Origin of the sequence: Pseudomonas sp. LA5 (assembly GCF_028640825.1) — a bacterium.
Classification (GTDB): Bacteria; Pseudomonadota; Gammaproteobacteria; order Pseudomonadales; family Pseudomonadaceae; genus Chryseomonas; species Chryseomonas aestiva.
In genome coordinates this window covers 222,355-334,528 of sequence record NZ_JAQYZY010000018.1, presented here as the reverse complement: position 1 = coordinate 334,528, position 112,174 = coordinate 222,355, and the positions used below count along the sequence as shown (strand labels likewise).

Below are 112,174 nucleotides of genomic sequence, written 5' to 3'. Positions count from 1 at the left end.
AAGGACACCCGCGATCACTCGCGCATCGTCCACGAATAACCGCTCGTCCCTGGGTGCGGGCCTCTCGGTCATTAGATTCGGCCGTCCGGCCCGCACCCCTTTGCCTGGGCTTTGGGGCACGCCATCGTAGCGCCACCGGCAGCGCTCACAACGGTCATTTCGCTGGCCGCTGTGGCGAGTTCGCCCCCTCCTCCCAAGCCCCGGTTACACACTCATGGAAATCGACTACGGTCCCAGCTACGCCAAACTGGGTATCCAGTTTCAATACCAGTGGAGCAGCCTGCTGCGCGATGCCCTGAAGAAACACGGCATCACCGACGCCCAGGCCAAGGCCATCTGCGGCGACTTCGCCTTCGATCTCTCCAAGCTCATCGACGAAGCCGAAATCAAGGCCGACGGCCTCTCCTATCGCCCGGTGATCGCCTTCACCGAGGACGAGGAAACCCTGCTGGTGCAGTCCGCCGAATTCGATTACCACGAAGCGGCCTATGCCACTGCCGCGGCGGCGTTCGAGAAGAAATAAGACGCGGGCACGGGGCCTTGCGCCCTCACCCCAACCCTCTCCCCCAGGGAGAGGGGGTGGTCTGGAGCGGTGCAGGGCTTCTCCTCCAGACATGAGACTCAGTGTCGTTCCAGTGTTACTGCGATAGCGATTCGCGACGCCTGGCCCTGGCGCCCTCACCCCAACGCTCTCCCCAAGGGAGAGGGGGTGGTCTGGAGCGGTAGCGGGCTTCTTCTCCAGACACGAGCCTCAAGGTTGTTCCAGAGTTACTGCGATAGCGATTCGCAACGCCTGGGCCTGGCGCCCTCACCCCAACCCTCTCCCCGAGGGAGAGGGGGCGGTCTGGAGTGGTAGCGGGCTTCTTCTCCAGCCACGAGCCTCAAGGTTGCTCCAGAGTTACTGCGATAGCGATTCGCAACGCCTGGGCCTGGCGCCCTCACCCTGACCCTCTCCCCAAGGGAGAGGGGCGGTCTGGAGCGGTAGCGGGCTCTTCCGCCAGACATGCGTCCTGAAGCTGTTTTCGGTGCTACTGCGATAGCGGTTTTAACTGTCTTTCAGCGGGGACTACTCACCGCTCCGTATTGCCCCTCTCCCGTCGGAAGAGGGCTGGGGTAAGGGCAATGCTCTCGCCAACGTATCAGGTAGCTGAGCCGCGCCAACTTCCTCAGCTCAGCGCTCTCGAAAACCTCGTTCCAGAGCCTCGCCAACACTACCTCTCCAGGCGATACTCCCCAGAGCACCTCTCGCTCCGTACCGCCCCCTCTCCCTCCGGGAGAGGGCTGGGGTGAGGGTAACTCCAACGCCAAGCCCCCCAGGGAAAGGATTCCCATGCCCCTCATCACCCATGCCCGCGCCCTGCGCCGGGGCCAGACCGATGCCGAGCGCCTGCTCTGGCAACACCTGCGCGGCAAGCGTCTACAGGGCCATAAATTCCGCCGTCAGCATCCCTATGGCCGCTACATCCTCGACTTCGTTTGCCTGGAAGCACGGCTGGTGATCGAGCTGGATGGCGGCCAGCATCAAGGCACCGCCACTGATCGCGAGCGCGATGCCTAATTGGAGGCCCAGGGCTTCCAGGTCCTGCGCTTCTGGAACCACGACCTCCTGACCCAGCCCGACGCCGTCCTCGAACGCCTGCACACCGCCCTCAGCCAGGCTTGACCTTGGGCTTGCGCGCGCGCGGCGGTGCGCCACCGGGCTTGGCTTTGGCCTTGGTCCCGCCGGTACGCCGCTTCTTCTTCCAGGGCGCGCCCTTGCCCGCCGGCGGCGGACCGCTGATGGTCAGGGTCAGGCCAAGACAGCGCTCCACCTGCTTGCCCATCCAGGCCGACTGCTTGGTGACGAATTCGGCCAGGCTCAGTTCGCCTTCCTGCACCCGATCCAGCGCCTGCTCCCAGAGCGCCGTGGTGCCCGGATCGGCGATGGCCCGGGGCACGGCGTCGATCAGGCCGAAGGCCGCCGGCGTCGCCGCCAGGGCCTTGCCCTGCTTGATCAGGTAGCCGCGGTCCAGCAGGCCCTGGATGATGCTGGCGCGGGTCGCCTCGGTGCCGATGCCGGTGGTGTCCTTGAGCTTCTGCTTGAGCGCCGGATCCTCCACCAGCTTGGCGACATTCTTCATCGCATTGATCAGATCGCCCTCGGTGAAGGGCTTGGGCGGCTGGGTCAACTGATCCTTGCAGCGCACCTCCACCACCGGATAACGCTCACCCTCGCGCAACTCGGGCAGCGCCTGGGGCGGCGGCGCCTCGCGGCCCTTGGGCGGCGTGAGCGACTCGGGCAAGGCGCGACGCCAGCCTGCTTCCACCAGGCGCTTGCCGGTGGCCCGCAGGCGTTCGCTGCCCGCCTCGAAGTCGGCCTGGGTGCGATCGAATTCGTGCTGCGGCAGGAACTGCGCCAGATAGCGGGCGCGGATCAGGCCATAGACGTTGCGCTCCTGCGGACTCAAGCGCCCCAGGTCGCGGGTTACCTGGGTCGGGATGATGCCGTGGTGGGCGCTGACCTTGGCGTCGTTCCAGGCCCGCGAGCGGCGACTGGCGTCCAGATGGTCGCGCAGGGGGGCGAGGCCGCTATCAGCGCTCAGCAGGGCGGCCAATAGCGCCGGCGCCTCGGCATGCTGGGACAGCGGCAGGTAGCCGCAATCGCTGCGCGGATAGGTGATCAGCTTGTACTTTTCGTAGAGCGCCTGGGCCACGTCCAGGGTCTGTTGGGCGCCGAGATTGAAACGTTTGGAGCAGACCTCCTGCAGGGTGCCCAGATCGAAGGGCAAGGGCGCCGCCTCGCGGATGCGCTCGGTCTTGAGCTTGACCAGCCGGGCCTGCCCGGCCGCCTCGATGGCCTGCGCCGCGGCCTGGGCCACCTCGGGCTTGAGGCAGCGACCCTGGTCGTCACAGACATCCGCTGGCGGCTGCCACTGGGCCTGGAAGCGACTGCCCGCGGCGTCCAGCATCGCCTCCACGGTCCAGAAGGGCACCGGCACGAAGGCGGCGATGGCGCGATCGCGGTCCACCACCAGGCGCAGGGTCGGGGTCTGCACCCGCCCGACCGAGAGCACGCCCTGGTAGCCGGAGCGACGCCCCAACAGGGTGAACAATCGGCTCATGTTCATGCCGATCAACCAGTCGGCGCGCGAGCGTCCCAGGGCGGACTGATAGAGCCCATAGGTCTCGGCACCGGGCTTGAGCGCGGCCAGGGCGCGGCGGATGGAGACGTCGTCCAGCGCCGACAGCCACAGCCGGCGAATCGGCCCCCGATAGCGGCAATGCTCCACCAGCTCGCGGGCGATCATCTCGCCTTCGCGATCGGCGTCGGTGGCGATCACCAGCTCACTGGCCTCGCCAAGCAGGCGCTTGACCGCCTTGAACTGGCTGCCGGTGGTCTTCTTGACCTGCAACTTCCACTGCTCGGGGACGATCGGCAGGTCGTCCAGCGACCAGCGCTTGTAGCGCGCGTCATAGGCGTCCGGTGGCGCCGTTTCCAGCAGGTGGCCGATGCACCAGGTGACGGTCACGCCCTGCCCCTGCAGGCAGCCCTCACCGCGACGGGTAGCGCCGAGGACACGGGCGATGTCCTTGGCCTGGGAGGGTTTTTCGCAGAGATACAGCTGCATGGCGGGCGTCACACGGGGGGAATCCCCACAGGATGCAAAGCGCCAGCGGGCAGCGCAAGAACTAATCTGTATATCCGTACAGAAAGCGGCATTTGCGCAAATTCGCTTAATGGGCCACAGCGCCCGCAGGACGTGGATCACAGCTTGAACGGCTGCTGCCGGGGGAGCGGAATCTTGCCCGTGACGGCCGGTCCTTGGGCTACGGCACTTTCGCCGTCTTTAGCCGAGCTCTGGGAGGCGTCAATGAACACTGTAGCTATGGATCGCGCCACGGCCGAGAGCACCGGCGCCGGAAATTTCGTCGACACCGCCAGCGGCCAGGCCCTGCGGGCCAGCATTGCGGCCATGCGCCGTACCACCAGCCAGGTGCAGCGCATCAACGATCAACTCTGGGAAGTCTGGCCCGACGGCCGTCGCAAGCTGCTGCTGCGCTAGGATCTTCCGCCCGACGCCCTAAGCGGGCGTCGGCGTCTCCAGCGCGGCCAGATAGGTCGCGACCTCGGCCTGGATCCAGGTGGTGAAGCGCTCCTGCTTTTCCGCCGATTCGGCGCGTTCCGGCCAGACCAGCCAGTAGGCATAGGGATAGGGCGCCACCACCGGACTGAGCTGAACCAGGCGACCTTCGTCCAACGCGGCCTGCACCAGGCTGCGTCGCTCCAGTGCCAGCACCTGACCCAGGCGCAAGGCCTCCAGCACCAGATTGGAGTCGTTCACGCTGAGGCCACAGCTGGGCGGGGTCCGTTCCAGGCCGGCGGCCTTGCCCCAGGACTGCCAGGTCTCCTCGGTATGCATCAGCGGCCGGGCCAGGGCCTCGTCCAGATCCCTTGGTAACTGCCCACCCCCATAGTGCGGCGAGGCGACCAGCAGGACTTCGTCCTGAAACAGCTGCAGGGCGGTCAGCCCATCCCACTGACCTTCGCCCATACGCACCCCGATATCCACCATGCCCTGGCGCAGATCCTGGAAATCCATGCTGGTCTGGATGCGGATGTGGTATTCCGGGTGCAGGGCACGAAAACGTGGCAGTCGTGGCAGCAGCCAGTGGGTGGCGAAGGAGGGAAAGGTGGCGAACACCAGTTCGTTGCGGCGTGGCCGGGCCTGCAGCCGCCGCGTGGCTTCGCCCAGATCCTCGAGCAACTGGCGGACCTGCTCGGCATAGACGCGACCGTCACCGGTGACCTCGATCCCGCGCCCCTGGCGCTCGAAGAGCACCATGCCCAGCTGGTGCTCCAGGCCCTTCACCTGCTGGCTCACCGCGGCATGGGTGAGGTGCAATTCGCTGGCGGCCCGGGTCACGCTGCCCAGACGGGCAACCGCTTCGAAGCAGCGCAGGGCATTCAGCGGCGGTACGCGCGACATGTAAGACTTCCTTAACTATTCCGTCAGATTTTCTCGCTGGAAGTAGCTTCCTCGAATCCTTAATGTCTTGTCCAGAGCGGCACCTGGCGTGAAACGCGCAACAGGGGTGACGTTCCACGTGAAACAGGATTCACTCTTTCTGACAGGATGCCCCCATGCAACTCATTGGCATGCTCGACTCCCCCTATGTGCGGCGAGTCGCGATCTCCCTGCGCCTGCTGGTACTGCCCTTCGAACTGCGCCAGGTGTCGCTGTTTCGCGAGGTCGAGCGCTTTCGCAGCTTCAATCCGGTGCTCAAGGCGCCCACGCTGATCTGCCTGGACGGTCAGCGGCTGATGGATTCGTCGCTGATTCTGGACTATGCCCAGCACCTTGCCTGCGGCAGTCGGCAATTGCGGCCGAGCGGCCATGCGGCCCGGGCAACCGCCCTCGGTCGCAGCGGCCTGGCGCTGGCCCTGTCCGAGAAAGCGGTGCAGCTGGTGTACGAGCGTGACCTGCGGCCGGAAGAGAAGCGCCATGCGCCCTGGCAGCAGCGGGTGGAGGGGCAGTTGCGCGCGGCCTGTGGCGCCCTGGACAAGGCCTGGCTGGGCCCGCGTCCGCCGCTGGGTGAAGACAGCATCGGCCAGGATGCCATCGACACCGCGGTGGCCTGGACCTTCCTGCACTTCGCCCTGCCGGGGCTGATCGAGCGGCGTAACTACCCGACGCTGGAGGCCCTGACCGCTGAGGCGGAGGCGCTGTCGGTGTTTCGGGATTATCCGCTGGTGTGACGGCAAAAGCTTCGCGGCCATGGGCCGCGATGTTATTGGCGACGGATTACCCGCGGTAATACCGCTGCGGCACGAAGGGCGTCTTGGCGACCTTGACCGGCACCTGCTTGCCACGCACCACGGCGAACAGCTGGGTATCCAGGGCGGCGAAGTCGCTGTCGACATACCCCATGGCCACCGGCGCCCCCAGGGTCGGGCCGAAGCCGCCACTGGTCACGCGACCGATGCTGGCGCCATTGGCATCCACCAGTTCCGCGCCTTCGCGCACCGGCACCCGCTCCTGCACCAGCAGGCCGACGCGCTTGCGCGTCACGCCCTCACGCTGCTCGGTGAAGATGCGCTCGGCCCCGGGGAAACCGCCGGCGCGGCCGTTGCCTTCACGACGCACCTTGGACAGCGCCCACCCCAGGTTGGCCATCACCGGCGTGGTGCCGGCATCCATGTCGTGACCATAGAGGCAGAGACCGGCTTCCAGGCGCAGGGAGTCGCGCGCACCCAGGCCGATGGCCTCGACTTCCGGCTCGGCCAGCAGATGGCGCGCCAGGGCTTCGGCGGCGGCGCTCGGCACCGAGATCTCGTAACCGTCTTCACCCGTGTAGCCGCTGCGGCTGACGATGCAGGGCTGGTCCAGCAGCTTGACGCGGCGCACCTGCATGAAGGTCATCTCGGCCACTTCCGGCGCCAGGCGCGACAGGACCGCGGCAGCCGCAGGGCCCTGCAGGGCCAGCAGGGCGCGATCGAATTGCGGCAGCACCTGGCAGCGATCGCCCAAGTGCTTTTCCAAATGGGCGAGGTCGGCTTCCTTGCAGGCGGCATTGACCACCAGGTAGAGGCAGTCACCCAGGTTGGCGACCATGAGGTCGTCGAGGATGCCGCCGTTGTCGTCGGTCAGCAGGGCGTAGCGCTGCATGCCGCTGGGCAGGTCGATGATGTCGACCGGGACCAGGGTCTCCAGGGCCTCGGCGGCTTCCTCGCCTTCGAGCATGACCTGGCCCATGTGGGACACATCGAACAACCCGGCCTGGGCACGAGTGTGCTGGTGCTCCTTTAGCACGCCGAGCGGGTATTGCACCGGCATCTCGTAGCCGGCGAAGGGCACCATGCGGGCGCCGAGTTCCAGGTGCAGGGCGTGCAGCGAAGTCTTGAGCAGGGACATGGTAGGGCTCCGTGTCGGGTGGCGGTTTGCTCGCTCCTTACAGGAGGAGTGAGCAAACGCTGGGCTATGGGGTCGCGACGTGGGTGATCGGGTCAGCCCTCACCCCGGCCCTCTCCCAGGGGGAGAGGGGGAAGAGCAGCTCTGCTCTCCTCTCCCCTCGGGCGAGGGGCCGGGGGTGAGGGTCAGGCCTCGCCGTAGGCTTCGATCGGCGGGCAGGAGCAGACCAGGTTGCGATCGCCGTAGACGTTGTCGATGCGCGCCACCGGCGGCCAGTACTTGCCGTCCACCAGGCTCGGCAGCGGGAACACCGCCTGCTCGCGGCTGTAGGGGTGGGTCCACTCCCCAGCCAGTTCGCGCGCGGTGTGCGGCGCGTTCTTCAGCGGGTTGTCCTGGGGATCCAGGGTGCCGGCTTCGAGGGCGCGGATCTCTTCGCGGATGGCGATCATGGCGTCGCAGAAGCGATCCAGTTCCTGCTTGGACTCGCTCTCGGTGGGCTCGATCATCAGGGTGCCGGCCACCGGGAAGGACATGGTCGGGGCATGGAAACCGAAGTCGATCAGGCGCTTGGCCACGTCGTCCACGGTCACGCCGCTGCTGTCCTTGAGCGGGCGCAGGTCGAGGATGCACTCGTGGGCCACCAGGCCACCGGTGCCGCTGTAGAGCACCGGATAGTGCTCTTCCAGTCGACGGGCGATGTAGTTGGCGCTGAGGATGGCGATCTGCGAGGCGCGGGTCAGACCGGCGCTGCCCATCATCTTCAGGTACATCCAGGAGATCGGCAGGATGCTGGCGCTGCCATAGGGCGCCGCGCAGACCGCGCCTTCCTTGCGTTCCAGCCGGGCATGGCCGGGCAGGAAGGGTGCCAGGTGCGCCTTGACGCCGATGGGGCCGACACCCGGACCGCCGCCGCCATGGGGGATGCAGAAGGTCTTGTGCAGGTTGAGGTGGGAGACGTCGCCGCCGAACTGGCCCGGAGCGCAGAGACCGACCATGGCGTTCATGTTGGCGCCGTCGATATAGACCTGCCCACCGTGGTCATGGACCACCTGACAGATCTCGCGGATGGCCTCTTCGAACACCCCGTGGGTGGACGGGTAGGTGATCATCAGCGCGGCCAGGCGCTCACTGTGCTGCTCGGCCTTGGCGCGCAGGTCGTCGAGATCGACGTTGCCGCGCTTGTCGCAGGCCACCACCACCACGCGCATGTCGACCATGCTGGCGGTAGCGGGGTTGGTGCCGTGGGCCGACGCCGGGATCAGGCAGACGTCGCGCTCACCCTGGCCGCGGCTCGCGTGATAGGCGCGAATGGCCAGGAGGCCCGCGTACTCGCCCTGAGAGCCGGCGTTGGGCTGCAGGGAGACGGCGTCGTAGCCGGTCGCGGCGCAGAGCATGGCCTCCAGCTCGGTGGTGAGCTGGGCATAGCCCTCGGTCTGGTCGGCCGGGGCGAAGGGGTGGATACCGCCGAACTCGGCCCAGGTGACCGGGATCATCTCGCTGGCGGCGTTGAGCTTCATGGTGCAGGAGCCCAGCGGGATCATGGTGCGATCCAGCGCCAGGTCCTTGTCCGCCAGCTTGCGCAGGTAGCGCATCAGCTCGGTCTCGGATCTATGGCTGGCGAATACCGGATGGGTCAGGAAGGCCGACTGGCGCTGCAGCGCTGCGGGCAACTCCACGCCCTGGGCGTCACCCAGCTCGGCGACCTGGGGCGCGGGCTTGCCGTCGGCCAGGATCTCCAGCAGCGCCTGGACGTCGGCGAGGGTACTGGTCTCGTCCAGGGACACGCCCAGGGCCTCGGCGCTGACGTCGCGCAAATTGTAGCCACGGGCACGGGCGGCCTCGTGCAGGGCGGCGGTGCGCGCGCCGAACACCAGGGTCAGGGTGTCGAAGGCAGTGTGCTGGGTCTCGTGGCCCAGGCGCTGCAGGCCGGCGGCCAGCAGGCTGGTCAGCCGATGCACCCGGGTGGCGATGCGGGTCAGGCCTTCGGGACCATGGTAGACCGCGTACATGCTGGCGATGTTGGCCAGGAGCACCTGGGCGGTGCAGATGTTGCTGGTGGCCTTCTCGCGGCGGATGTGCTGCTCGCGGGTCTGCAGGGCCAGGCGATAGGCCGAGTGGCCGTGGCGGTCGATGGAGACGCCGACGACGCGACCGGGCATGTCACGCTTGTACTTGTCCTGGGTGGCGAAGTACGCCGCATGGGGGCCGCCGAAACCGAGCGGTACGCCAAAGCGCTGGGCGGTGCCGATGGCCACGTCCGCGCCCAGTTCACCGGGCGGCGTGAGCAGGGTCAGGGCCAGCAGGTCGGCGGCCATGGCCACCAGGGCACCGGCCGCCTGGAAGGCCTGGATGCTCTCCCGGTAGTCACGGATCTCCCCGGTGGTCATCGGATACTGGAACAGCGCGCCGAAGAAGCGGCCGTGATCCTCGATCTCGGTTTCCACGCCCACCACCACCTCTATGCCCAGGGGCTCGGCGCGGGTACGCAGCACGTCGAGGGTCTGCGGATGGCAGTGCACGGAGGCGAAGAAGGCGCTGGCCTTGTTTTTCGCCAGGCGCTTGCAGAAGGTCATGGCCTCGGCGGCGGCGGTGCCCTCGTCCAGCAGCGAGGCGTTGGCCACCGGCATGCCAGTGAGGTCGCCGATCAGCGTCTGGAAGTTGAGCAACGCCTCCAGGCGACCCTGGGAGATCTCCGGCTGGTAGGGAGTGTAGGCGGTGTACCAGGCCGGATTTTCCAGCAGGTTGCGCAGGATCGGCGCCGGGGTGTGGGTGTTGTAGTAGCCCTGGCCGATCAGGCTCTTGAGCAGGCGATTCTTGCCGGCGATGGTGCGCAGCTCGGCCAGGGCGTCGGCTTCGGACAGCCCGGCGGGCAGGTCCAGCACGCTGGTGCCCTTGATGCTCTCGGGGATCACCTGGGCGGTCATGGCGTCCAGGGATTCGTAGCCGAGCAGATTCAGCATGGCGATCTCGTCCAGCTCGCGCGGACCGATATGACGCGGGACGAATTCGTCGGCGGTGCTGAAGGTGTCGTGCAGCGACATGGCGGTCTTACCCCTTGATCAGTTGCTGATAGGCGGCTTCGTCGAGCAGCGCGGCGAAGGCTTCGGCATTGGCGGGCTGGAAGCGAAAGAACCAGCCGGCGTTCAGCGGATCGCTGTTGATGGTTTCGGGCGCATCGTTGAGCGCCTCGTTGACCGCCAGGACCTCGCCGTCCAGCGGCATGGTGATGTTGCTGGCTGCCTTGACCGACTCCAGCACCGCCACTTCATCGCCCTGGGCGTAGCTGCGCAGCTCCGGCAATTGCACGAAGACCAGGTCGCCGAGCGAGTCCTGGGCATAGTCGGTGATGCCAACGGTAATGCTGCCATCGGCTTCCTGACGCAGCCATTCGTGTTCTTCGGTATAGCGCAGACCCATTGCCAGACTCCTGCGGACCTTTGTCCTGATGGATAGATAGGTCTAGCAGTGCAAGGGTAATGCCAGGAACAAAATCCAGTATTTTCAATAATTTAACTAGAAAAGCAGAGTTGCACTGTAACGATATCGTTACGACATTTCACCCCAGACGGCCATATCCGTAACGATTAAAGAACACCGTATCGAAATCGATCCATTAATAGCTGGGCTGTTAGGCCAGGCAGTTCAGCTGCACGATTTTGACTGGAAATTGATCGCCACGGCATGAGGCACGCAGAGCCAAGTGCCTACTTTTATCAGCCAGAAAACAGACGAACTGAATGGTCGGTCTGATCGTTTGCGATAGACACGCCTGCAGCACGCTTCAATGCACTGAACAAGCCGGCAGCTCAGGAGGTAGGCGGTAATTGTTCAGCAGAAAGGGCCGACACTGTTTGGCCCTTTCTTTCATTTTGATCCGACAGGCTCACGTTTTATCAGTAGCGATAGATGCAGAGACCTGAAGGAGAAAATGAATGAGTGCAAGAGTATCAGTGGCCCATTCCGCGTATACCCGCCACCACGTGAGCCGCAACATCATTGAGATCGTAGCCGCCTACCAACTCAATCAGACTGTCTGCGGAATCCACCGAAGGAGGCGCTACGTAACCTGGCTGCGCATCTTGGAAAACATAGGTATTACCGTGGTAGTGAAAAACCGCAGCATTGACCTCCCCTACGGTTTCCTTCGATACAATATCCAAGACGGTGGATATATCTTTCGCCCCTGCTACTGCGCTGTCTGCAATGGTGGCCACCGCCTCAGGCTTGCCAACAGGAGAGCCGTAAAGAATATAACTATCAGAAATGTCAAATCCTGCTACTTTGACCAGGTTAGCAATGATCGATGCTGATTTCTCAGCACTAGAAGCTGTCGCCTCATAATTGACCAGGTTTCCATTGAAAAGGGTTAGATTTCCGCTGCCCTCACCACTCATAACAATATTGACACCATGTCCCAGCGAACCATGTGAGGAGGCATTATGAGCGTCTACCCCCTTCACGAAGGACAGATCTACCGTTGCACTACCGTGACGCGCTTCGATATTGACATCTGCTTGCTGGATGATGGCTGTAACGCCAACATTACCGTTACTTGCACTTACGCTAATATCTTTAACACGCGCATGAGCTAACGATGCCACCGAGTCAAACTCTGCAGCCGCAACCGTACTGACATCAGCGCTACCGCTTGCAAACTCGATGGAGTGCAGATAAGCACTGGTACTCCGCCCATCCATGCCTTGCTCGCTGAGTACAACAGAAAGCGATTTGGTAGAATTGGTCGCATCCAAGGTTTCAAGTCTGTCAAAACTTGACAATACGATGGAGCTGGACGCAGAAACTCCGCTATCTGCAATAGCCAAATTCAGATGCTTGATCGTCGAATCAAGGGTAGAACCTCCGGCCACGGTATCCAGTGTTTGCCCGTCGATCCGAGCGACCTTTTCGAGATGGTCGCTGTTAATATTCAGCGTTGTCAGAGAGGCTCTTGCTTCCCTAACAGGAACCGAGCCCTCAACATACTTTGCGAACGCCGCATATTCATCGAAGTCGTTCACATCGATAGTCAGTGAGTGCTTATGGCCGAAACTGTAGACCGTCACATCGTCAATCACACTGCCTTGTGCAGGCGCCGACTTTTTCGATAGGTTCTTCACAATCCTCTCCTGGACAATGATTGATCCAGGCGCACTTGGCTCGCCTCGGACTTCAAGAGGTTATCCACCGGGCTACCGAGAGTGCGCCATCGCTTTGAACTACAGGTTACGTAGGTCATTCCTGCGTCAGCAAGGTCTAGTTCAGGTTACAAGAAATGTCTAGAAATTGGTTATTCGACTAGCACAGACTTACTCAAGGTCCTGAAAACGCGAGACTGGTTGAGACGCTCGTCATAAACCAACACATCGGGCACTACAGCGATCGGAAAGTCCTTTCATTCCGACGATTTATAGGCGTGTCGAAAACCTGAGCATGTCGTATTTCTGCAATATGTTTTATCAGGATGAAAGCTGTGGTGTTGAGCATGAATCTAGGCATCAGAACGGTCACGCGTCTGATCTGCAGGCTGGTTTCGCTCTGTCATAAAGTCGACCGTGACACCCTTGCCATTGAAGAAGTCGCTCCAGCACTTCCCGTCTAGGACAGGCATGCTGGGACAACAGCCATCGGATGCTGGACGGCCATTACCCGGCAATACGGTTTTCGATCCAAGGTTGCCTCCGCGAATGCACCGATGGCATCTACCTCATAGTTACCTGCCATCTATAAATCAATCCTTTCCGCCTAGGCCTTGCACAAGCACGTCCGTGCACCGGGCGAAACGTCGACACGGTCGCGAACTTCCGCCCGCTTCGTCGGACCAAGAAGGCACAACAAGACCTCTGCCAAGCGGCTTTGCCCTCTCCCATCCTTGTCTGGAGTCTTTGTCATGGCTGTGAAAACCGTTGCCGATCTGCTCGTCGCCACCCTCGAAGCGGCTGGTGTGGACACCATCTGGGGCCTGCCGGGCGACTCGCTCAACGGCCTCACCGAAAGCCTGCGCAAACGCGACCGTATCCGCTGGCGCGGCGTACGTCATGAAGAAGCCGCCGCCTTCGCCGCCAGCGCCGCGGCCGACACCAGCGGGCGTCTGGCGGTCTGCGCCGGCTCCTGCGGTCCGGGCAATCTGCACCTGATCAACGGCCTGTTCGACGCCCAGCGCAGCGGCGCGCCGGTGCTGGCCATCGCCGCCCAGATTCCCTCCAGCGAGATCGGCCTGGGCTATTTCCAGGAGACCCATCCGGAGCGGCTGTTCCGCGACTGCAGCGACTTCTGCGAGGTGGTTTCCCATCCCGAGCAGCTGCCGCGCATTCTCGAGACCGCCATGCGCTCGGCCATCCTCAATCGCTCGGTGTCGGTGGTGGTGATTCCCGGCGACGTGGCCCTGGCCGAGGCGCCGCTCAAGGCAGTCCAATGGAGCGAGCCGGTGCGTCCGGTGGTGGTCCCGCCGGAGGCCGAACTGGATGCCCTGGCCGAGTTGCTGGCTGGCGAGAAGCGCATCACCCTGCTCTGCGGCGCCGGTTGCGCCGGTGCCCATGCCCAGGTGGTGGCCCTGGCCGAGCGACTGCAGGCGCCGGTGGTCCATGCGCTGCGCGGCAAGGCCCATATCGAGTATTCCAATCCCTATGGCGTGGGCATGACCGGTCTGATCGGCTTTTCGTCCGGCTATCACGCGCTCAAGGAGTGCGACCTGCTGCTGATGCTGGGCAGCAATTTCCCCTATCGCAACTTCTTCCCGGATCACGGTCGGGTGGTGCAGATCGACGTGCGCGGCGCCCACCTGGGCGTGCGTACCCCGCTGCTCAAGGGGCTGGTGGGCGATGTCCGCGCCACCCTCGACGCCCTGCTGCCGCGCCTTGCGCCCAACAGCCACAGCCGCTTCCTGGAAAAGGCCCAGCAGCACTACCGCAAGACCCGCGCCGAGCTGAACGAACTGGCCACTGCCACCGCCGATGGCGAGCCGCTGCATCCGCAGTACCTCACCACCCGCGTCAGTGAACTGGCCGCGGCGGACGCCCTCTTCACCTGCGACGTCGGTACCCCCACGGTGTGGGCGGCGCGCTACCTGGCGATGAATTTCGAACGCAAGCTGGCCGGCTCCTTCAGCCACGGCTCCATGGCCAATGCCCTGCCCCAGGCCATGGGCCTGCAGGCGGCCTATCCCGATCGCCAGGTGGTGGCGCTGGCCGGCGACGGCGGGCTGTCCATGCTGCTGGGCGAGCTGGCGACCCTGGCCAGCGAGAAGCTGCCGGTCAAGGTCATCGTCTACGACAATGCCACCCTGGGTTTCGTCGCCATGGAGATGAAGGCTGCCGGCATGCTCGACGAGACCACCGATCTGGGTGAGGTCGATTTCGCCCGGGTCGCCGAGGCCTGCGGCGTGCGCGGCTGGAAGGTGGAATCGGCCAGCCTGCTCGACGCCACCCTGGAGGAGGCTTTCGCCCACCCCGGCCCGGCGCTGGTGGATGTGCGCACCGCCAAGCAGGAGCTGTCGCTGCCACCGAAGATCGAGGCCGCCCAGGCCAAGGGCTTCAGCCTCTACATGCTGCGCGCGGTGATGAGTGGTCGCGGCAGCGAGGTGGTGGACCTGGCCAAGACCAACGTCCTGCGCTGAGAGCCTATTTAAAGGCTGCTGCGCGTCGGCCAAACTGCGTTGAAAATGGCTTCGGAATGCTCATTTACCACTCGTAAACTCGTTCGCGAGCCCGGTCCGCTTCCTCAGCCATTTTCGCGGGGCCGCCCAGGCCTTGCTTGTCTCTAGCTCGCGAGCCTTTAAACAGGCTCTAGAACTTTAACGCCTCGGGATGCCGTAACGCCGCAGGCGCATGGCGATGGCCGAGTGGGACGTCTGCAGGCGCGCGGCCAGCTGGCGGCTGGACGGATACTGCGGATAGAGCCGCTCCAGCAGCGCCGCCTCGTAGCCCTGGACAGCGGCTTCCAGGGTGCTGACTTCGCTCTCGACCTGCCCCGCCACCGCCGTGCCGGCCAGGTCGAGGTCCTCGACGTCGATCTGGCCGCTCTCGCTGATGGCGGCGGCGCGAAAGAGGATGTTCTGCAATTGCCGGACGTTGCCCGGCCAGGCATTGCCCAGCAGCACGCCATAGGTGGCCGGGGCCAGGCGACACGGCGGTCGACCGATCTGGGCGCAGGCCTGCTGCAGGAAGTGCCGCGCCAGCAGCAGGATGTCCTGGCCACGCTCGCGCAGGGCCGGCACCTGCAGGCTGAGTACATTGAGGCGATAGAAGAGGTCCTCGCGGAAGGTGCCGGCCGCGACCATGGCCTGCAGATCGCGATGGGTGGCGGCGAGAATCCGCACATTGACCTTGGTTTCCTGGGCTCCGCCAACGCGGCGGAAGCTGCCATCGGAGAGGAATCTCAGCAGCTTGGCCTGCAGATAGGGCGACATCTCGCCGACCTCGTCGAGGAACACCGTGCCCTGGTCGGCCAGCTCCAGCAGGCCCGGCTTGCCTCCGCGCTGGGCCCCGGTGAAGGCGCCCGGGGCATAGCCGAACAGTTCGCTCTCGGCCAGGCTCTCCGGCAGGGCCGCGCAGTTCAGCGCCAGAAAGGGCGCCTCGCGCCGCGCACTGGCCGCATGGCAGGCACGCGCCACCAGTTCCTTGCCGGTGCCGGTCTCGCCGAGGATCAGCAGTGGCGCCTCCAGGGCGGCCAGGCGTTGGGCCCGGGCCTTGAGGGTACGGATGGCGGCGCAGTCGCCGAGCAGCGAATCGAAGCCCTCGGGGGTGTCGTGGCGCAGCGCCGAGAGGCGGCCACCGATGCGACTGGGGGCATAGAGGGTCAGCAGCCCGCCGGCCAGTCCGCCCACGGGTTCGCCGATGGGGGTGGCGTCCAGCAACAGCGCCTGGCCGCGCAGCACCACTTCGCGCAGCGGCAGACGAAAGCCCTGGTCCAGCAGCTCACTGGGCAATTCGCTGTCGTTGAAGAGTTCGGCCAGGGTAGTGCCGCTGTCTTCGCCGGCGAGGGCGGCAAAGGCCGGATTGGCCAGCAGGATGCGCCCCTCGCCGTCCACCGCCAGCACCGGATCGGCCATGGCGGCGAGCAGGGCATCGAGTTGCAGGGAGCGTCGCTGGCCCGGCAGGATGTCCACTACCCGCACCGCCTCGACCCCCACCACGGTGAGCAGGGCGGCGCGCAATTCCTCCAGCACCGCCGCGCTCAGGGTCGGCGCATCGATGTAGACATTGGGCGGCACCATCTCCACGGCGTCCAGATTGAGATTGCGGGCACCGAGCAGCGCCAGGACTTCCTGGGTGATGCCGACACGATCGATGAACGACACATGGATACGCATGGAAACCCTGGGGTCTGAAAGCGAAAGGGCTAATGCTACCCAAATGCTCGGGGTAGAATCACTTCTCATTTACCCAGGCGGGACCGCCATGACCAGCAAAGACCCTCTTCTACTCGATCAGCAGCTGTGCTTCGCGCTGTACTCCACCTCGCTGGCCATGACCAAGGTGTACAAGCCGCTGCTCGAGGAGGTGGGGCTGACCTACCCGCAGTACCTGATGATGCTAGTGCTCTGGGAAAACGACCGCCTGCCGCTCAAGGAGCTGGCACGGCGGCTGCACCAGGATTCCGGCGCCCTGACCCCGGTGCTCAAGCGCCTGGAAGCCGAGGGCTACGTGACCCGGCAGCGCAATGCCGAGGACGAGCGCAACCTGTCCATCGAGCTGACCGAGTCTGGCCGGACCCTGCGCGAGCGGGCCAAGAAGATCAATGGCACCATCGGCGGCTACTGCGCCCTGGGTGACGCCGAGATGACCCGGCTGCGCGAAAATCTGATGACCCTGCGCGCCAAGCTGGAACGTTGATCCTCGCCAACCGCTGCCACTGATCGCCTGCTCCCGAAAATATATTTGCGCGATAACCAATATCGCGATAACTTAAATCCGTACCCGGGCCAGCCCTCTCGCCTACAGCCCGCCCAATTAGTTATCGCGATACCCAAATCAGGAGCACACCATGAACATCCTCTACACCGCTTCCGCAACCAGCACTGGTGGCCGCGACGGCCGTTCCATCAGCAGCGACAAGGCCCTGGACGTGCAGCTGTCCACGCCCAAGGAGCTGGGCGGCGCCGGGGGTGCCGGGACCAATCCCGAGCAACTCTTCGCCGCCGGCTACTCGGCCTGCTTCATCGGCGCGCTCAAGTTCGTCGGCGCCAAGGAAAAGATCGCCGTGCCGGCGGACGTCAGCGTGACCGCCCAGGTCGGCATCGGTCCGATCCCCACCGGCTTCGCCCTGGACGTCGAACTCGTCATCAGCCTGCCGGGCCTGGAGCGCGCCGTGGCCGAAGACCTGGTCGAGAAGGCCCACCAGATCTGCCCCTACTCCAACGCCACCCGCGGCAACGTGGACGTGCGTCTGACCCTGGCCTAAGGGTCGCGGTATTACCCAGGCGCTTCAGCCGAGGCGCCCGGTCTTTCCCGTTCGAGGAGTCCTCTGTCATGCGTACCGTCTCTCGTCTGCTTGGCCTTTCCGCGCTCACCCTGGCCCTGGGCAGCGCCTTCGCCGCGCCCCAGCCCGATCCGGCCCTGGAACGCACCACCCAGGGCTTCGTCGATGCGCTGAATGGCAGCGGTGGCCAACCCCTGGAAACCCTGAGTCCCAAGGATGCCCGCGCGGTGCTGTCCGGCGCCCAATCCGGCGTCAAGGTCGATCTCTCAGGGGTCAAGACCAGCGAAAAGACCATCCAGGTCGACGGCAAGCCGCTGCAGCTGACCATCGTCCGCCCGGCGAACGCCAAGGGGCAGACACCGGCCTTCATGTTCTTCCATGGCGGCGGTTGGGTGCTGGGTGACTTCCCCACCCACCAGCGCCTGGTGCGTGACCTGGTGGTGGCCTCCGGTGCCACGGCGGTGTTCGTCAATTACACCCCGAGTCCGGAAGCTCACTTCCCGGTGGCCATCAATCAGGCCTATGCCGCGACGAAATGGGTCGCCGAGCATGGCAAGGAGATCGACGTCGATGGCAGTCGCCTGGCGGTGGCCGGCAACAGCGTCGGCGGCAACATGGCCGCGGTGGTCAGCCTGATGGCCAAGGACAAGGGCACGCCCACGCTGCGCTACCAGGTGCTGTTCTGGCCGGTGACCGATGCCAGCTTCGACAACGGTTCCTACCAGACCTATGCCGAGGGCCGCTTCCTGACCCGCAACATGATGAAGTGGTTCTGGGATAACTACACCACCAGCGAGACCGAGCGCGCCAACGTCTATGCCTCGCCGTTGCGGGCCAGCGAGGCCCAGCTCAAGGGCTTGCCGCCGGCGCTGGTGCAGACCGCCGAGAACGACGTGCTGCGGGACGAAGGCGAGGCCTATGCGCGCAAGCTCAACGCGGCTGGCGTCGAGGTCGTCCAGGTGCGCTACAACGGCATGATCCACGACTACGGGCTGCTCAACGTCCTGGCCAAGGTGCCCGAGGTCCAGGCTGCGCTGACTCAGGCCGGCCAGTTGCTCAAGCAGCATCTGCAGTAAGACCGGGCCTGGTACCCAGGGGGTGGTTCCGTTCGCGGCGCCACCCCCTTTGCGTTTCAGGGTTGCTTGCCCAGGGCGGCGAAGCGCTCCGCCAGCCAGCCATGCAACTGCCGCACGGCGGGCGAGAACTGCCGGCGGTGCGGGCAGAACAGCTGCAGCGGCAACGGCTCGCCGGGCTGCTCGGGCAGCAGGCGCACCAGCCGGCCGCGCTGCAGATCGTCGCGCATGTCCAGCCAGGACTTGTAGACGATGCCCTCCCCGGCCACCGCCCAGCGCCGCACCACCTCGGCGTCGTCGCTCTGCAAGGGTCCGCTGACGGCCACCTGGCGCAGGCCGCCGTCGGCCTGTGGAAAGCTCCACTTGTCATAGGTGCGCCCATGCAGCTGGTAGAGCAGGCAGGCGTGCCTGGACAGGTCGTCCAGGCTGCGCGGCGCCCCCTGGCGGGCCAGATAGGTCGGCGCCGCCGCCAGCAGCCGGCGGTTGTCCGGGGCGAGCGGCAGGGCCACCAGGCTGTCATCCTGACTGCGGCCGTAGCGGATGGCGATGTCCACCGGATCGCGATAGACGTCGGCCTGCTGGTCCGAGACGTAGAGCCTGAGCGTCAGGCCGGGATGGCGCTGACGAAACTCGGCCAGCCAGGGCAGCAGGAGATTGCGTCCCAGATCCGAAGGCGCCGCCACCTGCAGCACCCCGCGCAATTCCGGACTCTCCCCCTGCAGCCGCTCGCGCCCCTCGCGCAAGGTCTCCAGCACCTCGCGGGCATAGGGCAGATAGGCCTCGCCCTCGGCGGTCAGGCGCAGGCTGCGGGTCGAGCGGGCGAACAGGCGGATGCCCAGTTCGCGCTCCAGCCGGCCGATGGCGGCGCTCACCTGACCCGGCAACAGGTCTGCCTCGCGAGCGGCACGGGAAAAGCTGCCCAGGGCGGCGGAACGCACGAAGAGGCCGAGGTCGTCGAAGCGGATCATTTTCACTCCTGCAGTGAAGGTGCTATCCGATTCTGCCGCTTTTTCCGGTCGAGCATGAAGACGACCATGGGCCCATGTCTTCTTATCGTACAAAGGAATCCGCCCATGAAAGCCATCATCCACGGTGACACCACCCTCCCCGCCAGCGATCCCCGCGCCCTGCAGGACGCCGTGCTGACCGATCCCACGCCCGAGGCCCATGACCTCCTGGTGGAAGTCCGTGCGGTGTCGGTCAATCCGGTCGACACCAAGGTGCGCCAGGGTCTGGTGCAGCGCGAGTCCAAGGTGCTGGGCTGGGACGTCTCCGGCGTGGTGCGGGCCGTGGGCAGCGCCGTCAGCCGCTTTGCCGTGGGTGACGAGGTCTACTATGCCGGCGAGCTGTTCCGCCCCGGCTGCAACAGCGAGCTGCACCTGGTCGACGAACACCTGGCCGGGCACAAGCCCAGGAGCCTCGACCACGCCCAGGCCGCCGCCCTGCCGCTGACCGCCATCACCGCCTGGGAACTGCTGTTCGACCGTCTCGGCGCGACCGAAGGCGGCGGCGCCGGCCAGCAGCTGCTGGTGATGGGCGCGGCGGGCGGCGTCGGTTCCGTGCTGGTGCAGCTGGCCCGCCAGCTCACCGAGCTGACCGTGATCGGTACCGCCTCGCGCCAGGAAACCCAGGACTGGGTGCGCCAGCTGGGTGCCCATCACGTCATCGACCACCACCAGCCCCTGCGGCCCCAGCTCGAAGCCCTCGGTCTGGACGGCGTGACCCTGGTCGCCAGCCTCACCCACACCGATGAGCACTTCACCCAGCTGGTGGATGTCCTGCGGCCCCAGGGCCGTCTCGGCGTGATCGACGATCCGGCGCAACTCGACGTGGTGCCGATGAAGGCCAAGTCGCTGTCGCTGCACTGGGAACTGATGTTCACCCGTTCGCTGTTCCAGACCTCGGACAAGGTGCGCCAGCACGAGATCCTCGAACGCGTTGCCGGGCTGATCGACCAGGGCACCCTCAAGACCACCCTCGGCGAGCACCTGGGCCGGATCGATGCCGCCAACCTGCGCCGCGCCCATGCCCAGCTGGAAAGCCACCAGGCCCGCGGCAAGCTCGTGCTGGAGGGTTTCTGATGCCTCGCCGCAATGCCCTGACTCTCGCCGTCGCCCTAGCCGTGGCTAGCCTCACCGCCCAGGCCGCGCCGCTGCCCCAGGAGCGCACCCTGGGCCAGCTGGAGCCGGTGTTCGCCTTCCAGGACGCCATGCCCACCGGGGTCACCGTCAGCGAGACCGGCCGGATCTTCGTCAACTATCCGCGCTGGGGCGACGCGGTGCCCTTCACCGTGGCCGAACTCAAGGACGGCAAGGCGGTGCCCTATCCGGACGCCGCGCTCAACGTCGAAACCCCAGGCCAGCCGGGCAAGGGTTTCATCAGCGTGCAGAGCGTGGTGGCCGATGGGCGCGGGCACCTCTGGGTGCTGGATACCGCCGCACCGGGCTTTGCCGCGCCCAAGGCCGGCGGCGTCAAGCTGGTGGCCATCGACCTCAAGACCAACAAGGTCGCCAGGACGCTGGTCTTCCCCGCGGCGGTGCTCGAACCCAACAGCTACGTCAACGACGTGCGCTTCGACTTTCGCGTCGGTCGCGCCGGGGTGGCCTATGTCACCGACTCGGCGCCTCCCGGTGGCCTGATCATCCTCGATCTTGCCACCGGCCAGGCCCAGCGCCGCCTGACCGGCGCGCCCCAGGCCAACGTCGATCCCAGCTTCGTCCCGGTGGTGGAAGGCGAGCCGCTGCTGATGCAGCGTCCCGACGGCAGCAAGGTCCGCCCGGCCATCGCCAGCGACGGCATCGCCCTCTCGCCGGACGGCGGCACCCTCTACTTCAGCCCGCTGTCCAGTCGCCATCTCTATGCCGTACCCACCGCCCTGCTGCGTGATGCCAAGGCGAGCGAGGCCCAGGTCCGCGCCGGGGTGCAGGATCTCGGCGAAAAGGGCGCGTCCGACGGCCTCGAAGCCGATGCCCAGGGCCGCGTCTATGCCGGCGACTACGAGCACAACGCCGTGCGCCAGCGCCAGGCCGACGGCAGCTGGAAGACCCTGGTCCACGATCCGCGCGTGCTCTGGCCCGACACCTTCAGCATCGGTCCGGACGGCTACCTCTATTTCACCGCCAACCAGCTCCATCGCCAGGCGCAATTCCACGGCGGCCAGGACCTGCGCCAGAAGCCCTACAGCCTGTTCCGCGTCAAGATCGACGCCCAGCCGGCCCCTACCCACTGATCCGATCAGGAGTTATCCATGCAGCTGTCCCAGATCGCCCGTACCCGCTACACCACCAAGGCCTTCGACGGCTCCCGCAGCATCCCGGCCGAACAGGTCGAAGAACTGCTGGAGCTGCTGCGACAAGCGCCTTCCTCGGTCAACTCCCAGCCCTGGCACTTCGTGGTCGCCGCCAGCGCCGAGGCCAGGGCGCGCATCGCCCGTGGCATGCAGAGCCCCTACAACGAACCCAAGGTGTTGCCGGCCTCCCACGTCATCGTGCTCTGCACCCGCCTGGAGATGACCGAAGGCCATCTGGCCCAGGTGCTGGAGCAGGAAGCCCGGGACGGCCGCTTCGCCAAGCCCGAAGCACGCGCCACCCAGGACGGTACCCGCCGTCACTTCGTCGACCTGCATCGTCATGAGCGCCAGGATGTGCAGCACTGGATGGAGAAGCAGACCTACCTGGCGCTAGGCACCCTACTGCTCGGCGCTGCCGCGCTGGGCATCGATGCCACCCCCATGGAAGGCTTCGACGCCAACAGCCTGGACCAGGAACTGGGCCTGCGCGAACAGGGTTACACCGCGCTGGTGGTAGTCGGCCTGGGCTATCGTGGCGAAAGTGATTTCAACGCCGCTCTGCCCAAGTCGCGCCTGACCCGCGAGCAGGTCTTCACCTTCCTGTAACCGCAGAGCACCGTAGCGTGGATAACGGCGCAGCCTTATCCACAGCGCGCTCCGGTAGCCGCCAGTGGAAAACGCTGGCGCGGTTTTCCACGCTACGACGCGCAAGTTGGGTTAAGCCCAACAAAGGCAGCAGGTGCCTTCCCGCAGACAGGAAAAAGCCGACCGCTACAAGGGGTCGGCTTTTTTCATTTGGGCCTGTTGGGCTTCGGCGATGAAGCCGTCTCAGCCCAACAGGCCCAGCCCCCGATCAACCGCCCTTAAGATCCGCCAGGATCGAGAAGGCGCGCAACCGATCCGCCTGCTCATAGACATCGCAGGTAAAGATCAGCTCGTCGGCATCGGTCTTCTCCAGCAACAGCTCCAGCCGCTCGCGGACCTTGTCCGGGCCGCCGATCACCGCCATGCCGAGGAGGCTCGATACCGACTCCTTCTCGTGAGGCAACCAGACGCCTTCCATGCTGCGTACCGGCGGTTGCAGACGCAGGCTGTCGCCGCGGAACAGCGCCAGGATGCGCTGGTAGACGGTGGTGGCCAGGTAATTGGCCTCGTCGTCGCTGTCGGCCGCCACCAGGGGTACCCCGAGCATCACGTAAGGACGATCGAGCACCGCGGACGGCTTGAAGTTCTCGCGATAGAGGCGGATCGCCTCGTGTACATAGCGCGGCGCGAAGTGCGAGGCGAAGGCATAGGGCAGCCCCTTGGCCGCCGCCAGCTGGGCACTGAACAGGCTCGAACCCAACAGCCAGATTGGCACCTCGGTGCCCACCCCAGGCATGGCGATCACGCCCTGCCCCGGCTGCTGCGGGCCAAAGTAGTGCTGCAGCTCCTCCACGTCCCGCGGGAAGTCGTCGGAACTGCCCAGGCGGTCGCGCCGCAGGGCATAGGCGGTGCGCTGATCCGAGCCCGGCGCGCGGCCCAGGCCGAGTTCGATGCGGCCCGGATACAGCGAGGCCAGGGTGCCGAACTGCTCGGCCACCACCAGGGGCGCGTGGTTGGGCAGCATGATGCCGCCCGATCCCAGGCGCAGGGTGCTGGTGCCGGCGGCCAGGTAGCCCAGCAGCACGCTGGTCGCGGAGCTGGCGATACCGTCCATGTTGTGGTGCTCGGCGACCCAGTAGCGGGAAAAATCGAGCTGCTCGACGTGGCGCGCCAGGGTCAGGGCATTGTGCAGCGCCTGGGTCGCATCGCCGTCGTCACGGATGGGGACCAGGTCGAGGACCGACAGGGCGGTCTTAGAGAGACGGGTCATCAGGATTCTCCTCGGCGGCCTGATCGTAGGCCGCCCTGTGGCGCTGGATTAAAGGCTGCTTCGCCGAGGCCCAGGCGGCCAGGGCACCCACCGGCACCATCAGACTCTGGCCCAGCTCGGTGAGGGCGTATTCCACCTGGGGCGGCTTGGTCGGCGTCACCGTGCGGGACACCAGGCCATCGCGCTCCAGCTGACGCAGGGTCACGCTGAGCATGCGCTGGGAAATGCCGTCGACCCGCCGGCGCAACTCGTTGAAGCGCAGCGGACCGGGTTCCAGGGTGAAGAGCGTGAGCAAGGACCAGGCATCGCCGATGCGGTCCAGCACGTCCCGGATGGGACAGGCATGGGCATGCAGGCGGCGACGGCTGGAGATACGACTGACCACGGCGTCCATGGCGATCCTCGAAGCAGAACTGGTTCCCAGCCTACGCCTTTCGGGCGGTTATTAAAAGTAACCACCTGTCAGGACTGGTATTGCCGCCTGGGCCAGGGCACAATCCAAGAGGTGGTGACCGTTTTTATTGATTGAACGTTCAATAAAAAATAGTTACCCTCCGAGGCTCCTTCCGCTCTGTTCAGGAGATGCCTCGTGCCCAAGGTCGGGATGCAGCCCATCCGCCGTTCGCAGCTCATTGCCGCGACCCTCGAAGCCGTTGACGAAGTCGGCATGGGCGACGCCAGTATCGCCTTCATCGCCCGCAAGGCCGGCGTCTCCAACGGCATCATCAGCCACTACTTCCAGGACAAGAACGGCCTGCTCGAGGCCACCATGCGGCATCTGATGAATGCCCTGCGCCAGGCCGTGCGCGAACGCCGTGCCGCCCTGCCCGGTGACGACCCGGCCGCCAACCTGCGCGCCATCATCCAGGGCAACTTCGACGATACCCAGGTCAGCGGCCCGGCCATGAAGACCTGGCTGGCCTTCTGGGCCACCAGCATGCACCAGCCCAATCTGCGCCGCCTGCAACGCATCAACGACCTGCGTCTCTACTCCAACCTCTGCTGGCAATTCCGCCGCCTCCTGCCCCACGAACAGGCCCGCGCCTCGGCCCGCGGCCTGGCCGCCATCATCGACGGTCTCTGGCTGCGCGGCGCCCTCTCCGGCGACGCCTTCAACACCCAGCAGGCCCTGCAGATCGCCTACGACTACCTGGACCTGCAACTGGCCAAGGCCTGACCGCTCCCTGACCGCTGCAACCACGGCCGGTCCGCTCCGGCCGGGGCTCCCCTCCCGCTTTTCCTTAGCCATCCCTCTCTGATCGAAGCGCTCTGGGCCGCCCATCGACCCGTCTCGGCATGCCTGCGAATTTTTCATTGATTGAACGTTCAATAAAAATTAAGTAGACTGGCTTCATCGCTGGCGCAGAGAGACCTTTCTTTCGCGCCCCCTGTGTTCCTTGCGGGTGCCACGGCGCCCGCCCAGCTTGGGAGAACGTCCATGGCCCGTTTCGCCGAACAGCAGCTCTACATTGGTGGCCGTTATGTCGCCGCCACCGGTGGCGCCACCTTCGAAACCCTGAATCCCGCCACCGGCGAGGTGCTCGCCGTGGTGCAGAGCGCCAGCCGCGCTGACGTGGACAAGGCGGTGGCCGCTGCCGCCGAAGGTCAGAAGGTCTGGGCCGCGATGACCGCCATGCAGCGCTCGCGCATCCTGCGCAAGGCCGTGGACATCCTCCGCGAGCGCAACGACGAGCTGGCGCTGCTGGAAACCCTCGACACCGGCAAGGCCCTGTCCGAGACCCAGGCCGTGGACATCGTCACCGGCGCCGACGTGCTCGAGTACTACGCCGGTCTCGTCCCGGCCCTGGAAGGCGAACAGATCCCGCTGCGCGAGACCTCCTTCGTCTATACCCGTCGCGAGCCGCTGGGCGTGGTCGCCGGCATCGGCGCCTGGAACTACCCGATCCAGATCGCCCTGTGGAAGTCCGCCCCGGCCCTGGCCGCCGGCAACGCCATGATCTTCAAGCCCAGCGAAGTCACCCCGCTGACCGCGCTGAAGCTGGCCGAGATCTACACCGAGGCCGGCCTGCCCGCTGGCGTCTTCAACGTGGTCAATGGTGTCGGTCCCGAAGTGGGCGTGGCCCTGACCGAACATCCCGGCATCGAGAAGATCTCCTTTACCGGCGGCGTCGCCACCGGCAAGAAGGTCATGGCCAGCGCCGCCGGCTCGACCCTCAAGGAAGTCACCATGGAACTGGGTGGCAAGTCGCCGCTGATCGTCTGCGACGATGCCGACCTGGAGCGCGCCGCCGACATCGCCGTCATGGCCAACTTCTTCAGCTCCGGCCAGGTCTGCACCAACGGCACCCGCGTCTTCGTGCCCCAGGCGCTCAAGGCCGACTTCGAAGCCAAGGTGGTGGAGCGGGTCAAGCGCATCAAGCTGGGCGATCCCCTGGCCGCCGAGACCAACTTCGGGCCGCTGGTCAGCACCCCGCACATGGAAAAGGTGCTGGGCTACATCGCCCAGGGCCAGGCCGAAGGCGCCCGCCTGCTCACCGGTGGCGAGCGCGTCACCCAGGGCGAACTGGCCAAGGGCAACTTCGTCGCCCCCACCGTCTTCACCGATTGCCGTGACGACATGGCCATCGCCCGCGAAGAAATCTTCGGCCCGGTCATGAGCATCCTGGCCTATGCCGACGAGGACGAGGTGGTGCGCCGCGCCAACGACACCGAGTACGGACTGGCGGCCGGCGTGGTCACCCGTGACCTGGCCCGTGCCCACCGCATGATCCATCGCCTGGAAGCCGGCATCTGCTGGATCAACACCTGGGGCGAATCCCCCGCCGAGATGCCGGTGGGTGGCTACAAGCACTCCGGCGTCGGTCGCGAGAACGGCCTCACCACCCTCGGCCACTACACCCGCATCAAGTCGGTGCAGGTCGAGTTGGGCGATTACGCCTCGATCTTCTAAGCCGCTCAGGCAGCGCTTTTCTCCCCTCTCCACTGGAGAGGGCCCGGGGCTGGGGCCTGACCCCACCCGCCGTCAGGAGGAGACTTTTTCATGGCACACGAATTCGATTACATCGTCATAGGCGCCGGCTCGGCCGGCAACGTCCTGGCCACCCGGCTGACCGAAGACCAGGACGTGACCGTCCTGCTGCTGGAAGCCGGCGGCCCCGACTACCGCCTGGACTTCCGCACCCAAATGCCGGCTGCCCTCGCCTATCCGTTGCAGGGCAAGCAGTACAACTGGGCCTACCAGACCGAGCCCGAGCCGCACATGGACAACCGCCGGATGGAATGCGGTCGCGGCAAGGGCCTGGGCGGCTCCTCGCTGATCAACGGCATGTGCTACATCCGCGGCAACGCCCTGGACTATGACAACTGGGCGCAACTCGACGGTCTGGACGACTGGACCTACCTCGACTGCCTGCCCTACTTCCGCAAGGCCGAGAAGCGCGATGCCGGTGGCAACGACTGGCACGGCGGCGACGGCCCGGTCTCGGTGACCACCGCCAAGCCGAATACCAATCCCCTGTTCGAAGCCATGGTCGAAGCCGGTGTCCAGGCGGGTTATCCGCGCACCGAAGACCTCAACGGCTATCAGCAGGAAGGCTTCGGTCCGATGGACCGCTTCGTCACCCCGAACGGCCGGCGCTCCAGCACCGCCCGCGGCTATCTGGACCAGGCCAAGGGTCGCCCGAATCTGACCATCGTCACCCATGCCACCACCGATCGCATCCTCTTCGAGGGCAAGCGCGCCAACGGCGTCGCCTACATGAAGGGCGATTCCCTGGAAGCCATCACCGTGCGCGCCCGCCGCGAGGTGCTGCTCTGCGCCGGCGCCATCGCCTCGCCGCAGATCCTGCAGCGCTCCGGCGTCGGCCCCGCGCCGCTGCTGCGTCGCTTCGACATTCCGCTGGTCCACGACCTGCCCGGCGTCGGCCAGAATCTACAGGACCACCTGGAGATGTACCTGCAGTACGAGTGCAAGCAGCCGGTCTCGCTGTACCCGGCGCTGAAGTGGTACAACCAGCCGCAGATCGGTCTGGAATGGATGCTCAAGGGCACCGGCCTGGGCGCCAGCAACCACTTCGAGGCGGGCGGTTTCATCCGTTCCAGCGAGGAGTTCGACTGGCCCAACATCCAGTACCACTTCCTGCCGATCGCCATCAATTACAACGGCACCAACGCCATCGAGGCCCATGGCTTCCAGGCCCACGTCGGCTCCATGCGTTCGCCCAGCCGCGGCCGCATCGAACTGACCTCGCGCGATCCGCGCCAGCACCCCAGTATCCTGTTCAACTACATGAGCACCGAACAGGACTGGCGTGAATTCCGCGACGGCATCCGCCTGACCCGCGAGATCATGCAGCAGCCGGCGCTGGATCCCTATCGTGGCGAAGAGATCAACCCGGGCCGCGATTGCGTGACCGATGCCCAGCTGGACGCCTTCGTGCGCTCCCATGCCGAGACCGCCTATCACCCATCCTGCTCCAACAAGATGGGCACCGACGACATGGCGGTGGTCGACGGCGCCGGTCGCGTGCACGGACTGGAAGGCCTGCGCGTGGTGGACGCCTCCATCATGCCGATCATCGCCACGGGCAACCTCAACGCCCCGACCATCATGATCGCCGAGAAGATCGCCGACAAAATCCGTGGTCGCGCCCCGCTGCCGCGCAGCAATGCCGCCTACTACGTCGCCAATGGCGCCCCGGTACGGGGTACTCCCATGCGCGACGTCAACGGCCAGCGCGCCGCCGAGCCCGTCCCGCAGCGTCGTGACCAACCGGCCGCCTGATCCCGGGCAGCGGAACGCAAGAAGGGCGCCCTCGGGCGCCCTTCTCGTATATGCCTTTCCAGGTGGCGATGGGCAGTCCGCTCTTCCCCCTCTCCCTCGGGGAGAGGGCCGGGGTGAGGGCCGCCCACCCCCTCACCTCACAGACAATCCTTCACCGCCGTCAGAATGGTCCGCGGCCGCAGCGGATTGTTGGCCATCTGCTCACGCAGCTGGATGCGCGTACCGCGCGACGCCGACCCGATGTCGATGATCGCCGCCGTGGCGCCCGGCACCTTGCTGTCCACCAGCACGCGCTGCCCACTGCTGCCTTGCGGCTGGACCAGCACGTGCCGACCGTCCTTCTCCAGGCCGGTCACCAGGCAGGTGCGATAGTCCTCGGCACTCTTGCCCGTGCGCAGCTCCATGGGCGGATTGCGTTCAAGATTCGCCTGGCTGGTGCAACCGGCCAGGGCAGCGGCCAGGAAGGCCAGGGTTTTGGTTCTCATCAGCGGCTCCTCGCAAGCTCTTTGCGTCATTTTAGCCGCAGCTGGCTTACGTCAGCCTTAACCGTCGCACATCCTTGGTTTACAAGGGCTTTCCCATGGCTATAATGGCGTCCCCTTGCCGGTATAGCTCAGCTGGTAGAGCAACTGACTTGTAATCAGTAGGTCCCGGGTTCGACTCCTGGTGCCGGCACCATCTTCTTCAAGGTCTTGGACAAGCCACCTCTGCCGTGGCTGCCCACGTCCAGGACCTCTCCCCAATCCCGTCAGTCGCATCCGATCTTCGCTGGTGAAGACCGGATCGATGCTTTGTATCCGTCATTCCCGGACCCTAGCCTCGGCAAATCGGCGGAGAGGTCTACCGCACGCCTCTCCGCCGGAATGTCCCTGGCTAGCGCCCCAGCCGAGCGCCGTAGGTCCGGGAGAGCGCGGCCAGCGAATAGTTCGCGCGCATGAAGGCCTGGGCGTTCGCCGCGCGCCGCTGGGCCTCCGGGCGATCCTCATGGAGGCGGCGCAGCTGGGCCGCTGCCGCGGCGATGGAAGGACTGCCCCAGACGGCACCCGCCACCAGGGTCGGCATTTCGCCCTCCTCGACCGGCACCTCTTCGACCGCGACCAGGAAGCTGGTGGCGTCGCTGCAGAAATCCCGGGGTCCGGAATAGTCGGACACGACGGTGGGCTTGCCCAGCAACATGGCATGGGCGATGCCGTAGCCGAAGCCTTCCGACTTGTGCAGCGAGACGAAGGCATCGCAGCTGTCCAGCAGGCCCCAGTAGTGGCTGGCGGAAAGGTCATGGTCGAGGATGCTGATGCGCTCGTCACCGCCGATGGCCTCCAGCACCCGGTCCCAGTAGCCGCCCTTGTTGCACCAGTGCTCGAAGTCGACGTTCCTGATCTTGAGCACCAGCTTCACGCCCTCCTCAGAGGGGAAGGCGGTCTTGAAGGCCTGCACCACGGAGAGCGGATTCTTTCGGGGTATCGAGCTGTGGAAGTCACCGATCGAGAGAAAGACGAAGTCCTCTTCGGCCAGGCCGATGGCTTTTCGCTCGAACGTCTCGAAGGCTGCGGGCACGGCAATTCCCTTGCCGACGTTGACGATGGGCGTGGCGGTGACGCGGGCATAGATGTCCTGCAGATACGCCGTAGGCACCCAGATTTCATCCATCAGCTCGAGGCCCAGGCCGTGGCTGAGCGGCGGGCTGGAGGTCTCCCAGAGAAAGAAGCCGATCTTGTGCGCCTTCTCCAGCAGATCCGCTGGCAGGCGCGAGCACTCGTAGGGGATGCGGTCGGCGTTGACGTGAAAGATGATCACCGGGCGCTCGACCTCGGTAGCCTCGCGGCATTGCTCTCCACCCAGTTCGAGTTCGTCCTTGTCGACGGAGACGATCGCCGGTCTGATGCCAAGTCCCTTCAGCGCCTCGACGGTCATGCGCAGATTTGCTCCCAGACCGGTCTGGGAGGTATGGCCGATGACGAAGACCTTGTTTTCCAGGGGACAGGTGCCTTCGATCAAGGCGCGCAACCGTTCGGCCAGCCGACCGTGCTCGCGGGTGCCCTTGCCTGGCTGCAGGATCTGCAGTTGCGGATAGCGCCGGTACAGCACCTCCGCCAGCCACTGCCTGGCCACCTCGGTACCGGGCTCGTAGCCCAGCAAGGCCTTGGCCATGACCGATTCCGCCCGTCCCAGGCCAGCGCCGGCGTCGCCCCGCCAGTAGTCGAGCCAGGCAGCGGGCAGCAGATCGACGTGAAAGCCCGAGGCGCAGCAGAAAAACACCTTGTTGAAGGTGAATTCCACATAGCGGGCGGCCGAGACCTCGTGGACCCCGGCATCGCGCAACTCTTCGTCCAGGGCGATCCGCCAGTACCAGTTGATGTCGAAGGGCAATCGAGAAGAATCCGGATGGCGTGCCTGCAGCGGTCGGATCAGGCGTTCACCGCACAGCCGCAGAAAGGCCGCGGAGCCGGCATTGGGTGAAGAGATCAGCCGATACAGCAGGTGCAGGTACCCGGACCGGGAGAACAGGCTGTCCTTGTCCACCTCATGCTTCTTCCAGAACAGGAACAGCAGCCTGGAGACGAATTGCTCGGTCACCTCGTCGCTGAAGGCGCAGCCCTGGAGGTAGTCGCTGAGGCCGGCGGACACCGGAAACACCGTGCCGGCCTGCCACTGCTCGCGGAATTCATTGACATACCAGCTCACCAGCTCGGTGCGGCCCTTGAGCGACTGCAGATTCGCCGCCTGACCGAAACGCTCGTAATGGACGTGCTCCATGTACCTGGAAATATAGGCATGGCTGCCGTCGTCCATCCGGCTCAGGATCGAATCCTGCTTGAGGACGGCAGCCGCATTGGAGCGGACCAGGGCATCCCACAGCGGCGTGTGGTAGATGGCCGCCTTCTTCAGCAGCGCTTCATAGGGCGTGATGGTCGTCTTGAGAAACGGCAGGGCACAGCCATTCGCCACGATCTGCGGCACGTTCGACGGACTCGCGCCGGCCAGCTGGGGAATCTGGAAGACCAGGCTGTAGGGTGCCCCGGCCGTTTCCATATGGCGTATCTCGCCGCCGAACTCCAGGCTCAGGGACACGGCCAGGTAGGGATTGCAGATATCCACGGCCCAGCCGACCACGGCATTGTCTTCCGCGAGGGTGAAGCACCCCAGGACCGGCGCCGTCGTCCAGTCCTGCAGCAGCAGCGTCAGCTGCTGCGAATCGCCCAGGTGGGTCGTGCGCGTCAGGCAGAACAGCAGGCGCTCCCAGTTGGTGGTCAGGCCATCGGCAGCCAGCGCCAGGCTGACCAGCGCCTGGGGCAGGCGGCCGAAATCCAGCTTGCGCGCGAGAAATTCCTCGGTGTAGAGAATGCCCAGCACCCACTCGAAAACGCCTTTCTCCACCAGGAAGGCGATGGCGGCCCTGGCTTCCTCGGCATTGGGCAGGCGCCCCAGCAACTGGGTGTAAGCGTTGCGGATCAGGGTCACCTTGCGCAATTCTTCGGGCAGGATGTCGCTGCCGGACAGCTCGTAGAGTCCCGCGTCCTGCATGCAGGTCAGGGCATCTTCCAGGTTGGCGATGACCGGGCTGTTGGTCAGCTCGTACTGACTGTCCCTGACCACCACCCGGATGGGCTCGAAGGATTTCAGACTGGGCAGGTCGAGGATGAAGCCCTGGCAGCCATCGCTGCCGAGGATGGTCTTCAGATCGGACCTGAAGCGGTTCGCCACCGCGGACGCGATGATCTTGCCGGACTGGATCGCCACGACCTTGACCCGCTCCAGGGGGGCGCCCTTGTCGTAGGCCCAGCCCTCGATGCGCTTGGTGGCGCTGGTATCGACGCACCCGATGAACGTGGTTTCCATGTTGCCTTACCGCCTCTGCTGATCCAGCTCGAAAAGTCTCGCCGCGTAACGCCTGCCCACCGTGTCCGGCGCGAATCCGCTCGGTGTCGAGCCGCGCTCGCGAATGCCCGCCCGGGCGTTCGCCCGGTTTCTCAGCGCCTGCACGGCATCCGGCAGCACAGGCTCGCCCCAGCAGTTGCCCGCGCCTTCGAGATAGTCCGCAGCACAGGTCTGCACCACCGCGCAGGGCACGAGCTCGACCCCGGCGACGCCGGTGCAGAAATCGCGGTTGCCGCCCGCCGCCGAGGCCACCACGTCCAGTCCCAGCAGCAGGGCTTCGGCGATGCCGCGGCCAAAGCCCTCGGCCCGATGCAGGGAAACGAAGCAATCGCAGGCGGCATAGAGCGCCAGGACGTCATCCCTGGCGAGCACCTGGTCGATCAGCACGATGCGCTCATCGCCTGCGGCGAGCGCTTGCAACGCCAGCCAGGCGGCGGGCTCCTTGTCCGCCCGCATGCCTTTCACCACCAGGCCTACCGACAGGTCGTGCTGCGCGAAGGCCTGCTGGAAGGCGCTGATGACGGCAGCGGGATTCTTGCGGCGGAACGAAGAACCGCCATCGAAGGCAAAGACGAAGTAGTAACGCCCGGGCTCCAGGCCGAACCGCCGGCGCAGCAGCTCTTGCGGCTCAGTGGGGGCTACCTGCACGGCCATGGGCATCAGGCAGATCGGCACCGCCGCCGCGGCCGACAGGGCCGTCTCGATGTAGCGGCTCGACGCCCAGACCTCATCGACCAGGGCGAAGCTATGCGCCCAGGCCGCCGGCCAGCGCTGCAGCTCCCAGGGCCAGTAGCCGATGGTGTAGCGGCCGGCGAGGAGCTCGCTGCCCTGCTCCAGATAGACCCGGGCGTGTTCGAGGGCGGTCAGGCAGAAGAGGTTGTAGCGATAGCGCGGCGCCGCGGCGACCCAGGCGGCCACGCTCCGGTCCCCCTCGTCCACCCCCGGGCTCACATTGAGGATGACGAAGGGAATGCCCGCCGCCTCGAGGGCACGCGCGGCCATGCGCAGGTCCTCGCCGATGCCCAGCTCGCCATAGGCGTAGCCGATCAGGTTGACGCCGAACGGCTGGAGCTCGCCTCCCCTGTGCGGGGGCCAGGCCAGGCGATTGGCCCCCAGCAGCGCATCCAGCGCAGTTTCCTGCCGGCCGTTCGAGCTCAGCCACTGTCTGTAGCCGGTCCGGCCCGGTGCGGTGGTCAGGTCGAAGGCCTGCTGCAGATCGCTGCGCGTCGCGTGGAGCAGGCGGGCGAAGCGGGTGTCCTCGATCGCCACCGCGTCCAGCAGGAAGGCCTTCTGCCAGAAGGGAATCTCCAGGCACTCCGGTGCCAGCTCCCGAAAGCCACCGCCAAAGAAGAACCAGGCCAGGGCCGCCCGTTGTGACTGCTCGTCCGCCAGGTCGGTGGGAATGCCCAGGTCGTCGCGCCGCTGGATCAGGGCCAGGATCAGGCGCGACACGCCATCCGACCAGACGGTCGCCGGCAGCGACGCACGCCCGGAGAGTTCGGCCCAGAAGACCTCCAGTTCTCGTAGCGCAGCGTACTCCCGACTGCCCGAGGTGATCAGCCAGCCCAGGTAGGCCCCGCGGGCCGCTTCGTCGTCGAGAGGAAAGCGCGGCTGGAGATCGAGTGGCCGCACCTGCCAGATCAGCAGGAACAGCCGATAGAAGGCGGCCATGCCCGCGACCGCCAGCTGTGGCACCGGCACCCGATAATAGTCACTGCCGCGCAGGGCCTGCGGGCCCGCCTGCCAGTAGTCGGCCAGGGCGCTGCTCATGTCCGCTGCGGCGCCAGATCGAGACCGCCGTAGGGTCCCAGGGCCCAGTCCTGGTTCAGCGAGGGACTGTAGAAACGATCCGTCAGTTGCTGCGTCGAGTAGGTTTCGTACAGGGCACGCTGCTCGCGCTGGGCGCGGGCGGCCTTGTCGGCCGAGCTGTCCTTGCCGCGCGTGGCCGACTCGGCGTGGAGCAATTCGGCAAAGGGGGTCCAGAGCACCTTCAAGCCCAGTGCATCGATGCGCAGACACAGGTCGACATCGTTGAAGGCCACCGGATAGCGCTGGGCATCCATGCCTTCGAGACCGAGGTAGAGATCGCGCCGCATCAGCAGACAGGCCGTGGTACAGGCGCTCTGCTGACGGGTCAGCTGATTGAGACCCAGATAGCCGGGATCCTCGCGCAGCCAGTGGTTGCCCGTATGGGCGGCCAGGCCGTTGATGCCCACCACCACGCCGCCGTGCTGCACCATGCCGTTGCGCCACAGCAGCTTGGCGCCCACGGCGCCGACCTCGGGCCTGGCCGCCAGACTGACCATCTCGCGCAACCAGTCCGGCTGCAGCACCTCGATGTCGTTGTTGATGAATCCCACGTATTCCCCGGTCGCCAGCGCCACCCCGCGGTTGTTGAGGGTGGCGTAGTTGAACGGATAGGGATGCGCCAGCACCTTCACCCCGCGGGCCTGCAGCGCCTGCAGATAGTCCAGCGTCGCCGGATCGTCGCTGCCGTTGTCGATGACGATGACTTCGAGGGCGGGATAGTCGGTCGCCTCCAGCAGGCCTTCCAGGCAGGCCTGCAAGAGGCTGAAGGCGTTGCGGGTGGGCACGATCAGACTGACCCTGGGCAGCCGTTCGGGCAGCGCCCAGTGGGCGCGCAGCGCGCCCGGCAGCTGCGCCTGACGACTCAGATGGCTACCCGGACGCAGTCGCTCCAGCAGCCCGTTCAGGCGCTCCAGGCGCTCGGGTTTCTGACGGTCGCACTCGGCGGGCGTCGCCGGGCAGAGGGCGCTGCGATGGCTGAGCACCTGCGCGACCCGCGCCACCGGCAGCTCGGCGCGCAGGGTCGCCCAGATCAGCGCGGCGACGACCCCCTCACGGTCACGCGGGGCCTCCGCCATGCGCTCCAGGGCCTCCAGCGCCGCAAGGATGACCGCGCGGCCGAACAGGGCACTCTCGGTAAACAGATCCGTCCCCAGATAGAGATCGAAATCCCAGCTGGGCTTGAACCAGGGATTGCCCCGACTGCCATCCGGCTGGTCCTGGTCACAGTCGGCGAACGCCCAGGCCGCCGGCAGCTCGCCCTCGCCGCCCGCCAGGGCCAGCACCAGCTGATCCAGCGTCTGGGGCCGCAAGCGCGAGCTGAAGGGCAGCAACAGGACCCCGTCCGCCCCCTCGTCGATCAGCTGCCGCAGCGACTCGGCGAAATCGGCCGTGGCGACCCGCTGCCCGCTTGGCGCCAGACGCTGTGCCCGCAGGCTGTCCAGACAGGCCTGGCGTTCATAGTCCGCTGCCTCGCCATGGAGCAGCACGGCGATCCGCTGGTCCGCTACCTGCTCGGGAAAGGCCGGCGGACGCTGGTGCAGGGCGAACCACTGGGGGTAATGGCCAAAGCCGGCACTGCGCGGACAACGTTGAGCGTAGTCCTGGGCCAGGCGCAGGGCGAGTTCACGCAGCTCGGGCGCGGCCTGCTCCGGCCAGCCGGCGGCCACCAGGGCGCCAAGGCCTTCGGCCCGGCAGCAGACGAGGATGGGGCTGCCGGCCAGCGCCCGGCCCTGCGGGTCTTCGATATGGATTTCGTGACGCTCGCCATCCGCCAGCGTCCAGGGCAGTTCCAGACGGAAACCGTGATCGGCGTCGGGACGATAGCTGAGGGCGGGGTGCCAGAGGTCGGCGCGACCGCGGGCCAGGATCCGATCGGCCAGCCGCGCCCGCACCTCCAGGTGCGTCCCTGGCGTCTCCGCGGACCACAACCAGCCGGTCACCGCCAATCCACCGCCATACCAGACCTGGCTGCCGGGCACGGCCGCCTCGACGGGCGCCTCGCGGGGCAGCTCCAGGGGATCGCCGACACGCGGGCCACCGTTGGCGACGCGCACGACAATCTGGCGCGCGTCGGCCAGCCAGGTGTCGCGCAGCTGCAGGGCAAAGCCGTGAAAACCATCGCCAAGGCAGGGACCGCTTTGATATTCGTCGGCGCGCACCAGGGCCACGCTGGCCCCATCGACGAGCACCTCGAGCGCGAGTCTGAGGTCCGGCTGGGCGAGGTCGCAGGCCCAGCCCTGAAGCACGCCCCCGTGCAACCCTTCGATACGTCCTTCGATATTGGCGGCGCCGGACCGAGCAGAATCATTCATGGAGAAAACCGAGAGGAAAGACTTCGTTCAACACTGCCGCCAGGGCTGGCGGCAGTGCACTGAGGCGCTGGGCGCCGGCCTCGTGGGCCACCCGGTCTGCCGGGGCGTGCAAGACCAGCCCGGCGGTACGGGCGCGCTCGGGGGCCCACCAGGTGGTGGTCGGAGCCTGCTCCAGACTGAGGACCAGGGTGCATCCCGCCAGCGCTGGCAGCCGCTGCGGCGCGATGCCGGGAACCTCGGGAAGCATCCGGACATTGCCAATGGCCAGCAGCGTCGTTGTCCAGGGTGAGGAATCGCCGAGCAGGAACCGGCACTTCAGGCCGCGCTGCCGACAGCGGCGCAAGACCATCAGCCAGCGCTGCGCCAGGCCCGGTGCCTGCAGAAGATCGCCGATCAGCACATTGCCCAGCTCCGTCCGCGGTGACGCCGGCTCGGCCCTGGGCGCGGCCAGCTGAATGACCGGCACTGCCGGACAACGCAGCTGCAGGGACGTCGTCAGGGCCGCGTAGGGCGTCACCAGCGCCCTGGCCCGCTGCAGGAACAGCGCAGCGGATTCCAGCAAGGGCGAGGCAAAGTCATCGCTGCCCTGTACCTCATAGGGAATGTTCAACTGCAGCGGCAGCGCCCGCAGCGCATCGGGGCAGTCCGCGGCCTGCAGATAGCGCAACCGGGCCGGAGCCAGCTGCCCAAGATCCTCCAGCAGCAGATCGGCCTGGGCGGGCAAGCGATAGTCCAGCAGCAGAGGCAAGCCGTAGCCATGCAGGCGCAGCTCGATGAGCAACTGGCCGTCGTGCTGCCGATGGGCCAGGGTGCAGGCCGGCGGCTCCCCGCCCGCCAACGCCTGCCGCGCGAAATGGCTGGCCGATGCGACCTGGGCGACGATGCCCGCCGTCGCGATCCGGGGGCCGAGCAAGACCAGGCGCGCACGCTGCAGACGATCTCGATAGGACCGTAGTGGATCCTGCCGGCGGTAGCGCTCGAAGGCGCGATCAGCCGCGGGATAGCGCTCGCGCAGCAGCGCATTGTTGAAGGCGACCCGCGCCAGTTTCTCCTGGCCGAAGGAGACCCCACCCTGGTGACCGACGAAGACCCGATGGGCCGCCAGATGCCGCCAGCCACGCTCGCGGGCACGCAGGCACCAGTCGGTCTCTTCGCCATAGCCCCGCTGGAGATGGAGTTCATCGAGCAGGCCGACATCGTCCAGCGCGGAGCGTCTGATATAGAGGCAGAAGCCACAGCCCACCTCGACCTCGGGCGCCGGCTCGTCGCTCGCCGCCGCCTGGGTGTTGAGGGCCTCCAGCTCGTCCGCTGTCGGCAGCGGATGGCCCTCGCAGGGGGCTGGAAAGCTCAGCAGCTCACCGTTGTTGCTGAACGGCGTGGCGGTCGCGGCGTCCGGGCGCTCCTGGACGGTCCCGCGCAAGAGGTCCAGCCAGGCTCCGGCGACCAGGGTATCGGCGTTGAGCCAGACCACGTCGCGCCGGCCATGCAGCGTCATGCCGCGATTCATGTTCCTGATGAAGCCCAGGTTGACCGGGCGCCGGTGCAGCTCGATGTCACCCGCCGCGGCCAGGGCCTCCAGCGCCTGGATCAGGTGCGCATCCCGGCTGGCATCATCGAGCACGACCAGCTGCATGGGCGTGCGATTGGCCGCCCGGCTGCGCAGGACACTTTCGATACAGGCCAGGGCGGCCGTCCGCCCCTCATAGACCGGTATCAGCACATCGACGACCGGATCAGGCGCCTGCCCGGACGAGATCGCGGGGGTCGGGACGCTCAAGACACCGGTGGCCAGAGGACTCCCACTCAGGTCCTGGCCGTCCGGCCACTGCAGCCGCAGGCTTGCGACATCCTCGGTCAGCTGCAGACGAAAGCCGCCATGAGCACCGGCATTGCCCGCCTCCGCCAGGAGCGGACAGGATTGTCTGGCTAGCAGAAGGCTCGGCGCTTGCCCCTCCAGCGTCAGGGTCAACCGGGGGGACTGCCGAAGGTGGCGGGTATCCAGAGCCCAGCCATGGATTTCCCGGCGCAGCGGATCGAATTCCACCTGTCCCCAGCAACCCGGCGGCAGATGCGCGAGCAGCAGACCCAATTCGGCGGCACTGCCGGCATAGGGCAATTCGGCCGCCAGCTGTTCATTCCTGAATCCTGGCAAGGCGATCAGGGCGCGCAGGCGCAGGAGACGGACCGCAGCGGTCGTGCGCGCGGGATTGGCCGGCGCCGACAGCAGGTCGAAGGCAGTCTGGTGTTCACCCTTCGCCAGCAGCACATGGCCCAGCAGGGCCCAGACCTCGCCCTGTGGCCCGAGCCGGGTAGCAGCCTCGGCCAGGGCCAGGAAGGCGTCTTCCAGCCGGCCTTGCTGCAGGGCCTCCAGCCCTTCGGATACCAGGGCCGCCGGACGCTGATCGGAGATGCGCAGGGCCAGCGCGAGACGCTCGGCGGCGGTCTCCAGGCAACCGGCTTCCCGGAGTGCCTGATAGTCCTCCATGAGCGATGCAGAGCTCAAGATCGAAACTCCCGTGCAAGGGTCCGTAACGACGAGAACCCCCGGCCAGGCGCCGGAGGTTCTCTAGCGGGGATGAGGCGTCAGACCTGGCCAGCGATGACCAGCACCCCGGTGTCGTGCTGCTGGGCCTCTGCCGAGCCGACGATGCTTACCACCACCGAGGCCCGCGAGGCGCCATCGGCCAGGGTGCTTTCCCAGTACGCCAGACCCGCCGCATCGGCGCTGCGGCCGAGCATGTTCTGGTAGAGGGACTGCACGAAGGTCGCGTCGAAGGCGCCGCCCATCTTGTTCTGGTACTCGCTGGAGCCCAGGAAGGCGCCGGCGATGGCCGTCACGTTGCCGCCATTGGCCGCGACGTTGTCCAGCCAGTAGTGGGTACCCGCCTGATCGGCACTGCGGCCGAGCAGGGCCTCGTACATCCGGACCGCGCTCGCCTGCGTTTCGGTGGCGGTCACCGTCAGGGAGCTCTTGCCATCGGCGTCGGTGAAGAAGGTGACATCCTTCGCCATGACCACGCCCGGTGCGGTGCTGGAAGTGCTGCTCAGGGTGACAGTGCCATCGCTGCCGACCTTGACGCCGTAGTCGGTCAGCTTGCCGTTCACCACCACGACGTCAAAGCCGGCACCGCCGTCGATGGTGTCCTTGCCATTGCCGGCATAGACCACGTCGTTGCCGGCGCCGGTCTTGACGGTGTTGACCCCGCCATGGAGCACCACGGTGTCATTGCCGCCCGCCAGGGTGATGGTGTCGTTGCCGGCCCCGCCATCGATGTAGGTGCTGACGTTGTCGGTGACCGTGAGCGTGTTGCCGCCGGTCCCACCGACGATGACCCGGCCGAAATCAGCGGTATTGACTGGTGCGTCCTTGATCACCTGCTCGGATTGCGCGGTCTGGGCCGAGGCGCCGAAGGTCACGGTCACGGTGGCCTGGGTGTCGAACACGAAGGCATGGGCATTGGCCAGCGCGTTCGGGATAGTCAGGGTCACCTGGCTACCGCTGGAGCCCAGGTTGTCGAGCAGGACCAGTTGCGGTGCCACGGCTTCGCCGTTGCTGTTGTGGACGGTATTGACGGTGCTGCCGTCGTACTTGGTCACCGCGACGTTGGCGTTGGCACTGGTCGAGCTGTTCAGGCCGAGTACCGAGGAAATGGCTGCCAGGGTATTGGAGCTCAGCGAGCTGGAGGTCAGGGAGTTCTGGACGGATTGAGCGCTGACGGGCTGATCGTATTGCATGGTTAAGTCTCCTGAAGCGCTTCTTCACGAAAGGCGCACATCGAACGGTGGGGGTCATGACCATCCCAGGGAGACTGGTAGCGGCAAGCGTTCATCTCGACGCCAGGGTTGATCGATACGTGCAGCGCGGTCAGGAAGGCATTCGCCGGGGCGACGCACTCCTCACCGGGCAAAAGGGGTTGTGGCGCCTGACCGGCAAAACCGGCCCAGGCCTCGAGCCGATAGTCGGCCCGGCGCGGACCGACCAGGGCAATGGCGATCGCGGTGATGGGGAGCTGCCCACTCGGACTGCCGAGAAACTGGCCGGTGGTGACCGCTGGCTGCTGCACGCCGGCGATCTGGCAGGCATAGGCGAGATCGATCCCTTCGGGCCGCCCGGGCCAGTCGATGCAGAAGCCTCCCAGGGGCTGTGCGGTCCTGGGGTCGCCCAGGGTCGAGGCGTGGACGCTCTGGATACCTGGCGCGAAGTGTCCGGTCAGCCTGAGTGCGACGGCTGTCGGCCGGCCCCCGTCGTGGCTGACAACAACCTTCACTGGCGGCGGGCGCAGGATCGCCTCGGAGGTATCGATACGATCGATCCGCAGGTCGATGGTCTGGCAGCCGGCTCCTTGCAACTGATACTCGGTGATCAGCAGCGTCCCGCAGCCGTTCTTGACGCGGATGATCAGGGTATCGCCCAGCCGCGCCAGGGTATTGCGCACCACGCTTTCGCCAGGGAAGAAATCGACGGTGCTCTTGCCGATCAGGGTCGGTTGCAGGCTGATCAGGCAGGGGCGCTCGGCATCGTGCAAGGAGGCATAGCGCGCGATGTACAGGCCCGGCTCCAGGCTCAGCAAGCGAGTCCTGAAGGTGAAGTCCTTCTGATCCTGCACCTGATTAGCCTCGCTACGGTTATGGTCATTAACGCTCAGGGCGCTAAGATCACCCGAAAATTGTGACGAACATCACATTTATCGCGATAAACCGATAAGCGGGCAACGAGCGGTAACAAACGGCTCTTCTTCCAGGTGTAACCAGCCCCCTTTCCACCCAGAAGCCCGTGCTAGAGCGGTATAGACAGACTAAAAAATTGTGACTGGATATGTCCCGTTTTCGCTGCATCTCACTTTCGGCTACCCGGGGAGGCCAACCGCACAATGCGAAGAATGGAGGTATGGAGGCAGGTGGGCCGAACGCGAGTTGGCGCTTGGGCCAAGGCAGGCGCTCGCTAGCACGTCCAGGCGCTACGGTAGGCGTTCAGGCAGAGGCAGGGAGCGAAAGAGAGAGATCCGGCAGCCGTACCGGTTGCATCGTAACCAGGGTGTCGTTGCATGGACGCCGACACCCGGTTGCCGCTGCGAGAGATTCAGCCGCGCTCGGCGTCTTCCGGTTTGAGTCCGGTCTTGCGCGTCTCGTCGGGCTTGGGCACGGTCAGCCAGGCATTGATGCGCTGGATGTCGGCATCCTTGAAGTCACCGCTCCAGCGCAGCAGGACCAGCTGGTTGGTGATGAAGTCGTATTGCGCACGCAGGTAGTCGCGCCGGGCGCTGTACTCCTGGCGCACCGCATTCAGCACGTCCACCGCGGTAGCTGCACCGAAGGAGAAGGACTTCTCGCTCGCCTCGCGCGCCTTGACCGCCGAGTTCAGCGCATTGCGCGATGACTCGATCTTGCTCAGGCTGGCAAAGCTCTTCAGGTAGGCGGTCTTGGTTTCCTTGACCACCTGGCGCCGCACCGCTTCGTAGTCTTCTTCGGCCGATTCCTGGGAGCCATACAGACTGCGCGTCCGGGCGCTCACCGAGCCACCGCTGTAGATCGGAATCTGCAGATTGAGGCTGGCCGAGTAGGTATCGACGACATCCGCGGCGATGACGTTCTCGTAGGCGAAGTCACTGCGTTGCGCCCCGAACTGCAGACTCAGGGTGGGCAGATGGCCGGCCTTGGCCTCACTGACGGCGTACTCGGCCGAATTCAGGGCTTCCTGCTTGGCCTGCAACGCCGGATTGTGATTGATGGCCGACTGCACCCAGTCGGTTTCCGTACCCGGCAACGCGGTAAAGAGGGTGCGGTCATCGATGCGCTTAAAGGGCTGATAGATGTCCCGCCCGACCAGCTCGGCCAGCGCTTCGCGCGTCACCTGGATCTGGTTCTTGGCTTCGATTTCCGCGGTCTTCAGGCTGTCCACCCGCGCGGACAGCTGCAGCTTGTCGGTGATGGTCGCCAACTGCCGGTCGAACAGCGCCGAGACGCTGTCGAGGTTGCGCTGGGTCGCCTGGCGCTCGGCGGTGGCCAGCTCCAGTTCATCCTCGGCCGCCAGGGCGGCGAAGTAGCGCTGGACCACGTCCGCGGCGGACTGGATGCGGGTGTCTTCGGCCAGCGAGCGATACTGCTTGGTGAGCTCACTGTACTTCTTGAAGCCACGCCAGGCGGCCGGGTTATAGATCGCCTGGGTCAGACTCAGGTTGTAGGTCTGACCGTCGTAGAACAGCGTCTGGGGACCTTCGGTGCGCTTGATGCGACTGGTGGAGGCGCCGCCGCTCAGCTGCGGCAGCATCTGGCCGAAGGCACCGTCCTGCTGCCCCTGACTGGCCTTGACCTGGGCATCCGCGCCACCGATGCGGGGATCGGATTCCATGGTCTTCTGGTACAGCTGCCAGAGATCCAGGTAGGCCGCCGGCTCATGGGTGGCGACAGGCGCCGCCTGACCCAGCAGCGGCAGGGCCAGACCCAGGGCGAGAAGCAGTCGGGCGGGCTTGAACATCGCCTTACTCCTCGATCATCGAACGCGCCATGGCATTGCGCGCCGGCTTGAGCAGATAGTTGAGCAGGGTACGGGCGCCGGTGTTGATCAGCACCTCGGCCGGCATGCCCGGCACCAGCTCGCGACGACCCAGGTCGGCGCGGCCCTTGTCGGTCAGGGTCACGCGTGCCAGGTAGTAGGGCGCACCGGTCCGCTCGTTGGTGAAGCGGTCGGCGGAGATATAGACGACTTCGCCTTCCAGGATGGGGGTGGTGGCGTTCTTGAAGGCGCTGAAGCGCACCTCGGCCAGCTTGCCCAGTTCGATACGGTCGATATCGTTCGGCTGCACCTCGACCTCGACCAGCAGGTCGGCACCGAGCGGCACGATGTCCAGCAGGTGGGTACCGGGCGCCACGACGCCGCCGATGGTATGCACCGCCAGGCCCATGACCATGCCGTCGACCGGCGCCTTGATCACCGTACGGTTGACGAGATCCTGCAAGGCCCCTACCCGCTCGCGCAGCTCATAGATGCGCGACTGGGTCTCGGCCAGCTTGTTGGCCACGTCGGATTTGAATTTCTGGGTGGTCTGCAGGATCTGCAGCTTGGTTTCCCCCATCTGCACCTTGGCGCGGGCGATGGCCGATTGCTGATCGGCGATCTCGGCCTGCAGGCGCGACAGGTTGCGCTCCTGGTCGCGCAGGCGCTCGTTGTTGACGTAGCCCTGCTTGAGCAGCTCGCTCAGGTCCTTGATCTCGCTGCCATAGGACTGCGAGAGACCCTGCTTGCTCTGGATGATCGCCGAGAAGCCGCGGATCTGCTGCTCGAGCTCGGCGCTTTTGTTCTTGAGGACGTCGATCTCACCCAGGCGCGCATTGCGCTGGGCGATGAAGATCTGCCGTTCGCTGTTGCGGGCTTCCTGGACGCGCTTGTCATCCTCGGGGAAGTCGCTGGTGCCGAAGGTCACGTCGTTGCGATCGTCGCGCTCGGCGATCAATCGCGCTTCCAGCGCCTGGGAGGCGATCAGTTGGCTGCGCGCCGCTTCGAGCTGGGCACGGGCCTGGGTATCGTCCAGGCGCAGCAGGACATCGCCGGCCTTGACGTGGTCACCGTCGTGGACCATCAGCTCCTTGACGATGCCGCCTTCCAGATGCTGCACGGTCTTGCGCGAACTCTTGATGGTCAGATAGCCCTGGGCGAGCACGGCGCTGTCGAGCGGGGCCAGGCCGGCCCAGAGACCGCCCAGGCCAAAGACGACGATCAGGATGATGTAGCCCAGTCGACGGACCGGCTTGTCGGAAATCTTCAGGCCCTCGGCCTCGGCTTCAGCGAGATACTGGGTATTCATCAGGCCATACCTCCCGATTGCTCAGTGCTGCCATCGGTTTTGGGCAGGGACTCGGTTTCAGCAGCGGCCACGGGCGTTGCCGCGGGGCGGCCCTGCAGTTGCGCCAGGACCTGATCACGCTGGCCGGACATGACGATCTGGCCATCGTTCATCACGATGAGGTTGTCGACGTAGGCCAGGACGCTCACGCGGTGGGTCACGATGAACAGCGTCGCGCCGGTCTGCTTGAGGCGCAGCAGCGCCGCGCCCAGGGCCTTCTCGCCCGCCTCGTCAAGGTTGGAGTTGGGCTCGTCCAGCACCACCAGCCGCGGATTGCCATAGACGGCGCGGGCCAGGCCGATGCGCTGACGCTGACCTCCAGAGAGGGCACCGCTATTGGCGCCGATGATAGTGTCGTAGCCCTGGGGCAGGCGCAGGATCATGTCATGCACCCCGGCCAGTTCAGCGGCCTCGACCACGGCCTTGGCATCCACCTGGCCAAAGCGGGCGATGTTGTCGCTGATGCTGCCGTCGAACAGTTCGATGTCCTGCGGCAGGTAGCCAATGTACGGACCGAGTTCCTCGCGCTTCCACTGGGCGATGTCGGCGCCGTCCAGGCGCACCTTGCCGCTCTGCGCCGGCCAGATGCCCAGCAGCGCGCGCGCCAGGGTCGACTTGCCCGCCGCGCTGGCACCGAGAATGCCGACCGAGGCACCCGCGGTGACGTTGAACGAGATGCCCTTGAGGATCGGCTGAAAGGCGCCAGGCGGCGTCAGGATCAGTTGCTCGACCGAGATATTGCCCTTGGGCGCCGGCAGCGACATGCGCGGCGGCTCGGCCTGCACGTTGCGCATCATCTCGTTGAGGCGGGCGTACTGGCCGCGGGCGGAAATGAAGCCTTTCCAGCTGCCGATCATCAGATCGATAGGCGCCAGGGCACGGCCCAGCAGCAGGGAACCGGCGGTCATCAGACCGGGTGTGATCTGGTGGTCGATGACCAGCCAGGCACCCAGGCCGAGGATCAGCGACTGCAGCACCATGCGCAGGGTCTTGGACAGGTTGCTCAGGGCGCCGCCGTGCTCGCTGGCACGCGCCTGCAGGCCCAACACGTGGGTATTGCGCTTGCGCCACTGCTTGAACAGGCTGGGCATCATGCCCATCGAGGCCACTACCTCGGCGTTGCGCAGGTTCTTGCTGGTGAACTGGGTTGCCCGGGCGTTTTCCTGGTTCGCCTCGGCCAGCCGCTTGCCGGTCAGCTTCTCGTTGGCATAGGCCAGAAGGATCAGCAGGATCGCGCCGAGCACAGTGAGGGCGCCGAACAGCGGGTGGAAGAAGTACATCACCGCGATGTAGATCGGCAGCCAGGGAGCGTCGAAGAAGGCGAACAGCCCTTGCCCGGTCAGAAATTGGCGCAGACCCGTCAGGTCATTGAGCGGTTGCGCCGAGGCCTGGGCGCCGCCGGTGTAGAGTGCCTGCTTGAAGCTGGCGTCATAGAGGCGCTCGTTGAGCACCAGATCCAGGCGGGTGGAAACCCGCACCAGGATGCGCGAACGGATCCATTCCAGAGCGCCGTAGGTCGCCATCAGCAGCAGCATGATCAGGGTGAGCATCACCAGCGTGGTGATGCTACTGCTGCTCAGGACGCGGTCGTAGACCTGCAGCATGTAGAAGGAGGGGACGAGCAGCAGCAGGTTGATGAAGAGGCTGAAAAAGCCGACCGTTAGAAAGCTGCCCTTGCAGGCAATCAACGCCTGCTCGAGATCTGTCTTGGGTTTGGATTGCATGCAGATACCAGCGGGGACAAGAAGGAACAAAACCGCAGGGTGCGGACTCTATCACAGGTTTTTGAGGGGTGTTCCCCCTACCCGCGGAGCCCGCGATCCTACCCGATGACCGGGGCCAGAGCCTTAAGCCTGTCTTACGTCCGGGGTCTCGACGGCATCGCTGGCCTGCAGATGGCGCTGCTGCAGGATGCCCTGGCGGGTGCGCTCCACCAGCTGCAGCGAAGCTTCGCGCCAACCGACCCAGGCCCAGTCCTGCAGCGGACGTGCGGACGGGAAGGCACCTTCGGCTTCGTAGCGCTCCACCTGAGCGGCCAGGGACGCCGGATCCTGCAGTTCGAAATAGGCCATGAAATCCCCACCCACCTCGCGGAACACGGGGATGTCGCTGGCCATGGCCGGCAGGCCGCGCTGCATGGCTTCCACCAGCGGCAGGCCAAAGCCTTCCACATAGGAGGGGAACACCAGGGCCCGGGCATGGGCATAGGCGTATTCCAGGCTGGTGTCGTTGGCGCCGTTGAACATGAACAGCCGACGCTTGTATTCCGGATGGGTCTTGATGCGCTCGATCAGCGCCTCGGTCTTCCAGCCCACCTTGCCGATGATGCACAGGCGCACATCGGCGCCCCTAGCCCAGAGCAGGTCGAAGGCATCCAGCAGATAGGCGTGGTTCTTGCGCGGCTCGATGGTGCTGACCATCAGGTACGCCGGGGTCTTGCCGTCGAACAGGCGCTTGAGCTCCGGATCGCAGGCCGCGCCGCTGCCATTCAGATCGAGCTCCGAGCCCAGCTGGAAGTAGCCGTGCCACTGGCGCTCGGCCGCGGCGCCGCGGCGCAGGCGCAATTCCGCCTCGACTTCCTGGCTGATGGTCTGGGAGATGGCCATGAAGCCGTCCGCGGTGCGGGCGATCCAGTCGAACCACTCATCGAAGACCTTGACCAGGTGGTTGTCGCAGAACTGCGGATGGGTGAGCGGGATCAGGTCGTACATCACCGAGACGATACCCACGCCACGCGCCTTGAGCGATTCGGCGAGCTTGAAGAAGTCGGCGTGCCAGGAGGAATCCAGCAGCACCAGCTGGTCGCCGGGCTCGATGTCCAGGGGAGTGGCGCGCTCGGGCTCTTCACCCGCCTTATAGTCCTGCTCGCGCAGGATGTTCAGCGGCCACTGGATGACCTGGCTGGTCGCGCGGCACGGCCAGTACCACAGGCGGCGCAGCAGCAGCGAGCGGTCGGCGTACGGCAGCTTCTGCTCGACACGGTCGTGCCAGCGCCAAAAGCGATCCTGCAGGCGGTCCAGGCGGCCGATCCACTGCCGGCGACGGATCCGGCCCTCGTCGACTTCCAGCGGCTCCAGGCTGTTCACCCGGTAGAGCTGATCGTGCTTCATCATGACCGGAATGCACTCGACCGAGGGTTCCAGGTGCGGCAGCTGCTTGATGACGTTACGCACCACCCGCTGGATACCGGAGTTGTCGGAAGGGTGTTCGTAGACGTAGGTGCATTCGATCAGTAGACGCATGGCAACTCGCAAATCCTCGCTAGGCCCGGGCAGGCCTGCCAGAGAAGGGCCGATGGAAGGCCGAAATGAAGGAGCGCCAACCGGAAAACTGCGGGGGCCGGCGTCTGGATCCGTAGGGCCAAAATTGGCGGGCGATTATAAGGCCCAGGGCACACAGAGCCCAGCCCGGTCGTCTCGGCAACGTCAGGGCCGGTCATAAAACTGCTACCAGACGTGGACTAATCGTGGTCAGCCCGGATAATGCGTGCCTTTGCGCCAGGGGCGCGGCGATCGCGACGTCCCCGACGTATCCGGACCACCACGCCTCTGGCGGGCATTCCCTGACGACCCGCGTGCGTGTCTTTGACGGGTGCTTCAACCTCAGCTGTCGAGCGAACATGAAGGTCTTCGTTTCCATCAATGTGCTCAAGCCGCCGATGACCGGCATTGGGCGCTACACCCTCCATCTGCTGGAAGAGTTGCTGGCCGATCCGGCGGTGGAAGACGTGAAGGGCTTTGGCGACGAAGGTTTTCTGGATCGCGAGGCCTTGCGGCAGAAGGTAAGCGCGCTGGGGCAGGCACTGCCGCCCTCCTCCATGCATCGCGGCCTGGGGAAATTGCGGCGCTGGCTGGGGCACCGCCCCTGGCTGCGCCGCCTCTATCGTCATCGTCTCAACAGCCGCTTCCTGCAGGGCAAGGCGCAGCTTGAGGGCTACGTCTACTGGGAGCCGGGCTACTACATGCTGCCGCTCAACGGGCCCAGCGTCGCCACGCTCTATGACCTGTCGCACATCCGTCACCCCGAGCTGCATCCGCCGGCGCGGATCGAGGAGATGCGCCGGCTCATCCCCGATACGCTGGCCCGCGCCACCCGCCTCATCACCATCTCGGACTTCACCCGCCGGGAGTTGCTCGCAGAACTGAAACCTACCCAGCCGATCGATCTGGTCAGCCCAGGCGTTTCGCGTGGCTATGCCGAGGTGTCGCCCGAACAGCGCCAGGCCTGTCGCCAGGCCTACGACCTGCCGGAACACTTCACGCTCTCGGTCGCCACGCTCGAACCGCGCAAGAATCTGGCGGAGCTGCTGAAGGCATTCGCGCTGCTGCCCCAGTCGCTGCGCCAGCGGTTTCCCCTGGTACTGGCCGGCGCCCCCGGCTGGGACAGCGCGGAGTTGCAGCAGCTGATCGAACAGCTCAGCGCGGCCCATGAGCTTCGCTACCTGGGTTATGTGGATCAAAGGCACATGCCTGCGCTCTATGCCAATGCCACCGTGCTGGTCTATCCCTCGCTGTACGAGGGCTATGGCATGCCCGTGGCCGAAGCCATGGCTACTGGTTGCCCGGTGATCACCTCGAATGTCAGCTCCATGCCGGAGGTGGCGGGCGATGCTGCCCTGCTGATCGATCCGCGCGACCGCGGTGCTATCGCCGGCGCCTTGCAGCAGGTACTGGAATCCGCTGAGCTGCGCGCGCGCCTGGCAGCGGCCGGGCGCCAGCGCACCGCTGACATGCACTGGGCCGCGCGGGCGACGGCCCTGCGAGAGAGCCTGCTCGCCGCGCAACGAATGACCTGAGCCAGGGCTGCTGCCCTATGACGGATCTCGCGGCTTGAAGACCAGATCGCCCTGATCGCTGGTCTTGCAGACGAACCCTGTGGGCAGTCGTGGTCGCCAGCCAGGACACTGGCCTGGCGCAAGCAGGTAGAGGTTGTGCGGATCCAGGGCCAGCGAAGCGGCCAGATCCATGAGTTTCAGTTGCTGATGTCGCCTGGCCTTCTGGTCCATCCGCGCGAACCAGCCGAAATTCATGTTCAGGCCGTGGGTCGCAGCGAATTCACCGACCGGCAGCCAATAGGGCACCAGTTGCTCCGGCTGCAAGGCGATGATGCTTCTATAGCCGGTGGTGACTTCGCTCCAGGGCGACTGGGTGAGCCTGACTTCCTGGGCATGGCTTTGCTGCAGGCTGGCGATCAGATAGCCGCGCAGGCCGCCCAGGTCCCAGACCTGAATGCACAGCGCCAGCAACAGGATGGGCGTGGCTCTTGCCCCCGCCCGCCGCCACAACAGCAGCATCGCCCAGGCCATCAGCCCGTAATACACCGGCCAGAAGAAGCGACCGGATGCGCGAAAGGTATTGGCGAAGGCCAGGACATTCTCGGGCAACGGATAGGTGAACCAGGTCAGCCCCTGCCGGGACACGACATTGGACAGGGCGAAAACGGTCAGCCCCAACGCCAGCAGCACATAGGGCTCGCGCAACAGCGCCTGCCTGGCACCCACCACCGTCGCGCCCCTGATCGCCTCCAACGCGCAGTAGGCGATCAGCAGCAGCATGCCCAGGCCGAGGAAGTTGAAGCCTTCCAGATTGGTCAGGTCATTGTTGTTGGCGCGCAGGATCTTGGAAAAGAAGGCATAGCCCGGATTGACCGGCGCAAAGAGATCCATGCGGTAGAGGCCGAAGCCGTCGGCGATCTGACCACCATTGTGTACGGTGAAATAGCCGGCCGCCTCCATGGCCAGCGCCACCAGGAGCGTCCCGGCGACCAGGGAAAGGGCGATGCCCCTGGTATCGCGATTCAGCTGCCAGTCCCGAACCATGGCCGCGATCCAGATCGCCAGCGTCATCGCCAGCAGATAGGCGTGTACCCAGGAGGCCAGTACCAGCAGTACCAGCCAGGCATAGCGCTGAAAGCGTGGAGCTAGGTACAGATAGAGACCGGCCAGCAACAGCCAGTGCCCGGACAAGGCGAAGTGCCCGGTCATCCTGAAGAGATAGACCGGGGCAATGGCGAAGAAGAGCGCGCAGACCAGCGAATACAGCGCCTGGCCGGTCAGTCGCAGGGCAACCAGATAACCGAAGACCGCCTGCAGCAGGCAGCACAGCAGCAGCCAGATGCCGGTGTACTGGAAGGCGTCAGGCAGCCAGGCATTGAGTGGCTTGAACAGAAAGGCCATGAGCGGTATCGAATCGGTATAGACGATCGAACTGCTCACCTCCATGCCGAAGGGATAGTTCTTGCCCAGGGGCCACTGCCAGAGCGGCGTGCCGCGGAAGAATTGCCAGCCGAGCCAATGCTGGGCGGGATCACCGGCCATCAGCCAGCCAACCTGAGTCGGATCGAGGATGGCGCCACCGGTGTAGCGGTAGAAGACCAGCACACCGCACAGGGCGGCGAGCGCAAGAAACAACCCTTTTTTAAAACCGTAACTCATGAAAACGATCTGTCCCTGAAAAAAACGCTAGCGCGGCGCCTGGCATCGCTCGAACAAGGCCGGACTCAGCAGACTGGCCAGCCGCTGGGTATGCTCCAGTCGCGTCTCCGCGGTGAGATGGTAGTTGGTGTCGAAGAACGCCTCGGCCGGGTACATGAAGGCCAGGGGTTCGCCCACATAGATGAGGCCATGTCGAGCAGCGGCCTCGGGAAGCTCCTGGTAGAAGGCCCGCTCGACAGGATCCTGGTGATAGGACTCGCGGTCGAGCATGGCCGGCGGCACGAAGACAGCGCAGCCGCCGGCGGCATGGACTTCATTGGCGAAGGCCTGCCACAGCGCCCAGCTGCCGTTGAAGGCCCCGGCCTGGGCACCGTAGTGCTGCACGGCGGAATCCCGGGCACCGGCGAAAAGCGCCTCACTGCGCTGTTCGCGGGCACTCACCAACTGGTCGCCGTTGGCATCCAGATGATGGGCACCGTAGAGGCCAGCGACCTGGAAGCCGGCCGGCACCCCCTGGTAGCCCTGTACGACGCGCAACAGCGGCGTTTCCGCCAGCAGGCGCACCAGCCTGAGCGGATTCAGGCCATAGGTCACCGGATGGCTCAGCCAGTATTCGAGAAAGACCTGATTGACCTCGAATCTGTCGTGGTACAGCGGATACTCCAGCGGCAGCAGCACCCAGTCCCCTGGCTTGACGGCCTGACGCGCATAGATCAGCAGGTAGGGACTGAGAATGCCAGCGTTCACGCCCAGATTGATCACCGGCCGCTGCAGGGCCTGCGCGAGGGTGGGCGAATGGATGCCAAACATGGCGCCAGAGCCGGCCACGACGACCACCTTGGGCTGTTTGATCGCCTCGGCCTGGGCCAGCTTCTGCCCATAGGCGCCCTCCACCCAGAGGTTGTTGACGAAGGGCTTGCCCAGTTGCCCGGCGACCAGAGCGATCCAACCCAGTGCAAACAGACAGGCTCCCACCAAGAGTCCAGTTAAAAAGCGTCCTGACTTTGAGCGCATGGGGACCTAGAAATTGAAGTAGAGGAACGCCCGATCCGGACGGGCCAACATGGCTTTCATGACCAGCAGCGCAAGCACGGCGGTCAAAACGCCACGCCAGAAAGGCGAAAGGCGCAGCACCAGCTTCAGGCTATAGGGCAGCCAGGCGCACAGCGCCAGCAGCAGCGGAACCGCCAGCCAGAGTCCCTGTTGCAGGTGCAACGAGGCCACTTCCTGCAGCAGCGTATTGAAGCCTGGTAGCGCAGGAGCCTGCCAATGGCCCAGCTCGCCGAACATGCGCAGGGCGTGGCCGAGATCGACCGCGCGGAAGGGGATCCAGGCCAGCATCACCACCAGCAGCGTCAGCGCCCAGGCCAGCGGTGCGGGCAGCCGCCAGGAAGACAGGCGCAGCCAGCCGTGGTTGAGGCAGAGCAAGGCGCCGTGGATGCCGCCCCAGAGCACGAATTGCCAGCCGGCGCCGTGCCAGAGGCCACCCAGCAGCATGGTGATCAGCAGGTTGCCGTACTGGCGGAAGGCACCGTGACGGCTGCCGCCTAGGGGGATGTAGAGATAGTCACGCAGAAAGCGGGACAGCGAGATGTGCCACCGGCGCCAGAAGTCGACGATGGACAGGCTGCGGTAGGGCGAGCGGAAGTTGATCGGCAGTCGGATACCGAACACCAGGCCCAGGCCGATCGCCATGTCCGCATAGCCGGAGAAATCGAAATAGAGCTGCAGGCCGTAGCCGAAGGCGGCGAGCAACACCTGGGGCGCGCTCAGGGACTCCTGCAGATAGAGCGCATCGACGCCCGGCGCCAGGCTGTCGGCCACCAGCACCTTCTTGGCCAGGCCGAAGACGAACAGGGTAAAACCCAGCTTCCAGGCCCAGGGACGTGCCGCGAAGCCCCGTTCGATCTGCGGAATCAGGCTGCTGGGGCGGCAGATGGGGCCAGCGATCAGGTGCGGAAAGAAACTCACGCACAGCAGAAACGCCCGGAAGTCGCCTGGTCGCTGCAGTCGGCCGCGATAGAGATCGACCTGCCAGGCAATCTGCTGAAAGGTATAGAAGGAAATGGCCAGCGGCAGGATGAACTGGCCGGGCAGGCCGACGCCGAACATGCCGGCGAAGAAGCCCAGGTACTTGTAGTAGCCCAGCAGCACCAGGTTGAACACCAAGGCGGCCGTCAGCCAGCCCTTGCTGCGTAGCCGCCATACCCGCAGGCCCAGGGCGTAGTTCACGCCCATGGACAACCAGAGCAGCAGCAGAAAGCGCCAGTCCCAGACCGCGTAGAACACCCAGGACGCCAGGCTCAGGAAGACCGCGGTAGTCGACCAGTCGGCGCGCTTGCGCAGCACCCAGAAGCCCAGCAGGGTCAGCGGTAGAAACAGCAGCAGGAAGGGAAAGGAGCTGAAGATCATCGGCAAAACACGCACTGGATCGCTGGAAATGGCTGCCGCAGAGGTGCAGCCGCTGGATCTTTCGGCCGGCACTCTATCACGAAGCCCATGCCTTGCAGGCTCAAGGCCGCTTGGGGGCCATGCTAGAATTCCGCCCTTTTGCAGGCCGCTCCCCACCCATGCGTATCCTTCACGTATTCAAGACCTACCTCCCGGATACCCATGGTGGTATCGAGCAGGTGATACGCCAGATGTGCGGCGCGACGCGCACGCTGGGGGTGAGCAATCGGATCCTGACCCTGAGCGAACAGCCCACCCCTGAATGCATCGAGGTCGAGGGTATTCCGGTGCAGCGGGTGCGCCAGGACGCCAATATCGCCTCTACCGGTCTGTCTCGCGCGGCCTTCGGCGCCTTCGCCCGGGCGGCGCGCGACAGCGACGTCATCCACTATCACTTCCCCTGGCCGTTCATGGACGTGCTGCAACTGGCGGTGCGGCCGGGCAAGCCCTATGTGGTCAGCTACCACTCGGATATCGTCAAGCAACGCCATCTGCTGCAACTCTATCGCCCCCTGCAGCGCCACTTCCTGAGTCGCGCCAGCCGGATCATCGTCGCCACCGAGCCCTATCGACGCAGCAGCCCGGAGTTGCGCGGACTGGAGGCGCACACCGAGGTCATTCCCTACGGCCTCGATGAAGCCAGCTATCCAGCGCCGTCCCAAGAGTGCCTTGCGCAATGGCGCCAGCGCCTGGGTCCGCGCTTTCTGCTCTTCGTCGGCGTGCTGCGCTACTACAAGGGTCTGCACCTGCTGCTCGACGCCCTGGCCGGCCTGGACCTGCCGCTGGCCATCGTCGGCGACGGACCGGAGCGGGCCGCGCTGGAAGCCCAGGCGCGCCGCCTGGGTCTGCGCAACTGCCACTTCCTCGGTCGCCTGCCGGAAGAAGACGTGGCGGCGCTCTACAGCCTCGCCGAGACCTTTGTCTTTCCGTCGCACCTGCGTTCGGAAGCCTTCGGCATGGCCCTGCTGGAAGCGGCCATGTACGGCAAGCCGCTGATCAGTTGCGCCATAGGCTCGGGCATGAGCGAGATCAACCGGCACGAGCAGACCGGCCTCGATGTGGCGCCCACCTCCGCCGCGATCCGGGAAGCCCTGCTGCGACTCTGGCAGGCGCCGGAAGAGCGGGCACGTTTCGGCGCCGCCGCCCGCGCCCATTTCGAGCGGCACTTCCAGGCAAATCAGCTGGGTGAGCGGCTGTATGCCGTCTATCGTCAGCTGGCGCCTGGCGCCGCCGGCTAGCGGGGCGCCCGGCGAGCGAAGCGCCCCTTAGCGGCTTTCGACAGCCTCACGCCCAGGCGCGCCCATGAGCGCCCCGCCGGCGTTCGTATCCTGATCGACCGCTCGCTCGATCTGCAGACTTTCCAGGCCCATGCCCAGTACGCGACCGTCGGCGCTCAGCCCCGCTTCACGCGGTGAGATGGCATCGGGCAACTCGATCGTCAGCGCGGTGGTCGCCTGCCCCTCGGCCACCGGCCAGGACAGCGACACCTCGCCATTCTGTTGCGCCTGCACTTCCCTGATCGTCTGGCCGTCGGCCTTGAAGATCAGCCGCTGGGTCGGTACCTGCGGGGTCAGGAAAACCCGGTAACGCAGCGTCGCCCGGGTAGTGGCGCCCTGGTTGTGCACCAGCAGGGTCGCCACCCGCCCATCATTCCAGATGCCGAACTCTTCGGGCGTCGACCAGCCGCTGATCAGCAGGTAACCGGCCTTGGACGCGGCCGCCGGCGCAAGCCGTTCGCAGCCCTGGCAGCCCGGTAGACCAGGCGCCAGGACGTTCAGGCCGTCGATCTTGAACAGCTGGTCATTGGGCTTGAGCCGGACGAAGTCGAGGATGTCGCTCTTCAGGACGTACACCGTGTCGTCGTCATAGCGTGCGGACGACAAGGCTTGCAGCGTCTTGAGGTTGAGGCTGTCCTGCTTGCTCTCGCTCGGGCGAGCCAGCACCGCGGAATCGGTCATCAGTCCCTGCCGACTCGCGACAAAGGCCAGGGCCAGGCGGTCAGCCGCATCGTTGGTGAAGGGTACATAGCGCAGCGTGGCGTAATGACCGAGTTCGTTGCTCCAGAAATCGCTGCGCAGCGCCGCGGTGACATCCGGCGAATTGAAGAAGTAGAAATTCTCGCGCTTGAAGCCCTTGCTGATGTCGCCGGCCTGAGCGACCAGGGCGACCGCCAGAACCGCCAGGGCGACCGGCCTGGTGCGGTATCTGACCGTCAGATAGACCAGGCCGATCACGGCGAGATAGGTAAGCGGCCAATAGAAACGCGACGAGCCGCGGAAGGTGGACAAGGCATCCAGCAGTTTGCCGGGCAGCGGCACTATCAGATGATGATCGAACAACTGGATGTTGTTGGTCGTGGCAATCAGGAAAAAGGTTATCGCTGCGATCAGCACACTGAGCGAAGTGGCCGTGACGGTAAAACGTCCGAAGCTGCGATAAAGGCTCTTGAGATTGAACAGAACCAACAAGAGGACGCCTATCCCCCAGTAATTGACGGTTTCGAAGTTGCCCAGCCCGAGATAGACATGATCGAACACATAGGACCAGCCATCCGAAATCAGCGGTGACAGCAGATTCGAGTTGTAGGCGCCATAGCCGCCAGCGACGGATACATCATCGACGGTGAAATACCCGGTGGTGTACATCAGTACATAGGCGCCAAGCGCCGCCGCCAGGGCTTCCAGCAATGCGGGTCCACGGCCGGTTGCCCTGGTCACGACGCGGGAGAATAGATTCGCCCCCCAGAGGATCATCACGATCATCGCCAGGTAGAAGTGCGTGAGGCAGGCAACCGCGATGAGCAGGCACCACTTCACGGCCAGATGACGCCGGTCGCGCAGCAGACAGAGATAGATGGCGAACAGGATCAGGAAATGACCCATCAGGTTGATATGGCCGATCCGATGGATCCAGGCCGGATTCAGCAGCACCAGGGCCGCTGCCAGGGACCTGATCAGATAGCTGTCGGAATAGAGCCCGACGACCTTCCAGGTGGCGACCGCACTGAGGATGCAGCAGGCCAGCAACCAGAGGCCGAAATACTGGAAACCCGCCGGCAGTAGCGGTGACAGCAGCTTGAACACCAGGGCCAGCAGCGGATTGGAATCGGAAAAGACGATAGAGCTGCTGATTTCCAGGCCGTAGTAGGGATTCAGCCCCACGACGGGAAAGGTCCAGGGCGCCTTGCGGAAGAAGTCCCAGCCCAGGTAAGCCTGCAGGATATCGCCATGGCTCAACCACTCGACATGGGTCGGGTTGAGCATGTTCACGTCGAAGACGACAGCAAAGAAGATCACGCCGATCAGTATCGGAATGCCATAACTCGCTGCCCGTAGGTGCTTGTTCACTGGTCCATTGCCCTTATTGCTCCACGTTGCGCCCCGAGACTTTGCCGGACCAGGCTTTCGGCCTTGTCCCGTGGGCATTCGCAGAATGCCGGTCTGATGGGTAGCCGTGCATGATCCCTGAATACGAGACAGGGAGATACCGAGGCAATCACACGGGCAGCGCCTGCAAGACGCTATTGGCGACTAGCTATCTGTTAAGCGGAAAAGAGGCAGGCCGCGCTTTTCGAGCGACCAGCGTCCTGTTGTAGCGAGGGAAGTTGCAGAGGGCTCGCCAGGCACCGGAAAGACCCGGTACCTGGCGCGTGGCTATTTGAGCAGCAGGAACATGCCGCCAATGATCGCCAACAGACCCAGGCTCTTGGTCAGGGTGATCGGCTCGGCAAAGAACAGATAGCCGACCATGTAGACCAGGATGAAGGTGCAGGCGGCCATGAAGGGCGCCACCACCGACAGCTCATTGACCGCATAGATGCGTACGGTCAGGACGAAGCTGAGTCCATAGAGCCCCACCGCCAGGATCAGCATGGGGTTGAACACCTGCTGGATCAGCGACGCCGGAACACCACCGCGACCTGCCAGCTTGATGGAGAACTGCGCGCCGACGTTCAGCAGCACCGCCAGCGCGATCAGATAGGCCGCCTTCATGGCTCGCGGCGCCGTTGCGGCTTCTGGATGTAGATCGGTCGGGCCTTGATCTCGTGATAGATCTTGCTGACGTAGTGACCCATGATGCCCAGGCTGGTCATGATCGAACCGCCCATCAGCACCAGCAGCACATTGACGGTGGTGAAGCCACCTTCGGCGGTACCGGTGAATTTCTGCCACAGGGTGACCAGCAGGAGCAGGAAGCCGATGCCCAGAGTCAGGCAACCCAGCCAGGTGACGATCAGCAGGGGGGCGGTGGAGAAGGCGGTGACGTTGTTGATGGCGTAGCGCAGCAGGCTGAGCTTGTTCCAGCGGCTGCCTTCACCCGCGCGCGGGGCGACCTCGAAACCGATGGCGGTGCCTTCCATGCCCAGCCAGTTGATCAGGCCGCGGAAGAAGCGATAGCGCTCGGGCAGCTTCAGATAGAGGTCGATGACTTCGCGATCGATCAGCTTGAAGTCCGAATGGCCTTCGATGTCGAAGCCGGACAGCTTGCGATAGAGCCGATAGAAACTGCGCGCCAGCCAGGCATCCAGAGAAGAGGCGTCGTTGCGCTTGTGCTTGACCGCCTCGACGGCCAGGGCGCCATTGCGCCAGGCTTCCACCATCTGCGGGATCAGTTGGGGGGGATGCTGCAGGTCGGCGTCCAGCACCACGGCAGCCGCGCCGCGGGCATTGTCCAGGCCGGCGTAGATCGCCGCTTCCTTGCCGAAGTTGCGGGTGAAGGCCACCAGGCGGACGCGTGGGTCCATGGCGGCCAGCTCTTCGACCTGAGCGGCGCTGTCGTCCTTGGAGCCGTCATCCACCACGACGAGCTCGAGTTCGTGACCACAGGGTTCGGCGGCGGCCAGGATCTGCCGGAGATTGGCGATGAGCTGACGACCTTCGTTGTAGGCGGGCACTACCAGACTGATGAGCACAGAATTTCCTATATGAGCGAGGCCTGGTGATAGCCGTGAACACCGCTATCACCTGAGCGAGACATGGGCTGTCTCGGCCGATCCGGCCGGTGATTATCCAGAAAAGGCGGCCTCAGGAAAACCGCTTACCCAAGGCGGCGCCGAGCGGGTCAAAGGCCTGTGACCTGACAGACAGTGCCGATGGACTCCTGGCGACACCACTGCGCATAGTGCCCTTGCATCGCCCGCTCGATACGTTCGCGGGGATAGTCCGGACTGTTCGCGCCAAAGACGAACAGTTCGCCCGGCGTGCGCGGCTGGTCCAGTACCTGGGTGCGCTCCGCGCAATGGCCCACGATGCGAGCCAGGAACCCGGTGTTGAGCGGCTTGCCATGCAGCGCCGTGAAGTACTGCAGGAACAGCGCATCCACGGCCGAACCACCGCAACCGTAGTTGGGCAACAGATAGACCCTTTCCGCCTGACTGACCCGACGATCCCACTCGATCCGGTCGTAGCTGAAGTAGGGGCTACGCCCGGCGGCCTCGGCCAGATAGGCACGGTGATGACGCATGTCGACATACTGCACGGCGATCAGCACCAGCAGGGCCAGGCGATAGACCGGATTGACCCGCGTCAGGAAATAGCCGATCGCCACCATCAGCAGAATGTAGCCTACCGGCCAGAAGAACCGGCCGGAACCGCGGAAGATCTTGGTCAGGGGCTCGATGAAGCCTGGCAACGGATACTCGAGCACCACCAGGTTGCTCAGATAGATCCGGTTGGACAGGGCATAGATCGTCAGGCCCACGCAGAGCGCCACCAGCACCCAGTGGTGGCGGCAGCGCGCCAACAGCCAGCGTGGCGAACGCAGCACCATGAACAGCAGCATGCCCAGCAGGGCGACGCCCAGGTAGTTGTGGCCATCGATCTGCATGCCCGTGGCGTCGAGCACCAGGCCTTTCGACGGCAGGAACAGACTCGGCGCCAGCTGGGTACCCAGCAGCGGCGACAGCAGATTCATCGAGGATTCGATGTAGCCGGTTTCCGACGGCGGCAGGCCACTGGCGACATCGAAATATCCCAGGACGTAGAACTCGAGCGCCAGCAGCGGCAAGGGCGCGAGCAGCGCCGCCACGACCCGGAGCCAGGACAGTTCGCCGCGCACACCCACGGCCAGCCAGACCGCCGCATAGAAGGCGAAGACCATGGCCAGCAGATAGGGATGGATGCTACCCGCCAACAGCAGCAGGCCCAGGCTGCCGACGAACAGGCAACGAGGTGCCAGGGTCCGCTGGTCCCAGCGCAGATAGAGACCCAGCATGAAGATGAGCAGGAACTGGGCATGCAGCGCGGCGTGGGGAATACGGATCAGCAGCGACGGCATCATCAGGGCGAACAGGCAGCCCGCCAGCAGGGCCACGGGCGTATAACCGCGATAGACGGCGGCCACATAGGCGCCCGCCACGCCTTGCAGCACATAGCACCCCAGGATCCAGACACCCAGGTAATGGGCATCCGCGGGCAACAGGCCACTGATCAGCTTGAAGGGGATGGCCGCCAGGGGAATGATGTCGGCATAGGCCGCCGAGGCCCCCTCCGGCGAATTGAGCAGCGCCGTGTGCAGCAGCGGAAAACGCCACTGATCGTGGACGAAGGCCCAGATCCCGGTGAGGTGCTGGGTCGGGTCCGTGCGCGTATCGAAGAAGAACCCCGAATGACCGGTGAGGAAATCCAGCGGAAAGAGGCGCGCCACATAGAGCACCCCCAGCAACAGGGCCAACCCGTAGTAGAGGGTACGGCCCAGGGGCCGGTCGAGAACGGCCAGGCGGCCGGTAACAGCAGTCATGAAAGCTCCTGAGCCTTTGAACGATCGCGAACGGCTTGTTGAGCCAGGGCGCGGAACAGCCCGTCGATACGGGTGGAAATGGCTGGCCAGGCGTGACTGCGCAGCCATTCACCCTGCCGCGCCGGCCGCTGGGCGGCCAGATGCTCGCGCAGTCCCGCGGCGATGGCCTGGGCATCGGTGCCGGGCAGCCGGTAGACCGCCTCGTCGACGTCCTCGAAGATGTCCAGCGGCGTGCAGAGCACCGGCTTGCCGGCCAGCAGGCCCCAGCGCACCGCGGCGCTGGAAGACTCCTGGGTGTGCTGGTAGGGAAAGACCACCACCTCGGCCAGGCTCAGCCAGGCCAGGGATTCGCGATCGTCCAGGAAGCGGTCGATCAACCGGGCACGGCCTTCCAGGCCCAACGCCGTGATCCGCTGGCGGCACTCCTCGGCCAGGGCCGCGCTTTCCGGTACCGGGTACTGGGCGTTGACCAGCAGCAGGTAGAGGTCGTCGTCCTCGGCGGCGACCTCGGCGAAGGCCTCGATCAACTGCAGGATGCCCTTGGGCGGCAGCAAGAAGCCGTAACTGGCCACGATGCGCCGTCCGGCCAGGGCCTGGGCCTCGTCCGGCAGCGCCAGCGCCTGGGGCGGCGGCATCACCCCGTGGGGGAACAGCATCAGGTTGTCGGCCAGGCCGAAGTCCTTGAGGCGATTGAGGTCGTGGCTGCTGTGCACCAGCAGGCGACTGCTCTGGCGCAGCGCCAGGCGCAGTTGCCGCAGGCTGCGGTGATCGCCCGGCCGGTCGAGATCGGCGGTGGAATGGAAGGTGACCAGGGTGCGGATACCGCGCCGATGCACCTCGTGCAGGAAGCGGGCGAAGGGCACCAGGCCGAAGAAACCGAAGTTGAACTGGATCAGCAGGATGTCCACCGGCTGACGATCGAGGGCCTGCAGCAGATCATCGAGCGAATCCTGGCCGCCCTGATCCCAGACCCGCTGGATCTCCTGGCCTTCCGGATTGATCAGGGCGACGTGGCGGTTGGCGAACACCTGGGTGGCCGCCAGGGGGCCGGCGATCAGTTGCTGGCTGTAGCCGGCGATACCGCAGGCGCTGTTCCAGGTGGTGACGGTGCCGACCCGGGGCTGCGGCTTGCAGGGCGGCAACGCCCGGACCCGGGCGATGGCGGCCTGGGTGCGGCGGGCGACCTGTTCCCAGGTGTAGTCCCGGCGAATCAGGCGGTCGGCCCGCAGCAGGCGCGAGCGCACCAGGGCCTGCCAGCGGCCTTCGCGGCGCGCGGCGGCGAAGTCGGCCAACAGCCGCGCCAAGTGATCGGTATCCGGCTCGGCCCACAGCGAGCCGCTCAGCTGCATGTGGGTCTGGGCGCGGGTAAAGCGGTAATCGATGAGCCAGCTGGTCTCGGGCGTACAGAAATCCGTCTGGCCGCCATAGCCGGTGGTGACCACGGCGCACTCGTGCAGCATGGCTTCGGCCAGGGGCAGGCCGAAGCCCTCGCCGCGACTGGGCGCCACCAGCACATCGGCCCAGACGTAGAGGGCGCGTATCGCCGCCTCGGGCAGATCGAGATTGAACAGCTCGACCGCCGGCGCCGCCGGATGCCGCGCGCGCCAGGCCGCCAGTTCGGCGGCGATATCGTGATGGGGGTTGGGAAAGGTCTTGATGACCAGCACCACGTCATCCGCCGCCGTGAAGGCACGGGCATAGGCGTCGAGCAGGACGTCGACGCCCTTGCGCGGAAAGCAGGACGAGATGTGCAGCAATTTCAGCGTCGTGGTACTGCCGGGCAGCGCCCGACCAAGCAGCGCCGGCTCCGCCGGGGTGCGCAGGATATGATCGGCGCCCAGGCCGACGGTCACCACGGGCACGTCGACGCCATTGTCCTCCAGCACCCGGGTCACATAGGACGACATGCTGGTGACCAGCTGCAGATAGCGATTGAAGCCGGCCACGGCCTCTACCGGCAGCAGGGATTCCTCCCAGCCATAGCAGGACAGCACCCGGACCTCGCCCGCCATGTCGCTCACCCGTGGCGGATAGAGCAGGCGCAACACGGCGGCTGCCGGCTGATCGGCACGGGCATGGGCCGCGGCGCTGGCAGGGTCGGCGGCGAGAAACTCGGGGGACACGGGAATGGGCCCCGGACCTTCGGTCGCTCGCAGCGCCACGCTGGCGCCGATGGCGGCGAAGCCCCGGGCCAGTTCGCGGTTGACCACCGCCAGGCTGTAGCTGCTGTCGAACGGACCTTCCAGGCGCACCTCGACGCGCGCTTGCCGGGGCTGCGGCAGCCGGATTCCGTCCGCCAGCAACTCATCCGCCAGCCAGGCGTAGAAGCCTTCCGCCGTCCAGCGACGGGCCTGATCTTCAGCCCGGCGCTGCACCCCGTAGCGCAACGCCGGATTGTCCATCAGGCGTTGCAGGACATCCGCCGTGTGCGCGGGCGCGGTGGCCGCCAGCGGCCAATAGCCGTCGCCGAGGATTTCGCGCCCTGCCCCGCTCTGGGCATTGCCCACCAGCGGAATGCCCAGCGCCAGCAGGCGCAGCAGCCAGGCCGGATCGGGCCTGGGCTCCAGACTGAATGCCAGGTCCACCGCAGGCAGCGGCTCCTCAGCGCGCAGTACGGTCAGTTCGACCCGCTCCATGGCGGCCATGCTGGCCAGAAAGTCAGCGCGCGGCGCCGGCTGCTCGTCGCCATAGACGCATAGCCGCCAGGGGGCACCGGGCCGCCGTGCCAGCTGCAGCAAGCCGCTGACCGCTTCCGCGTGCTGCAGCTCCAGCGCGTGCACGAGCACGGTGAAGGGACGGGGACGATCCAGATCCAGGGGCGCCGGAACCGGCGGCACCTGCCACTGCAGTTGCTCGACCCGGCGGACCGGCACGGTAACGTCACGGGCATAGAGGGCTTCCAGTACGCCCGGCTCGCCACTCAGGACGCCACGGATGGCGGGCTGTCGGGCAATCACCTCGGCGAGGCCAACGGCCTCCACCTGGGTACCCGGCAAGACCAGGATCCGCCCTTGGCACCGCGCCAGGCGACGCGCCTGGGTGGACGTCAGCTGGCCGTGCACCAGCAGCAGTTCGTCCGCGCCGGTGCCGGCATAGTCATCGAGCGGACGCAGGTCGGCAGGCCCCTCCGCCGGTGGGTCGTCGGCATAGATGTCCGCCGCCAGACCGGCCCGGCGAGCGACGTCACGCAGGCCGAGCAGATAGGTCCAGCCATAGGGTCCGGTCAGGGGCCCCAGGACCCACTGGTGGAAGGTGGCGAGGGGCTGGGTCATGCCGTTTCGGCTCTGAAGGCCGACACGGCATAGTGTTGCCAGGTCAGGGGCTCCGCCTGCTGGCCCTCCAGCAACAACTCGGCTTCCAACGGCCGCTGAATGGCCACCTGGGCGAAGCCCTTGTGCTGGCAGAGAAACTCCAGCAGCGGCGCCGGCAGCGGCCGCTGCCGGGCGGGATCGAGCCAGAAGGCGCAGGCGCTGGACGCCTCGGCGGGATCGAGCGCCTGCAACAGCAGCAGGCCGCCCGGGACCAGGACCCGGAGCGCTTCGTCGAGCAGGGTGGAGAGCTGTGCCATGTCCAGTCGATCCGCCAGCTCGAAGGCGCACAGCGCCCCAATGCTGGCCGCCGGCTGTTCGCTCAGCCAGCGCAAGGCCTCACCCTGAACGACCGGCAGACCCTGGGCCACGGCCTGGGCGACCACTTCGGCATCGGTTTCCACACCGAGGCCGTTGACGCCCTGCGGCAGGCTCGCCAGCCACTGACCGGCGCCACAATCGAGCTGGACCAGGGGCAGGCCCTGGCGCACCGGCAGGCATTCCTGGACCAGCGGCAGATAGAAGCCGAGCAGGCCGCGCAGGGCCTGTTCGTCCAGGGCGAAATGCTCACGCAGGGTGCGTTCCAGGGCCAGCGGTACGCCGAGCGCGGCGCTTTGCGGCGCCAGCGGCAGGGCCGGTGCGGCTTCGAGCAGATTCAGGCGCATCCGCAGCTCCTGCTCGCCACGATCCAACTGCTTCTGGGCCTGGGCCAGCTGCGCCTCGACTTGGGCCAATTGGTGCTCCAGCTCGCCCAGGCGCGGCTCGGGCGCCTGATCCTGCAGCACCTGCCAGCGCTGCTGATGCCACTCCAGCAGGTTGCTCTGCTGCTGCAGCAGGATCGCCTGCAAGGCCAGCTGGTTCTGCCAGCGGTAGTAGCGGGCATTGTCGCGCTGCTGCCGCCCCGGCAGGCCGGCCACCTCCAGCATTAGGCTCAGCAGTCGCCCGATCACCGGCACCCGGCGCAGCTTGCGCTTGAGCAGCGCACGGCGCAGTCCCGGCGCGGCGGCGCCATGGCGCTGCCCTTCCGGGCTGAGATGGATGGCCGCCAGCAGATCGAAACGATCCTCGCCGCTGCGCAGCCGGGTCAGGTAGTGGGACAGCCGCTCCGGCTCGATGGGATGCCCGGTCAGGTAGTGATAGGCCGCGCGCACCAGGGCCTCGTCGTCCAGCTCCTGCAGGGCCTCCCAGGTGGGCTCGGCCGGCGCCGCGGCCGGCTGCAGCGCCTGGGTGCGCTGGCGAATGTCGGCGATCAGGTTGGCGAGGTGATCGTCGAGACGGGAAAGATCCAGGTCGGGGCCAGGGGTAGACATCGCGGGGGCGCTCGGTCGGACAGGAGGGAGACGATGGCCAGGCCATCGCGAGGAGACGGCAAGGATACCCGCTCGGGCGCCCTGGATGAACGTCTCCGCCCGTTCCCACCGCCGACACCTCGTCGGCGCCCTGGCAATCGGGGGTCAAGAAAAGCGGGGCCTGGCCGAATCAGCGAGGAGAGACGAAACGATTGAGCCCTGGCACAGGATTTGAAACTGGGCCGGTAAGCGTCAAGAAAGCGCCAAATCTTGGCTGAGGACAGTCGCCAGAATTTTGTAGTTGGCAGGCCGGGCAGGAGCCCGGCGGCAGCACCTATCCCGGTACCCTCATGACCCTTCGCAAAACCCTGGCCGCCCTGGGCGGCATCCTGACCCTTGGCGCCCTGCTGGGCACCGCCGCCCCCGCGCGTGCCGTGGAGCTGGTCGGCCTCAACCTTTCCGGCGCCGGCTTCGCCAGCCAGGTGCTGCCGGGCCTGAACGAGCGCAACTACATCTTTCCGGTGGAAGCCTACTTCCAGCAGTGGAGCGCGCGCGGCGTCAAGCTGGTCCGCTTCCCGATCATCTGGGAACGCCTGCAACCCAGCCTGGGCGGCGCCTTCGATCCGACCTATGCCGGCCTGATCGATCGCACCTTCCTCTATGCGCAGAACCACGGCATCAAGATCATCCTGGATCTGCACAACTACATGAGATACCGCGGCACGGTGATCGGCACCGGCAGCGTCGGCTACAACCACTACCAGGATGTGCTGACCCGCATCGCCCAGCGCTGGAGCAGCCAGGCGTCGCTGTATGGCTACGACATCATGAACGAGCCCCACGACGCCACCGCCCAGTGGCCCGTGGCCGCCCAGTACGGCATCAACGGCGTGCGCAGCGTGGACAACGTGCGGCCGATCTTCATCGAGGGCAACGGCTGGGCCGAGGCCACCCGCTGGCCGCAGTGGAACGACTCGCTGCTCGCCCTGCGCGATCCGGCCAACAACCTGATCTTCGAAGCCCACACCTATTTCGACGGTGACGGCGGTGGCGGCAACTATTCCAACACCAGCGCCGCCGCCTATGCGGACGACTATGGCGTGCAGCGGGTTCGGCCCTTCGTGGAATGGTTGAAAAAGAACGGCAAGCGCGGCTTCATCGGCGAATTCGGCATACCGGACAGCGATCCGCGCTGGAACGTGATCATGGACAACATGCTCGCCTACCTGAAGCAGAACTGCATCCCGGCCACCTACTGGGCGGCCGGCCCGGGCTGGGCCAACTACAACATGTCGGTGGAGCCGGTGAACGGCCAGACCCGTCCGCAGTGGCCGACCCTGGCCAAGTACCTGGATGGCAGCAGCTGCAGCACTTTTGGTCCTGGCGCCCAGGCGCCCAAGAGCGCCAGCCAGGCCGATCTCAATGGCATCCAGCAGCTGTACCTGGCGTACATGGGCCGCGCCTCGGATCTGGCCGGCCTGCAGTACTGGGCCAACCGCGTCGCCTCCGGCGAGATGAACGTGGGCCAGATCGCCGCCAGCTTCACCGAAAGCCCCGAATACCGCGGTCAGTACCAAGGCCTGAGCAATGCGGCACTGGTCAGCAAGGTCTACACCAACGTCATCGGCCGCAGCGCTGAGGCAGCCGGCCTCAACTACTGGGTCGGCGAGCTGAGCAACGGCAACGTCAAGCCGCAGACCCTGGTGCTGGCCATGGTGCGCGGCCTGGGCGACAGCGACAGGAGCAACTTCGACGCCCGCACCTCGGCGGCCTTCAGCAATATGAAGTGATGGAGTAAAGCGGGTCGGATTCGACTCGCCTTACTCGGCTCCTACGCGCGCGACAGGGATGCCGACCCACCCGGCAGGCACAGACGCAAGTGGAAGCAAAGCAGCGCCTCAGAGCGGCTGAACCTTTGCTCGGGGTAGGCCTCTACCCTCCTCCCCCGGCACCTGCCGATTCAAGGAGGATCCCGCATGCAAGACGCCATCGACCGTCTGGTCACCGCCCTCGAACCCCATAGCTGCCAGGTCACCCAGCGCCCTGCCGATCGCAGCCTGCTGCTTACCGTCAAGGACAGCCAAGGCGGTAGCTCCATGACCAAGGTCATCCCCCTGACCGAACTGAATTGCCCGGACCGCCTGGCCACCGTAATCAAAGACGTACGCCGCGACCTGGCCAATTGCGGCGGCACCCTGGACGCCGCCTGCACCTCGGACCTGCAACGCCGCGGCGCGCGGATTCGGCGGTACGGGGACTAATCCCTTTGATCCAGGTTCTTCCTGCCAATGCGCATTGGAAGAACCTGCTGATCGGCCCGACTGATCCTTGAGTGAACCCGGATTTTCCGCATCAAGGATTCTCGGCCAACCAAGGCGTTTCAATCTTCCCTCAAGAAACGAGGCGCCAGGCCGATTCGAAAGCATCCCACCACAAGGATGTTTTCATGACCACGCACATTATTGTCGACGACGCCGTAACTCCCCAGCTACTGACCTCTGCCATCGAGGCCTATGAGTTTGATCGCGAGCGCAGTAGTCGCAAGAAAGACGCACCTGGCCAGATCGAAACCTTCGGCTTGCTCTGGGGCTATTGCGTGCCCGCCTTCGATGAACGTCCAGCGCGGGTTGTCTGCACCACAGCGACCGTAGAGGTCTCCGCTGATCGACGCCAAGGCTCGGTAGCGCCGAACATCGAATCCATTATCGCCAAGCGCGACATCTTCCGTCGTTACTGGCCACAGCTAGATCTGGTGGGCTCCTTCCATTCGCATCCCTATGCCAATCTCGAAGAGGTACGAGGGATAAAAGGGTGGCAAGCCAGTCCCGAGGACCAGGAATACTGGCCGTCTTTCCACGAAGAATTGATGCCAGAACTACCGCTGATGGCGCATCTCATCATCACCATTTGCGCTCGCCAACGCGCAACCGCCTTCGAGGGCCCTCAACGCCTAAGTGGTCGGGAAGAGACCAGTGGCTATCACCTGGCCTCGGCGAAGCGCCATTTCTGGCTGAAAGGCTACGTTTCCTTCCCGGGTGACGAGAGCCAAATCAATGTCAGCGACGATGTGGCGCTGGATGTAACGTCCTTCGGTTCGGGTTTCAAGAACTTCGTATAAGCCCAACTATCACCGCTCGTACAAGCTGTATGAGCGGTGTGCGTCCTATACATGCTGGTATTCGATCCCCTGGGCGATCTGCCCCGAGACCAGCTCCCGGTTCTCTGCCGACTCCGACAGGCTGGCCAGCAAGCCTGCCGCGTCCAGCGCGCCGCTTTGCAGTTGCGAGGTCCAGTAATCCAGCCCGGCCTGTTCGGCGGTGCGGCCCAGCACATGGCCGTAGAGGCTGGCGACCAGTGCCTGGGGTGCAGGTGAACTGCCATTGAGTGCCTGGAATTCGCTGCTGGCGACGAAACCGGCGGCCACCTGGTACAGGCTGGCGCCGATATCCATCTTGTCGATCCAATAGCCCAGGCCGGGTTTATCCGGCGTGCGGTCGAAAGCTGCTGGTAGAGGCGATAGGCCTGCCCGGCTACGCCGTCGGTATCCAGGGCCAGGCTGCGGTCGGTGAAATGCACGCGCTCGACGTTCTGCAAGAAGACCGCGCCATAATTGCCACCATCCTTGTTGTACAGCACATAGGTCTGCCCGGGCTTGATGGATACAGCCTTGTAGGCGGCATTGATCGTCAGCTCGTCATGCCCTGTCAGACCATTTACGAGCGGCGAATAGGGACCGGTATAGCCATGCCAGTCGTAGCTGATGACATCGTTGAAGTAGCTTCCGTAGGTTGTCGACTGGTTAGCCGTCAAGGCCACGGAGTCGGCAGCCGGATTGCCCGGCAGGCCATAAAGATATTGCAGCGACAGGATATCGAAGGCACCGAAATGTTCGGTGTCGCCACCGTTGTAAGCCATGATGGTATTTGCTGCTGTAGCCAACTCGATAGGTAGATAAGGACCCTTGTCGTATTGGCTGTATTCACCCGGATGTTTGAGTCCAAGCGTATGGCCTGTCTCATGGATCAACAGTTGGCGCCCATAGCCGCTGCCAAGGTTAGCGGTTTCCGGCACCAGCCAATTGAACCAGACGACGCTACCGCCATCCCGGGTATAGGACTCAGCCTTATGATCCGGCGACTTCGGTACCCCAGGGCGTCCGGAATAGAGCCCGTATTGCAGCAAGCCGCCCTGCTCCACTTCCTGAAAGGTTACGCCGATCTGGCTGGATATCTCCGCCAAGGCAGATCGCACGGCAGCCTGCTGCCCGGCATCGAGCATGCGGAAATCATCTACCGCATAGTCACTTGGCCCCTGACGTAGAAAGCTGTAGCTGATGACCGCACCCGTGCCGGGCTGATGGTTGGACGCCAGGCTGAAGCGCCCCGGCTCCAGCAGCGCATCGATTCGAATATCTCCGGTAGCCATCGCCTTTCCTCCCTGAAGCAGCCGCCCCCATGGCAGCCACCGCTAGCCTGCCTGTATAGCAAGCCGGGAGAGAGAAAACGATACGGAGTTCACATTTTTACAGACAAAAGAAAAGGCCGCGCCGCGTCCGGGTTGGCCTCGAGGAGATGCAAGGAAGGTCGAGGGCTCATGGGCGCCTCGTTATCGGCGATAGGAAACCGAAAATTGACCAAGCGTTCAATCCGGGCACGACGTGCGTGCAAAGGTTTGCTATCCATTTAACGAATTTATTAAGAATTGGAGGCTAAGAGATTAAATTGCAATGACAGCCGACGAAAAGCGGTGCGCTGTCAAGTGTCAGGATGGCGCAGCTGAATGGCTGCAGCCCGCGCCCAGCACGAGCTTTAGTAAATTTCAGATTGGGTCGCTTGCGAATTAGCAGAGCCTGCTAAACGAGATTTTCAACTAGAAGGGGTACAGAGCGCACTGTTCGTGGATGGACAACTGTTTGACCTATTGCAGTAAGCAGCACTTCAGAGTGCTTCATTTTCAGCGGATTTTGTCGAATCTACCCCGCGTGGCTACCGCTAGCTTCTTCTTCAAAAGCTACTAAACCCAGCGGACTTCGGCTTCGAAGCTTTAACCCTAAAAAATAAGAAAAAAAATGGGGAGCCTAGGCTCCCCATTCTTCAAAACACCAAGCTTAGACCAGGTTGGTACCAGCGGTCAGTGCACCGGTGTAGCCAGTCAGTTCGATCAGGCCGTCGCCGCTGCCAAAGGTGGCATCAGCGCTGACAGCAACGTAAGTGTTGCCACCGAACTGGAAGGAGGTGGTAGTGGAGCTAGCAGCGTTAGCGTGAGCGGCAGCAACAGCAACCGAAGCAGCTTCGGCCAGCGAAGCAGCGCCAGTGGCATTGGCAGCCTGGGTCAGGTTCAGGGCAGCGTAAGTGTTGGCCAGCGTGGTGCTGCCGACGGTCACGTCCAGAACGTCATTGGAGCTAAAGTCAGTAACTTTAACCAGGTTGGCATTGATCAGAGTGTTTGCAGCGGTGATACCGGTAGCAGTGCTCAGGTCGATGGAACCAACGTTGGTCAGGGTAGAGCCAATAGCCAGGGTATCGTTGCCAGCGCCCAGGGTAATGCTTGCAGTGTGGGCAGCAGTCGAGGTGCTGACGTTAGCATTGACAGTCACTAGGTCGTTGCCTTCGCCAGCGTTGACAACCAGGTTGGCTGCGCTGGAGGAGGTGACGTTAGCAGTGATGTTGTCGTTGCCAGCACCACCGTTGATGGTCAGAGCAGCATTGATAGCGGTAGCAGTGATGGTGTCGTTGCCAGCACCAGCATTCACGGTTTGAGCAACAGCACCAGTAGCGGAAGTGCTAGCAGTGATGGTGTCAGCGCCGCTGCCCAGGGTGATGGTAGCCAGGTTGGCGCTAGCGGTGTTACCGCTTACCAGCAGGCTAGCGGAAGAGCCCGAAGCGTCGATCGAGGTCAGTTCGGTCAGGCCAGTAACGTTCACACCAACGAACTTGGTAGCGTCAGTGGTGCCATTGGAGGTGAGACCCAGGTTCAGGGTGTTGAACTGAGTAGTGGCAGCGGCGGCAGTGAACGCCAGGTCAACTTGACCAGCGGGGACAGCAGCAGGAGTACCACCCGCACCGGCAGCGACAGCAGCGGTGGACGCGGCCACTGTGCCAGTAACAGCCAGGCTAGTCGCTTGAGTGCCAAGCAGAGTAATGGTGGCGTCAGCGTCTACAGCATTCAAGCCGATAGTCGCAGCAGTCTTGCTACCGAAGTCAACGGTGGGAGTACCGCTGATCGCGGTTTGGCCATTGAGCAGGCCACCGTTGGCAGCAGTAGCGCCGGCAGCAGCAAACACAGGGCTGGTAACAGCGTTCTGAGCAGTGGTAGCAGCACCCAGGTAAGTAGAAGTAGCAGTGGCAATCTGGGCAGCAGTCGAAGTACCGGTGATACCGGAAGCAGCCGAACCAAGATAGTTGGCCAGCGAGGAATAGCTGGCACCATTGATAACTACTGCGGTAGCAGGAGTATCAAAAGCAGTGTTCAGGGAAGCGACAGTGGCAGTCGAGGAGGCACTGGAGGTCAGAGCAGAGGCGTACTGAACTTTGCTTTCCAGCAGCAGGCGGTCGGTACCGGAAGCGCCGTTCACCAGAGCCAGAGCCATGCGATCAACAGTGATGTCGCCGCTGTTCACCCAGTAGTTCAGTTCGTCAGCGGCAGCGCTGCGACCAAACAGGTTTTGATACAGCTGGCTAACAGTTTGCGAACGGGTCAGACCACCATAGGTGCTGGTGTACTCGGTCTGCTGAGCGAAGGCAGCGCTGACCTGATCAACAGTGGCGCCGGTCTGGGAAGTCCAGTAGGTCAGACCAGCGGGCTCGGCCGGACGACCGAAGTAGGCTACGTACAGGCTCTGAACTTGATTAGCGGTAACAGCCATTTCCTTGCATCTCCTAAGATTTTGTCGAATTCGACTTCAGGCCTTCCGTCACTGGATGGTGCCCGTCGGCACCGGCCTGTCGCCTCACCCCAACTGCTGGGGCGAAGCCCCCATGATGGGTTTCGTTTCGATATCGGCTTTGTAAAGAGGTTCACATCCAGGATGTGCGTTCGTCGTACAAAGCAGCGGTATCGGCGGCAATCCTACACAGACCTTTGTGACGGGAACAAGCGTTTCTTCAGAGCCTTTCACGCTTTACTCAGATGGATTGATCGTACCGAGACCTATCGGGTCGACATCACCCTGAGTGCGCTGATATAGAGACTAAAGTTCTCAACCTGCCGGCATAGCCGTGGGAATCGTCGTTTAACGGTCACAAACCGCTGTAAAAAGCCATAAATCTGACGCAGACCCTTTTTTCGCTGGCTTTTGCGCCTGGACCATTCGCTCCACTTTTACGACCGCCTGCGATCGAAGCCCCGCCTCTCCCCTAACCAATGGTCGCGTCTGCGGGCGGACGAACGGTCGCACTTCAGTTAGCCATAAGTGGGTGAAAAGCGCTTAAAAGCCGTCAAAAGCTGGCCAGATGCCGCTATTCATCGAATGCTGATTGAGATAGTGCAACGCCTGAGACTGTGCAGAAGGACCCTGTTCTGATCATTATTTGATCAGTCCCGACAGTGAAAGCTGCTGACCTTTGGTACTACCGGCCTCACTCATCCCTGCTCGTCTTCTCTTCTTCCATCTATAGCGGTCTAGCCGCGGCCGCTAGAGCGCCTTTGAGGCCGCCAGTCATCACTCTTGCCACCTGGCGCGTACAAGCACTCGACCTGCAGCTGACGATTATTACCGCTGACGGAAAGAGCGAAGCGGTTCATACCCTTTTTAGACAGCTTCAATCCCATACGGCACTTTGCCACCTGCATTTTTTTCATTTAGCGCAACAATCATGAATCGTATGTCTATTTAGCCGTGATAGGTTTCACAGTCCCTGGGTGTTCTGCCCATTTCCTAGAGGGATGAAACAATGGCCGCTTCGGATTACGTCAATCAGATACAACAGATCTACCTCGCCTACCTGGGTCGCCCGGCGGACCCGGCAGGTCTGGCCTACTGGGCCGATCAGGTCGATAGCCAAGGGGGCGATCTGTCGTTGGTGCTTTCCGGTTTTTCCGCGTCGGAAGAGTCTGCAGCCCTGTACGGCGAGATGAGCACCAACCAGACCATCAGCTCTATTTACGCCAACCTGTTCAAGCGCGAAGCAGACGATGCTGGCGCGGCCTACTGGCAGGCGCAGATCGAAAGTGGCGCCGTCGATCAGGCCCAGGCGGCCCTGGCCATTCTGCTGGGCGCCCAGGACAATGACATCACGGCGGCCAGCAACAAGCTCACCGCTGCCAATGCTTTCACCGCCAGCGTTGCAGCCAGTGGCGCGACCGGTTATAGCGAGGCGGCGGCCCTGGCTGTGGGTCGCGACTTCCTTAATAGCATCGATGCGAGCGACGCTTCCCTGGCCAATCTCGATACGGCAGTAGCCGCTGCGGTCGCCCAGGCCACGGGTACCGATACCACTCCGACACCGGAGCTGACGCCTGAACCCGAGCCGACTCCGGTATTCGCCGCCACCCTGGACCAGGACGGCGTCGTGAGCTTTACCAATCAGGGCGATGCGGTGACTGTCGCCAAACAGGATGGCAACTTCGTCTTCTCCAGCGATGGCCCCTATGCCGGCTCGGTAACGGTCACTGGCACCGTCGCCAGCATCACCGTACCGAGCGGTACTGTCCTGAACATTGGCAGTGCCGATGCCGCCGCTATCCAGTTTCCGGGGGACGGCACCGTCGCCCTTACGGACAACGGCCCGCTAACGGCTGCGGCCCTGACCGAGCTGAATGCAGCTACCGCGGGTGTGCTCGATGCCTCCAAGGTCACTGCCATCACCGAAGCGAGCCTCGACCAGGCCAAGGCACTGCTGAGCGCAGACGCTACCTCCTTTATTCATGCCGATGGCGTGGCCGTCGACCTGACCGATACCACGGCCAATGCTGCCGATCTGGTGACCGTCGATGGCGCGACGACCGGCAAGATCAGTGCCGACGCCCTGACGGCGATCACCGGTGAACTGACCGCTGTGCAAGGCGTACTGGGCGCCATCACCACCGGAACGGAGCTGTCGGCTACCAGCCTGAACAGCGTGACCCTGACCAATGCGCTCACCGCTGGCGCCCTGGATAACGTGGTGCTGGCCAACGACACCACCCTGACCTTGGCGAACGTGGCCGATAACGCCCTGACGCTTACGGATAAGACGGTAGCCGCAGGCAAGACGCTGACCATCGATGCATCTGCCGTCACCAGTGCGGTCACTATCGATGGTAGCGCGGAAGCCGATGGCACCCTGGTCCTTAAGGGTGGTTCTGGCGCTGACACCCTGAGCGGTGGCAAGGGTGCGGACATCCTGACTGGGGGCGCAGGTATCGATAATTTCGTCTTCGGCGCGAACAACGCCTCGACCCTCGGTGCCCTGGATACCATCACCGACTACAGAACGGCGAATACGGCCGACACCATCACCCTACAAGGCGCTACGGTCGTGGCATCCGACCAGGCGACCGTTCAGGACCTGTCGACCGCAGGCAGCCTGGCGGATGCGCTGAACACTGCCGCCACTGGAGCAACAACCGACAACGGCCTGAGCGTCTTCCTCTTCGGGGGCGACACCTATGCCTATGTGGAAACCACCGGCGCCAGTACCACCTATGTAGAGAACGATACGCTGATCAAGCTGGCGGGTACGCCCTTCGCCGAGGGCACCAGCATCGCCGGCCTGGGTATCGCGAACGTCTGATAGCTCGGTAATAAAGAAGCCCCTGCTCCAGTGATGGAGCAGGGGCTTTTTCCATGGGCAGGGTCACGAGGGAATCACGCCGTCGCCAAGCGACTGAGGGCGTAGAGACTTGACCGTGAATCCCGGCCAACCCTGCGGTAGGCAGGCCACCACCTCTTCTTTAGAGATCCTGAGGTGGTGGCAACCCTCACACGCCGAATCAGGCAGCGATGATGAGGTGCTGGCTATCCAAAGCCCCGGTAAAGCCGGTCAGCTCGATCAGGCCGTCGCCAGTCGCTACGCCAGTCGCGGCAGAATGATCGACGAAGAGGTAGGTGTTGCCGTTGAACTGGAACAGAGTGCTATGAGCCTCGGCACCTGAAACGTTGCTAGCCGCCAATTGCAGGGCCTCCGCCAGACTGGCCGCATTGCCGACGGCATCCTGCTGGGTAGCGTTCTGGCGTACCAGACTGCCGGTTGTGGGGTCAGCGAAGACTACCGAGGCATCAAGCTTGTCGGCTGCCGAGAAGTCGGTGACCTTGATCAGACCTCGACCGATAGCCGTATTGGCGCTGGCCACCTGATCGGCATCACCGGTCGCGAAATTGCCCAGGAGATTGCTCAGACCAATCAGCTTAAGCAAGTCATTACCTGCCCCCAGCGTCATGGAGAGGCCATAGTCTGCCGATGGATCACGACCTGCCGCACCTTTGAGTATCAGGGTGTCGTCGCCCGCACCGGCATCGACGGTCAGGGCATTCTTGCCGGACGCCAGCAGCAGCTGGTCATTGCCGCTGCCACTGAGCAGGGTTTTGAGGGAGCCCGGCAGATCCTGGTAGAGCCCGCTGATCTTGAGGTTGGCAGAGGATGCAGAGGCATCGAGCCGACTCAGGGCCGTCATGTCGAAAATCTGGACCTCGGTATCCCCCCCACTGACCTTCAGAGTGAGGCTGGCGAGCTGATCGGTATAGAAGTAATCCTCGGAGATGGTCAGCTGTAAACCCGCCGAAGCTGCGGTTCCCGACAGGGTAAGGGAGGTCAGGGTGTTCGCATCGTCGAAGGTCAGCCCGGTGTGGCCCCGGGCTTCCTGCAAGGTGATCGTGGCATCCGTCACGCCAGCGTGGAAACGCAAGTGTGGCACCGGATTGCCATCGGCCAGCTCGGCAACACCCTGGCTGCCAATGCTGTACTGCGGATTGTCGTCATCGGCGACGAAACTGAAATTGCTGCCATCCAACGGGCCTGTATAGCCCGTCAACTCGATCAGGCCATCCCCTACCGTCACGGTGCTACTCAAGGCGTGGTCGAGAAACAGGTAGGTGCTGCCGTGGTACTGAAAAGCCGTACTACGAGCAAGGTTGGCATCGCCAGCGGCATTGTTAGCCGCCAGTTGCAGCGCTTCAGCCAGGGTCGCAGCCGTCTCGATCTGTTGTTGCTGGGCGTCGCTCTGAGCCACGAACTGACCACCAGCGGAGAGTCCGCGGTAGTTTGCACCAAGCTCCAGGCGATCCTCGGAGGTGAAATCGGTCACCTTAACCAGCCCCTGCTGGAGGGCAGCGTTGGCGGCAGCGAGGCTATCTGCCGTACCGAGGTACATCTGCCCCAGATTGCTCAGGGTAAAGAGGCTGAAAGTGTCCTTGCCGTCGCCCAGCGTTACCGAAGTCGTATGCTGGGTGGGCTTGGTGGCGAAATAGACGTCGCTCACCTGAACCGTGTCGTTACCCGCTCCAGCCTCTACGACCAGATCCCTGCCACCATGCCTGACGGTCAGGAGGTCATCACCACTGCCCGTGGTCAGGCGGGAGAGGCTGTACAGGTCGTCCAGATTCAGCTCCAGACTGCCGCTGGAGGAGGCTCCATTGACGGTTGTCAGGGCATGCCAACTCGACAGCAACAGTTTGGTTGGTACGGCCCGATCACCGCCACTGATGGCCACGTTCAATTCGGCCAGGGTATGCGGGTATGCCATGTCCGTCAGGAGCATGTATACGTTCGAGTTGGGGGCACTGCTGACGGTCCCCTGCAGCGTAAGGCTGGTCAGCGCATCCATCAGCTGGATTCTTGCACCACCAGCGGCATCGTTCAGCTGGATGGTAGTCGTCGTTGTGCCTTCTGGTAGACGCACGTTGGTGGTCGAATTACCCAAACCATCCTGCAAGCCCAGAGCACCGTTGAAGGCGTAGGCATAGGGATCTGCCGCAGGTACGGAAGGCGCCGGGGTAGCCGGCGCAGGTTCCACCGCTGCTACCTGGTTGGCTGCCAGCTGGTAGAACTGACCAAGGGAACCGACTTCGCGGGCGTACTGTTCGAGTGTATAGGTCGTCCCTTCAACGGTGATCGTGAGCTTCGCATCGGTGAAGGCTTCCTTTACCGATGCAATGTCACTGGCGTCGCTCTGCGCTGCCGTGATCGCCGCGGCGAATTCGGTCTTGCCATCGAGCAATTCACGGTCGGTGGACTGGGCGCCGTTGACCAGGGCCAGGGCCATGCGGTCCACGCTGATGTCGTCGCTGGCGATCCAGTAGTCCAGCTCGTTGCCCTCGGCCTTGCGACCGAAGAGGTTCTGGTAGAGCTGGGCGACCACTTCTTCGCGGGGAAGATCGCCATAGACGGCCTGGTATTCGGGTTGTTCGGCAAAGGAGGCGCTGAGGCCCTCGACGGTCAGGTCCGCCTGGGTGCTCCAATAATCGAGGCCGGCTTGCTCGGCCGGGCGGCCGAAATAGGCGATATAGAGATTCTGAATCTGCGATGCGGTAATGGCCATGTCCCTGGTCTCCGGTAGAGGTCGTCAACGACCTCAGGCTGTCCCTAGCTGAAGGTTTGGTTGCTGATGCGAGGCTGTGACCGGCGTGGAAGCGGCCAGGCTTGCTCGGCGATCCGGAGGGAGGATACAAAACAAGTCACGCGGATCACAGAAAAAAGTGAACCAATTCACACTTTTTAGCGGATTCGAGGCTATCCCTTCGCTACCGATTGCCGGGAAAGGGTCGCGTCAGAGCGAGCACGAAAGCGGCATTTTCCGGGCTTCCGGGGCCCGGAAGCCTACAAGCCTCAAGGCCGCTGGGCGATCACCGCGTAGTCCTGCGGGCCGTAGAACCAGCGGTCGACGTGGCGGGCCACTTCGCTGTCTTCGTGCAGGCGATGCTCGGGTTCCACGGCGTTGACCTTGTGGATTTCCACCTGGGCGTAGCCCTTGAACTGCACCAGGAATTCGGTGAAGGCCGGCGGCAACGGGTGGATATGGGTGGGGTCGGTCCAGAAGTAGTTGGCCGAGGTGACGATGTTTTCCGGGTTGGGCGTTTCGAAGAGGATCAGCCCGCCCGGCGCCAGGGCGTGAAGGCAGACATCAAGCAGCTGGTTGAGGCGCTCGAAGCCCAGGTGTTCGATGACGTGGAAGGCGGAGACGGCGCCGATGCTGCCGGCCGGTTGGGCGGCCAGCCAGGCGATGGCATCGGTGTGCTCGGCGGGCAGGCCGCGGGCGCGGCACAGCTCGACGTTGGTGGCATTGAGGTCGATGCCCAGGCGCTCTACCTCAGATGGCAACAGTGCCAGCCACTCGCCCCGGCCACAGCCGATGTCCACCAGCGGCAGTCCGCGAGCCAGAGCCGGGTTGGCGGCGATGGTGGGCAGATAGTAGGACAGCCGGGCGTTGATGGTCTCAGCGCTGCCGCGGAAGCGATCCTCGAAGGCCAGATAGAAGCTGTCGGGCACGGTGCCGCTGGGCAGGTTGCTGGCCGGTGCCTCGGCGGCATCCATCTCGGGTGTCTGGACGGCAGTCGCCAGCGCCGGCTGGGACGCCGCCGCGCGCGGCGCGCTTTCCAGGGCGGTCAGGCGGGCGCGGAGTTCCTGGTTCAGGTTCTCGGCCAGGCGCAGGCGTTCGCGCAATTCGGCCAGGGCCGGATCGGGCGTGGCCTGGCGGGCACCGAGGACCTGCTGTTCAGCGCTGAGTACCCGGTAATGCTGCTCGTGGCGCTGGATATGGGCTTCCAGGCGTTCATGCAGGGCCAGGTGGCGCGCGGCGTCGCGCTGCTGGCGCTGGGCGTTCGGGCAGCGGCGCAACAGGCTGCCGAGCAGCGGCAACTGGCGGCAGCGCCGGCGCAGGCGCGCGCCGCGCAGTCCTGCCACTGGGGCGCCGTGGGCACGGCCTTCGGCGGAATCACGCAGGCCGGCCAGCAATTCGAGCTTGTCTTCACCCGCGCGCAGGCGCTGCAGATGATGCGCCAGCCCCTCGGGATCGATCTCGCGACCCAGCAGGTAGGGGTAGGCCGCGCGCAGCAGCGCCTCGCCCTCCAGGGTCAGCAGGGCGTACCAGGGGGCGAGTTCGGGACGGGAAGCGGACATGGCAGGGCCTAGGCGGGCTGGGAAACGGGGGTCACGTCATGCAACCCGGCGGAGAGATCGCAGAGGCCACCGAAGACCGAACCCAGGATGCCGGCCACTTCGAAGCGGATGCAGTTGTCCCGCCAGTGATAGCAGTGGCGGGTATGGTCAGGGCCTTCGTGCAGGGCCAGGGTCAGGGTGTACTTGCCCGGGGCGAGGCGCATGGGGAATTCGTAGCGCAGCACCCGCGTTTCGCCGGCGGCCAGCACCAGGGGTACGCCGAGCAGGAAGCTGTTGGTGCCATAGATGTCCTGACCGAAGCGGTCACGGATCATCATGCCCAGGGTGGCGTCGGGCAGGTGCTCGCGGGCGCTGACGCGGACGTCCAGATGGGCGACGTCACCGCAGGCCAGGGTATCGCTGCCGGAACTCACGCCGCGCAGCACGGCGGATTCGATACGGGCTTCGCCGGTGCCGTAGCCGCTCTCCTCGGCTTCCACTTCCAGCTCTTCGCGGTCGGCGCCGAGCAGCTGGTTGTAGCGATTGACCGCCGCCTCGGGGGTGTCGTCGGCGACCACACAGCCTTCGCTCAGGACGATGCAGCGATCGCAAAGCATCTTCATGGCGTTGAGGTCGTGGGAGATGAAGATGATGGAGCCGCCGGAGGCGCGGAAGGCCTTGATGCGCCTCATGCACTTCTGCTGGAAATGGCCATCGCCCACCGACAGGGCTTCATCGACCAGGAAGATGTCCGGATCGGCATGGATGGCGATGGAAAAGGCCAGGCGCATGACCATGCCGGAGGAATAGGTGCGGATGGGCTCGTCGATGAAGCGACCCAGCTCGGAGAACTCGATGATGGCGGCGCGCTTGGCTTCGATCTCTTCACGGTTCATGCCCAGCAGCAGGCCGTTGCCGAGGATGTTCTGCACCCCGGTGAGGTTGCCGTCGAAGCCGGTGCCCAGTTCGAGCAGGCCGGTGACGCGCCCCTTGATGTCGATCTCGCCGCCGTCGGGCAGCAGCACGCCGTTGAGGATCTTGAGCAGGGTGGACTTGCCGGCGCCGTTGCGGCCGAGGATGCCCAGGGTCTCGCCGCTGCGGACCTCGAAGCTGATGTCTTCCAGCGCCACATGGCGGGTGTGGTAGCTGCGGCGGAAGAGGATTTCCTTCAGGCGCAGCGCCGGGCGGCTATAGAGCTTGAATTCCTTGCGTACATGGGAAACGCGGAGCATGACGAAGGCCTGCTAGATGAAGTCGCGGATGTCGCGTTCGAGCTTGCGACCCAGAACGATGCCCAGGCCCAGCAGCACGGCGCCCGCCAGGATTAGGACGCCGATCGCCAGCAGATCCGGCCGGCTCGCCTGGATCAGGGCGGCGCGGTAGGCCTCGACGATGTAATAGAAGGGGTTGGCGGCGAACCAGGGGTGCCAGCGCTCGGGCATGATGGTGATGACATAGACCACCGGGGTCAGCCAGAACCACAGCTGCATGACCACACCGACGATCTGGCCGATGTCGCGCAGAAAGACGCTGAGGATGGCGAAGATCAGCCCGAGGGCATAGGCCAGCAGTTGCTGGCAGAGAAAGACCACCGGCCACCAGAGCACGGTAGACGGGAAATGGAAGCCGATGATCGCCAGGAAGGCGACGAAGAAGCCCATGGAGATGGCATAGAGCACCGTCTCGCTGAGCAGGATGTACAGCGGCAGCGACCAGAGCGACAGCCGGACCTTGCCCAGCAGGTGGGCCTTCTCGTGGAACACCTGGGTGATGCGGGTCAGGGTGTTGGAGAAGCAGTTCCAGGCGAGCAGCCCGGTGACCAGGTAGACGCTGTAGCTGTACTGGCCGAGGGACTGCATCCCCATGGCATCCAGGCGCATGCCCATGATGTTGGAGAACACCAGGGTGAAGATGAGGATGTTGACCAGCGGCAGGATGAAGGTCCAGGCCGCGCCGAGTACCGACGCGGAATGGCGATCGATCAGATCCTGCCGAGTGAAGTTGAGGATCAGCGAGTAGTTCATGGGCAGAGATCAGGAACCGGATTGGCGCCAGTCCGCGAGGACCTGGGCGACGAGTGCAGAAGGCTCGATGCGCGGTTGCCAGCCGGTGAGGCGGCGGAGTTCGCCGGCATCGCCGACGGCGCGGGCGATATCGCTCGGGCGCAGGCGCGCGGGATCCTGCTCGACCTGGATCGGGCAGGCGGCCTGATCGATCAGGGCGTCGAGCAGTTCCTGGACGCGCAGCGGACGGCCGGAGGCGATGTTGAGCGCGGTGCCGCTGGGGATGCCTTCGCTGTGCCCCAGCAGCGCCACATAGGCGGCGACCACGTCCTGGACGGCGAGGAAGTCGCGCTGGGCGCTGAGATCGCCGACGCGCAGCACGGGCGGCTGCTCGCCGCGCTCGATGGCCGCGATCTGGCTGGCGAAGTCGGTGAGCACATAGCCCTTACCCTGACCCGCGCCACTGTGGTTGAAGGGTCGCGCGCGGATTACCCGCACCCGGGAGGTGGCGGCGAACTGGGCGGCGGCGAGATCGGCAGCGGCCTTGCTCGCGGAATAGGGGTTGAGCGGATGCAGGGGCACCTGCTCGTCGACCTCGGCATGGCGCTTGAAGCTGGCGCCATACATGTCGCCGGAACCGATCTGCAGGAACACCGGGGGCTGTTCGAGGGCAGCGGCGGCGGTCAGCAGATTGAGGGTGCCGTGCAGGTTGATCTGCCAGCAGCGCTCGGGCTGGGCGAAGCTGCCGGAGACGCTGGCGAAGGCCGCCAGGTTGACGATGGCGGCCGGGCGCAGCTGCTGCACCAGTGCCAGGGTGGCAGCCGTATCGCTCAGGTCGAGGGCATGGCCGACGACCTGTGCCTGGCTTGGCAGCGAGCCGTCACGGCAGGTGCCGTGCAGCTCGGCGGCCGGAAAGGCGGCGGCCAGCGCCGGCAGCAGGTGGCTGCCGACGAAGCCGCTGGCGCCGGTAACCAGGACCGGCTGACCGGCGAAATCACGCACGGGCGAGGGGCTTCAGGCGCGCCAGGTCGGCTTCCACCATCTCGGTGATCATCTCTTCGAGGGTGGTGGTGGCCTGCCAGCCCAGCTTGGCGCGGGCCTTGGACGGATCGCCCAGCAGCACGTCGACCTCGGCGGGACGGAAGAAGGCCGGGTCGATGACCAGGTGTTTGTCCATGTCCATGCCGACCACGTCGAAGGCGATGCGGCACATGTCGCGCACGGTGGTGGTACGGCCGGTGGCGATGACGTAGTCGTCGGCGACGTCCTGCTGCAGCATCAGCCACATGGCCTGGACGTAGTCACGGGCATGGCCCCAGTCACGCTTGGCGTCGATGTTGCCCAGGCGCAGTTCGTCCTGCAGGCCGAGCTTGATGCGGGCGACGGCGTCGGTGACCTTGCGGGTCACGAATTCCAGGCCGCGCAGCGGGGACTCGTGGTTGAACAGGATGCCGCTGCAGGAGAACAGGTCGAAGCTCTCGCGGTAGTTGACGGTCATCCAGTGGGCGTAGAGCTTGGCGGCCGCATAGGGCGAGCGCGGGTAGAACGGCGTGGTCTCGCGCTGTTCCGGCTCCTGGATCAGGCCGTACATCTCGGAGGTGGAGGCCTGGTAGCAACGGGCGTCCGGCTTGATCAGACGGGCCGCTTCGAGCACGTTGACGGCGCCGATGCCACTGACCTGACCGGTCAGCAGCGGCTGGTTCCAGGAGGTCTTGACGAAGGACTGGGCGCCCAGGTTGAACACCTCGTCGGGCTGGTATTGCTGGAACAGGCGGATCAGACCCGACAGGTCGAGCAGGTCGCCGTCGATCATCTCGACGTCCTTGGCGATACCCAACCACTCCAGACGTGCCAGGTTGACGTCGGAGGTGCTACGCCGGGGGTTGAGGCCTAGTACCTTGTATCCCTTGCCGAGCAGAAACTGCGCCAGGTAGGCGCCATCCTGGCCAGTGATACCAGTGATCAGAGCAGTTTTTTGGGCCATCGCGATACGGTTCCGAAAGTTATGAGACGAGGTGCGAGCGACTCACACAAAAAAGACCGGCGATGCTACCACAGATATATGGCTGGAAGCGTGCGGTGCTCGGCAGGGCCTGGCATCCGGAAGGCCGATGCCAGGCGGTTGTCTGGGCCGACGAATGCACGGGAAGGGCGCGCCGTGGGGTTTAGAATGTCTCCGCTCAGATACAGGTAGGTCCTCCTGACATGCGCGAAATCACCAGCCGTTCGGCACCCTACAGCAGCATCGTCTATCTCGAATCCATCTTTCCCGATGGTTCCGCCTTCCGCGGCTCGGGCAGCGTGGTCGGCGACAACGACGTGCTCACCGCCAATCATATGGTCTACAACGCCGCGCATGGCGGTTCCGCCGTCCAGGTCATGGTCGCGCCCGGCGCCTTCGTCAATGACGCGACAGGTGCCTGGTCCGCACCGCTGGGTACCTACCTGGCAGACAACTGGTCGAGCAGGGTCGGCAACTGGGACGCCAATGGCGATGGCCTGGTCTCTCCCGCGGAGGCGCAGAACGACCTGACGCTGCTGGGTTTCAACGTCAACCTGAGCGCGGTTACCGGCACCCTCACGCCCACACTGAGCGGCGCCACCTCCTTCGCCGGCACCGTGCTCGGCTATCCGGGTCGGGGCACGGGCCTCATGGAGGACACCGGCACGGCGACCCACTACGACGGCGTCGCCGCCTATCAATTCTCCACCGGACTGGGCAGTGGCGCCTCGGGCGGGCCGCTGCTGGACAGCAGTGGCCACCTGCTCGGCGTGCTGTCTTCGGGCAATACCAGCGACACCCTGTCGACCTACGCCAGCCTGGGCGATGCCGGCAACTGGAAGTGGTACCTGAATGCCAGCATCGACAACGGCAGCGGGGCCGCTGCCGGCTCGCGACCGGTGGGCCTGGGCGTCAACAGCGGCAGCAAGGACGGCGAGTTCTTCTTCCAGGATCGCCTGTCGCTGGATGGCGATCATCGCGGCAGTCTCTATGGCTATGGTGGTGGCGATGTGCTGCGGCTGGAAAACGCGGCGAGCGCCTACAAGTGGCAGGCCGCCGGCAACGTGGTCAGCCTGACCAGCAACAGCGGCGACCTCGCGCTCAACCTGCACGACATCAACCTGCTCAACTTCAGCGATCGCAACCTCTATGTCCTGACCGCCGATCAGGCGCAGATCGCCCGCCTCTACAACGCGGCCTTCCACCGGGTACCGGACTACTCAGGCCTCGACTATTGGATGTACGACCACGCCAAGGGCACGACCAGCCAGACCATTGCCCAGTCCTTCACCGCCTCGAGCGAGTTCAAGGGGCTGTTCTCCGCGGCGGACGATCGCTCCTATGTCACCCAGCTGTATGCCAACGTGCTCGGCCGTACCGGCGAGACCGCCGGGATCGACTACTGGCTGCATGACCTGGGCACCGGGCTGGGCCGCGCCAATGTGTTGCAGTCCTTTTCCGATTCGACGGAAAACCAGGCGCTGACCAGCGGTGCCAATGGCTTCATCCTGCTGGTGGGTCAGAACGAGTGGGCCTAGCCTGAATCTCCGGCGGTTGGGCTTCGACGAAGAGGCCGTCTCAACCCAGCCTGCAACGGCACTTAGGTTGGGCTGAGCGCAGCGAAGCCCAACCGGGGTCAGGTCACAGCTCCCGTCGCGTGGCTTCGACGAGGGGAAACAGAAGCCGCCCCGCCCCTGCAATCTTTCTGCAACACTCTGCCCGTTAGGCTCCGTCTCCCTTGTCATCAGACGGACCTGCGCCATGCCCACGACCCGTGAAACGATCAGCGCCTACTACCAGAGCATTCTCGGCCGCACTCCGGATGCTGCGGGACTCGAGTACTGGACGGCGCAGGTTGACCAGGGCACTGCCAGTCTCGCGCAGGTAGCCACGGGTTTTTCGCTCTCGACCGAAGCGGCCTCCAGCAGGGTGCCTGTCGTCGCCCTCTACCTGAGCAGCTTTGGACGACTGCCGGACACCGAAGGGCTGCAGTACTGGACCCAGGCCCTGCAGAACGGCACACCCCTGGAAGCCATCCAGCAGGCGTTTCTGCAATCGCCGGAGTTCGCCACGATGGCTGCGGGCTCGGCAACGGCCTTTCTGACCGCCGCCTATGAGAATGCCCTGGGGCGGTCCGCCGATGCGGACGGTCTGCAGTTCTGGACCCAGCAACTGGCGGCCGGCACCAGTCGGGCAGCGGTGCTGGCAGCGCTTGCGGATTCGCCGGAAGGTCAGCCCCATGCGCTGGCCAAGGCACAACTGAGTCTTGCCTATCAGGGGGTCAGTGGCACGCCGCCGAGCCTGACCGACTTGAACGACCTCCTGGCGCAACAGGGACAGCAGTCATTGATCGAACTGGTCACCCGCACGACCGAGCGCCTGATCGACAATGCCGCACCCGCCCCTGCGCCTGCCGAGCCACAGCCAGCCATCTTCACCTTCACGCCGGAGGCAGGCACCCAGGCCGGCGCGTCGGATGCGTCCGGGGTCATCCGCTGGGGCCAGTACCTCATCGTCGGCGATGACGAGGGCAATGTGCTCAGGGTTTACGATCAGCAGGGTGGCCAGGCGCTCGACGCATTCGACTACGGCAGTGTGCTGGGCCTGAGCGACGAACTGGATTTCGAGGCCATGACCTTTACCGGCAGCCTCGGCACGGAGGGGACCCTGTATCTCACCGGCTCGCACAGCAACAGCAAGAGCGGCAAGGAGGCGCCGGGACGCGAAGCCATCCTGGCCGTGAAGCTGACCACCGACGCCCAGGGCAAGCCGGTGTTCGATACCACTGGCATCCAGACCTACAAAGGCCTGGTCGCGGCGCTCGATGCCTGGGATGCCAGTGGCAGCAATGGCAAGCCGGCCGGCTACTACGGCCTGAAGGTCTCTTCCGCTGCCGGCATCGCCCCCGAGCACGTCAACGGCTTCTCCATCGAAGGCCTGACTACCTCGCCCGATGACAGCCAGCTCTGGCTGGGATTTCGTGCGCCGCAGCTGGATACCGGGGCACGCGACAAGGCGCTGCTGGTTGCCGTGACCAATTATCAGGCCGTACTGGCCGACAACAGCCTCTCGCCTACCTTCGAGGCCATCGAGCTCAATCTGGGCGGGCGGGGCATCCGCTCCATCGACCGGGCCCTGGATGGCAGCGGCTATCTGATTCTGGCCGGTCCTTCCGCTAGCGCCTCCGCTGCGGTTACCCACGATTTCCGGCTGTTCACCTGGAGCGGCGACCCTGCCACCGCGCCCGTCGAGCTCGACAACGATCTGGATGCCCTGCTGGCCGCCACCGGGGGCAGCTTCGAGTCCATCGCCTCCCCTGCCAGCGTCAGACCGGGCACCGAGATCCTGCTGCTGCAGGACAACGGCGATACGCTCTGGCAGGGGCAGACGCAGGTATCCAAGGACCTCGACCCGGCGCAGCAGCACTTCCAGGGCAACCTGGTCACCCTGGGTACAGCGGCCGTGGACCTTGCCGCTCCCCTCCTGGTGGCCAGCAGCCCAGCGGTCGATGCGCGGGATGTCCCCACCGGCAGCCGCATCAGTCTGACGTTCGATGAAGGTATCGCGCTGGGCAGCGGCAGCCTCCAGCTGGTGGACCAGGCCGGCACCGTGGTTCAGGTGTTCAAGGCGGGAGATCCGGGCGTCGCGGTCGACTTCAACGTCCTCCATCTGACGCCGACGAGCAGGCTGCAGGCGAGCAGCAGCTACCACCTGGAGCTACAACCGGGCGCGCTCGTCGACCATGCGGGCAATGCCGTGGCCGCTATGGACATCAGCTTCGCGACTGCCGCCAGGCCTCACTACAACCTGTTGATCACCGAGGTCAATTCCAACGCCAAGGGCGGAGATTTCTTCGAGCTGTACAACTACGGCTCGACCAGCATAGATCTCAGCGGCTGGCGCATGACCGACGAAGCCGGTCAGTTCTCCTCCGCGATCACGCTCGACGGCAATAGCGTTCTCGCCGCCGGTGCGACGCTGGTGGTCGCCGATGTGGCTGCGGCGAACCTGAGCGCCTTCAAGACGGCGTGGGGCTTGAGCGGTGCTACCCCAGTGGTCAGCGTCGACGGGCCCGGTCTCGGCAAGGAGGATGCCGTGGTGCTGTTCGACAAGCTGGGCAACGTCGCGGCGGCCTTCAACTATGACCTGACTGCGGTGCTGGCCAGTGATGGAACCCTGATCACGACGGCCTCCGCTGGTAGCGGTGCAACGTTCAAGGACGGCCAGCACGCAGGTGCGGCCTACGGTGTCGGCGCTGGTACCTCGGCTGTCTGGGATGGTCTGTCGACGACCCAACCCACCTATGTCGGCGCAGCGCTCGGCAGGGATGGGGCCTTCGCCCAAGCCGGCGATGCCGCCGCCATCGGCTCACCGGGCATCGTGCTGATCGGGCAGGAGCCGCTTTCGACCGGCGTGGCCGGTTAGCCAAGCAGGAAAGCGGAGAGCAGCCCTCTAAGTCGAACGACGCCGATCGATTTTCCGATTCAGGATGATCGACGTCTGGGTCTGCTTGACCCCCTCCAGATTACCGATGCGGTCGAGCAGTTCGTCGAGTTTTTCGTGGGTGGTGCAGCGCAGGAAGGCCAGGTAGTCGAACTGGCCGCTGACCGAGGAGACTTCCTCGACCTCGACCATCTTTTCCAGGGCGCGGATGACGCCGGCGGTGCTGCGCGGCAGGACGCTGATGGCGCAGTAGGCGCGCACGGCGGCCTGTTCCAGTTCGGAGCCCAGGCGCAGGCCGTAGCCCTGGATGATGCCATCGCGCTCCAGGCGCGCCAAGCGGGTGACCACGGTGGTGCGCGCCAGGCCCAGCTGGCGGGCCAGGGTGGCGTTGGAGGCGCGGGCGTTCTGCTGCAGCAGGTGGATAAGCTGCCAGTCGGTCGGATCGAGTTTGGTGAACATCGTGGCTGCCTGCCGGGGGCGGGCGTCGGGGCCGGGGGCCGCCGACGCGGGAGCCGTCATTCTAGGCGGGGCGGCCGAGGGCAGCCAGGGCGGTGTCCAGGGATTCCTGCTGCTGGCGTTCGTACAGCGCCATCTCGTCGAGCACCGGCGCACCCAGGGCGGCTTCGAAGGCGGCGCGATTGCCGCCGCTCTGGTACTCCTGCTGGCTGCCGGCCCCCAGGTTGGACTGGAAGATGCCCGCGGCGCTGACGGGCAGGAAGTCTTCGTAGGTGATGGGATCGGCGAGGAGCTGGCCGGCGGCGATCAGGGCCTCGGGATCGCGGCTATCGCTAGCCGCTTGGCTGCCGGCCACGGCGCGATAGCGGAACCAGGCCAGGCCCTGGCGGCGCAGCTCGTCCCAGTTGTCGGGCAGCGCCTGGAACACCTCGGCCAAGACCGTTGCGTAGTCACTGCCGGCCACCTTGCTGCGCTGGCGGACCTCCTGCAGCAGTTCATCGTAGCGCTGGCGACCGGCCGGGGTGAGGGCGATGCCGCGCTGCTCGATCTCGCCGAAGCGCGCCGTGTGCGAACCCTGGACCTCGCCCTGGAACAGGATGGGTTCTTCCAGCGCCTTGAAGCTGGTCTGGCGCAGCAGGATGGGGCACTGGCGGCGGGGCGGGCCTTCGATGGTTTCCTTGGGTGCGATGCCACGGGCGGGCATCCGCGCCTGGACGGCGTCGATGTCGAGGGTTCGCGGGGTCAGGTGGTTGATGTGCGGGCCCTTGAAACAGACCACGTCGGCGATCAGTCGATGGGCGTCGTGCAGGCGCTGATAGAGGCTGGCGTCGACATTGGCCTCGCGGTGCCAGCGAAAGGTCTCCAGGGCTTCCTGGACGAAGGCATCGGCTTCGGCATCCGTGAGCCCGCCCTGGGCCTCGGCGCGCTCGATCAGCTCCAGTGCACCCGGGGTAAAGATGCGGCGCTCGTTCAGGACCCTTTCGGCCAACTGGCGCAGCTCGGCGTCTTCGATCAGCTCCAGGCGCAGCAGCGAGGTGAAGACGCGAAACGGATTGATCTGCAGGGCGGCCGGCGCGACCGGGCGGAAGGCGGTGGAATGCACTGGAACCCCGGCCACGCTGAGGTCGTAGTAGCCGACCGGCCGCATGCCCATCACGGCGAACAGGCGGCGCAGGGTGGCCAGCTCGGCGGCCGTGCCGACGCGAATGGCACCGTGGCGCTCCAGATCCAGGCGCTCCGCGGAGTCTCCGGCGAAGCCCGGTTGTCCGGCGTTCACCTCGGCGACCAGTTCCAGCAGGGTGCCGTACTGGGGCACCTCCTGGCGGTACATCGCCGACATGGCCTGGGAAAAGCGGGTGCGGATCAGATCCGGGGAAAGCAGCGACGCGGCGGTCATGGGAGCGGCTCCTGGCTCAGGCTAGAAGCCGATTTCGACATGCCCGCGCGGGCTGCTCAAGCGATCTTTGCTCATTGGATCATTCCCCGGGGGAATAGGCGGACTGCCTCAGTGATCCTTGTGCTGGGTCTTGGGCTTCTTCACATGATCGGCGCCGGTATTGCTGCCCGAACCGCCGCTGGAGCCGTTGTCGGCCGCGCCGACGCCGGTGCTGGGCGCCTTTTCCATGCCATGGGTGCTGGTGGGATCGGGCCGCGCGGGGGTGGCCGGGGGATTGGTCGGGCTGGTCTGGGCCAGGGCGGCGCCGGACAGGCCGAGGCCCAGGATCAGGGCGGGAAGCAGGGGAAACGTGCGCATGGGAGGACTCCTCTGGACGGATTCACTTCCCTTTAGGCACCTCCCGCGCGGGGAGGTGCCGCACCGCGGATCAGCTACCGCTGGTACTGGCCTTGTGGACCTTCTTGTGCGCCACCTTCTTGTGGTGGGTGGTGGCCTGCTTGCCGGTCTTGGCCGGGCTGCTGCTGGTCGCGGCAGGCGGCGTAGCCGAGTCGGTGGGCGCCGTCTGGGCGAAGGCGGCAGAGGTGGCCAGCAAGCCGGCGAGGGTCAGGCAGAGGGTGGTGCTTTTCATGGAAGTCACTCCTTCGGTGGCTGATTGCAGGTTCAGTTAGCCGGCTTTCGCCCGGCAAATCCGTGTCCTCGTCCACAGCCAGGGCCATTGGTAACAAGATATTTCAATCGACTGCCAAGGCGTTAACAGTCTGACGACCTCTTCGCCAGGGTCCCGGCTTGGGCATAATGCCGGGACGCCCCCTGATCGTAGCCGCGCATGCCCAAGAGTCCTCACCTTCCCAAGCGCCCCCGCTGGAGCAGCCTGCTGCTGCTGGCCCTGGGTCTGACGCTGCTGCTGATTCCGCTGCGCTACGCGGCCCAGCACTATTACGAGGCGCAACTGGGCGAGCAGAACGGCCAGACCCTGGATCTCTATGTCGCCAACCTGCTGGGCACGCTGCGGCGCTACGAGGTGCTGCCGGACCTGCTGGGCGATCTGCCGGTGCTGCGCCATGCCCTGGAAGGCCAGGGCGACAGCACGGCCCAGGACGCCGCCAGCCAGATGCTGGAAGACATCCGCCAGCGCACCGGGGCGGACGTCATCTACCTGATGCAGGACGACGGTACCTGCCTGGCCAGCTCCAACTATCGCCAGGCGGACAGCTTCGTCGGTCGCGACTTCTCCTTCCGGCCCTATTACAAGGCGGCCATGCAGGGCCAGCCGGGGCGCTTCTTCGGTCTCGGCACCACCTCCAGCAAGCGCGGCTACTATTTCGCCGCCGCCGTGCGCGATGGCACGCGGGCCATTGGCGTGGTGGTGGTCAAGGTCGACCTGGACAGCGCGGAAAAGCTCTGGGGCAATGCGCCCGAGCAACTGCTGGTCACCGACGACCTGGGCGTGGTCATCCTCACCTCCCATGACGCCTGGCGCTTTCGCGCCACCCATCCGCTGGACGAGCGCCAGCGCGAGCAGGTCAATGCCAACCGGCCCTACCCCACCACCAATCCGGCGCCCCTGACCCTGGTGCCCGGCGACTGGCTGACCCAGACCCGCAATCTCGACGAGGTCGGCTGGAACGCGCAGATCCTGGCGCCGCGGGAAATGGTCGAGCGCCAGGTGCGCAGTGCCCTCTACGTCGGCGCGGCCACCCTGCTGGCGCTGCTGCTGTTGCTGGTGGTCATGACCTTGAGACGGCGCCACTTCATCGAGCGCCTGGCGCTGGATGCCCGGGCCAAGCGTGACCTGGAGCTGAACGTGGAGGAGCGCACCCGCGACCTGCAGACGCTCAACGCGCGGCTGCAGCAGGAGGTGCACGACCGCGAGCAGGCCCAGCGCGAACTCATGCGCGCCCAGGACGAAGCCGTGCAGGCCGGCAAGCTGTCGGCGCTGGGGACCATGTCGGCCAGCATCAGCCACGAACTCAACCAGCCGCTGGCCGCCATCCGCAGCTACACGGAAAACGCCGTCGTGCTGCTCGACCACGACCGGCTGAACGATGCCCGCGGCAATCTCAAGCTGATCGGCGAGCTGACCACGCGGATGGCCAACATCATCGCCCACCTCAAGGCCTATGCCCGTGGCGCCCGCCGTGCGCCGGAGAGCGTGGTGCTGCAGGGCGCCCTGGAAGACGCCCTGGCGCTGGTCGCCGCGCGGCGCCGGGCCATGCAGGTGGAGCTGATTCGCGACCTGCCCGATGCGCCGCTGTGGGTGCAGGCCGGCGAAACCCGCCTGCGGCAGATCATCAGCAACCTGCTGAGCAATGCCCTCGACGCCCTCGCGGAAAAGACCAGCACCCGCCGGCTGTGGCTGACCACCAGCATCGACGAGCGCGGCGTGACCCTGATCCTGAGAGACAACGGTCCGGGCTTTTCCAGCGAGGCCCTGGCCCGCGCCCACGAACCCTTCTTCACCACCAAGGCCACCGCCCAGGGCCTCGGCCTGGGCCTGGCGATCTGCGATAACCTGTTGCGGACCCTCGGTGGCCACCTGCACCTGTCCAACCATGGCGACGGTGGCGCCGAGGTACGTCTCTATCTGCTGCACGGCAAGCCGGGGGTCGCCTCGGTGCCCCAGGAAGAAGTCCGCGGTTGACCGTCAGCCCTCTACCTTAGGTCCCAGTCATGAGTGCCCTGCCCCCCTTCGATCCCGCCAGCCAGATCCTGCTGATCGACGACGACGCCCACCTGCGCCTGGCGCTGAGCCAGACCCTGGACCTGGCCGGTTTCAAGGTGACGACCCTGGCCGATGCCCGCGAGCTGGAGCTGGCGGCCGTGCGCGACTGGCCCGGCGTGGTGGTCAGCGACATCCGCATGCCCGGCATCGATGGCCTGGAGTTGCTGGCCCAGCTGCACCAGCGTGACGCCGAATTGCCGGTGGTGCTGATCACCGGCCACGGCGACGTGCCCCTGGCGGTGCAGGCCATGCGCGCCGGCGCCTATGACTTCCTGGAAAAGCCCTTCGCCAACGATGCGCTGATCGACAGCGTGCGCCGCGCTCTGGGCGCCCGCCACCTGGTGCTGGAAAACCGCAGCCTGCGCCTGGCCCTCGCCGAGCGTCATGAACTCCAGACCCGGCTGATCGGCCAGACTCCGGGCATGGCCCGGCTGCGCGACCAGATCGGCGCCCTCGCCGCGACCCAGGCCGATGTGCTGATCCATGGCGAGACGGGCGCCGGCAAGGAGGTGGTGGCCCGCGCCCTGCACGACCTGTCGAATCGTCGCGACGGCCCCTTCGTCGCCATCAACGCCGGCGCCCTGGCCGAATCCGTGGTGGAGAGCGAACTCTTCGGCCATGAACAGGGCGCCTTCACCGGCGCCCAGAAAAGACGCATCGGCAAGTTCGAATACGCCAGCGGCGGCACCCTCTTCCTCGACGAGATCGAGAGCATGAGCCTGGATGTCCAGGTCAAGCTGCTGCGCCTGCTGCAGGAGCGCAAGGTCGAACGCCTCGGCTCCAACCAGCAGATCCCGCTGGACATCCGGGTGGTCGCCGCCACCAAGGAAGACCTGCGCCAGGCCGCCGACCAGGGTCGCTTCCGCGCCGACCTCTACTACCGGCTCAATGTCGCCACCCTGCGCATCCCCGCCCTGCGCGAGCGCAGCGAAGACATCCTGCCGCTGTTCCGCCATTTCGCCCTGGCCGCCGCCCAGCGCCATGGCACGCCGCTGCGCGAAGCCGATGCCGAGCAGCGCGCGGCCCTCATCGCCCACAGCTGGCCAGGCAACGTGCGCGAATTGCAGAACGCCGCCGAGCGCTTCGCCCTGGGGCTGGAGCTGGCGCTGGACAACAGCGCCTATGCGCCCCTGGCGCCCATGACGGCGCCGCCCGTGGCCGCGGCCCCGGTGCTGGCGGCGCCCGCCGCGGCAGCCCTGGCCGCCGGACTGGGCGAGCAGGTCGAGGCCTTCGAGCGCGAACTCATCCAGCGCGAGCTGGCCCGACCCCACGCCTCTCTGCGCAGCCTGGCGGAAGCCCTCGGCCTGCCGCGCAAGACGCTGTCCGACAAGCTGCGCAAGCATGACCTGCAATTCACCGGCGGTGCGACGGACGAAGGCGACTAGGCCAAGGTCGGCTGGTCGCGCCTGATCGCGAGTGGCAGAGTGAGGGACTCAGGCGTCGTGCAACAGGCGTCGTGCAACACGCATTCGCAAGGAGACCCTCTTGACCTCGCTCATGCTCGCAGAAGCCGCCGCCAGTGGCGCGGCGGTCGCCCGCCAACTGGCGACCATCGACCAGGCCCTGGCGGCCCTGGCCGACGACCTCAGGGCCAATCCGCCACAGCTGGCGCTGACCGTGGCGCGTGGCAGCTCGGACCATGCGGCCAGTTATTTCGCCTACCTGGCGATGGCCCACCTGGGGCTGCCGGTGCTGTCCCTGCCGCCCTCGCTGGTGACCCTGCGCCAGGCGCCGCTGCGCGTCGAAGGCCAGCTCGCCCTGGGCTTTTCCCAGTCCGGACGCAGTCCCGATCTGATCGAGACGCTGTCCGCCCTGGATCGCTATGGCGCCCGTACCGCGGCCCTGGTCAACGAAATCGACTCGCCGCTGGCCCTGGCCTGCCGCCATGCCATCGGTGTGCAGGCCGGTCCCGAGCGCAGCGTCACCGCCACCAAGAGCTTCATCGCCACCCTGGCCGCCGCCGCCCGGCTGATCGCCCACTGGCAGCAGGACGAGACCCTGCTTGCCGCTGGAGTCGCCTTGCCCGAGGCCCTGGATCGCGCCGCCGAACTGAGCTGGGCGCCGGCCCTGACCGTCCTGCGCGACGCCGAACGCTGCATGGTGGTCGGCCGCGGGCCGGGCTTCGCCATCGCCCAAGAGGCCGCGCTCAAGCTCAAGGAAACCTCGGCGCTGCAGGGCGAGGCCTTCAGCGGCGCGGAATTGCAGCACGGTCCCCTGGCGCTGGTGGAGCGTGGCTATCCGCTGCTGATCTTTGCCCTGCGCGGCCCCGAACAGGCCGGTCTGCTGCAACTGGCGCGGGACCTGCGCGCACGCGGTGCGCGGGTGCTGCTGGCCGCGCCGGACGAGATCGCCGAGCGCGACCTGCCCCTCGCCGTCGCCGGTCATCCGGACCTGGACGGCCTGCTGGCGATCCAGAGCTTCTATCGCCTGGCCGCACTGCTGGCCGAGGCACGGGGCCAGGACCCGGACCAGCCGCGCCACCTGCGCAAGGTCACCCTCACCCGCTGAGGCGGCGATCGCTCGTCCAGGCGCTGCCGCTTGCAGAGCGCCTGGATTACCCGCTCCATCCAGAGAGCTAAGTCTTTGGAGCTAGCCGCCGACGGCTGGTCGACGGGTAATCTGCCAAACGGTCCACAGAGCCGGTAAGTCGCTGGAAATCGGTCAGTTTTTTCTTGTCGCTCCCGGCGATTTGTCTCAGCGTTCGCGCAACGGATGATGAGACAGCCCATATGGACATGCGCGCGATACCTGCGAGCAAGGTCTGCCTGACGACGAGAAACGTCCTTCTGGCAGAACTGCTCAAACCCTTTCTCGAAGAACGCCACGGCATCGAGCTCAGCTGCGCCCGCGAGCTGGAAGCGGCCGGCGAGACCAGCCTGGTGCTGGTCGATCTCGGCAGCGTGCCCGAGGCGCCACTGGAGCGCTGGCTGGAAAGCCTGGCGCCGGCGGTCACCGTGGCCTTTCTCAACGCCAGCCTCGAACAGGCCCTGCCCTGGGTCGAGCGCTTTCCCGCCATCCAGGGCGTGTTCGCCCCCCAGGCCAGCCGCGATCAGCTGCTGCAGGGGCTGGGCGCACTGCTGGCCGGCGAGGACTGGCTGCCCCGCGCCATCCTGGCCCACCTGCTGCGGCGCTCCCGCGAGCGCCCCAGCATCGCCGCCGACGGCCTGACCCGGCGCGAGCGGGAGATCCTCCGGCTGGTCGGGCGCGGGCTGTCCAACGCCGCCATCGGCGAGGCGCTGTGCCTGAGCACCCACACGGTCAAGAGCCACATGCACAACCTGCTGCGCAAGACCGGCGCGGCCAATCGCGCCGAGGCGGCGCTGCGCTTCCATGCCGGGCAGGACCTGCCGGGATGAAGGCGGCCTGGCTGCTGCTCGGCCTGCTGCTGGCCGGACCGCTGCGGGCCGAGGGCGAGCTGATCCAGGGACTGCTGGTGGACAACACCATCTCCCGCTTCGGCCACGACTTCTATCGCCACTTCGCCGACCGCCTGACCGATACCACCGACCTGGACTTCAACCTGGTGGTGCGCGAACGGCCTTCGGCGCGCTGGGGCAGCCTGGTCTGGGTCGAGTACGAGCAGCGGCTGCTCTACCGGCAGTTCATTCCGCCGAACAACAGCGAACTCAAGGATGCCGCCTACGCCGCGGCGGACCAGGTCCACGAGGGCATCACCCGCCGGCGCCTGGAAAATCTGCTGCAGGACACTTTCGACATGGATAAGGACGAGTTATGAACGCGCACGCCTGGAAGGCCCTGCCCCTGCTCTGCACCCTGGGCGTCACCCCGGCCATGGCGACCGAGCTGGTCTACTCGCCGGTGAATCCGTCCTTTGGCGGCAATCCGCTCAATGGCACCTACCTGCTGAACAACGCCACCGCCCAGGATCGCCACAAGGATCCCGACCTGCGCAGCAGCGCCAGCAGCCAGTCGCCCCTGGAACGCTTCACCAGCCAGCTGGAATCGCGGCTGCTGTCCCAGGTGCTGACCGACATCAAGGACGGCAACTCGGGCACGCTGTCCACCGACCAGTTCATCGTCAACATCGTCGACGATTCCGGCAACCTGACCGTGCAGATCACCGACCGCGGGACCGGGGAGATTTCGGAAATCTCCGTCAACGGCTTCAACCAACCCTGAGCACGGATGCCTGCCATGAACGCCTTTTCCCTGGCGGCGGCCCTGACCGCCGCCCTCGTCCTGACCGGCTGCGTGCGCGACCCCATGCCCGCCGAACAGAACGCCGCCCCGACCCTGACGCCGCGCGCCTCCACCTACTATGACCTGCTGGCGCTGCCACCGCCCAAGGGCCCGCTGGTGGCCGCCGTCTACGGCTTCCGCGACCAGACCGGGCAGTACAAGCCCAATCCGGCCAGCTCCTTTTCCACCGCCGTGACCCAGGGCGCCGGCAGCATGCTGGTGGACGCCTTGCAGGCGAGTGGCTGGTTCGTGGTGCTCGAACGCGAGGGCCTGCAGAATCTGCTGACCGAACGCAAGATCATCCGTGCCACCCAGAACAAGCCGGACCTGCCGGAGAATCTGCAGCAGGCGCTGCCGTCGCTGCAGGCGGCCAACCTGCTGCTCGAAGGCGGCGTGGTGGCCTACGACACCAACGTCCGCAGCGGCGGCGAGGGGGCCCGCTACCTGGGCATCGGCCTGTCCGAGGAGTACCGGGTGGATCAGGTCACGGTCAATCTGCGTGCCATCGATACCCGCAGCGGTCGGGTGCTGGCCAATGTCATGACCTCCAAGACCATCTACTCCATCGGGCGCCAGGCCGGGGTCTTCAAGTTCATCGAATTCAAGAAGCTGCTCGAAGCCGAGTCCGGCTACACCACCAACGAGCCGGCGCAGCTGTGCGTGCTCTCGGCCATCGAGGCGGCGGTCGCCCATCTGGTCGCCCAGGGCGTCGAGCGGCGCCTGTGGCTGGTGGCCGACGGTCGCGATCCGCGCGACCCGGCGCTGACCAAGTACCTGGAACCGACCCGGCGCTAGGGATTAAGCCGCCGGCCCCGCGGGATTCGCTCCCTGGAGCGATAGCGATGGGCCAGGCGGCTCCGGACAATGCCAGGCGGAGAATCTTAGGCAATGACGGTGACAGAGATGCGCAGCCCAACCCGCGGCCTGGCCGTGGTCCTCGCCCTGGCACTCGGCCTGGACACCCTGGCGTCGGCCGCCGATCTCATGGAGACCGGCGACCTGGGTCAGGCGCCGGCGGCCGGACGCGACGCCGTCATCCGCCAGCTCGGCGTAGGCAACCAGGCGCTCATCGACCAGCGCGGCACCGCGCTGCGCGCCCAGGTGGCCCAGAGCGGCGCCGCCCAGGAAGCCCGCATCCTGCAGGATGGAACGGAACTGAGCGCGGTCATCCTCCAGGGCGGCTACGGCAACGTCGCACGCATCGAGCAGGTCGGCAGCGGCAACCAGGCCGACATCCTGCAACTCGGCGTCCAGGGCAACGCCCGCATCGAACAGCACGGCTCGGGCCTGTCCAGCCGCATCGTCCAGTACGGAAGCAACCAGAACACGGTGGTACGTCAGTACCGCTGATGGCACTCATGGAGATCAGACAGATGTTTCTACTCAGGCCCCTGGCCGCCCTGACGCTGGCCCTCGTGGCCACCAACGCCCTCGCCCAGAACAGCACCGCCCTCGTCCAGCAGGACGGCACCAACGGCACCCTCACCCTGGACCAGAGCGGCGCCGGCAATAGCGCGTCCCTCTATCAGCTGCAGGGCGAAGGCAACGCGATCAGCGTGGTCCAGACCGGCGCCAGCAGCGCCACCATCACCCAGGGCGGCGACATCTACGGCTATGCCCAGGGCAATGTGGCGACCCTGCGCCAGGAAGGCGGCAGCAGCGTCCACACCCTGGCCCAGGACGGCTTCGGCAACCAGGCCACCATCAGCTCCGTGGGCAGCAACAGCGGCACCCTGGTCCAGTCGGCCTCCAGCGCCCAGCTGACCCTGGAGCAGAACGGCGACAACAACCAGGTGCGCGTCGACCAGAGCGGCGATGCGGTGACGGCGACCCTCGCCCAGTCCGGCACCGACAACCGCATCGATCTGACCCAGCAGGGCTACTCGGTCGACACCGTGGAGCTGACCCAGCGTGGCCAGGCCAATGTCGCCACGGTGCTCTCCTCCGGCAAGTTCAACGAACTGACCTTTACCCAGGACGGCAATCGCAACACCCTGAACGTCGACCAGGCCGGCCGCGGCAATCGCTTCAGCGGCAGCTCCACCGGCGACGACAACCTGGCCAGCGTCACCGTCCAGGGTGACAGCAACCAGACCAGCATCGTCCAGAGCGGCAACGGCAACGAGGCGCGCCTCGACGTCACCAGCGCCATCAGCACGGCCAGCGTCAGCCAGGTCGGCGACAGCAACCGCGCGAGCATCCTGCAGACCTCGGCCAACTTCAACGGCTTCAACGACAGCGCGCGGATCTCGCAGAGCGGCTTCGGCAACAGCGCCACCATCAACCAGCGGTGACGCGCGCCGCCTGGCTGCTCGCGGCCCTCCTGCCCCTGGCGGGCGGCGCCGCGGCCAGCGCCCGCCTGGAGTTGCAGCCGCAACCGGCGGGCGCTCAGGTGCAGCTGTGCTTTACCGGCGAAGACGCACCCCTGAGCTACGAACTCGTCATCGAATTGCACGGACCGGGTGGTGTCGCCCGCACCCGTCAGGCCGGCGCGGCCAGGGGTGACGGTTGCCCGGTCACCACGCGCCTGGGCGCCGCACCGGGCAGTCTGATCGAGGCGACGCTGAGTTGGCAGCGGCAGGGACAGGCGCAGCCTGTCATCGAGCGCCGGCTGCAGCTGTAGCTCAGCCTGGTGGTTCCACGTGGAACCGTGGCTACAGGGTCAGCGGCAATTCCAGCGGGGTCTGCTGCCGCGCCGCCAGGCGCTGCTGGAATTCGGCCGGGTCATGGATCAGCACGTCCTGGCCGGCAAAGGCCTGGGCGGCGATCAGTCGCGATAGCCAGAAGCGCACGCAGGCGACGCGCAGGAGCACCGGCCACAATTCGGCTTCCCGCGGCGTGAAGTGACGATCGGCGGCATAGGCCGCCAGCAGCGCCCGAGCGCGCGGCAGGTCCAGGGCGCCGCTCTCGGTGGAGCACCAGTCGTTCACCGTGATGGCGAGGTCATAGAGCATCCAGCCGGAACTGGCATTGTAGAAGTCGATGACGCCCGACAGCCGGGGGCCGTCGAACATCACGTTGTCGCGGAACAGGTCGCCGTGCAGATTGGCCTCGGGCAACGGTGGCTGCTCGCTCAGCAGCTCGCGGATCTCCCCCAGGGTGCGCTCCAGCAGCGGCCGGGCCGTGGCGTCCAGGCCCGGCGCCAGGCGCTCGCCTTCGGCCAGCATCCAGGCCAGGCCGCGATCACTGGCGCGCTCGATGCGGCGCTCGCCGGCGGTGGCCCGGTGCAGATGGCCCAGCAGGTGGCCGACTTCGCCGCAATGATGGGGATTGGGCGCACGCTCGTGGCGGCCGGCCAGGCGCGGTTGCAGCAGCGCCGGCTTGCCGGCCAGCTGGCGCAGGGCCTGGCCATCCTGGGTGCGCACCGCATAGGGCACCGGCAGGTCGGCGTCGTGGAGGACATCGAGCAATTCGATGAAGAACGGCATCTCCGCCACCGGACCGCGTTCCACCAGGGTCAGGACGAATTCGCCGCCTTCCAGGCTGATGAAGTAGTTGGTGTTTTCCGAGCCCTCGGCGATGCCCCGGAAATCCCGCAGCCGGCCCAGGCCATAGGGCGCGAGAAAGGCTTCGAGGGTGGGACGATCAAGGGGCGTGAAGACGGACATGACAGGGCCTGGCGGAGGAATGTGCGAGCGGCGCGCAGTTTACCGGTCCAGGCGCCTTGCGCCTACCAGCTGAACAGGCGCCAGCTGGGGACGTGCAGGATCGGCTTGTCGTTGGCGGCGGTGCTGCTGCCATCGGCGGGCACCAGCTCGTAAGGCGCGCCATGCTTGGGGATGACCCGGGTGGATTGCAGTACCCCGCGGATGCGCGTCTCCTCGATGGTCTGGTCGCCGGCCTGGTAGCGGATCACCTTGATCTCGTCAGGCAGGGGCTTTTCCCCCGGTGGCAGCGGTTCCGCGGCCTGGACCAGCGGCGCCAGCAGCAACGCGGCGAAGAGGAAGCGACGAGCACCCATGGTAACCTTTGACCTTTTGAACGGAGCGAGTGGTCGATTCTAGAACCCGGCCCAGTTGTCGTCGAGACTGGCCGGACAGACGCCGCACACGCCACGACAAAGGTTTAGACCATGAGCCACGCCCCTCTCGTCCTGGTGGACGGTTCCTCCTATCTCTATCGCGCCTTCCATGCCCTGCCGCCGCTGATGACCTCCACCGGCAAGCCGACCGGCGCGGTGAAGGGCGTGCTCAACATGCTGCTCTCGCTGCGCCGCCAGTATCCGGACAGCCTCTTCGCGGTGGTCTTCGACGCCAAGGGCCCGACCTTCCGCGACGAACTCTTCGCCGACTACAAGGCCCAGCGCCCGGCCATGCCCGACGACCTACGCGGTCAGGTCGAGCCGCTGCACGCCTGCATCCGCGCCCTGGGCCTGCCGCTGCTGGCCGTCGAAGGGGTGGAAGCCGACGATGTCATCGGCACCCTCGCCCGTCATTGCGCCAGCGCCGAGCGCCCGGTGGTGATCTCCACCGGCGACAAGGACATGGCCCAGCTGGTCTGCCCCTATGTCACCCTGGTCAACACCATGAGCGGCAGCGTACTGGACGTGGAAGGGGTCAGGACCAAGTTCGGCGTCGGTCCCGAGCTGATCATCGACTACCTGGCGCTGATGGGCGACAAGATCGACAACATCCCCGGGGTACCCGGGGTGGGCGAAAAGACCGCCGCCGGCCTGCTCAACGGCATCGGCGGTGGCCTGGATACCCTCTACGCCAACCTCGACGCGGTAGCCGCCCTGCCCCTGCGCGGCGCCAAGTCGCTGGCCGCCAAGCTGGATCAGCATCGCGAGCAGGCCTACCTGTCCTACCAGCTGGCGACCATCAAACTGGACGTGCCGCTGGAACTGACCTTCGACGAGCTCAAAGTCGGCGAGCCCCATGTGGAAGCCCTGATGGCGCTCTACCAGGAACTGGAATTCAAGTCCTGGCTGGATGACCTGATCCGCGACACCAAGCGCCAGGGCGCTCCCCTGCCGCTGGCCGAGGACGCCGCCACCACCCAGGTGGAAACCCACTACGACACGGTGCTGGAACAGGCCGACTTCGACGCCTGGCTGGCGCGCCTGCAGGCCGCCGACCGCTTCGCCTTCGACACCGAGACCACCAGCATCGATGCCCAGCGCGCCGAGCTGGTGGGGCTGTCCTTCGCCGTGGCGCCGGGCCAGGCCGCCTATGTGCCGCTGGCCCACAGCTACATGGGCGCGCCGACCCAGCTCGCGCTGGAGCCGGTGCTGGCCGCGCTGAAGCCGCTGCTGGAGGACCCGGCCAAGCTCAAGATCATGCAGCACGGCAAGTACGACCTCAATGTGCTGACCCGCTACGGCATCACGATCCAGGGCATCGCCTTCGACACCATGCTCGAATCCTACGTACTGGACGCCACCGCCACCCGCCACGACATGGACAGCCTGGCGCTCAAGTACCTGGGCCACAGCACCATCCGCTTCGAGGACATCGCCGGCAAGGGCGCCAAGCAGCTGACCTTCGACCAGATCGCCATCGAGCAGGCCGGACCCTATGCCGCCGAGGATGCCGATGTCACTCTGCGTCTGCACGAGACGCTCTGGCCCAGGCTGGAAGCCATCCCCGGCCTGGCTGGGGTCCTGCGCGACATCGAGATGCCGCTGGTGCCGTCGCTGGCGCGTATCGAGCGCAACGGCGCCCTGGTGGATTCGGCGCTGCTCGGGGTGCAGAGCCGCGAGCTGGGCGAGAAGATGATCGCCCTGGAAAAGGAGGCCTATGAACTGGCCGGCCAGGAATTCAACCTGGGTTCGCCCAAGCAGCTGGGCGAGATCCTCTTCGTCAAGCTGGGTCTGCCGGTGGTCAGCAAGACCGCCTCCGGCCAACCTTCCACCGCCGAGGCGGTGCTGCAGGAACTGGCCGACCAGGACTTCCCGCTGCCCAAGGTGCTGATGCAGTACCGGCAGATGAGCAAGCTCAAGAGCACCTACACCGACAAGCTGCCGCAGCAGATCAATCCGCGTACCGGCCGTATCCATACCAGCTACCACCAGGCGGTGACGGCGACCGGCCGGCTGTCTTCCAGCGACCCGAATCTGCAGAACATCCCGATCCGTACCGCCGAGGGCCGGCGCATCCGCCAGGCCTTCGTCGCGCCGAAAGGCTATCGCCTACTGGCGGCGGACTATTCGCAGATCGAGCTGCGCATCATGGCTCACCTGGCCCAGGACGAAGGCCTGCTGCACGCCTTCCAGAACGACCTGGACGTGCACCGCGCCACTGCCGCCGAGGTGATGGGTGTGCCGCTGGAAGAGGTCAGCAACGAGGATCGCCGCCGCGCCAAGGCCATCAACTTCGGCCTTATCTACGGCATGAGCGCCTTCGGCCTGGCCAAGCAGATCGGCGTCGGCCGGGCCGAGGCCCAGGCCTATATCGATCGTTATTTCCAGCGCTATCCCGGCGTGCTGGCCTACATGGAGCGCACCCGCGCCCAGGTGGTGGACCAGGGCTATGTGGAGACCCTCTATGGCCGCCGGCTGTACCTGCCGGACATCCACTCCAAGAACCAGGGCCTGCGTCGCGCCGCCGAGCGGGCGGCGATCAACGCGCCCATGCAGGGCACCGCGGCGGACATCATCAAGCGCGCCATGATCGCCGTGGATGGCTGGCTGCAGTCGACCCCGGAGCTGGACGCCCGGGTGATCCTGCAGGTACACGACGAACTGGTGCTGGAGGTCCGCGAAGACCAAGTGGAGCGCCTGCGCGAAGGCCTGCTACCGCTGATGAGCGGTGCCGGCGAGCTGGACGTGCCACTGCTGGTGGAGTCGGGGGTGGGTGGCAATTGGGACGAGGCGCACTGATGGGCGCTGGAGGTTGGGATCGTTGGGCTTCGCAGGCTCAGCCCAACCTACGGGTCCTGTCACCCTCGGTCGCGTGGAAAACGGCGTAGCCTTTTCCACCTGAGGATTGAGTGCCAAGGGTACCCTCACCCCGGCCCTCGCCCTGAGGGAGAGGGGCGGTTTGGAGCGTGGCTTTGGCACCGCGACCTCGTAGCGTGGAAAACGGCGCCGCCTTTTCCACCTGAGGATTGAGTGCCAAGGGCACCCTCACCCCGGCCGTCTCCCTGAGGGAGAGGGGGCGGTTTGGAGCGTGGTTTTGGCACCGCGACCTCGTAGCGTGGAAAACGGCGTAGCCTTTTCCACCTGAGGATGGGGCGCCGAAGGTGCCCTCACCCTAGCCCTCTCCCAGAGGGAGAGGGGATACGGCTTCAGCGCACCACGCCTTCCTCGCGCAATACCTTGAAGATGGCGGCCGCTGCCGTTTCCGGGGTCAGGTCCTTGAGGACCTGGCCACCATCGCCGGAGGCCTTGGCCGTGGCGGCCTTGAAGCGGTCGGCGGCGGTCTTGGCCTTGATCACCTTGAGGCGCTTGGGACGGGCCTTGGCCGGTTGCAATTCGCCGTTTTCGAACAGGCTGTCCTGCACGATCTCGATGGTCTCCACCTGCAGCTCGCCACGCCGGGCCGGGCCGAAGGCGCTTTGCCGCGGCGCCGGAGCGGCGCTGTCGACACTGGCGACAAAGGGCAGCCGTACCCGCAGCCGCCGGCGCTGACCGCGCGGCAGGGCTTGCAGTACGGTCGCCTGGCCACCTTCCACGGCTTCCACCGCGGCGAGGCCGACCACCAGCGGCCAGCCGAGGGTCTCGGCTAGCAGATAGGGCAGCAGACCCGAACCTTCGCCGGTTTCCGCCTGGCTGCCGGTCAGTACCAGGCCGGCACCGACCTCGCGCAGGGTCTCACCGAGGGCTGGCAGGGCATCGGCGCCCGCCGGTTGTTCCAGTACGTGCAGGGCCGGCACACCCATGCCCAGATAGCCGCGCAGGGCCTCTTCGGCGGGATCACCGGCGTGCAGGACGCGCAGCTTGTCGCCCACCAGGCGCAGGCCGAGTTCGACGGCGCGGGCATCCTGTTCCGCCCGCCGGGCACGCCCGGAAGTGGGATGGGCGCCAACGGACACCAGGGCCACGACCTTGACGCCGTCCAGCGACGGCAGCTTCTGCTCAAGCGACATCCTGCAACTCCCCTGCCCGCTGTTGTTCGACCAGCCGCGCCAGGGCGGCCAGGATGGCGTCACCGTTGCCGATCACTGACAGATCGGCACGCTTGACCATGTCGCAACCCGGATTGGTGTTGATGGCGATGACCTTGTCGCAACTGGCGATGCCCTGCAGGTGCTGCACGGCGCCGGAGATGCCCACGGCCAGATAGACCCGGGCGGTGACCCAGGTCCCGGTGGCGCCGACTTGGCGGTTGCGCGGCATATGGCCGTCGTCTACCGCCACCCGCGAGGCGCCCTCGGTGGCGCCCAGTAGCGCGGCGGTGCTGTGGAAGAGATCCCAGTCGCGGATGCCGTTGCCACCGGAGAGGATGAATTCGGCCTCGGCCAGGGGAATCTGCATGGGGTCGACAGCGACCGGGCCGAGGTCCTCGATGCGTGGCAGGTGGCGGGCGATATTGCCGCTCAGGGTTACCGGCAGGACCTCGTGACGGGTCTCGCCGACCGGCTCCGCGCACTCCGGCAGGGCCAGGACCAGCCTCGGCAGCGGCTGCTGCAGATCCTGGCGACCGGCCCCGGCACGGCCGATGACCAGGTTGTCCTTGACCTGCCAGACGCGGGTGGCGGGGCGCTCGTGCAGAGCGGCGCCCAGGCGCCGACCCAGTTCGCCGCCACCACTGCGGCTGTCGGGCAGCAGCCAGTGACGCGGCTGCAGTTCGTTGTTCACCGCGCGCAGCGCCAGCACCCGCTGTTCGGGGGCATAGCCCTGGAATTGCTCGCCGTCCAGATGCAGCAGGCGATCCACCCCGGCGGTATCGAAGGCCGTTTCCTTGACCTCGCCAAAGACCACTGCCAGCACGGCGCCCTCGGCGCCGGCCAGTTGCCGGGCCAGGCCCAGCAGGTCACGGTCATGGGCGGTCAGGCGACCACTGACCAGATCCGGCACCACGGCGATGTAGAAGGCCGGTTCGGCGATCCGGTGCAGCGGCAGCTGTTCTTCCACCGCCTGGGCGGCGCCACGACGGCCACCGCCCTGCTGGGCGCCGCTGCGGTCGATACGCTTGACGCCCTGGGGGCCGACGAAACCGGCGGCCGCGGCGTGGGGATTCTTGCGGACCAGGCCGTTTGGCCCCATCCAGCGGCTTTCGGCATCGGCGCTGCTGGCGATGCTCGCATGCAGCGGATGCAGACGGTTGCGCGCGATCCACTCGCGGCGCGGGTCGCGACGAATGATGCTCATGCTGGGCGCTCCGTTTGGAAATGGCAGGTGAGGCGCGCGGTGGGCCCCTCACCCCAGCCCTCTCCCCTGAGGGGAGAGGGGGTAAAAGCGGTGAACACCGGGACTTGTCTGGCACACCTGATCATCCCCTCTCCCCGCGGGGAGAGGGCTAGGGTGAGGGGGCCCCGACGCCCGCTCACGACAGGGCCTCCGCGACCGGCCGCCGGGCGGCGGCCGGCTTGCTGTCCACCGGTGCCTCGACGATGGCCTCGGCCACCAGCTCGGCGATGTCCTTGATCTCCGGACGCGGGGCGACCACGCCTTCCAGCATCAGGGTGCACTGGGGGCAGCCCACGGCCACCAGCTCGGCGCCGGTTTCCTGGATGTCGGCCATGCGCATGTCGGGAATCCGCTGCTTGCCGGGGATGTCGGTGATCGGCGCGCCGCCGCCACCGCCGCAGCAGCGCGAACGAAAGCCGGAACGCTCCATCTCCTTGACCGCGATACCCAGCGCCTTGAGCACCGCGCGCGGCGCCTCGTACTCGCCGTTGTAGCGGCCCAGGTAGCAGGGATCGTGATAGGTGATGGTGGCGCCCTGCTCGGCCAGGGCGTGCTGGCCCAGGTGCAGGGTGCCGCGGCTGAGCAGGGTCTCGATGAAGGTGCTGTGGTGCTGCACCTGGTAGTGGCCACCCAGGTCGCCGTATTCGTTCTTGAGCATGTGGAAGCTGTGGGGATCGCAGGAGACGATGGTCTGGAAGCGATACTTGCCCAGGGTCTCGATGTTGCGCCTGGCCAGTTGCTGGAAGGTCGCCTCGTCGCCCAGGCGACGGGCAACGTCACCACTGTCGCGTTCTTCCAGACCGAGCACGGCGAAGTCCACCTTGGCCGCCTTGAGCACCTTGACGAAGGCGCGCAGGGTGCGCTGGTTGCGCATGTCGAAGGCGCCGTCGCCGACCCAGAACAGCACCTCGGCCTGGCCCTTGTCCTGCATCAGCGGCAGGTCCAGGTCGGCGGCCCAGTTCAGGCGGCCACCAGGGGCGAAGCCGCCGGGGTTGTCGGTGGCGATGAGATTTTCCAGCACCTCGGCGCCCTTGTTCGGCGTCTCGCCGCGTTCCAGGGTCAGGTGCCGACGCATGTCGACGATGGCGTCGACGTGCTCGATCATCATCGGGCATTCCTCGACGCAGGCACGGCAGGTGGTGCAGGACCAGAGGGTCTCGGCGTCCACCAGGGCCTTGCCCTGACGCGCGACGATAGGCAGGTGCGGACCGCCGGCGTGTTCGCCGACCGGCTGGCCCGGATAGGGTGAGCCGAAGTAGCGGGCATCGCTGCCGCCCTTGAGGCCGACGACCATGTCCTGGATCAGCTTCTTGGGGTTGAGCGGCTGGCCGGCGGCGAAGGCCGGGCACATGGCCTCGCAACGACCGCACTGGACGCAGGCGTCGAAGCCGAGCAGCTGGTTCCAGGTGAAGTCGGCGGGCTTTTCCACACCCAGCGGCGCCTTGGGATCGTGCAGGTCCAGCGCCTTGAGGCCGCTGGAGCGGGCGGCGCTGGCGTTGTGCGGGGTGCTGAAGCGCTCGGCGCGGCGGTGCCAGGCCAGGTGCAGGGCGCCGGCGAAGGCGTGCTTGATGGGACCGCCCCAGGTCATGCCGAGGAACAGCTCGGACACGCCCCAGGCCACACCGACCGCCAGCACCGCGGCCAGAATCCAGCCCCCGAAGTCCGGCGGCAGGATGCCGGCGACCGGCAGGGTGGCGATGAAGAAGCTCGCGGCAAAGGCCAGCAGGCTCTTGGGCAGGCGCATCCAGGGGCCCTTGGACAGCCGCGCCGGTGGGTTGCGGCGGCGCTTGGCGACAAACAGGGCACCGGTGAACATGCAGGCGGTGGCCGCCAGCAGCGCCCAGCCGAGGATGCGGCTGTGCAGGCCGAAGCCGTGCACCAGGATGGCCAGCAGCGCCGCCAGGACGAAACCGCCCGCGGTGGCCACGTGGGTCTTGGAGATGTACTTGTCGCGGTCGACCACGTGGTGCAGGTCCACCAGGTAGCGCCGCGGCATCTTCAGCAGCCCGCCGAGCCAGTCGACCTCGGCCGGACGCCCTTGCCGCCAGAGGCTGAAGCGGCGCACGGCGCCGATCACGGTGAGGGCCAGGGCGGCGAAGAGCAGGATGGGGAGGATGGTGTTCAACATCGATCTATCCTCACAGGGCGGGCCCCGCAGGCGCGGCCGGGGTAGCGAAGCGCCGGGGCCGCAGAAGGTGAGCTATCGCGGCCATGGGCCGCTCCTACGAGGTACGTTCGGAGCCTGTAGGAGCGGCCCATGGCCGCGAATTTTCAAGCAGCGATTAGGCCGTCTTAGAAGTCCTTACACAGGCGCAGGGCATCGTAGATGGCGGCGTGGGTGTTGCGCTGGGCCACGCAGTCGCCGATCCGGTAGAGCAGGTAACCGTTGCCGGTCTCGCCGAGCGCCGGCTGTGGCTCGATGGCGAACAGCGCCTCGATGTCCATCTGGCCCTTGTTGCGCGAGTCTTCCTTGAGGGCGTAGTAGAGGCCCTCGTCCGGGCGTACGCCGTTCTCGATGACGACCTGGTCGACCACGCGCTCCTCGCGGGCGCCGGTATATTCGTTCTCCAGTACCGCGATCTTCTTGTCGCCCTCGGCGTAGACCTTTTCCAGCATCAGGTCGCCGGTCATGATCACTTCCTTGGGATAGAGGCTGCGGTAGTAGGTCGGGAAGGTGGTCCCGCCAATGGCCACGCCCGGCTTGATGTCGTCGGTGACGATCTCGACCTGGGCGCCCTTGTCGGCCAGGTAGTCGGCCACCGACATGCCGGTGAATTCGCAGATGGTGTCGTACACCAGCACGTTCTTGCCCGGCTCGACCTTGCCCGAGAGGATGTCCCAGCTGCTGACGACCAGACCGTCGGCGGCGTGCCAGTGGTCGACCTGTTCCAGGAAGGGATGGCCGCCGTTGGCCAGGATGACGATGTCCGGGCGCAGGTCGAGGATGGTCGCCGGATCGGCAGCGGTGCCCAGACGCAGGTCGATGCCCAGGCGCGTCAGCTCCAGCTGGTACCAGCGGGTGATGCCGGCGATCTGGTCGCGCTGCGGCGCGCGGGAGGCCAGGGTGATCTGGCCGCCGAGCTGCTCCTGCTTCTCGAACAGGGTGACGTCATGGCCACGCTCGGCGGAGACGCGCGCGGCCTCCATGCCTGCCGGACCGCCGCCGACGATGACCACCTTGCGCTTGGGCCCGGTGGACTTCTCGATGATGTGCGGCAGGCCCATGTATTCGCGGCTGGTGGCGGCGTTCTGGATGCACAGCACGTCCAGGCCGTTGTACTGGCGGTCGATGCAGTAGTTGGCGCCGACGCACTGACGGATCTGGTCGATCTGACCCATCTTGATCTTGGTGATCAGGTGCGGATCGGCGATGTGAGCGCGGGTCATGCCGACCATGTCGACGTAGCCGCCCTCCAGAATGCGGGTGGCCTGGTTCGGGTCCTTGATGTTCTGGGCGTGCAGCACCGGCACGTTGACCACTTCCTTGATGCCCGCCGCGAGGTGCAGGAAGGGCTCCGGCGGATAGGTCATGTTGGGAATGACGTTGGCCAGGGTGTTGTGGGTATCGCAACCCGAGCCGACCACGCCGATGAAGTCGAGCATGCCGGTGTCGCTGTAGTACTTGGCGATCTGCTTCATGTCGTCGTGGGACAGACCGTCCGGGTGGAATTCGTCGCCGGTGATGCGCATACCGACGCAGAAGTCGTCACCGACCTCGGCGCGCACGGCCTTGAGCACCTCCATGCCGAATCTCATGCGGTTCTCGAAGCTGCCACCCCATTCGTCGGTGCGCTTGTTGACCCGCGGCGACCAGAACTGGTCGATCATGTGCTGGTGCACGGCGGACAGCTCGACGCCGTCCAGGCCGCCGGCCTTGGCCCGGCGCGCGGCCTGGGCGAAGTTGCCGATCACCCGCCAGATCTCTTCCGGCTCGATGGTCTTGCAGGTGGCGCGGTGCACGGGCTCGCGGATGCCCGACGGCGACATCAGGGTCGGCCAGTGGCCGCCGTCCCAGCGCGAACGACGCCCCATGTGGGTGATCTGGATCATGATCTTGGCGCCGTGCTTGTGCATGGCGTCGGCCAGATTCTGGAAGTGCGGAATGATGCGGTCGGTGGAGAGGTTGACCGAACTCCACCAGTGCTGCGGGCTGTCGATGGCGACCACCGAGGAACCCCCGCAGATGGCCAGGCCGATGCCGCCCTTGGCCTTCTCTTCGTAATACTTGACGTAGCGCTCGGTGGTCATGCCGCCGTCGGTGGCATAGACCTCGGCATGGGCCGTGGAGAGTACGCGGTTGCGGATGGTGAGCTTGCCGATCTGGATCGGCTGGAACATTGCTTCGAAGGCCATGACCTTCTCCTCGATCGGCTGGTGCGCGGTCTTGAGCCGCGCTCTTGCTCTGGGGTGTCGCTGGGGTGGCGGCGAGCGGGTCGGCGGCCACCCGGGGGCGCGGCGTTACTTCGGCCGGGTGACGAACAGGCCGTCGTCGTGGCCTTCTTCGGAACCGCTGTATTCCTGGACGGTGACGGTGCGGATGGCACTGCCCTTGGCGGCCAGGATCTGGTCGATGGCGCCGGAGAACCAGCCGGTGAACATGTAGTCCACCTTGCGATTGACCTTGCCGTAGACGTAGACGAAGGCGGAATGCTTGAGCTTGACCTCGGCGTAGCCGGTGTCCAGGTCGAGCTTCTGGGTCTCGAACAGGCCCCAACCGCGCTGCGACAGGCGCTTCATGTAGTGCTCGAACACCGCGGCGCCATGGATGCCATGGCATTCGGCTTCCTTCTCGCACCAGTGCCAGGCGGACTTGTAGCCGGCCTTGTAGAGGATCTCGGCGTACTTGTCGGCGCCCAGGACTTCTTCGATGCCCATGTGGTTGTTGACGAAGAAGTGCCTGGGTACGTACAGCATCGGCAGGGCGTCGGTGGTCCAGACGCCGGTTTCGTCGTCGACCTGGATGGGCATTTCGGGGGCGTGGCTGGCCATGTGTGGAGCTCCGATTCGCTAATACGTATCTAAAAAAAGGTGTGGGTGAATGCCTGTGGAGCCGTAGCGAGCGCGCCGCTGGCAAGGAGCCCCGCAGCGCCAGGTGAGAGCAGTACCGAGGTACGGCGAACCTGGCGCGAGGACGCGACGCCGCTAGCGGTGTGCGCAGTAGGCTCCAGAGGTATTCACTACTCGCCCCAGACTTCGCCGAGGATGCGCATCCAGTTCTCGCCCATGACCTTGCGCACGGTGCGCTCGGGCATGCCGCGCTTGAGCAGGGTCTCGGTCAGGTTGGGGAATTCGCCCACGGTGCGGATGCCCAGCGGGTTGACGATCTTGCCGAAGCTGGTCAGGCGACGGGCGTAGCCCTTGTCGTGGGTCAGCCACTCGAAGAAGTCGTGGCCGTGGCCCTGGGTGAAGTCGGTGCCGATGCCGATGGCGTCTTCGCCCACCAGGTTCATCACGTACTCGATGGCCTCGGCGTAGTCGTCGATGGTCGAGTCGATGCCCTTGGCCAGGAAGGGGGCGAACATGGTCACGCCGACGAAGCCGCCGTGGTCGGCGATGAACTTGAGTTCCGCGTCCGACTTGTTGCGCGGATGCTCTTTCAGGCCGGACGGCAGGCAGTGGGAGTAGCAGACCGGCTTCTTGGATTCGAGGATGACTTCCTCGCTGGTCTTGGAGCCGACGTGGGAGAGGTCGCACATGATGCCGACGCGGTTCATCTCGGCGACGATCTCGCGGCCGAAGCCGGACAGACCGCCGTCGCGCTCGTAGCAGCCGGTGCCCACCAGGTTCTGGGTGTTGTAGCACATCTGCACGATGCCCACGCCGAGCTGCTTGAAGATCTCGACGTAGCCGATCTGGTCTTCGAAGGCATGGGCGTTCTGGAAGCCGAACAGGATGCCGGTCTTGCCCTGGGCCTTGGCCTGGCGGATCTCGGCGGTGGTGCGTACCTGGACCACCAGATCGCTGCACTCGCGGATCAGCTTCTGGCTCGCCGCGATGTTGTTGACCGTCGCCTGGAAGCCCTCCCATACCGAGACGGTGCAGTTGGCGGCGGTCAGGCCACCCTTGCGCATGTCTTCGAAGAGTTCGCGGTTCCACTTGGCGATGATCAGCCCGTCGATGACGATGCTGTCAGCGTGGAGTTCGGTGGCATTCATGACAGGCTCCGGCGTTGGTCTCGCGCCGGAACGGGTGCCGGCGATTCGAGGCCAGCATAGCCCCGGGGTCCTGGCCGACCGGATGCAAAAACGACAGGGGTATCACCAGAAGCGTCAGTGACCGGATCGGCCTACCCCGGCGGCAGGCCCGCGACCGCCGCCGCGGACTCCGGCGCCGACGACCGGTGCGGCCGGTCTTCCCGCGGACTCAGGCCGAAGCGCTGGCGGTAGCAGCGGGAGAAATAGGACGCGGACTCGAAGCCGCAGGCCAGGGCGACGTCCAGCACACTGGCCTCGCCCTGCTGCAGCAGCTGGCGCGCCCGATCCAGGCGCAGCTGCAGATAGAAGGTGGAGGGGGTCGTCTGCAGATGGAGGCGGAACAGCCGCTCCAGCTGGCGGCGGGTCACCTGGATGCCGGCGGCCAGTTCCAGGGTGCCCAGGGGTGTCTCGGTATGGCGCTCCATGCGCTCCACCACCCGGATCAGCTTGCGGTTGGCGATGCCGTAGCGCTGCGCCACCTGCAGCCGCTGGTGCTCGCGCGGCGGGCGGATGCGCCCGAGCACGAATTGCTCGGAGACCTGCACCGCCAGTGCGCTGCCGTGGCTGCGGCCGATCAGCTCCAGCAGCAGGTCGAGACTGGCCGTGCCGCCGGCGCAGGTGATGCGACCGCGGTCGATCTCGAACAGCTCGCCGGTCACTTCCAGTTGCGGCCAGGCTTCGCGAAAGGCCGCCACCGCCTCCCAGTGCAGGGTGATCCGGTGGCCGTCCAGCAGCCCGGCGCGGGCCAGCACCAGGGCACCGGTGTCGATGCCGCCCAGGGGATGGCCGTGGCGGGCGACCTGGCGCAGCCAGCTGGCGAGGTCGTCGTCGTAATGGGCCAGGGGCTCGAAACCGGCCACCACGAACAGGGTGGTGCCCGGCTCCAGGGCGTCGAGGCCGCCGTCGACATTGACCGACATGCCGTTGCTGGCGGTCACCGCCGCGCCCTCGCGACCGAGGATGCGCCAGCCATAGCTGCCCGGACGAAAGCGATTGGCTACCCGCAGGGGTTCCAGGGTGGCGATGAAGCCCAGGGCGGAAAAGCCGGGCAACAGGAGAAAGGCAAAGGACTGCGGCATGGGTGGGGCGTCCCTGGTAACGATTGGCTTGTGCAAGCAAGAAGGTCGCCA

Annotated in this window: 84 protein-coding genes, 1 tRNA gene and 1 pseudogene; 35 read left to right on the top strand and 51 right to left on the bottom strand. The window is 65.6% G+C overall.

The annotated features are described in order from the left end of the window. Positions 1-214 precede the first annotated feature (214 nt). Both PVZ72_RS02120 and PVZ72_RS02115 read left to right on the top strand, forming a co-directional pair. A complete protein-coding gene (locus tag PVZ72_RS02120) occupies positions 215-523 on the top strand; it encodes a hypothetical protein (protein WP_158895215.1) in 309 nt (102 codons plus the stop codon). An 807-nt stretch (positions 524-1,330) separates the two neighbouring features. Continuing rightward, a pseudogene (locus PVZ72_RS02115) lies at positions 1,331-1,663 on the top strand (endonuclease domain-containing protein). Here the strand turns inward: PVZ72_RS02115 and PVZ72_RS02110 are convergent. Then, positions 1,650-3,608 (bottom strand): DNA topoisomerase III, encoded by a 1,959-nt coding sequence (locus PVZ72_RS02110; protein ID WP_273861102.1) that lies wholly within the window; start codon positions 3,606-3,608, stop codon positions 1,650-1,652. The pseudogene PVZ72_RS02115 and the gene PVZ72_RS02110 sit on opposite strands and share 14 nt — an antisense overlap. A 243-nt stretch (positions 3,609-3,851) precedes the next feature. On the opposite strand from PVZ72_RS02110, the gene PVZ72_RS02105 reads away from it, so the two are divergent. Continuing rightward, entirely contained in the window at positions 3,852-4,043 is a 192-nt protein-coding gene (locus tag PVZ72_RS02105; RefSeq protein WP_158895221.1) for a hypothetical protein, read from the top strand. 18 nt (positions 4,044-4,061) lie between these two features. Here PVZ72_RS02105 and PVZ72_RS02100 read toward each other — a convergent pair whose 3' ends face one another. Then, positions 4,062-4,967: a LysR substrate-binding domain-containing protein gene (locus tag PVZ72_RS02100; protein WP_187980616.1), complete on the bottom strand. Its 906-nt coding sequence runs from the start codon at positions 4,965-4,967 to the stop codon at positions 4,062-4,064. Between the two features lie 155 nt (positions 4,968-5,122). Between PVZ72_RS02100 and PVZ72_RS02095 the strand changes: the two genes are divergently transcribed. Then, a complete protein-coding gene (locus PVZ72_RS02095) occupies positions 5,123-5,737 on the top strand; it encodes a glutathione S-transferase (RefSeq protein WP_273861101.1) in 615 nt (204 codons plus the stop codon). A gap of 46 nt (positions 5,738-5,783) precedes the next feature. On the opposite strand, the gene gcvT is transcribed toward PVZ72_RS02095, so the two are convergent. The 4 genes from gcvT to PVZ72_RS02075 form a co-directional block, all read right to left on the bottom strand. Further along, the gene (gene gcvT, locus PVZ72_RS02090; RefSeq protein ID WP_273861100.1) at positions 5,784-6,893 is read right to left on the bottom strand and encodes a glycine cleavage system aminomethyltransferase GcvT; all 1,110 of its coding nucleotides are present in this window, start codon (positions 6,891-6,893) and stop codon (positions 5,784-5,786) included. Between the two features lie 182 nt (positions 6,894-7,075). Beyond that, positions 7,076-9,931: an aminomethyl-transferring glycine dehydrogenase gene (gcvP, locus tag PVZ72_RS02085; protein WP_273861099.1), complete on the bottom strand. Its 2,856-nt coding sequence runs from the start codon at positions 9,929-9,931 to the stop codon at positions 7,076-7,078. Positions 9,932-9,938: 7 nt separating this feature from the next. Further along, positions 9,939-10,307 carry a glycine cleavage system protein GcvH gene (gene gcvH, locus PVZ72_RS02080; RefSeq protein WP_007159937.1) on the bottom strand — a complete coding sequence of 123 codons (369 nt, stop codon included), beginning with the start codon at positions 10,305-10,307 and terminating at the stop codon, positions 9,939-9,941. Between the two features lie 530 nt (positions 10,308-10,837). Then, the gene (locus PVZ72_RS02075) at positions 10,838-12,007 is read right to left on the bottom strand and encodes a hypothetical protein (protein ID WP_273861098.1); all 1,170 of its coding nucleotides are present in this window, start codon (positions 12,005-12,007) and stop codon (positions 10,838-10,840) included. A 770-nt stretch (positions 12,008-12,777) separates the two neighbouring features. Between PVZ72_RS02075 and poxB the strand changes: the two genes are divergently transcribed. Further along, positions 12,778-14,502, top strand: a complete 1,725-nt coding sequence (poxB, locus tag PVZ72_RS02070) for a ubiquinone-dependent pyruvate dehydrogenase (RefSeq protein WP_273861097.1) — start codon at positions 12,778-12,780, stop codon at positions 14,500-14,502. Positions 14,503-14,679: 177 nt separating this feature from the next. On the opposite strand, the gene PVZ72_RS02065 is transcribed toward poxB, so the two are convergent. Continuing rightward, positions 14,680-16,197, bottom strand: coding sequence for a sigma-54-dependent transcriptional regulator (locus PVZ72_RS02065; RefSeq protein ID WP_273861096.1), 1,518 nt, complete (start codon positions 16,195-16,197; stop codon positions 14,680-14,682). Between the two features lie 88 nt (positions 16,198-16,285). Between PVZ72_RS02065 and PVZ72_RS02060 the strand changes: the two genes are divergently transcribed. From PVZ72_RS02060 to PVZ72_RS02050, 3 genes are all read left to right on the top strand, one after another. After that, positions 16,286-16,720, top strand: coding sequence for a MarR family winged helix-turn-helix transcriptional regulator (locus PVZ72_RS02060; RefSeq protein WP_273861095.1), 435 nt, complete (start codon positions 16,286-16,288; stop codon positions 16,718-16,720). 151 nt (positions 16,721-16,871) lie between these two features. Beyond that, the gene (locus tag PVZ72_RS02055) at positions 16,872-17,288 is read left to right on the top strand and encodes an organic hydroperoxide resistance protein (RefSeq protein ID WP_273861094.1); all 417 of its coding nucleotides are present in this window, start codon (positions 16,872-16,874) and stop codon (positions 17,286-17,288) included. Positions 17,289-17,356: 68 nt separating this feature from the next. Then, on the top strand, positions 17,357-18,382 hold the full coding sequence (locus tag PVZ72_RS02050) for an alpha/beta hydrolase (protein ID WP_187980622.1): 1,026 nt from the start codon (positions 17,357-17,359) through the stop codon (positions 18,380-18,382). 56 nt (positions 18,383-18,438) lie between these two features. Here the strand turns inward: PVZ72_RS02050 and PVZ72_RS02045 are convergent, their stop codons facing one another. Then, positions 18,439-19,347: a LysR family transcriptional regulator gene (locus tag PVZ72_RS02045; RefSeq protein WP_187980623.1), complete on the bottom strand. Its 909-nt coding sequence runs from the start codon at positions 19,345-19,347 to the stop codon at positions 18,439-18,441. A gap of 105 nt (positions 19,348-19,452) precedes the next feature. On the opposite strand from PVZ72_RS02045, the gene PVZ72_RS02040 reads away from it, so the two are divergent. Genes PVZ72_RS02040 through nfsB form a run of 3 tightly spaced genes read left to right on the top strand, consistent with a single transcriptional unit; the run spans position 19,453 to position 22,274 of the window. Beyond that, positions 19,453-20,460, top strand: a complete 1,008-nt coding sequence (locus PVZ72_RS02040; RefSeq protein WP_273861093.1) for a zinc-binding alcohol dehydrogenase family protein — start codon at positions 19,453-19,455, stop codon at positions 20,458-20,460. Further along, a complete protein-coding gene (locus PVZ72_RS02035) occupies positions 20,460-21,608 on the top strand; it encodes an L-dopachrome tautomerase-related protein (protein ID WP_273861092.1) in 1,149 nt (382 codons plus the stop codon). The genes PVZ72_RS02040 and PVZ72_RS02035 overlap by 1 nt, the downstream gene beginning before the upstream one ends. An 18-nt stretch (positions 21,609-21,626) precedes the next feature. Beyond that, positions 21,627-22,274, top strand: a complete 648-nt coding sequence (gene nfsB / locus PVZ72_RS02030; RefSeq protein WP_273861091.1) for an oxygen-insensitive NAD(P)H nitroreductase — start codon at positions 21,627-21,629, stop codon at positions 22,272-22,274. A gap of 247 nt (positions 22,275-22,521) precedes the next feature. Here nfsB and PVZ72_RS02025 read toward each other — a convergent pair whose 3' ends face one another. Both PVZ72_RS02025 and PVZ72_RS02020 read right to left on the bottom strand, forming a co-directional pair. Then, positions 22,522-23,523: an LLM class flavin-dependent oxidoreductase gene (locus PVZ72_RS02025; RefSeq protein ID WP_273861090.1), complete on the bottom strand. Its 1,002-nt coding sequence runs from the start codon at positions 23,521-23,523 to the stop codon at positions 22,522-22,524. After that, positions 23,507-23,917: a winged helix-turn-helix transcriptional regulator gene (locus tag PVZ72_RS02020; RefSeq protein ID WP_017641695.1), complete on the bottom strand. Its 411-nt coding sequence runs from the start codon at positions 23,915-23,917 to the stop codon at positions 23,507-23,509. Before PVZ72_RS02020 ends, PVZ72_RS02025 begins: the two co-directional genes overlap by 17 nt. 195 nt (positions 23,918-24,112) lie before the next feature. Between PVZ72_RS02020 and betI the strand changes: the two genes are divergently transcribed. The 3 genes from betI (at position 24,113) to betA (ending at position 28,267) form a co-directional block, all read left to right on the top strand. Beyond that, on the top strand, positions 24,113-24,700 hold the full coding sequence (gene betI / locus PVZ72_RS02015; protein WP_017641694.1) for a transcriptional regulator BetI: 588 nt from the start codon (positions 24,113-24,115) through the stop codon (positions 24,698-24,700). Between the two features lie 261 nt (positions 24,701-24,961). Then, positions 24,962-26,434: a betaine-aldehyde dehydrogenase gene (gene betB / locus PVZ72_RS02010; protein ID WP_187980628.1), complete on the top strand. Its 1,473-nt coding sequence runs from the start codon at positions 24,962-24,964 to the stop codon at positions 26,432-26,434. A gap of 90 nt (positions 26,435-26,524) precedes the next feature. Continuing rightward, positions 26,525-28,267: a choline dehydrogenase gene (gene betA / locus PVZ72_RS02005; RefSeq protein ID WP_273861089.1), complete on the top strand. Its 1,743-nt coding sequence runs from the start codon at positions 26,525-26,527 to the stop codon at positions 28,265-28,267. Positions 28,268-28,404: 137 nt separating this feature from the next. Here betA and PVZ72_RS02000 read toward each other — a convergent pair whose 3' ends face one another. Then, positions 28,405-28,752, bottom strand: a complete 348-nt coding sequence (locus tag PVZ72_RS02000; protein ID WP_027597345.1) for a hypothetical protein — start codon at positions 28,750-28,752, stop codon at positions 28,405-28,407. A gap of 117 nt (positions 28,753-28,869) precedes the next feature. Here PVZ72_RS02000 and PVZ72_RS01995 point away from each other — a divergent pair. Further along, positions 28,870-28,945: transfer RNA gene (locus PVZ72_RS01995), tRNA-Thr, on the top strand. 195 nt (positions 28,946-29,140) lie between these two features. On the opposite strand, the gene PVZ72_RS01990 is transcribed toward PVZ72_RS01995, so the two are convergent. From PVZ72_RS01990 to PVZ72_RS01945, 10 genes are all read right to left on the bottom strand, one after another. Beyond that, entirely contained in the window at positions 29,141-32,104 is a 2,964-nt protein-coding gene (locus PVZ72_RS01990; protein WP_273861088.1) for a glycosyltransferase, read from the bottom strand. Positions 32,105-32,110: 6 nt separating this feature from the next. Next, positions 32,111-33,913, bottom strand: a complete 1,803-nt coding sequence (locus tag PVZ72_RS01985) for a glycosyltransferase (RefSeq protein ID WP_273861087.1) — start codon at positions 33,911-33,913, stop codon at positions 32,111-32,113. Next, positions 33,910-36,264 (bottom strand): glycosyltransferase family 2 protein, encoded by a 2,355-nt coding sequence (locus PVZ72_RS01980; RefSeq protein ID WP_273861086.1) that lies wholly within the window; start codon positions 36,262-36,264, stop codon positions 33,910-33,912. The genes PVZ72_RS01985 and PVZ72_RS01980 overlap by 4 nt, the downstream gene beginning before the upstream one ends. Further along, positions 36,257-38,767, bottom strand: coding sequence for a glycosyltransferase family 2 protein (locus tag PVZ72_RS01975; RefSeq protein WP_273861085.1), 2,511 nt, complete (start codon positions 38,765-38,767; stop codon positions 36,257-36,259). The genes PVZ72_RS01980 and PVZ72_RS01975 overlap by 8 nt, the downstream gene beginning before the upstream one ends. A gap of 80 nt (positions 38,768-38,847) precedes the next feature. Continuing rightward, the gene (locus PVZ72_RS01970) at positions 38,848-39,999 is read right to left on the bottom strand and encodes a DUF4214 domain-containing protein (RefSeq protein ID WP_273861084.1); all 1,152 of its coding nucleotides are present in this window, start codon (positions 39,997-39,999) and stop codon (positions 38,848-38,850) included. A gap of 2 nt (positions 40,000-40,001) precedes the next feature. Next, positions 40,002-40,871 (bottom strand): cell wall-binding repeat 2 family protein, encoded by an 870-nt coding sequence (locus PVZ72_RS01965; RefSeq protein ID WP_187980634.1) that lies wholly within the window; start codon positions 40,869-40,871, stop codon positions 40,002-40,004. Positions 40,872-41,344: 473 nt separating this feature from the next. After that, positions 41,345-42,739 (bottom strand): TolC family outer membrane protein, encoded by a 1,395-nt coding sequence (locus PVZ72_RS01960; protein ID WP_173149889.1) that lies wholly within the window; start codon positions 42,737-42,739, stop codon positions 41,345-41,347. A 4-nt stretch (positions 42,740-42,743) separates the two neighbouring features. Beyond that, positions 42,744-44,066, bottom strand: coding sequence for an HlyD family type I secretion periplasmic adaptor subunit (locus PVZ72_RS01955; RefSeq protein WP_187980635.1), 1,323 nt, complete (start codon positions 44,064-44,066; stop codon positions 42,744-42,746). Beyond that, positions 44,066-45,829: a type I secretion system permease/ATPase gene (locus tag PVZ72_RS01950; protein WP_273861083.1), complete on the bottom strand. Its 1,764-nt coding sequence runs from the start codon at positions 45,827-45,829 to the stop codon at positions 44,066-44,068. The genes PVZ72_RS01955 and PVZ72_RS01950 overlap by 1 nt, the downstream gene beginning before the upstream one ends. A 123-nt stretch (positions 45,830-45,952) precedes the next feature. Then, the gene (locus tag PVZ72_RS01945) at positions 45,953-47,347 is read right to left on the bottom strand and encodes a glycosyltransferase family 4 protein (protein WP_273861082.1); all 1,395 of its coding nucleotides are present in this window, start codon (positions 47,345-47,347) and stop codon (positions 45,953-45,955) included. A gap of 377 nt (positions 47,348-47,724) precedes the next feature. Here PVZ72_RS01945 and PVZ72_RS01940 point away from each other — a divergent pair, with 377 nt between their 5' ends. Then, a complete protein-coding gene (locus PVZ72_RS01940; protein ID WP_273861081.1) occupies positions 47,725-48,900 on the top strand; it encodes a glycosyltransferase family 4 protein in 1,176 nt (391 codons plus the stop codon). Between the two features lie 15 nt (positions 48,901-48,915). Here the strand turns inward: PVZ72_RS01940 and PVZ72_RS01935 are convergent, their stop codons facing one another. Genes PVZ72_RS01935 through PVZ72_RS01925 form a run of 3 tightly spaced genes read right to left on the bottom strand, consistent with a single transcriptional unit; the run spans position 48,916 to position 52,950 of the window. After that, positions 48,916-50,538 (bottom strand): DUF6311 domain-containing protein, encoded by a 1,623-nt coding sequence (locus tag PVZ72_RS01935; protein ID WP_273861080.1) that lies wholly within the window; start codon positions 50,536-50,538, stop codon positions 48,916-48,918. A gap of 27 nt (positions 50,539-50,565) precedes the next feature. Continuing rightward, positions 50,566-51,513: a hypothetical protein gene (locus PVZ72_RS01930; RefSeq protein WP_273861079.1), complete on the bottom strand. Its 948-nt coding sequence runs from the start codon at positions 51,511-51,513 to the stop codon at positions 50,566-50,568. Positions 51,514-51,558: 45 nt separating this feature from the next. Next, positions 51,559-52,950, bottom strand: coding sequence for an MBOAT family O-acyltransferase (locus PVZ72_RS01925; protein WP_273861078.1), 1,392 nt, complete (start codon positions 52,948-52,950; stop codon positions 51,559-51,561). A 158-nt stretch (positions 52,951-53,108) separates the two neighbouring features. Between PVZ72_RS01925 and PVZ72_RS01920 the strand changes: the two genes are divergently transcribed. Beyond that, a complete protein-coding gene (locus PVZ72_RS01920; protein ID WP_273861077.1) occupies positions 53,109-54,227 on the top strand; it encodes a glycosyltransferase in 1,119 nt (372 codons plus the stop codon). A 27-nt stretch (positions 54,228-54,254) separates the two neighbouring features. On the opposite strand, the gene PVZ72_RS01915 is transcribed toward PVZ72_RS01920, so the two are convergent. The 6 genes from PVZ72_RS01915 to PVZ72_RS01890 form a co-directional block, all read right to left on the bottom strand. Next, complete coding sequence (locus PVZ72_RS01915) at positions 54,255-56,336, bottom strand: DUF6311 domain-containing protein (protein WP_273861076.1); 2,082 nt, start codon at positions 56,334-56,336, stop codon at positions 54,255-54,257. A 306-nt stretch (positions 56,337-56,642) separates the two neighbouring features. After that, positions 56,643-56,981: a hypothetical protein gene (locus PVZ72_RS01910; RefSeq protein ID WP_064309143.1), complete on the bottom strand. Its 339-nt coding sequence runs from the start codon at positions 56,979-56,981 to the stop codon at positions 56,643-56,645. Further along, positions 56,978-57,901 carry a glycosyltransferase family 2 protein gene (locus tag PVZ72_RS01905; RefSeq protein ID WP_183632408.1) on the bottom strand — a complete coding sequence of 308 codons (924 nt, stop codon included), beginning with the start codon at positions 57,899-57,901 and terminating at the stop codon, positions 56,978-56,980. Before PVZ72_RS01905 ends, PVZ72_RS01910 begins: the two co-directional genes overlap by 4 nt. A 149-nt stretch (positions 57,902-58,050) precedes the next feature. Continuing rightward, positions 58,051-59,727, bottom strand: a complete 1,677-nt coding sequence (locus tag PVZ72_RS01900) for a DUF6311 domain-containing protein (protein WP_273861074.1) — start codon at positions 59,725-59,727, stop codon at positions 58,051-58,053. Continuing rightward, positions 59,724-62,999, bottom strand: a complete 3,276-nt coding sequence (locus PVZ72_RS01895) for a glycosyltransferase family 4 protein (protein WP_273861073.1) — start codon at positions 62,997-62,999, stop codon at positions 59,724-59,726. Before PVZ72_RS01895 ends, PVZ72_RS01900 begins: the two co-directional genes overlap by 4 nt. Continuing rightward, a complete protein-coding gene (locus tag PVZ72_RS01890) occupies positions 62,996-64,345 on the bottom strand; it encodes a methionine biosynthesis protein MetW (protein ID WP_273861072.1) in 1,350 nt (449 codons plus the stop codon). The genes PVZ72_RS01895 and PVZ72_RS01890 overlap by 4 nt, the downstream gene beginning before the upstream one ends. Before the next feature lie 329 nt (positions 64,346-64,674). Between PVZ72_RS01890 and PVZ72_RS01885 the strand changes: the two genes are divergently transcribed. The 3 genes from PVZ72_RS01885 to PVZ72_RS01875 all read left to right on the top strand — a co-directional run bounded on the left by PVZ72_RS01885 (position 64,675) and on the right by PVZ72_RS01875 (position 67,442). Then, positions 64,675-66,114, top strand: coding sequence for a cellulase family glycosylhydrolase (locus PVZ72_RS01885; RefSeq protein WP_273861071.1), 1,440 nt, complete (start codon positions 64,675-64,677; stop codon positions 66,112-66,114). A 186-nt stretch (positions 66,115-66,300) separates the two neighbouring features. Next, the gene (locus PVZ72_RS01880; protein WP_273861070.1) at positions 66,301-66,585 is read left to right on the top strand and encodes a DUF3509 domain-containing protein; all 285 of its coding nucleotides are present in this window, start codon (positions 66,301-66,303) and stop codon (positions 66,583-66,585) included. Positions 66,586-66,770: 185 nt separating this feature from the next. Next, complete coding sequence (locus tag PVZ72_RS01875; protein ID WP_273861068.1) at positions 66,771-67,442, top strand: hypothetical protein; 672 nt, start codon at positions 66,771-66,773, stop codon at positions 67,440-67,442. 45 nt (positions 67,443-67,487) lie between these two features. Here PVZ72_RS01875 and PVZ72_RS24135 read toward each other — a convergent pair whose 3' ends face one another. Next, positions 67,488-67,775 (bottom strand): DUF4214 domain-containing protein, encoded by a 288-nt coding sequence (locus tag PVZ72_RS24135; protein ID WP_443218230.1) that lies wholly within the window; start codon positions 67,773-67,775, stop codon positions 67,488-67,490. Between the two features lie 119 nt (positions 67,776-67,894). Here PVZ72_RS24135 and PVZ72_RS24130 point away from each other — a divergent pair, with 119 nt between their 5' ends. Beyond that, positions 67,895-68,275, top strand: coding sequence for a hypothetical protein (locus tag PVZ72_RS24130; RefSeq protein ID WP_443218229.1), 381 nt, complete (start codon positions 67,895-67,897; stop codon positions 68,273-68,275). Between the two features lie 1,156 nt (positions 68,276-69,431). Here the strand turns inward: PVZ72_RS24130 and PVZ72_RS01865 are convergent. Continuing rightward, positions 69,432-71,189, bottom strand: a complete 1,758-nt coding sequence (locus tag PVZ72_RS01865; protein ID WP_273861066.1) for a DUF4214 domain-containing protein — start codon at positions 71,187-71,189, stop codon at positions 69,432-69,434. 1,027 nt (positions 71,190-72,216) lie between these two features. Here PVZ72_RS01865 and PVZ72_RS01860 point away from each other — a divergent pair. Further along, positions 72,217-74,037: a DUF4214 domain-containing protein gene (locus PVZ72_RS01860; RefSeq protein WP_273861065.1), complete on the top strand. Its 1,821-nt coding sequence runs from the start codon at positions 72,217-72,219 to the stop codon at positions 74,035-74,037. A 199-nt stretch (positions 74,038-74,236) separates the two neighbouring features. On the opposite strand, the gene PVZ72_RS01855 is transcribed toward PVZ72_RS01860, so the two are convergent. The 6 genes from PVZ72_RS01855 to PVZ72_RS01830 form a co-directional block, all read right to left on the bottom strand. Next, positions 74,237-76,780 carry a bluetail domain-containing putative surface protein gene (locus tag PVZ72_RS01855; protein ID WP_273861064.1) on the bottom strand — a complete coding sequence of 848 codons (2,544 nt, stop codon included), beginning with the start codon at positions 76,778-76,780 and terminating at the stop codon, positions 74,237-74,239. Positions 76,781-77,067: 287 nt separating this feature from the next. Then, positions 77,068-78,357: a class I SAM-dependent methyltransferase gene (locus tag PVZ72_RS01850; protein ID WP_273861063.1), complete on the bottom strand. Its 1,290-nt coding sequence runs from the start codon at positions 78,355-78,357 to the stop codon at positions 77,068-77,070. A gap of 8 nt (positions 78,358-78,365) precedes the next feature. After that, positions 78,366-79,568 carry an ABC transporter ATP-binding protein gene (locus PVZ72_RS01845; protein ID WP_273861062.1) on the bottom strand — a complete coding sequence of 401 codons (1,203 nt, stop codon included), beginning with the start codon at positions 79,566-79,568 and terminating at the stop codon, positions 78,366-78,368. A 12-nt stretch (positions 79,569-79,580) separates the two neighbouring features. Continuing rightward, on the bottom strand, positions 79,581-80,360 hold the full coding sequence (locus tag PVZ72_RS01840; protein WP_273861061.1) for an ABC transporter permease: 780 nt from the start codon (positions 80,358-80,360) through the stop codon (positions 79,581-79,583). A gap of 9 nt (positions 80,361-80,369) precedes the next feature. Continuing rightward, positions 80,370-81,341 carry a GDP-mannose 4,6-dehydratase gene (locus tag PVZ72_RS01835; protein WP_273861060.1) on the bottom strand — a complete coding sequence of 324 codons (972 nt, stop codon included), beginning with the start codon at positions 81,339-81,341 and terminating at the stop codon, positions 80,370-80,372. Then, on the bottom strand, positions 81,334-82,323 hold the full coding sequence (locus PVZ72_RS01830; RefSeq protein WP_017641611.1) for a GDP-mannose 4,6-dehydratase: 990 nt from the start codon (positions 82,321-82,323) through the stop codon (positions 81,334-81,336). Before PVZ72_RS01830 ends, PVZ72_RS01835 begins: the two co-directional genes overlap by 8 nt. Positions 82,324-82,544: 221 nt before the next feature. Here PVZ72_RS01830 and PVZ72_RS01825 point away from each other — a divergent pair, with 221 nt between their 5' ends. After that, entirely contained in the window at positions 82,545-83,879 is a 1,335-nt protein-coding gene (locus PVZ72_RS01825) for a DUF4214 domain-containing protein (protein ID WP_187980657.1), read from the top strand. Positions 83,880-84,102: 223 nt separating this feature from the next. After that, positions 84,103-86,766: a DUF4214 domain-containing protein gene (locus tag PVZ72_RS01820; protein WP_273861059.1), complete on the top strand. Its 2,664-nt coding sequence runs from the start codon at positions 84,103-84,105 to the stop codon at positions 86,764-86,766. 27 nt (positions 86,767-86,793) lie between these two features. Here PVZ72_RS01820 and PVZ72_RS01815 read toward each other — a convergent pair whose 3' ends face one another. From PVZ72_RS01815 to PVZ72_RS01800, 4 genes are all read right to left on the bottom strand, one after another. After that, positions 86,794-87,243, bottom strand: coding sequence for an Lrp/AsnC family transcriptional regulator (locus tag PVZ72_RS01815; RefSeq protein WP_187980659.1), 450 nt, complete (start codon positions 87,241-87,243; stop codon positions 86,794-86,796). Between the two features lie 61 nt (positions 87,244-87,304). After that, positions 87,305-88,636, bottom strand: coding sequence for a 2-oxoadipate dioxygenase/decarboxylase HglS (gene hglS, locus PVZ72_RS01810; RefSeq protein WP_273861058.1), 1,332 nt, complete (start codon positions 88,634-88,636; stop codon positions 87,305-87,307). A gap of 108 nt (positions 88,637-88,744) precedes the next feature. Next, a complete protein-coding gene (locus PVZ72_RS01805; RefSeq protein ID WP_273861057.1) occupies positions 88,745-88,993 on the bottom strand; it encodes a hypothetical protein in 249 nt (82 codons plus the stop codon). 70 nt (positions 88,994-89,063) lie between these two features. After that, positions 89,064-89,264, bottom strand: a complete 201-nt coding sequence (locus tag PVZ72_RS01800) for a hypothetical protein (protein ID WP_273861056.1) — start codon at positions 89,262-89,264, stop codon at positions 89,064-89,066. Positions 89,265-89,462: 198 nt separating this feature from the next. Here PVZ72_RS01800 and PVZ72_RS01795 point away from each other — a divergent pair, with 198 nt between their 5' ends. The 10 genes from PVZ72_RS01795 to PVZ72_RS01750 all read left to right on the top strand — a co-directional run bounded on the left by PVZ72_RS01795 (position 89,463) and on the right by PVZ72_RS01750 (position 98,181). After that, positions 89,463-91,277 carry a sensor histidine kinase gene (locus tag PVZ72_RS01795; RefSeq protein ID WP_273861055.1) on the top strand — a complete coding sequence of 605 codons (1,815 nt, stop codon included), beginning with the start codon at positions 89,463-89,465 and terminating at the stop codon, positions 91,275-91,277. Between the two features lie 29 nt (positions 91,278-91,306). Next, positions 91,307-92,743, top strand: coding sequence for a sigma-54-dependent transcriptional regulator (locus tag PVZ72_RS01790; RefSeq protein WP_208693435.1), 1,437 nt, complete (start codon positions 91,307-91,309; stop codon positions 92,741-92,743). Between the two features lie 112 nt (positions 92,744-92,855). Further along, entirely contained in the window at positions 92,856-93,866 is a 1,011-nt protein-coding gene (locus tag PVZ72_RS01785; protein WP_208694884.1) for an SIS domain-containing protein, read from the top strand. Positions 93,867-94,093: 227 nt separating this feature from the next. After that, complete coding sequence (locus PVZ72_RS01780; protein WP_252977223.1) at positions 94,094-94,714, top strand: helix-turn-helix transcriptional regulator; 621 nt, start codon at positions 94,094-94,096, stop codon at positions 94,712-94,714. Next, on the top strand, positions 94,711-95,094 hold the full coding sequence (gene csgE, locus PVZ72_RS01775; protein ID WP_133860331.1) for a curli production assembly/transport protein CsgE: 384 nt from the start codon (positions 94,711-94,713) through the stop codon (positions 95,092-95,094). Before PVZ72_RS01780 ends, csgE begins: the two co-directional genes overlap by 4 nt. Further along, complete coding sequence (locus tag PVZ72_RS01770; RefSeq protein WP_187980664.1) at positions 95,091-95,498, top strand: curli assembly protein CsgF; 408 nt, start codon at positions 95,091-95,093, stop codon at positions 95,496-95,498. Before csgE ends, PVZ72_RS01770 begins: the two co-directional genes overlap by 4 nt. 15 nt (positions 95,499-95,513) lie before the next feature. Further along, positions 95,514-96,353 (top strand): CsgG/HfaB family protein, encoded by an 840-nt coding sequence (locus PVZ72_RS01765; RefSeq protein WP_017641598.1) that lies wholly within the window; start codon positions 95,514-95,516, stop codon positions 96,351-96,353. Positions 96,354-96,461: 108 nt separating this feature from the next. Continuing rightward, on the top strand, positions 96,462-96,908 hold the full coding sequence (locus PVZ72_RS01760) for a curli fiber surface-exposed nucleator CsgB (protein ID WP_252977224.1): 447 nt from the start codon (positions 96,462-96,464) through the stop codon (positions 96,906-96,908). Between the two features lie 23 nt (positions 96,909-96,931). Continuing rightward, complete coding sequence (locus tag PVZ72_RS01755) at positions 96,932-97,852, top strand: hypothetical protein (protein ID WP_273861054.1); 921 nt, start codon at positions 96,932-96,934, stop codon at positions 97,850-97,852. Further along, complete coding sequence (locus tag PVZ72_RS01750; RefSeq protein ID WP_273861053.1) at positions 97,849-98,181, top strand: hypothetical protein; 333 nt, start codon at positions 97,849-97,851, stop codon at positions 98,179-98,181. Before PVZ72_RS01755 ends, PVZ72_RS01750 begins: the two co-directional genes overlap by 4 nt. A 31-nt stretch (positions 98,182-98,212) precedes the next feature. On the opposite strand, the gene PVZ72_RS01745 is transcribed toward PVZ72_RS01750, so the two are convergent. Both PVZ72_RS01745 and PVZ72_RS01740 read right to left on the bottom strand, forming a co-directional pair. Next, entirely contained in the window at positions 98,213-99,166 is a 954-nt protein-coding gene (locus PVZ72_RS01745; RefSeq protein ID WP_187980668.1) for a homoserine kinase, read from the bottom strand. 62 nt (positions 99,167-99,228) lie between these two features. Then, on the bottom strand, positions 99,229-99,519 hold the full coding sequence (locus tag PVZ72_RS01740) for a DUF2782 domain-containing protein (RefSeq protein ID WP_273861052.1): 291 nt from the start codon (positions 99,517-99,519) through the stop codon (positions 99,229-99,231). A gap of 111 nt (positions 99,520-99,630) precedes the next feature. On the opposite strand from PVZ72_RS01740, the gene polA reads away from it, so the two are divergent. Further along, positions 99,631-102,378, top strand: a complete 2,748-nt coding sequence (gene polA, locus PVZ72_RS01735) for a DNA polymerase I (protein ID WP_273861051.1) — start codon at positions 99,631-99,633, stop codon at positions 102,376-102,378. Positions 102,379-102,785: 407 nt separating this feature from the next. On the opposite strand, the gene etfB is transcribed toward polA, so the two are convergent. From etfB to PVZ72_RS01700, 7 genes are all read right to left on the bottom strand, one after another. Further along, positions 102,786-103,559: an electron transfer flavoprotein subunit beta gene (gene etfB / locus PVZ72_RS01730; protein WP_187981277.1), complete on the bottom strand. Its 774-nt coding sequence runs from the start codon at positions 103,557-103,559 to the stop codon at positions 102,786-102,788. Between the two features lie 16 nt (positions 103,560-103,575). Next, positions 103,576-104,811, bottom strand: a complete 1,236-nt coding sequence (gene etfA / locus PVZ72_RS01725) for an electron transfer flavoprotein subunit alpha (RefSeq protein WP_273861050.1) — start codon at positions 104,809-104,811, stop codon at positions 103,576-103,578. 175 nt (positions 104,812-104,986) lie between these two features. Continuing rightward, positions 104,987-106,978, bottom strand: a complete 1,992-nt coding sequence (gene dgcB, locus PVZ72_RS01720) for a dimethylglycine demethylation protein DgcB (RefSeq protein WP_273861049.1) — start codon at positions 106,976-106,978, stop codon at positions 104,987-104,989. 164 nt (positions 106,979-107,142) lie between these two features. Continuing rightward, positions 107,143-109,203: a dimethylglycine demethylation protein DgcA gene (gene dgcA / locus PVZ72_RS01715; RefSeq protein ID WP_187980671.1), complete on the bottom strand. Its 2,061-nt coding sequence runs from the start codon at positions 109,201-109,203 to the stop codon at positions 107,143-107,145. A gap of 105 nt (positions 109,204-109,308) precedes the next feature. Continuing rightward, positions 109,309-109,839: a DUF5943 domain-containing protein gene (locus PVZ72_RS01710; RefSeq protein WP_007160248.1), complete on the bottom strand. Its 531-nt coding sequence runs from the start codon at positions 109,837-109,839 to the stop codon at positions 109,309-109,311. 188 nt (positions 109,840-110,027) lie between these two features. After that, on the bottom strand, positions 110,028-111,005 hold the full coding sequence (locus PVZ72_RS01705) for a dipeptidase (protein ID WP_017641587.1): 978 nt from the start codon (positions 111,003-111,005) through the stop codon (positions 110,028-110,030). A gap of 131 nt (positions 111,006-111,136) precedes the next feature. Continuing rightward, on the bottom strand, positions 111,137-112,123 hold the full coding sequence (locus PVZ72_RS01700; RefSeq protein ID WP_273861048.1) for a GlxA family transcriptional regulator: 987 nt from the start codon (positions 112,121-112,123) through the stop codon (positions 111,137-111,139). Positions 112,124-112,174: the final 51 nt, after the last annotated feature.

What these genes read in the sequence shown, in the direction of transcription:
- PVZ72_RS02120 (WP_158895215.1), top strand. Translation starts at nt 215, where the DNA reads ATGGAAATCGACTACGGTCCCAGCTACGCCAAACTGGGTATCCAGTTT.
- PVZ72_RS02110 (WP_273861102.1), bottom strand. Translation starts at nt 3,608, where the DNA reads ATGCAGCTGTATCTCTGCGAAAAACCCTCCCAGGCCAAGGACATCGCC.
- PVZ72_RS02105 (WP_158895221.1), top strand. Translation starts at nt 3,852, where the DNA reads ATGAACACTGTAGCTATGGATCGCGCCACGGCCGAGAGCACCGGCGCC.
- PVZ72_RS02100 (WP_187980616.1), bottom strand. Translation starts at nt 4,967, where the DNA reads ATGTCGCGCGTACCGCCGCTGAATGCCCTGCGCTGCTTCGAAGCGGTT.
- PVZ72_RS02095 (WP_273861101.1), top strand. Translation starts at nt 5,123, where the DNA reads ATGCAACTCATTGGCATGCTCGACTCCCCCTATGTGCGGCGAGTCGCG.
- gcvT (WP_273861100.1), bottom strand. Translation starts at nt 6,893, where the DNA reads ATGTCCCTGCTCAAGACTTCGCTGCACGCCCTGCACCTGGAACTCGGC.
- gcvP (WP_273861099.1), bottom strand. Translation starts at nt 9,931, where the DNA reads ATGTCGCTGCACGACACCTTCAGCACCGCCGACGAATTCGTCCCGCGT.
- gcvH (WP_007159937.1), bottom strand. Translation starts at nt 10,307, where the DNA reads ATGGGTCTGCGCTATACCGAAGAACACGAATGGCTGCGTCAGGAAGCC.
- poxB (WP_273861097.1), top strand. Translation starts at nt 12,778, where the DNA reads ATGGCTGTGAAAACCGTTGCCGATCTGCTCGTCGCCACCCTCGAAGCG.
- PVZ72_RS02065 (WP_273861096.1), bottom strand. Translation starts at nt 16,197, where the DNA reads ATGCGTATCCATGTGTCGTTCATCGATCGTGTCGGCATCACCCAGGAA.
- PVZ72_RS02060 (WP_273861095.1), top strand. Translation starts at nt 16,286, where the DNA reads ATGACCAGCAAAGACCCTCTTCTACTCGATCAGCAGCTGTGCTTCGCG.
- PVZ72_RS02055 (WP_273861094.1), top strand. Translation starts at nt 16,872, where the DNA reads ATGAACATCCTCTACACCGCTTCCGCAACCAGCACTGGTGGCCGCGAC.
- PVZ72_RS02050 (WP_187980622.1), top strand. Translation starts at nt 17,357, where the DNA reads ATGCGTACCGTCTCTCGTCTGCTTGGCCTTTCCGCGCTCACCCTGGCC.
- PVZ72_RS02045 (WP_187980623.1), bottom strand. Translation starts at nt 19,347, where the DNA reads ATGATCCGCTTCGACGACCTCGGCCTCTTCGTGCGTTCCGCCGCCCTG.
- PVZ72_RS02040 (WP_273861093.1), top strand. Translation starts at nt 19,453, where the DNA reads ATGAAAGCCATCATCCACGGTGACACCACCCTCCCCGCCAGCGATCCC.
- PVZ72_RS02035 (WP_273861092.1), top strand. Translation starts at nt 20,460, where the DNA reads ATGCCTCGCCGCAATGCCCTGACTCTCGCCGTCGCCCTAGCCGTGGCT.
- nfsB (WP_273861091.1), top strand. Translation starts at nt 21,627, where the DNA reads ATGCAGCTGTCCCAGATCGCCCGTACCCGCTACACCACCAAGGCCTTC.
- PVZ72_RS02025 (WP_273861090.1), bottom strand. Translation starts at nt 23,523, where the DNA reads ATGACCCGTCTCTCTAAGACCGCCCTGTCGGTCCTCGACCTGGTCCCC.
- PVZ72_RS02020 (WP_017641695.1), bottom strand. Translation starts at nt 23,917, where the DNA reads ATGGACGCCGTGGTCAGTCGTATCTCCAGCCGTCGCCGCCTGCATGCC.
- betB (WP_187980628.1), top strand. Translation starts at nt 24,962, where the DNA reads ATGGCCCGTTTCGCCGAACAGCAGCTCTACATTGGTGGCCGTTATGTC.
- betA (WP_273861089.1), top strand. Translation starts at nt 26,525, where the DNA reads ATGGCACACGAATTCGATTACATCGTCATAGGCGCCGGCTCGGCCGGC.
- PVZ72_RS02000 (WP_027597345.1), bottom strand. Translation starts at nt 28,752, where the DNA reads ATGAGAACCAAAACCCTGGCCTTCCTGGCCGCTGCCCTGGCCGGTTGC.
- PVZ72_RS01990 (WP_273861088.1), bottom strand. Translation starts at nt 32,104, where the DNA reads ATGGAAACCACGTTCATCGGGTGCGTCGATACCAGCGCCACCAAGCGC.
- PVZ72_RS01985 (WP_273861087.1), bottom strand. Translation starts at nt 33,913, where the DNA reads ATGAGCAGCGCCCTGGCCGACTACTGGCAGGCGGGCCCGCAGGCCCTG.
- PVZ72_RS01980 (WP_273861086.1), bottom strand. Translation starts at nt 36,264, where the DNA reads ATGAATGATTCTGCTCGGTCCGGCGCCGCCAATATCGAAGGACGTATC.
- PVZ72_RS01970 (WP_273861084.1), bottom strand. Translation starts at nt 39,999, where the DNA reads ATGCAATACGATCAGCCCGTCAGCGCTCAATCCGTCCAGAACTCCCTG.
- PVZ72_RS01960 (WP_173149889.1), bottom strand. Translation starts at nt 42,739, where the DNA reads ATGTTCAAGCCCGCCCGACTGCTTCTCGCCCTGGGTCTGGCCCTGCCG.
- PVZ72_RS01955 (WP_187980635.1), bottom strand. Translation starts at nt 44,066, where the DNA reads ATGAATACCCAGTATCTCGCTGAAGCCGAGGCCGAGGGCCTGAAGATT.
- PVZ72_RS01950 (WP_273861083.1), bottom strand. Translation starts at nt 45,829, where the DNA reads ATGCAATCCAAACCCAAGACAGATCTCGAGCAGGCGTTGATTGCCTGC.
- PVZ72_RS01945 (WP_273861082.1), bottom strand. Translation starts at nt 47,347, where the DNA reads ATGCGTCTACTGATCGAATGCACCTACGTCTACGAACACCCTTCCGAC.
- PVZ72_RS01940 (WP_273861081.1), top strand. Translation starts at nt 47,725, where the DNA reads ATGAAGGTCTTCGTTTCCATCAATGTGCTCAAGCCGCCGATGACCGGC.
- PVZ72_RS01935 (WP_273861080.1), bottom strand. Translation starts at nt 50,538, where the DNA reads ATGAGTTACGGTTTTAAAAAAGGGTTGTTTCTTGCGCTCGCCGCCCTG.
- PVZ72_RS01925 (WP_273861078.1), bottom strand. Translation starts at nt 52,950, where the DNA reads ATGATCTTCAGCTCCTTTCCCTTCCTGCTGCTGTTTCTACCGCTGACC.
- PVZ72_RS01920 (WP_273861077.1), top strand. Translation starts at nt 53,109, where the DNA reads ATGCGTATCCTTCACGTATTCAAGACCTACCTCCCGGATACCCATGGT.
- PVZ72_RS01910 (WP_064309143.1), bottom strand. Translation starts at nt 56,981, where the DNA reads ATGAAGGCGGCCTATCTGATCGCGCTGGCGGTGCTGCTGAACGTCGGC.
- PVZ72_RS01900 (WP_273861074.1), bottom strand. Translation starts at nt 59,727, where the DNA reads ATGACTGCTGTTACCGGCCGCCTGGCCGTTCTCGACCGGCCCCTGGGC.
- PVZ72_RS01895 (WP_273861073.1), bottom strand. Translation starts at nt 62,999, where the DNA reads ATGACCCAGCCCCTCGCCACCTTCCACCAGTGGGTCCTGGGGCCCCTG.
- PVZ72_RS01890 (WP_273861072.1), bottom strand. Translation starts at nt 64,345, where the DNA reads ATGTCTACCCCTGGCCCCGACCTGGATCTTTCCCGTCTCGACGATCAC.
- PVZ72_RS01885 (WP_273861071.1), top strand. Translation starts at nt 64,675, where the DNA reads ATGACCCTTCGCAAAACCCTGGCCGCCCTGGGCGGCATCCTGACCCTT.
- PVZ72_RS01880 (WP_273861070.1), top strand. Translation starts at nt 66,301, where the DNA reads ATGCAAGACGCCATCGACCGTCTGGTCACCGCCCTCGAACCCCATAGC.
- PVZ72_RS01875 (WP_273861068.1), top strand. Translation starts at nt 66,771, where the DNA reads ATGACCACGCACATTATTGTCGACGACGCCGTAACTCCCCAGCTACTG.
- PVZ72_RS24135 (WP_443218230.1), bottom strand. Translation starts at nt 67,775, where the DNA reads ATGGATATCGGCGCCAGCCTGTACCAGGTGGCCGCCGGTTTCGTCGCC.
- PVZ72_RS24130 (WP_443218229.1), top strand. Translation starts at nt 67,895, where the DNA reads ATGCACGCGCTCGACGTTCTGCAAGAAGACCGCGCCATAATTGCCACC.
- PVZ72_RS01865 (WP_273861066.1), bottom strand. Translation starts at nt 71,189, where the DNA reads ATGGCTGTTACCGCTAATCAAGTTCAGAGCCTGTACGTAGCCTACTTC.
- PVZ72_RS01860 (WP_273861065.1), top strand. Translation starts at nt 72,217, where the DNA reads ATGGCCGCTTCGGATTACGTCAATCAGATACAACAGATCTACCTCGCC.
- PVZ72_RS01855 (WP_273861064.1), bottom strand. Translation starts at nt 76,780, where the DNA reads ATGGCCATTACCGCATCGCAGATTCAGAATCTCTATATCGCCTATTTC.
- PVZ72_RS01850 (WP_273861063.1), bottom strand. Translation starts at nt 78,357, where the DNA reads ATGTCCGCTTCCCGTCCCGAACTCGCCCCCTGGTACGCCCTGCTGACC.
- PVZ72_RS01845 (WP_273861062.1), bottom strand. Translation starts at nt 79,568, where the DNA reads ATGCTCCGCGTTTCCCATGTACGCAAGGAATTCAAGCTCTATAGCCGC.
- PVZ72_RS01840 (WP_273861061.1), bottom strand. Translation starts at nt 80,360, where the DNA reads ATGAACTACTCGCTGATCCTCAACTTCACTCGGCAGGATCTGATCGAT.
- PVZ72_RS01830 (WP_017641611.1), bottom strand. Translation starts at nt 82,323, where the DNA reads ATGGCCCAAAAAACTGCTCTGATCACTGGTATCACTGGCCAGGATGGC.
- PVZ72_RS01825 (WP_187980657.1), top strand. Translation starts at nt 82,545, where the DNA reads ATGCGCGAAATCACCAGCCGTTCGGCACCCTACAGCAGCATCGTCTAT.
- PVZ72_RS01820 (WP_273861059.1), top strand. Translation starts at nt 84,103, where the DNA reads ATGCCCACGACCCGTGAAACGATCAGCGCCTACTACCAGAGCATTCTC.
- PVZ72_RS01815 (WP_187980659.1), bottom strand. Translation starts at nt 87,243, where the DNA reads ATGTTCACCAAACTCGATCCGACCGACTGGCAGCTTATCCACCTGCTG.
- hglS (WP_273861058.1), bottom strand. Translation starts at nt 88,636, where the DNA reads ATGACCGCCGCGTCGCTGCTTTCCCCGGATCTGATCCGCACCCGCTTT.
- PVZ72_RS01805 (WP_273861057.1), bottom strand. Translation starts at nt 88,993, where the DNA reads ATGCGCACGTTTCCCCTGCTTCCCGCCCTGATCCTGGGCCTCGGCCTG.
- PVZ72_RS01800 (WP_273861056.1), bottom strand. Translation starts at nt 89,264, where the DNA reads ATGAAAAGCACCACCCTCTGCCTGACCCTCGCCGGCTTGCTGGCCACC.
- PVZ72_RS01795 (WP_273861055.1), top strand. Translation starts at nt 89,463, where the DNA reads ATGCCCAAGAGTCCTCACCTTCCCAAGCGCCCCCGCTGGAGCAGCCTG.
- PVZ72_RS01790 (WP_208693435.1), top strand. Translation starts at nt 91,307, where the DNA reads ATGAGTGCCCTGCCCCCCTTCGATCCCGCCAGCCAGATCCTGCTGATC.
- PVZ72_RS01785 (WP_208694884.1), top strand. Translation starts at nt 92,856, where the DNA reads ATGCTCGCAGAAGCCGCCGCCAGTGGCGCGGCGGTCGCCCGCCAACTG.
- PVZ72_RS01780 (WP_252977223.1), top strand. Translation starts at nt 94,094, where the DNA reads ATGCGCGCGATACCTGCGAGCAAGGTCTGCCTGACGACGAGAAACGTC.
- csgE (WP_133860331.1), top strand. Translation starts at nt 94,711, where the DNA reads ATGAAGGCGGCCTGGCTGCTGCTCGGCCTGCTGCTGGCCGGACCGCTG.
- PVZ72_RS01770 (WP_187980664.1), top strand. Translation starts at nt 95,091, where the DNA reads ATGAACGCGCACGCCTGGAAGGCCCTGCCCCTGCTCTGCACCCTGGGC.
- PVZ72_RS01765 (WP_017641598.1), top strand. Translation starts at nt 95,514, where the DNA reads ATGAACGCCTTTTCCCTGGCGGCGGCCCTGACCGCCGCCCTCGTCCTG.
- PVZ72_RS01760 (WP_252977224.1), top strand. Translation starts at nt 96,462, where the DNA reads ATGCGCAGCCCAACCCGCGGCCTGGCCGTGGTCCTCGCCCTGGCACTC.
- PVZ72_RS01755 (WP_273861054.1), top strand. Translation starts at nt 96,932, where the DNA reads ATGTTTCTACTCAGGCCCCTGGCCGCCCTGACGCTGGCCCTCGTGGCC.
- PVZ72_RS01745 (WP_187980668.1), bottom strand. Translation starts at nt 99,166, where the DNA reads ATGTCCGTCTTCACGCCCCTTGATCGTCCCACCCTCGAAGCCTTTCTC.
- PVZ72_RS01740 (WP_273861052.1), bottom strand. Translation starts at nt 99,519, where the DNA reads ATGGGTGCTCGTCGCTTCCTCTTCGCCGCGTTGCTGCTGGCGCCGCTG.
- polA (WP_273861051.1), top strand. Translation starts at nt 99,631, where the DNA reads ATGAGCCACGCCCCTCTCGTCCTGGTGGACGGTTCCTCCTATCTCTAT.
- etfA (WP_273861050.1), bottom strand. Translation starts at nt 104,811, where the DNA reads ATGAGCATCATTCGTCGCGACCCGCGCCGCGAGTGGATCGCGCGCAAC.
- dgcB (WP_273861049.1), bottom strand. Translation starts at nt 106,978, where the DNA reads ATGTTGAACACCATCCTCCCCATCCTGCTCTTCGCCGCCCTGGCCCTC.
- dgcA (WP_187980671.1), bottom strand. Translation starts at nt 109,203, where the DNA reads ATGGCCTTCGAAGCAATGTTCCAGCCGATCCAGATCGGCAAGCTCACC.
- PVZ72_RS01710 (WP_007160248.1), bottom strand. Translation starts at nt 109,839, where the DNA reads ATGGCCAGCCACGCCCCCGAAATGCCCATCCAGGTCGACGACGAAACC.
- PVZ72_RS01705 (WP_017641587.1), bottom strand. Translation starts at nt 111,005, where the DNA reads ATGAATGCCACCGAACTCCACGCTGACAGCATCGTCATCGACGGGCTG.
- PVZ72_RS01700 (WP_273861048.1), bottom strand. Translation starts at nt 112,123, where the DNA reads ATGCCGCAGTCCTTTGCCTTTCTCCTGTTGCCCGGCTTTTCCGCCCTG.